The 113,191-nt window shown below is 68.1% G+C and carries 99 protein-coding genes, 1 pseudogene and 1 riboswitch (1 of these 101 only partly in view); of the genes and pseudogenes, 59 read left to right on the forward strand and 41 right to left on the reverse strand.

The window, feature by feature from the left end:
• Positions 1-145 precede the first annotated feature (145 nt).
• The 13 genes from BLT64_RS00275 to BLT64_RS00335 all read left to right on the forward strand — a co-directional run bounded on the left by BLT64_RS00275 (position 146) and on the right by BLT64_RS00335 (position 13,815).
• Positions 146-1,033: a substrate-binding domain-containing protein gene (locus BLT64_RS00275; protein WP_011751070.1), complete on the forward strand. Its 888-nt coding sequence runs from the start codon at positions 146-148 to the stop codon at positions 1,031-1,033.
• A gap of 60 nt (positions 1,034-1,093) precedes the next feature.
• Complete coding sequence (locus BLT64_RS00280; RefSeq protein ID WP_011751069.1) at positions 1,094-2,605, forward strand: sugar ABC transporter ATP-binding protein; 1,512 nt, start codon at positions 1,094-1,096, stop codon at positions 2,603-2,605.
• Positions 2,602-3,579 carry an ABC transporter permease gene (locus tag BLT64_RS00285; protein ID WP_011751068.1) on the forward strand — a complete coding sequence of 326 codons (978 nt, stop codon included), beginning with the start codon at positions 2,602-2,604 and terminating at the stop codon, positions 3,577-3,579. Before BLT64_RS00280 ends, BLT64_RS00285 begins: the two co-directional genes overlap by 4 nt.
• A 4-nt stretch (positions 3,580-3,583) precedes the next feature.
• On the forward strand, positions 3,584-4,525 hold the full coding sequence (locus BLT64_RS00290) for a tagatose kinase (RefSeq protein WP_011751067.1): 942 nt from the start codon (positions 3,584-3,586) through the stop codon (positions 4,523-4,525).
• Positions 4,526-4,530: 5 nt separating this feature from the next.
• Positions 4,531-5,808 (forward strand): D-tagatose-bisphosphate aldolase, class II, non-catalytic subunit, encoded by a 1,278-nt coding sequence (locus tag BLT64_RS00295; RefSeq protein ID WP_011751066.1) that lies wholly within the window; start codon positions 4,531-4,533, stop codon positions 5,806-5,808.
• Positions 5,809-5,989: 181 nt separating this feature from the next.
• Positions 5,990-7,012 (forward strand): LacI family DNA-binding transcriptional regulator, encoded by a 1,023-nt coding sequence (locus BLT64_RS00300; protein WP_011751065.1) that lies wholly within the window; start codon positions 5,990-5,992, stop codon positions 7,010-7,012.
• Positions 7,013-7,121: 109 nt separating this feature from the next.
• Positions 7,122-8,426 (forward strand): ABC transporter substrate-binding protein, encoded by a 1,305-nt coding sequence (locus BLT64_RS00305; RefSeq protein ID WP_011751064.1) that lies wholly within the window; start codon positions 7,122-7,124, stop codon positions 8,424-8,426.
• A gap of 104 nt (positions 8,427-8,530) precedes the next feature.
• Positions 8,531-9,403: a carbohydrate ABC transporter permease gene (locus BLT64_RS00310; protein WP_011751063.1), complete on the forward strand. Its 873-nt coding sequence runs from the start codon at positions 8,531-8,533 to the stop codon at positions 9,401-9,403.
• 7 nt (positions 9,404-9,410) lie between these two features.
• Positions 9,411-10,241 carry a carbohydrate ABC transporter permease gene (locus BLT64_RS00315; protein ID WP_011751062.1) on the forward strand — a complete coding sequence of 277 codons (831 nt, stop codon included), beginning with the start codon at positions 9,411-9,413 and terminating at the stop codon, positions 10,239-10,241.
• A gap of 7 nt (positions 10,242-10,248) precedes the next feature.
• Positions 10,249-11,247: an ABC transporter ATP-binding protein gene (locus BLT64_RS00320; RefSeq protein WP_011751061.1), complete on the forward strand. Its 999-nt coding sequence runs from the start codon at positions 10,249-10,251 to the stop codon at positions 11,245-11,247.
• Positions 11,244-12,014, forward strand: coding sequence for an L-iditol 2-dehydrogenase (locus BLT64_RS00325; protein WP_011751060.1), 771 nt, complete (start codon positions 11,244-11,246; stop codon positions 12,012-12,014). The genes BLT64_RS00320 and BLT64_RS00325 overlap by 4 nt, the downstream gene beginning before the upstream one ends.
• A gap of 57 nt (positions 12,015-12,071) precedes the next feature.
• The gene (locus tag BLT64_RS00330; RefSeq protein WP_011751059.1) at positions 12,072-13,064 is read left to right on the forward strand and encodes a zinc-dependent alcohol dehydrogenase family protein; all 993 of its coding nucleotides are present in this window, start codon (positions 12,072-12,074) and stop codon (positions 13,062-13,064) included.
• Between the two features lie 67 nt (positions 13,065-13,131).
• Complete coding sequence (locus BLT64_RS00335) at positions 13,132-13,815, forward strand: HAD-IA family hydrolase (protein ID WP_041530722.1); 684 nt, start codon at positions 13,132-13,134, stop codon at positions 13,813-13,815.
• Between the two features lie 45 nt (positions 13,816-13,860).
• On the opposite strand, the gene BLT64_RS00340 is transcribed toward BLT64_RS00335, so the two are convergent.
• Together BLT64_RS00340 and BLT64_RS00345 are read right to left on the reverse strand one after the other, a co-directional pair.
• Positions 13,861-14,043, reverse strand: coding sequence for an alpha/beta hydrolase (locus tag BLT64_RS00340; RefSeq protein WP_011751057.1), 183 nt, complete (start codon positions 14,041-14,043; stop codon positions 13,861-13,863).
• A gap of 96 nt (positions 14,044-14,139) precedes the next feature.
• Positions 14,140-14,994, reverse strand: coding sequence for a DMT family transporter (locus BLT64_RS00345; RefSeq protein ID WP_217633903.1), 855 nt, complete (start codon positions 14,992-14,994; stop codon positions 14,140-14,142).
• A gap of 127 nt (positions 14,995-15,121) precedes the next feature.
• Between BLT64_RS00345 and BLT64_RS00350 the strand changes: the two genes are divergently transcribed.
• Complete coding sequence (locus BLT64_RS00350) at positions 15,122-16,537, forward strand: aminotransferase-like domain-containing protein (protein WP_254777233.1); 1,416 nt, start codon at positions 15,122-15,124, stop codon at positions 16,535-16,537.
• Between the two features lie 4 nt (positions 16,538-16,541).
• Here BLT64_RS00350 and BLT64_RS00355 read toward each other — a convergent pair whose 3' ends face one another.
• Positions 16,542-17,753 carry an MFS transporter gene (locus BLT64_RS00355; RefSeq protein ID WP_011751054.1) on the reverse strand — a complete coding sequence of 404 codons (1,212 nt, stop codon included), beginning with the start codon at positions 17,751-17,753 and terminating at the stop codon, positions 16,542-16,544.
• A gap of 130 nt (positions 17,754-17,883) precedes the next feature.
• On the opposite strand from BLT64_RS00355, the gene BLT64_RS00360 reads away from it, so the two are divergent.
• Entirely contained in the window at positions 17,884-18,672 is a 789-nt protein-coding gene (locus BLT64_RS00360; protein ID WP_011751053.1) for an AraC family transcriptional regulator, read from the forward strand.
• Positions 18,673-18,742: 70 nt separating this feature from the next.
• Here the strand turns inward: BLT64_RS00360 and pdxR are convergent, their stop codons facing one another.
• Positions 18,743-20,200 (reverse strand): MocR-like pyridoxine biosynthesis transcription factor PdxR, encoded by a 1,458-nt coding sequence (gene pdxR, locus BLT64_RS00365; RefSeq protein WP_011751052.1) that lies wholly within the window; start codon positions 20,198-20,200, stop codon positions 18,743-18,745.
• A gap of 103 nt (positions 20,201-20,303) precedes the next feature.
• On the opposite strand from pdxR, the gene BLT64_RS27225 reads away from it, so the two are divergent.
• Positions 20,304-20,942 (forward strand): FMN-binding negative transcriptional regulator, encoded by a 639-nt coding sequence (locus BLT64_RS27225; protein ID WP_011751051.1) that lies wholly within the window; start codon positions 20,304-20,306, stop codon positions 20,940-20,942.
• Positions 20,943-21,024: 82 nt separating this feature from the next.
• On the opposite strand, the pseudogene BLT64_RS27230 reads toward BLT64_RS27225, so the two are convergent.
• The 5 genes and pseudogenes from BLT64_RS27230 to BLT64_RS00395 all read right to left on the reverse strand — a co-directional run.
• Positions 21,025-21,398: pseudogene (locus BLT64_RS27230) on the reverse strand (5-deoxy-glucuronate isomerase); the annotation flags it as partial.
• Between the two features lie 16 nt (positions 21,399-21,414).
• Complete coding sequence (locus BLT64_RS00380; protein WP_011751050.1) at positions 21,415-22,440, reverse strand: FecCD family ABC transporter permease; 1,026 nt, start codon at positions 22,438-22,440, stop codon at positions 21,415-21,417.
• 9 nt (positions 22,441-22,449) lie between these two features.
• Complete coding sequence (locus BLT64_RS00385; RefSeq protein ID WP_011751049.1) at positions 22,450-23,403, reverse strand: ABC transporter substrate-binding protein; 954 nt, start codon at positions 23,401-23,403, stop codon at positions 22,450-22,452.
• Positions 23,404-23,413: 10 nt separating this feature from the next.
• The gene (locus BLT64_RS00390; protein WP_011751048.1) at positions 23,414-24,190 is read right to left on the reverse strand and encodes an ABC transporter ATP-binding protein; all 777 of its coding nucleotides are present in this window, start codon (positions 24,188-24,190) and stop codon (positions 23,414-23,416) included.
• A gap of 1 nt (position 24,191) precedes the next feature.
• Positions 24,192-26,255: a TonB-dependent receptor gene (locus tag BLT64_RS00395; RefSeq protein ID WP_217647936.1), complete on the reverse strand. Its 2,064-nt coding sequence runs from the start codon at positions 26,253-26,255 to the stop codon at positions 24,192-24,194.
• A 222-nt stretch (positions 26,256-26,477) separates the two neighbouring features.
• Positions 26,478-26,673, reverse strand: a riboswitch (cobalamin riboswitch).
• A 149-nt stretch (positions 26,674-26,822) separates the two neighbouring features.
• Here BLT64_RS00395 and BLT64_RS00400 point away from each other — a divergent pair.
• Together BLT64_RS00400 and ftsH are read left to right on the forward strand one after the other, a co-directional pair.
• Positions 26,823-27,338 (forward strand): hypothetical protein, encoded by a 516-nt coding sequence (locus BLT64_RS00400; protein WP_011751046.1) that lies wholly within the window; start codon positions 26,823-26,825, stop codon positions 27,336-27,338.
• A gap of 142 nt (positions 27,339-27,480) precedes the next feature.
• Entirely contained in the window at positions 27,481-29,313 is a 1,833-nt protein-coding gene (ftsH, locus tag BLT64_RS00405) for an ATP-dependent zinc metalloprotease FtsH (protein WP_011751045.1), read from the forward strand.
• 15 nt (positions 29,314-29,328) lie between these two features.
• On the opposite strand, the gene BLT64_RS00410 is transcribed toward ftsH, so the two are convergent.
• Positions 29,329-30,828 (reverse strand): phosphomannomutase, encoded by a 1,500-nt coding sequence (locus BLT64_RS00410; RefSeq protein ID WP_011751044.1) that lies wholly within the window; start codon positions 30,826-30,828, stop codon positions 29,329-29,331.
• A 169-nt stretch (positions 30,829-30,997) separates the two neighbouring features.
• Here BLT64_RS00410 and BLT64_RS00415 point away from each other — a divergent pair, with 169 nt between their 5' ends.
• A complete protein-coding gene (locus tag BLT64_RS00415; RefSeq protein ID WP_011751043.1) occupies positions 30,998-32,269 on the forward strand; it encodes an MgtC/SapB family protein in 1,272 nt (423 codons plus the stop codon).
• Positions 32,270-32,303: 34 nt separating this feature from the next.
• Here the strand turns inward: BLT64_RS00415 and BLT64_RS00420 are convergent, their stop codons facing one another.
• From BLT64_RS00420 to BLT64_RS00460, 9 genes are all read right to left on the reverse strand, one after another.
• Positions 32,304-33,065, reverse strand: coding sequence for an SDR family NAD(P)-dependent oxidoreductase (locus BLT64_RS00420; RefSeq protein WP_011751042.1), 762 nt, complete (start codon positions 33,063-33,065; stop codon positions 32,304-32,306).
• Positions 33,062-33,889 carry a PCC domain-containing protein gene (locus BLT64_RS00425; protein WP_011751041.1) on the reverse strand — a complete coding sequence of 276 codons (828 nt, stop codon included), beginning with the start codon at positions 33,887-33,889 and terminating at the stop codon, positions 33,062-33,064. The genes BLT64_RS00420 and BLT64_RS00425 overlap by 4 nt, the downstream gene beginning before the upstream one ends.
• On the reverse strand, positions 33,886-35,487 hold the full coding sequence (locus tag BLT64_RS00430; RefSeq protein ID WP_011751040.1) for an acyl-CoA synthetase: 1,602 nt from the start codon (positions 35,485-35,487) through the stop codon (positions 33,886-33,888). The genes BLT64_RS00425 and BLT64_RS00430 overlap by 4 nt, the downstream gene beginning before the upstream one ends.
• Positions 35,484-36,653, reverse strand: a complete 1,170-nt coding sequence (locus BLT64_RS00435) for an acetyl-CoA acetyltransferase (RefSeq protein WP_011751039.1) — start codon at positions 36,651-36,653, stop codon at positions 35,484-35,486. Before BLT64_RS00435 ends, BLT64_RS00430 begins: the two co-directional genes overlap by 4 nt.
• Entirely contained in the window at positions 36,650-37,489 is an 840-nt protein-coding gene (locus tag BLT64_RS00440; protein WP_011751038.1) for an IclR family transcriptional regulator, read from the reverse strand. The genes BLT64_RS00435 and BLT64_RS00440 overlap by 4 nt, the downstream gene beginning before the upstream one ends.
• On the reverse strand, positions 37,489-38,505 hold the full coding sequence (locus BLT64_RS00445) for a TRAP transporter substrate-binding protein (RefSeq protein ID WP_011751037.1): 1,017 nt from the start codon (positions 38,503-38,505) through the stop codon (positions 37,489-37,491). The genes BLT64_RS00440 and BLT64_RS00445 overlap by 1 nt, the downstream gene beginning before the upstream one ends.
• A gap of 29 nt (positions 38,506-38,534) precedes the next feature.
• Positions 38,535-40,412, reverse strand: a complete 1,878-nt coding sequence (locus tag BLT64_RS00450) for a TRAP transporter large permease (RefSeq protein ID WP_011751036.1) — start codon at positions 40,410-40,412, stop codon at positions 38,535-38,537.
• Positions 40,413-40,696: 284 nt separating this feature from the next.
• Positions 40,697-41,170, reverse strand: a complete 474-nt coding sequence (locus BLT64_RS00455) for a DUF6644 family protein (protein ID WP_011751035.1) — start codon at positions 41,168-41,170, stop codon at positions 40,697-40,699.
• Positions 41,171-41,173: 3 nt separating this feature from the next.
• Positions 41,174-41,557 (reverse strand): DUF6152 family protein, encoded by a 384-nt coding sequence (locus BLT64_RS00460; protein WP_011751034.1) that lies wholly within the window; start codon positions 41,555-41,557, stop codon positions 41,174-41,176.
• 220 nt (positions 41,558-41,777) lie between these two features.
• Between BLT64_RS00460 and BLT64_RS00465 the strand changes: the two genes are divergently transcribed.
• The 10 genes from BLT64_RS00465 to paaZ all read left to right on the forward strand — a co-directional run bounded on the left by BLT64_RS00465 (position 41,778) and on the right by paaZ (position 53,185).
• The gene (locus BLT64_RS00465) at positions 41,778-44,150 is read left to right on the forward strand and encodes a penicillin G acylase (RefSeq protein ID WP_011751033.1); all 2,373 of its coding nucleotides are present in this window, start codon (positions 41,778-41,780) and stop codon (positions 44,148-44,150) included.
• Positions 44,151-44,154: 4 nt separating this feature from the next.
• On the forward strand, positions 44,155-45,111 hold the full coding sequence (locus tag BLT64_RS00470) for a PaaX family transcriptional regulator C-terminal domain-containing protein (protein ID WP_232290656.1): 957 nt from the start codon (positions 44,155-44,157) through the stop codon (positions 45,109-45,111).
• 145 nt (positions 45,112-45,256) lie between these two features.
• Positions 45,257-46,462 (forward strand): 3-oxoadipyl-CoA thiolase, encoded by a 1,206-nt coding sequence (gene pcaF / locus BLT64_RS00475; protein ID WP_011751031.1) that lies wholly within the window; start codon positions 45,257-45,259, stop codon positions 46,460-46,462.
• A gap of 18 nt (positions 46,463-46,480) precedes the next feature.
• Entirely contained in the window at positions 46,481-47,470 is a 990-nt protein-coding gene (gene paaA / locus BLT64_RS00480; protein ID WP_011751030.1) for a 1,2-phenylacetyl-CoA epoxidase subunit PaaA, read from the forward strand.
• A gap of 71 nt (positions 47,471-47,541) precedes the next feature.
• On the forward strand, positions 47,542-47,826 hold the full coding sequence (gene paaB, locus BLT64_RS00485; protein WP_011751029.1) for a 1,2-phenylacetyl-CoA epoxidase subunit PaaB: 285 nt from the start codon (positions 47,542-47,544) through the stop codon (positions 47,824-47,826).
• Positions 47,826-48,638 (forward strand): 1,2-phenylacetyl-CoA epoxidase subunit PaaC, encoded by an 813-nt coding sequence (gene paaC, locus BLT64_RS00490; RefSeq protein ID WP_011751028.1) that lies wholly within the window; start codon positions 47,826-47,828, stop codon positions 48,636-48,638. The genes paaB and paaC overlap by 1 nt, the downstream gene beginning before the upstream one ends.
• Before the next feature lie 6 nt (positions 48,639-48,644).
• On the forward strand, positions 48,645-49,166 hold the full coding sequence (gene paaD, locus BLT64_RS00495; RefSeq protein WP_011751027.1) for a 1,2-phenylacetyl-CoA epoxidase subunit PaaD: 522 nt from the start codon (positions 48,645-48,647) through the stop codon (positions 49,164-49,166).
• Between the two features lie 31 nt (positions 49,167-49,197).
• Positions 49,198-50,274, forward strand: coding sequence for a 1,2-phenylacetyl-CoA epoxidase subunit PaaE (paaE, locus tag BLT64_RS00500; RefSeq protein ID WP_011751026.1), 1,077 nt, complete (start codon positions 49,198-49,200; stop codon positions 50,272-50,274).
• A gap of 22 nt (positions 50,275-50,296) precedes the next feature.
• The gene (locus BLT64_RS00505; protein ID WP_011751025.1) at positions 50,297-51,049 is read left to right on the forward strand and encodes a Phenylacetic acid catabolic protein; all 753 of its coding nucleotides are present in this window, start codon (positions 50,297-50,299) and stop codon (positions 51,047-51,049) included.
• A 75-nt stretch (positions 51,050-51,124) separates the two neighbouring features.
• On the forward strand, positions 51,125-53,185 hold the full coding sequence (gene paaZ / locus BLT64_RS00510; protein WP_011751024.1) for a phenylacetic acid degradation bifunctional protein PaaZ: 2,061 nt from the start codon (positions 51,125-51,127) through the stop codon (positions 53,183-53,185).
• 99 nt (positions 53,186-53,284) lie between these two features.
• Here paaZ and BLT64_RS00515 read toward each other — a convergent pair whose 3' ends face one another.
• From BLT64_RS00515 to paaG, 5 genes are all read right to left on the reverse strand, one after another.
• Positions 53,285-54,070: an aminoglycoside adenylyltransferase domain-containing protein gene (locus BLT64_RS00515; protein ID WP_041530720.1), complete on the reverse strand. Its 786-nt coding sequence runs from the start codon at positions 54,068-54,070 to the stop codon at positions 53,285-53,287.
• Between the two features lie 95 nt (positions 54,071-54,165).
• Complete coding sequence (locus BLT64_RS00520; RefSeq protein ID WP_011751022.1) at positions 54,166-54,765, reverse strand: TetR/AcrR family transcriptional regulator; 600 nt, start codon at positions 54,763-54,765, stop codon at positions 54,166-54,168.
• A gap of 124 nt (positions 54,766-54,889) precedes the next feature.
• The gene (paaK, locus tag BLT64_RS00525; protein ID WP_011751021.1) at positions 54,890-56,200 is read right to left on the reverse strand and encodes a phenylacetate--CoA ligase PaaK; all 1,311 of its coding nucleotides are present in this window, start codon (positions 56,198-56,200) and stop codon (positions 54,890-54,892) included.
• 28 nt (positions 56,201-56,228) lie between these two features.
• On the reverse strand, positions 56,229-56,660 hold the full coding sequence (paaI, locus tag BLT64_RS00530) for a hydroxyphenylacetyl-CoA thioesterase PaaI (RefSeq protein WP_199766664.1): 432 nt from the start codon (positions 56,658-56,660) through the stop codon (positions 56,229-56,231).
• 29 nt (positions 56,661-56,689) lie between these two features.
• Positions 56,690-57,478, reverse strand: coding sequence for a 2-(1,2-epoxy-1,2-dihydrophenyl)acetyl-CoA isomerase PaaG (gene paaG, locus BLT64_RS00535; RefSeq protein ID WP_011751019.1), 789 nt, complete (start codon positions 57,476-57,478; stop codon positions 56,690-56,692).
• A gap of 102 nt (positions 57,479-57,580) precedes the next feature.
• Between paaG and paaN the strand changes: the two genes are divergently transcribed.
• From paaN to BLT64_RS00570, 7 genes are all read left to right on the forward strand, one after another.
• Positions 57,581-59,230, forward strand: coding sequence for a phenylacetic acid degradation protein PaaN (paaN, locus tag BLT64_RS00540; protein WP_086000179.1), 1,650 nt, complete (start codon positions 57,581-57,583; stop codon positions 59,228-59,230).
• Between the two features lie 40 nt (positions 59,231-59,270).
• On the forward strand, positions 59,271-60,416 hold the full coding sequence (locus BLT64_RS00545; RefSeq protein WP_011751017.1) for an ABC transporter substrate-binding protein: 1,146 nt from the start codon (positions 59,271-59,273) through the stop codon (positions 60,414-60,416).
• 67 nt (positions 60,417-60,483) lie between these two features.
• Positions 60,484-61,356, forward strand: a complete 873-nt coding sequence (locus BLT64_RS00550) for a branched-chain amino acid ABC transporter permease (protein ID WP_011751016.1) — start codon at positions 60,484-60,486, stop codon at positions 61,354-61,356.
• On the forward strand, positions 61,356-62,315 hold the full coding sequence (locus BLT64_RS00555) for a branched-chain amino acid ABC transporter permease (RefSeq protein WP_011751015.1): 960 nt from the start codon (positions 61,356-61,358) through the stop codon (positions 62,313-62,315). Before BLT64_RS00550 ends, BLT64_RS00555 begins: the two co-directional genes overlap by 1 nt.
• Positions 62,312-63,091, forward strand: a complete 780-nt coding sequence (locus tag BLT64_RS00560) for an ABC transporter ATP-binding protein (RefSeq protein ID WP_011751014.1) — start codon at positions 62,312-62,314, stop codon at positions 63,089-63,091. Before BLT64_RS00555 ends, BLT64_RS00560 begins: the two co-directional genes overlap by 4 nt.
• Entirely contained in the window at positions 63,078-63,779 is a 702-nt protein-coding gene (locus tag BLT64_RS00565) for an ABC transporter ATP-binding protein (RefSeq protein WP_011751013.1), read from the forward strand. The genes BLT64_RS00560 and BLT64_RS00565 overlap by 14 nt, the downstream gene beginning before the upstream one ends.
• 4 nt (positions 63,780-63,783) lie before the next feature.
• Positions 63,784-65,724, forward strand: coding sequence for a 3-hydroxyacyl-CoA dehydrogenase NAD-binding domain-containing protein (locus BLT64_RS00570; RefSeq protein ID WP_011751012.1), 1,941 nt, complete (start codon positions 63,784-63,786; stop codon positions 65,722-65,724).
• 43 nt (positions 65,725-65,767) lie between these two features.
• Here the strand turns inward: BLT64_RS00570 and BLT64_RS00575 are convergent, their stop codons facing one another.
• Positions 65,768-66,832, reverse strand: coding sequence for a 3-deoxy-7-phosphoheptulonate synthase (locus BLT64_RS00575; protein WP_041530719.1), 1,065 nt, complete (start codon positions 66,830-66,832; stop codon positions 65,768-65,770).
• Positions 66,833-67,093: 261 nt separating this feature from the next.
• On the opposite strand from BLT64_RS00575, the gene BLT64_RS00580 reads away from it, so the two are divergent.
• A complete protein-coding gene (locus BLT64_RS00580) occupies positions 67,094-67,813 on the forward strand; it encodes a 5-formyltetrahydrofolate cyclo-ligase (RefSeq protein WP_011751010.1) in 720 nt (239 codons plus the stop codon).
• A 107-nt stretch (positions 67,814-67,920) separates the two neighbouring features.
• Complete coding sequence (locus BLT64_RS00585) at positions 67,921-68,463, forward strand: NADPH-dependent FMN reductase (RefSeq protein ID WP_011751009.1); 543 nt, start codon at positions 67,921-67,923, stop codon at positions 68,461-68,463.
• Positions 68,464-68,529: 66 nt separating this feature from the next.
• Here BLT64_RS00585 and BLT64_RS00590 read toward each other — a convergent pair whose 3' ends face one another.
• On the reverse strand, positions 68,530-68,727 hold the full coding sequence (locus BLT64_RS00590; protein WP_011751008.1) for a hypothetical protein: 198 nt from the start codon (positions 68,725-68,727) through the stop codon (positions 68,530-68,532).
• Positions 68,728-69,039: 312 nt separating this feature from the next.
• Between BLT64_RS00590 and phnC the strand changes: the two genes are divergently transcribed.
• The 4 genes from phnC to phnE (BLT64_RS00610) all read left to right on the forward strand — a co-directional run bounded on the left by phnC (position 69,040) and on the right by phnE (BLT64_RS00610) (position 73,040).
• Positions 69,040-69,858 (forward strand): phosphonate ABC transporter ATP-binding protein, encoded by an 819-nt coding sequence (gene phnC / locus BLT64_RS00595; protein WP_011751007.1) that lies wholly within the window; start codon positions 69,040-69,042, stop codon positions 69,856-69,858.
• 35 nt (positions 69,859-69,893) lie between these two features.
• Positions 69,894-70,805 (forward strand): phosphonate ABC transporter substrate-binding protein, encoded by a 912-nt coding sequence (gene phnD, locus BLT64_RS00600; RefSeq protein ID WP_011751006.1) that lies wholly within the window; start codon positions 69,894-69,896, stop codon positions 70,803-70,805.
• A 63-nt stretch (positions 70,806-70,868) separates the two neighbouring features.
• On the forward strand, positions 70,869-71,711 hold the full coding sequence (gene phnE / locus BLT64_RS00605; RefSeq protein ID WP_011751005.1) for a phosphonate ABC transporter, permease protein PhnE: 843 nt from the start codon (positions 70,869-70,871) through the stop codon (positions 71,709-71,711).
• Positions 71,712-71,714: 3 nt separating this feature from the next.
• Positions 71,715-73,040, forward strand: a complete 1,326-nt coding sequence (phnE, locus tag BLT64_RS00610; protein ID WP_011751004.1) for a phosphonate ABC transporter, permease protein PhnE — start codon at positions 71,715-71,717, stop codon at positions 73,038-73,040.
• On the opposite strand, the gene phnF is transcribed toward phnE (BLT64_RS00610), so the two are convergent.
• Entirely contained in the window at positions 73,037-73,768 is a 732-nt protein-coding gene (gene phnF / locus BLT64_RS00615) for a phosphonate metabolism transcriptional regulator PhnF (RefSeq protein ID WP_011751003.1), read from the reverse strand. The two genes, phnE (BLT64_RS00610) and phnF, sit on opposite strands and share 4 nt — an antisense overlap.
• Before the next feature lie 118 nt (positions 73,769-73,886).
• On the opposite strand from phnF, the gene phnG reads away from it, so the two are divergent.
• From phnG to phnN, 7 genes are read left to right on the forward strand one after another with little or no spacing between them, the layout of a single operon-like run.
• Positions 73,887-74,339 carry a phosphonate C-P lyase system protein PhnG gene (gene phnG, locus BLT64_RS00620; RefSeq protein WP_011751002.1) on the forward strand — a complete coding sequence of 151 codons (453 nt, stop codon included), beginning with the start codon at positions 73,887-73,889 and terminating at the stop codon, positions 74,337-74,339.
• Entirely contained in the window at positions 74,336-74,902 is a 567-nt protein-coding gene (phnH, locus tag BLT64_RS00625) for a phosphonate C-P lyase system protein PhnH (RefSeq protein ID WP_011751001.1), read from the forward strand. Before phnG ends, phnH begins: the two co-directional genes overlap by 4 nt.
• Positions 74,902-75,984 (forward strand): carbon-phosphorus lyase complex subunit, encoded by a 1,083-nt coding sequence (locus BLT64_RS00630; protein ID WP_011751000.1) that lies wholly within the window; start codon positions 74,902-74,904, stop codon positions 75,982-75,984. Before phnH ends, BLT64_RS00630 begins: the two co-directional genes overlap by 1 nt.
• On the forward strand, positions 75,981-76,853 hold the full coding sequence (locus BLT64_RS00635) for an alpha-D-ribose 1-methylphosphonate 5-phosphate C-P-lyase PhnJ (protein WP_011750999.1): 873 nt from the start codon (positions 75,981-75,983) through the stop codon (positions 76,851-76,853). Before BLT64_RS00630 ends, BLT64_RS00635 begins: the two co-directional genes overlap by 4 nt.
• Positions 76,850-77,632: a phosphonate C-P lyase system protein PhnK gene (phnK, locus tag BLT64_RS00640; protein WP_011750998.1), complete on the forward strand. Its 783-nt coding sequence runs from the start codon at positions 76,850-76,852 to the stop codon at positions 77,630-77,632. Before BLT64_RS00635 ends, phnK begins: the two co-directional genes overlap by 4 nt.
• Positions 77,633-77,636: 4 nt before the next feature.
• Positions 77,637-78,320 (forward strand): phosphonate C-P lyase system protein PhnL, encoded by a 684-nt coding sequence (phnL, locus tag BLT64_RS00645; RefSeq protein ID WP_011750997.1) that lies wholly within the window; start codon positions 77,637-77,639, stop codon positions 78,318-78,320.
• Entirely contained in the window at positions 78,317-78,850 is a 534-nt protein-coding gene (gene phnN / locus BLT64_RS00650; protein WP_011750996.1) for a phosphonate metabolism protein/1,5-bisphosphokinase (PRPP-forming) PhnN, read from the forward strand. The genes phnL and phnN overlap by 4 nt, the downstream gene beginning before the upstream one ends.
• On the opposite strand, the gene BLT64_RS00655 is transcribed toward phnN, so the two are convergent.
• Positions 78,832-79,512: a DUF1045 domain-containing protein gene (locus tag BLT64_RS00655; protein ID WP_011750995.1), complete on the reverse strand. Its 681-nt coding sequence runs from the start codon at positions 79,510-79,512 to the stop codon at positions 78,832-78,834. The genes phnN and BLT64_RS00655 overlap by 19 nt on opposite strands.
• 95 nt (positions 79,513-79,607) lie before the next feature.
• Between BLT64_RS00655 and BLT64_RS00660 the strand changes: the two genes are divergently transcribed.
• The 3 genes from BLT64_RS00660 to BLT64_RS00670 all read left to right on the forward strand — a co-directional run bounded on the left by BLT64_RS00660 (position 79,608) and on the right by BLT64_RS00670 (position 82,201).
• Positions 79,608-80,750 (forward strand): alpha-D-ribose 1-methylphosphonate 5-triphosphate diphosphatase, encoded by a 1,143-nt coding sequence (locus BLT64_RS00660; protein ID WP_011750994.1) that lies wholly within the window; start codon positions 79,608-79,610, stop codon positions 80,748-80,750.
• 103 nt (positions 80,751-80,853) lie between these two features.
• A complete protein-coding gene (locus tag BLT64_RS00665; protein ID WP_011750993.1) occupies positions 80,854-81,327 on the forward strand; it encodes a carboxymuconolactone decarboxylase family protein in 474 nt (157 codons plus the stop codon).
• The gene (locus BLT64_RS00670; protein WP_011750992.1) at positions 81,317-82,201 is read left to right on the forward strand and encodes a sigma-70 family RNA polymerase sigma factor; all 885 of its coding nucleotides are present in this window, start codon (positions 81,317-81,319) and stop codon (positions 82,199-82,201) included. Before BLT64_RS00665 ends, BLT64_RS00670 begins: the two co-directional genes overlap by 11 nt.
• On the opposite strand, the gene BLT64_RS00675 is transcribed toward BLT64_RS00670, so the two are convergent.
• From BLT64_RS00675 to BLT64_RS00695, 5 genes are read right to left on the reverse strand one after another with little or no spacing between them, the layout of a single operon-like run.
• Complete coding sequence (locus BLT64_RS00675; RefSeq protein WP_011750991.1) at positions 82,180-83,139, reverse strand: ABC transporter substrate-binding protein; 960 nt, start codon at positions 83,137-83,139, stop codon at positions 82,180-82,182. The two genes, BLT64_RS00670 and BLT64_RS00675, sit on opposite strands and share 22 nt — an antisense overlap.
• 18 nt (positions 83,140-83,157) lie before the next feature.
• Positions 83,158-84,126 (reverse strand): ABC transporter permease, encoded by a 969-nt coding sequence (locus BLT64_RS00680; protein WP_011750990.1) that lies wholly within the window; start codon positions 84,124-84,126, stop codon positions 83,158-83,160.
• Entirely contained in the window at positions 84,123-85,607 is a 1,485-nt protein-coding gene (locus tag BLT64_RS00685) for a sugar ABC transporter ATP-binding protein (RefSeq protein ID WP_011750989.1), read from the reverse strand. Before BLT64_RS00685 ends, BLT64_RS00680 begins: the two co-directional genes overlap by 4 nt.
• A complete protein-coding gene (locus BLT64_RS00690; protein ID WP_011750988.1) occupies positions 85,604-86,698 on the reverse strand; it encodes a Gfo/Idh/MocA family protein in 1,095 nt (364 codons plus the stop codon). The genes BLT64_RS00685 and BLT64_RS00690 overlap by 4 nt, the downstream gene beginning before the upstream one ends.
• Positions 86,695-87,747 carry a sugar phosphate isomerase/epimerase family protein gene (locus BLT64_RS00695; RefSeq protein ID WP_011750987.1) on the reverse strand — a complete coding sequence of 351 codons (1,053 nt, stop codon included), beginning with the start codon at positions 87,745-87,747 and terminating at the stop codon, positions 86,695-86,697. The genes BLT64_RS00690 and BLT64_RS00695 overlap by 4 nt, the downstream gene beginning before the upstream one ends.
• A 96-nt stretch (positions 87,748-87,843) precedes the next feature.
• Here BLT64_RS00695 and BLT64_RS00700 point away from each other — a divergent pair, with 96 nt between their 5' ends.
• Complete coding sequence (locus BLT64_RS00700; protein WP_011750986.1) at positions 87,844-88,854, forward strand: LacI family DNA-binding transcriptional regulator; 1,011 nt, start codon at positions 87,844-87,846, stop codon at positions 88,852-88,854.
• A 66-nt stretch (positions 88,855-88,920) separates the two neighbouring features.
• Here the strand turns inward: BLT64_RS00700 and BLT64_RS00705 are convergent, their stop codons facing one another.
• Positions 88,921-90,288 (reverse strand): dicarboxylate/amino acid:cation symporter, encoded by a 1,368-nt coding sequence (locus BLT64_RS00705; protein ID WP_011750985.1) that lies wholly within the window; start codon positions 90,286-90,288, stop codon positions 88,921-88,923.
• A 204-nt stretch (positions 90,289-90,492) separates the two neighbouring features.
• Here BLT64_RS00705 and BLT64_RS00710 point away from each other — a divergent pair, with 204 nt between their 5' ends.
• Positions 90,493-92,175, forward strand: coding sequence for a sensor histidine kinase (locus BLT64_RS00710; RefSeq protein WP_011750984.1), 1,683 nt, complete (start codon positions 90,493-90,495; stop codon positions 92,173-92,175).
• The gene (locus BLT64_RS00715; RefSeq protein ID WP_011750983.1) at positions 92,172-93,512 is read left to right on the forward strand and encodes a sigma-54-dependent transcriptional regulator; all 1,341 of its coding nucleotides are present in this window, start codon (positions 92,172-92,174) and stop codon (positions 93,510-93,512) included. The genes BLT64_RS00710 and BLT64_RS00715 overlap by 4 nt, the downstream gene beginning before the upstream one ends.
• Here BLT64_RS00715 and BLT64_RS00720 read toward each other — a convergent pair.
• The 6 genes from BLT64_RS00720 to BLT64_RS00745 all read right to left on the reverse strand — a co-directional run bounded on the left by BLT64_RS00720 (position 93,509) and on the right by BLT64_RS00745 (position 100,367).
• Positions 93,509-94,525: a nucleotidyltransferase family protein gene (locus tag BLT64_RS00720; RefSeq protein ID WP_011750982.1), complete on the reverse strand. Its 1,017-nt coding sequence runs from the start codon at positions 94,523-94,525 to the stop codon at positions 93,509-93,511. The two genes, BLT64_RS00715 and BLT64_RS00720, sit on opposite strands and share 4 nt — an antisense overlap.
• Before the next feature lie 127 nt (positions 94,526-94,652).
• Positions 94,653-95,339 (reverse strand): adenosylcobinamide amidohydrolase, encoded by a 687-nt coding sequence (locus tag BLT64_RS00725; protein WP_041530800.1) that lies wholly within the window; start codon positions 95,337-95,339, stop codon positions 94,653-94,655.
• A 72-nt stretch (positions 95,340-95,411) separates the two neighbouring features.
• The gene (gene lpdA / locus BLT64_RS00730; RefSeq protein WP_011750980.1) at positions 95,412-96,800 is read right to left on the reverse strand and encodes a dihydrolipoyl dehydrogenase; all 1,389 of its coding nucleotides are present in this window, start codon (positions 96,798-96,800) and stop codon (positions 95,412-95,414) included.
• 4 nt (positions 96,801-96,804) lie between these two features.
• A complete protein-coding gene (locus tag BLT64_RS00735; protein ID WP_011750979.1) occupies positions 96,805-98,094 on the reverse strand; it encodes a dihydrolipoamide acetyltransferase family protein in 1,290 nt (429 codons plus the stop codon).
• A gap of 1 nt (position 98,095) precedes the next feature.
• On the reverse strand, positions 98,096-99,112 hold the full coding sequence (locus tag BLT64_RS00740) for an alpha-ketoacid dehydrogenase subunit beta (RefSeq protein ID WP_011750978.1): 1,017 nt from the start codon (positions 99,110-99,112) through the stop codon (positions 98,096-98,098).
• 1 nt (position 99,113) lies between these two features.
• Positions 99,114-100,367, reverse strand: a complete 1,254-nt coding sequence (locus BLT64_RS00745; RefSeq protein WP_011750977.1) for a 3-methyl-2-oxobutanoate dehydrogenase (2-methylpropanoyl-transferring) subunit alpha — start codon at positions 100,365-100,367, stop codon at positions 99,114-99,116.
• A 181-nt stretch (positions 100,368-100,548) separates the two neighbouring features.
• On the opposite strand from BLT64_RS00745, the gene BLT64_RS00750 reads away from it, so the two are divergent.
• Positions 100,549-101,046, forward strand: coding sequence for an Lrp/AsnC family transcriptional regulator (locus BLT64_RS00750; protein WP_011750976.1), 498 nt, complete (start codon positions 100,549-100,551; stop codon positions 101,044-101,046).
• Between the two features lie 51 nt (positions 101,047-101,097).
• Here the strand turns inward: BLT64_RS00750 and BLT64_RS00755 are convergent, their stop codons facing one another.
• Positions 101,098-109,437 (reverse strand): GH36-type glycosyl hydrolase domain-containing protein, encoded by an 8,340-nt coding sequence (locus tag BLT64_RS00755; protein WP_011750975.1) that lies wholly within the window; start codon positions 109,435-109,437, stop codon positions 101,098-101,100.
• A 182-nt stretch (positions 109,438-109,619) separates the two neighbouring features.
• On the opposite strand from BLT64_RS00755, the gene BLT64_RS00760 reads away from it, so the two are divergent.
• From BLT64_RS00760 to BLT64_RS00770, 3 genes are all read left to right on the forward strand, one after another.
• The gene (locus tag BLT64_RS00760) at positions 109,620-110,975 is read left to right on the forward strand and encodes an esterase-like activity of phytase family protein (RefSeq protein WP_011750974.1); all 1,356 of its coding nucleotides are present in this window, start codon (positions 109,620-109,622) and stop codon (positions 110,973-110,975) included.
• A 130-nt stretch (positions 110,976-111,105) separates the two neighbouring features.
• Positions 111,106-112,023: a dihydrodipicolinate synthase family protein gene (locus BLT64_RS00765; protein ID WP_011750973.1), complete on the forward strand. Its 918-nt coding sequence runs from the start codon at positions 111,106-111,108 to the stop codon at positions 112,021-112,023.
• A gap of 1 nt (position 112,024) precedes the next feature.
• Positions 112,025-113,191, forward strand: the 5' portion of a protein-coding gene (locus tag BLT64_RS00770; RefSeq protein ID WP_011750972.1) for an aldehyde dehydrogenase. Its footprint extends 339 nt past the window's final position; only the first 1,167 of its 1,506 coding nucleotides appear in the window; it begins with the start codon at positions 112,025-112,027; the stop codon falls past the right edge of the window.

Consider the following 113,191-nt stretch of genomic DNA (forward strand, 5'->3'; position numbering starts at 1 on the left):
TGGTACTTCGCGAACAAACTTTAAATTTGACACGCGTAAAATATATAAGTAGCGTCACTTGGACCGCCATAGGGGAGGGCTTTGGCGGCGAGTCGGGTTTTTCCCCGGCACCATCTCCTCGAAATCGAGATCCTGGGAGGACTCCATGAGTTTCAAGAAAGCGCTTTCGGCGCTGCTGACGACTGTTGCCCTGAGCGCGGGCGGCACGGCACATGCCGATGGCATCGGCGCCTCGCTGCTGACCCAGCAGCACCCGTTCTACATCGAGCTTGCCGATGCGATGAAAGCCGAGGCCGAGGCCAAGGGCGTGCCGCTGGAGATCAGTATCGCCAACCAGGACCTGAACAAGCAACTGGCCGATGTCGAGGATTTCATCGTCAAGGGCGTCGACGTGATCGTCATCTCGCCGGTGGACAGCCAGGGGGTGATGGCCGCCATCGCCAAGGCGGATGCGGCGGGGATCAAGGTCATCACGGTGGACGTGCCCGCCGCGAATGCCAAGGTGACCTCGCATATCGGCACCGACAACTATACCGGCGGCGTCAAGGCCGGCGAGTTGATGGCCGAGGTTCTGGGCGGCAAGGGCAAGGTCGCGATCATCGATTACCCGACCGTGCAATCGGTGGTCGCGCGGGTCGAGGGCTTCAGGAAGGCCCTGGAGGCGCACCCGGAAATCGAGATCGTCGCCCAGCAGACCGGCATCACCCGGGCCGAGGCGCTGGCTGTCGCGCAGAACATGCTGCAGGCCAACCCTGACATCGCCGGCATCTTCGGCTTCGGCGACGATGCCGCGCTGGCCGCTGCCGTGGCGGTGAAGTCTGCGGGACTTGAAGGCCAGGTCAAGGTGATCGGCTTCGACGGCATGGAAGAGGCCCGCAACGCGGTCGACGCCAATCCGGTCATGGTCGGCGTGATCCAGCAATTCCCCGACCAGATGGGCAAGACCGCCGTGGATACCGCCGCGGCGGTCATCGAAGGCCAGGACGTGCCTGCCGAGCAGCCCATCGTTCCGGGCGTCTACGTCAAGGAATGAACCGCGGCGCCGCAGGGCGTCGGGGATGCCTTGCGGTGTGGTCACGGGGGAGTGGAGCGGATGAACCAAGCGGCGGAATTCGTGCTGTCCTTGCGCGATATAAGAAAGAGCTTCGGCCCGGTCGAGGCCCTGAAATCCATGCGGCTGGATGTCCGGCCGGGCCGCGTGCACACGATCCTGGGCGAGAACGGTGCCGGCAAGTCGACCTTGATGAAGATCCTGGTCGGCGTGCATCAGCCGTCGGGCGGGGAAATGGTGCTGGATGGGCGGCCTTACGCGCCGCACAGTCCGAAAGACGCCGCCGCCCAGGGGCTGGCGATCGTCTTTCAGGAACTCAGCCTGTGCAACAACCTGTCCGTCGCCGAGAACATCATGGCGACGCATGAACCCGCACGCCTCGGCTTCATCAACGACCGGAAGCTGCGGGCGGAAGCGAGGGCGCTGGTCCGGGACCTGGGCCTGCCCGTGGATGTGGGCGCGAAGGTCGGGCACCTGTCGATTGCGCAGCGCCAGCTTGTCGAGATCGCCAAAGGTCTCAGCAAGCCCGCCAAGGTGCTGATCCTGGACGAGCCCACCTCGTCCCTGTCGGATTCTGAGGCCGAGATCCTGTTCGGCATCATCGACCGCCTCAAGGCGCGGGGCACCGCCATCATCTATATCTCGCACCGCATGGAAGAGATCATGCGGCTATCCGACGATATCACCGTCATCCGGGACGGCGCCTATGTCGCGATGCGCAAGCGCGACGAGACCTCCATCGAGGAGCTTATCGCGCTGATGGTCGGCCGCAGGATGGATGAGATCTATCCGCCGCGTCTTGCGCCCGCGCCCGGCGCGGATGTTCGACCTGTGCTGGACGTGCGGGGCCTGTCCTGTGCGGGACGGTTCAGGGATGTCGGCTTCGAGGTTCGCCCCGGCGAGATTCTGGGCTTTTTCGGCCTGATCGGGTCCGGCCGCTCGGATGTGATGAACGCCCTGTTCGGAATGCGATCCACGAGCGGGGATATCCGCGTCGACGGCAAACCCGTCCGGCTGCGCAATCCGGCCGACGCCATCGCGGTCGGGATCGGCTTCGTGACCGAGAACCGCAAGGAAGAGGGGCTGGCCCTGGACGCGCCTGTGCGGTCGAATATCTCCATGGCCGCGCTGGACGGCTTTGCCGGGAAAGCCGGCTTCCTCCGCTTCGGCAAGGAACGCCGGGCGGCCAGGGCGGAGGTGCAGCGCCTCGGGGTCCGCACCAGTTCGCTAGAAACGCTCGCGGGGAAACTGTCCGGCGGCAACCAGCAAAAGGTCGTGCTGGCGAAATGGCTGTTGACCAGGCCGCGCGTCCTGATCCTGGACGAGCCGACGCGCGGCGTCGATGTCGGCGCGAAATTCGAGATCTATCGCATCATCCGCGAACTTGCCGCCGAGGGGACCGCGATCCTGCTGGTCTCATCGGAACTGCCCGAGGTGCTCGGGCTGGCGGATCGCATCGCCATCATGGCCGAGGGTGAACTGAAGGCCACGGTCGCGCGCGGCGACCTGACGCCCGAGCTTGTCATGGCCCATGCAACGGGAACGCATCAATGACCCAGACAACCGACACGACCATCAGCGCCGGGCGAGAGCAGCTGCGCGCCGCCTTGCATCAATATGGCGGCATCCTCGTCTCGCTCATCGTGCTTTGCGTGATCTTCACGGTTCTGAACGAACGCTTCATGACGGTCGCCAACCTGACCAACATCCTGCAACAGGTGGCGGTGGTCGCCATTGCCGCCTTCGGCATGACCTGGGTCATCCTGCTTGGGGAAATCGACCTCTCCATCGGCTCGATCATCGCGGTGGCGGGGATGGCGGGCGCGCAGGCACTGGCCTTCGGCTGGGGCTTCGCGCCGGCGCTGCTGTTCACGCTGGCGGCGGGCGCGGCGATGGGCCTGGTGAACGGCGTGCTGACCGCCAAGCTGATGCTGCCCTCCTTCATCGTGACGGTGGCGACGATGGGCATCTATCGCGGCTTGGTCAGCCTGCCGACCAACGGTGCGCCGGCGATGATCTCGGACCCGGCATGGACGGCGATCGGCGGCAGCAGCTGGCTCGGCCTGCCGATCATCATCTGGATCGTCGTGGCCCTGTTCCTGTTCAACCATATCCTGCTGTCGCGCACGACCTTCGGCCGGCGCGCCTATCTGACCGGCGGCAATCGCGAGGCCGCACTTTATTCCGGCATCAAGGTGGACCGGCTGAAGATCGCCATCTTCACCCTGTCCGGCGTCATGGCGGCGGTGTCGGGGATCCTGCTTTCCTCGCGCCTCTATTCGGCGCAGACCAATGCCGGGATGAGCTATGAGCTCGACGCCATCGCGGCGGCGGTGCTGGGCGGCACCAGCCTGGCGGGCGGCGTCGGCACCATGGTCGGCACGCTGATCGGTGCGCTGATCATCGGGGTGATGAACAACGGCATGAACATGCTGTCGGTGCCCTATTTCTACCAGCTGATCGTCAAGGGCCTGGTGATCCTGATCGCCGTCTGGCTGGACGTGCGTGCCAAGCAGCGGCGGAGCTGAGAAGATGCGCAAGGTTCTGACCATCGGCGAGGTTCTCGTCGAGATCGTGGCGACCACCCGCGGCAACGGCTTTCTCGAGGCGCAGCCGCTGGTCGGCCCTTTTCCCTCGGGCGCGCCGGCGATCTTCATCGACCAGGTCGGCAAGATGGGCACGCCCTGCGCCATCATCTCGCGCGTGGGCGACGACGATTTCGGCCGCGTGAACATCGAGCGGCTGCGGGCCGACGGCGTGGATGTCTCAGGCATCGAGGTGGCGCCGGGCGAAAGCACCGGCAGCGCCTTCGTGCGCTATCGCGACGATGGCAGCCGCGCCTTCGTCTACAACATCCGCCATGCCGCCTGCGGCAAGCTGCGACCGACCGCGGCGTCCGAGGCGCTGGTCGAAAGCTGCACCCATCTGCATGTCATGGGCTCGGCCTTTTCGGCGCCGGAACTGGGCGCGATGGTGATGGACGCGGCGCGGCGGATCAAGGCGCGGGGCGGCACGATCTCGTTCGATCCGAACCTGCGGCCCGAACTCTTGGACGTGCCCGGCATGCGCGCGGCGCTGGATGCGGTGCTGGCGATGACGGACCTGTTCATGCCTTCGGGCGAGGAATTGTTCCTGTTCGATACGGCCCGGGATGAGGCCGCCGTGATCGCCGCCCTGCTGGATCGCGGCATCCGCACCGTGGTCGTCAAGCGCGGCGCGGCCGGCGCCAGCCTGTTCGAGCGGGGCTTGCGCCTCGATGCCATGCCGCTGGCGGTCGATGAGGTCGACCCGACCGGCGCCGGCGACACCTTCGGCGGCGCCTTCCTCAGCCTGTGGCTGGCCGGTTCCGACCCGGCCGAGGCGCTGCGCCTTGCCAATGCCGCAGGCGCCCGCGCCGTGACCCGGCTGGGACCGATGGAGGGAACCTCGACCCGCGCGGAACTGGACGCGCTGCTTTCGGAACGGAAAGGCTGAGACCCATGACCGACAATCCTCTGAAATCCATCGCCGAATGGCGCGACCGACCCGGCCCCTCGGGCATCCCCTCGATCTGCACCGCGCATCCCATGGCGATCGAGGCGGCGATGCGCTGCACCGCGCCGACCCCCCTGCCGCTGCTGATCGAGGCGACCTGCAACCAGGTCAACCAGGATGGCGGCTATACCGGCATGACCCCCGCCGATTTCCGCCGCTTCGTCGAGGAAATCGCGGCCCGCACGGGCTTTCCGTTGGAGCGCCTGATCCTGGGCGGCGATCACCTTGGTCCGAACCCTTGGAAAAGCCTGCCTGCCGATCAGGCGATGGCAAAGGCCGAGGTGATGATCCGCGCCTTTGCCGCGGCAGGCTTCACCAAGCTGCATCTGGACTGCTCCATGGGCTGCGCCGGCGAGCCGGTGGCGCTGGACGATGCGCAGACGGCGGCGCGCGCGGCGCGGCTGGCGGCGGCGGCCGAGGAGGCGCGGCCCCAAGGCGGCATCGCCCCGGTCTATGTCATCGGCACCGAGGTTCCGATCCCCGGCGGCGCGATGGAAGAGATCGAGGGGCTGGAACTGACCAGCCCCGGCGCGGCCCTGGCCACATTCCAGGTGCATTGCCGGGCTTTCGCGGATGCCGGACAGCAGGATGCCTTCACCCGCGTCGTCGGACTGGTGGTCCAGCCCGGCGTCGAGTTCGGAAATCACAATGTCATCGACTATGACCCGGCGGCGGCGCGCGACCTCTCCGCCGTGCTGGCGCAGATGCCGGGCGTGGTGTTCGAGGCGCATTCGACCGATTACCAGACCCGCGGGGCGCTGACCGCCCTGGTTCGTGACGGCTTTGCCATCCTCAAGGTCGGGCCGGGCCTGACCTTCGTGCTGCGCGAGGCGCTGTATGGGCTGGACGCCATCGCCGAGGAACTGTTTCCCGGCCGTCGCCAGCGCAGCCTGCGCCAGGCGACGGAGGCGGTGATGCTGGAGGCGCCCGGCAACTGGGACCGCTACTATCACGGGCCAGAGGCCGAGCGCGCCTTGCAACGGCATTTCTCCTATAGCGACCGCATCCGCTATTACTGGCCGCAGCCGGGGGCCGAACGTGCGGTGGACGAGCTTTTTGCGCTGCTGGACGGGGTGGAACTGCCCGAGACGCTGATCGCGCAATATCTGGGCGGGCTTTATCCCGAAGTCCGGGCCGGTCGCCTGCCGCCGCGCGCCAGGGATCTGGCGCTGGCGGCGGTCGAGCGGCTGGCGCAGGATTATGTCGCGGCCTGCTGTTCCTGAACGGCCCTGCCGGCTTTTGGAAGGGCCGGGATCCTCCCGGCCCTTGCGTCGTTCCCGCCATGTCGCATCGGGTCGGGGATCGCCGCTATTGACCCTCGCCGCCTCGCGGCCGATATTGTCAAGATAAGTCTTTACGCGAGACAATATATTGCTTTCGGACGCGTTCCGAAGGGGAGGCGGCATGGAAGAGCAGAAGATCAAGAACATGGAAGAGTTCTCGGCGGTCAGCGGCATCTCGCGGCCGACGATCTCGAAATACTTCAACGACCCGTCCAGCGTCCGCCGCTCGACCCGCGAGCGGATCGAAGAGGCCATCGCCCGCTACGGCTACCGGCCGAACCTGTTCGCCATCAACCAGAACCGCAAGTTCACCAAGAACATCGGCATCATCGTCCCGCATATCGTCGATCCGTTCTATGCCGAGATCGTCCGCCAGATCGAGACGCGCTGCATCGAGGCGGGGTATTGGGCCATCGTCCTGGGCTCGCACGGCGATGCCGAGCGCGAGCTGAGTGCTATCGAGATGCTGTATTCCCTGCGCATCGCCGGCGCCATCATCGCGCCCTTGGGGGACACGTCGGTCTCGGATCGCATCCGGCGACTTGCCGCGGACATCCCCACAGTGATTTTCGACAACCATATGAACGGGGACGAGATTTTCGTCGGCACCGACAATTTCCAAAGCGTCGGGCTGATGGTCGACTACCTGTGCCGCAGTGGTGAGCCGCCCTGCTTCCTGGACATGCCGGCCGTCAATACCAACGCCCGTGAACGCCGCGAAGCCTATGTCCGCGCCATGGAGGAGCAGGGCTTCCAGCCGCATGTGATCCCGGCCGAATCGGCCGGCTGGGATTTCGAGGAACTGGGCTACAATGCCGGGCTGCGGCTGCTGCCTGCGCATCAACTGCCGACGAACACTGTGCTTTGCGCCAATGACCGCATGGCGATCGGCCTGATCGCGGCGGCGTTTGAAAAGGGGCTGCGGGTGGGGCGCGGCGCCGCCACGGCGCTGCGCGTGGCCGGCCATGACGACCATCCGATGGCCCGCTTTACCGCGCCGGCCCTGACCACTGTTGCGCAAGACTATGTTTCCATTGCGGAAAACAGCGTCTCCACGCTTTTCGGCATGATCGAAAACGGGGTTCGTCCCGCCAGCCCGCTGCGGCGGCTTGAAGGCAAGTTGATCCTGCGGGCATCGGCATAATTATTGGTTCGCGGCCTCTATAAATTTTTCGCGCGTAAAAATATTGATTGACCCGTTACATGTGAATCCGTAACTTCCTTGGCAACAGCTTCACCGAGGGAGGACAAGGATGAAACTGAGAACGGCGTTTCTGGCCGCGACGGCGATTGCCCTGACGGGTGCCGCACAGGCCGAGGAACTGACCATCGCCACCGTGAACAACGGCGACATGATCATCATGCAGAAACTGGCCCCCGAATGGGAAAAGGCCACGGGGTACAGGATCAACTGGGTGATCCTGGAAGAAAACGTCCTGCGCCAAAGGGTGACGACCGACATCGCCACCAGGGGCGGGCAGTTCGACATCATGACCGTCGGCTCCTACGAGGCGCCGATCTGGGGCAAGCAGGGCTGGCTGATGCCGCTGGACGACCTGGGCGAGGATTACGACTACGGCGACCTGATCCCCTCGGTCGCGGCCGGGCTTTCGGCGGACGGCAAGCTGGTCGCGGCGCCGTTCTACGCGGAAAGCTCGTTCACCATGTATCGCAAGGATCTGTTCGAGGCGGCGGGGCTGACCATGCCCGAACAGCCGACCTACGGCCAGATCGCGGAATTCGTCGAAAAGCTGACCGACAAGTCCAGGGAGCAATATGGCATCTGCCTGCGCGGCAAGCCGGGCTGGGGCGAGAACATGGCCTTTCTCGGCACCTTGGTGAACACCTATGGCGGCCAGTGGTTCGACATGGACTGGCAACCGCAGATCGACAGCCAGCCCTGGCAGGAGGCCATCTCCTATTACGTCGAGTTGATGACCAAATACGGGCCCCCCGGCGCGGTCAGCAATGGCTTCAACGAGAACCAGGCGCTGTTCCAGACCGGAAAATGCGCGATCTGGATCGACGCCACCTCGGCCGCGGGCCGGGTCTATGACCCCAAGCAAAGCGAGGTTGCGGACAAGATCGCCTTCGCCCCCGCGCCGCAGGCGGTCACCCCGGCGGGTTCGGCCTGGTTCTGGGCCTGGTCGCTGGCCATCCCCTCCAGCTCGACCAAGGCCGATGTGGCCAAGTCCTTCATCGCCTGGGCGACCTCGAAGGATTACGTCAAGCTGGTCGGCGAGAAGGAGGGTTGGGTCGCCGTGCCGCCGGGCACGCGCCTTTCGACCTATGAATTGCCCGAATATCAGGAGGCTGCGCCCTTTGCCGCGACCGTCCTGGCCTCGATCGAGGCCACGGACCCGGCCAGGCCCACGAAGGATCCGGTGCCCTATACCGGCATCCAATATGTGACGATCCCCGAGTTCCAGGGCATCGGTACCGTCGTCGGCCAGCAGATCTCGGCCGCGCTTGCCGGGCAGACGAGCGTCGAAGCGGCCCTGAAGGCCGCGCAGGACTACGCGGCCCGGGAAATGTCCCGCGCGGGCTATCCCAAGTAACGGCTCCTCCCCGGAGGGGGGCGGGGAAGCAATCTCCGCCCCTTTTCGACAGCGGTCGATTTCTCCGGCCTATACGCGCCGATCTTTTTCCATAGGAGACACGCATGGCCACCGCGCATTCGCGCGCGCTTGCGCGCCTGATGGTCTCGCCCTCGGTCATCCTGCTGCTGATGTGGATGATCGTTCCCTTGGGCATGACCCTGTATTTCAGCTTCCTGCGCTACAATCTGCTCATGCCGGGCATGGAGACCTGGGCGGGTTTCGACAATTATTACTACTTCATCCAGCAGCCTTCGTTCTGGATCGCCCTGACGAATACGCTGGTCCTGGTGCTGGGTGTGCTTTGCATCACCGTGATCGGCGGCATTGCCCTGGCCTTGCTGCTGAACCAGCCCTTCCGGGGGCAGGGCATCGTCCGGGTCATGGTGATCGCACCCTTTTTCGTCATGCCCACCGTTTCGGCGCTGGTGTGGAAGAACTTCTTCATGAACCCGGTCAACGGCATGTTCGCCCATCTGGCCAAGGCGCTGGGGTTCGCGCCGCTGGACTTCCTGTCGCAGGCGCCGCTGGCCTCGATCATCCTGATCGTTTCCTGGAGCTGGCTGCCCTTTGCCACGCTGATCCTGCTGACCGCGCTGCAGTCGCTGGACAGTGAGCAGATGGAGGCGGCCGAGATGGACGGCGCAGGCTGGCTTTCGCGCTTTCGCTACCTGACGCTGCCGCATCTGACGCGCTCGATCACCGTGGTGGTGCTGATCCAGACCATCTTCCTGCTGTCGATCTTTGCCGAGATTCTGGTGACCACCAATGGCGGCCCCGGCGTCGCCTCCACCAACCTGCCGTTCCTGGTCTATTCGCAGTCGCTGCTGTCCTTCGACGTGGGCGGCGGCTCGGCCGGGGGCATCATCGCGGTCATCCTGGCCAATATCGTGGCGATCTTCCTGATGCGGATGATCGGCAAGAACCTGGACGCATGAGGAAGCCATGGCACGCAAGACTTCCCCGACCCGACAGGCCGTCGTCACCGTGGCGGCATGGAGTATCGGTTTCCTGATCTTCCTGCCGATCCTGTGGACCGTCATCCTCAGCTTCAAGTCGGAAACAGACGCGATCCGCACGCCCTTGCAGGTGCTGTCGGCGCCCTGGACGACGGCGAGCTATGCCGAGGTGCAAGGCCGTTCGAACTACGGTGCGCATTTCATGAACTCGGTGATCATCTCGCTGGGCTCGACGGTGCTGGCGTTGCTGGTCGCCATCCCGGCGGCCTGGGCCATGGCGTTCCAGCCCGGCCGGCGGACCAAGGATCTGCTGATGTGGATGCTCTCCACCAAGATGATGCCGGCCGTGGGCGTGCTGATCCCCATCTATCTGATGTTCCGCGATTTCGGGCTGCTGGATACGCGCATCGGGCTGACGGTGGTGATGACGCTGATCAACCTGCCGATCGTGGTCTGGATGCTCTACACCTATTTTCGCGAGATCCCGTCCGAGATCCTGGAGGCGGCGCGGATGGACGGCGCCAGCCTGACGAAAGAGATCGTCCATGTGCTGACGCCGATGGCGGTTCCGGGCATCGCCTCGACGCTGCTGCTGAACGTCATCCTGGCTTGGAACGAGGCGTTCTGGACGCTGCAGCTGACCACCTCCAAGGCGGCGCCGCTGACGGCCTTCATCGCCAGCTATTCCTCGCCCGAGGGGCTTTTCTACGCGAAACTGTCGGCGGCCTCGACCATGGCCATCGCACCCATCCTGATCCTTGGCTGGTTCAGCCAGAAGCAACTGGTCCGCGGCCTGACCTTCGGCGCGGTGAAATGAGGTAGACATGGGACAGATTACGCTCAACAAGGTGCGCAAGGCCTTCGGCGAGGCCGAGGTCATTCCCGGCATCGACCTGCAGATCGACCACGGCGAGTTCGTGGTCTTCGTCGGCCCCTCGGGCTGCGGCAAGTCCACGCTGCTGCGGCTGATCGCCGGGCTGGAGGACATCAGTTCGGGCAATATCGTCATCGACGGGCGCGAGGCCAGCAACGCCCCGCCGGGCGAGCGCGGGCTGGCGATGGTGTTCCAAAGCTATGCGCTTTACCCGCATATGTCGGTGCGCAGGAACATCGCCTTTCCGCTGAAGATGGCGGGCATGGCGCAGGCCGAACAGGACCGCAAGGTCGAGGACGCGGCGCGCATCCTGAACCTGACGGGCTACCTGGGCCGCCGCCCCGGCCAGCTTTCGGGCGGCCAGCGCCAGCGCGTCGCCATCGGCCGCGCCATCGTGCGCGAGCCGGCGGCGTTCCTGTTCGACGAGCCGCTGTCGAACCTTGATGCGGCGCTGCGCGTGACCATGCGCCACGAGATCAGCGAATTGCACCAGAAGCTGAAGACGACGATGATCTATGTCACCCACGACCAGGTCGAGGCGATGACCATGGCCGACAAGATCGTCGTCTTGCATGCCGGTCGGATCGAGCAGGTCGGCAGCCCGCTGGAGCTTTACAACGCGCCCGCGAACCTGTTCGTCGCGGGCTTCATCGGCAGCCCGAAGATGAACTTCGTCACCGGCCCCGAGGCGGCAAGGCACGGTGCCCATACCATCGGCATCCGCCCCGAGCATCTGGAGATCGTCGCCGAGGGCGGCTGGCAGGGCAGGGTGCATCTGGCCGAGCATCTGGGATCGGACACCTTCCTCAAGGTGGACAGTCCCGAGTTGGGCGAGCTGACCGTCCGCGTCAGCGGCGAACGCGGGCTGAACCCCGGCGACGAGCTGCGGCTGATGCCGCGCCTCGAACGGATTTATCGTTTCTCTGAAGATGGAAGGTCCATGACATGAGACTGCAAGGCAAAACCGCCCTGATCACCGGCGCGGCCCGCGGCATCGGGCTGGAATTCGCCCGTGCCTATATCGCCGAGGGCGCCCGCGTCGCGCTGGCCGACATCAATGCCGACGCCGTGCGCGCCGCCGTCGAAAGCCTTGGCCCGCAGGCCGTCGCCGTGCAGATGGACGTGACCCGGCAGGACAGCATCGACGCCGGATTCGCCGAGGTGATCGGCACGTTCGGCCATCTGGATATCCTGGTCAACAACGCCGCGCTGTTCACCGCCGCGCCGGTCGAGGAGGTCACCCGCGCCGATTACGACCGTGTCATGGCGGTGAACATGACCGGTGCCTTCTTCTGCATGCAGGCGGCGGCGAAGCACATGATCGCCCGCGGCAAGGGCGGCAAGATCATCAACATGGCATCTCAGGCCGGCCGCCGGGGCGAGCCCTTGGTCGCGGTCTATTGCGCCAGCAAGGCCGCCGTCATCAGCATGACCCAAAGCGCCGGCCTCGGCCTGATCCGCCACGGCATCAACGTCAACGCCATCGCCCCGGGCGTGGTGGATGGCGAGCACTGGGACATGGTGGACGAGCATTTCGCCCGCTTCGAGGGCCTGAAGCCGGGCGAGAAGAAAAAGCTGGTCGGCGCGGCCGTGCCCTTCGGCCGCATGGGCGTGGCCTCGGACCTGACCGGCATGGCGATCTTTCTTGCCACGGCCGAGGCCGAATACATCGTCGGCCAGACCTTCGGCGTCGATGGCGGCAACTGGCTGGCCTGAGATTTCACCTTCGCGGTTCCGGCGATCGTCGGGGCCGCCGCATCATCCGGGGTCTACATGCAAGCCATCGTCCTTCGCCAGGGCGGCCAGGTAGCCGTCGAAACCCTGTCCGATCCCGAACCCGGTCCGGGCGAGGTGCTGATCGCGGTCCGCGCCAGCGGCATCTGCCACACCGATATCGAGATCCTGCGGGGCAATTACGGCGCCTCGGCCTTTCCGTTGGTGCCGGGCCACGAATATGCCGGCGAGGTGCTGGCCCTGGGCGCGGGTGTCACCGGCTTCGCTGCCGGCGATCTGGTCGTGGTCGATCCGAACATCGGCTGCGGCACCTGTCCCGGTTGCCGCGCCGGCCGGGTCAACCTGTGCGAAAGCCTTGGCGCCTATGGCGTCACCCGCAACGGCGGCTTTGCCGAGCGTTGCGTGGTGCGGGCCGATGCCCTGGTGCCTGCGCCCGGCATGGACCCGGCGCTGGCGGCGTTGGCCGAGCCGATGGGTTGTGTGCTGAACGGCCTGTCGCCCCTGGCCGGACGCCGGATCGACCGGGCGCTGGTCTTTGGCGCCGGACCCATCGGCATGCTGATGGGCATCGCCCTGCGTCAGCGCGGGGCCGAGGCGATCATGGTCGATCTGGACGAGGATCGGCTGGCGATGGCCGCCGAGTTCGGCCTTGGCGCTTTGGCCCAGGGCACGGCCGAGCTGGAGCGGTTGCGCCATGGCTGCGATCTGGCGGTGGACGCGACCGGCGTGCCCGCGGTGGCGGCGCGCCTGCCGGAATACGCCGCGAATGGCGGCAATATGCTTTATTTCGGCGTATGCCCGCCCGCGGCGCGGATCGAGATTTCCCCCTTCGAGATCTTCCGCCGCCAGCTTTCGCTGTTCGGCACGCATTCCCTGAACCACAACATCGCCGAGGCGCTGGAGGTCATCCAGGCTTGCGGCCCGGGCCTGGGCAGGCTGATCACCCACCGGCTGCCGCTGCCCGAGGTCGCCAGGCTCTTCGGCGCCGGCACGCCGCGGGGCGCCATGAAGGTGTTGATGGATACGGAATGACCGGGAGGGGGGGGGATTTGCGATCGGGTCCAAACTGGTCCAGACAAGGAATGAGAAACCTGGCGGGATGACGGAATTGAAGCACGCCCCTGCAAGCTACGCGGCATTCCTGTTCGACATGGATGGAACGCTGCTGACGTCGATCCCGGTCGTCGAGCGGGTCTGGACCGAATGGGCGCGCCGTGTCGGTGTGCCGGTCGCCGATGTCCTTGCCTATCTGCACGGCCGCCGCGCCGTCGACACCGTTCGCCGTTTCGCCCCGCCGCATGTGCTTATCGATGAAGAGGTCGCCTGGGTCGAGGCACGCGAGATCGAGGATGTCGATGGGGTCGTCGCAATCGCAGGCGCTGTCGAACTGCTTGCGTCGCTTGCGCCCGAACGATGGGCTGTCGTGACCTCGGCAAGCCGCAAGCTTGCGCTGCGCCGCATGGAGGCCGCGGGACTTCCGCTGCCCCGGTTCATGGTCACCTCGGACGACGTCTCGCGAGGCAAGCCGGACCCGGAAGGCTATCGCCGGGGGGCCGGGCTTCTGGGCGTGGATATCGCCCGCTGCCTGGTTTTCGAGGATACGGAAGCCGGTCTGCTGGCCGGGCGGGCTGCGGGGGCGCAGGTGATCCGTATCGCAGGGCCGCATACTGCGCCTCAGGGCGTGGGTGTGCCGACGATCAGCGACTACGATGGGCTTCGTGTCCTGTCCCGCCCCGATGGCATGACGCTGAGCTGCGCCAGCATGGGCCCCGCCGTCCCCTGAAAATGCGGCGACGGGCCGCGTGGGCAGGCACGGACCCCTTTCCGCCTATGCGAGATGCTCTTCGAAAAAGGATTGCAGGCTGTCGAAGGGGATCGCGTCCATGTGGTCGTAGAGATCGACGTGATCGGCGCCCTCGATGATCATCAGCTCCTTCGGCTCGGCCGCGGCCTTGCAGGCGTCCTCGCTCAAATAGCGCGAATGGGCGTTCTCGCCCGCGATCGGCAGCATCGTCGATGCGCTGAGGCATCGGGGCAGGGCGGGTTACCGGAGCATTTGACGAAGGAGGCAACGCCGGCACGATTGCAGGCGACCTGCTTTGCAAAGTCAGGCGAAGCGCCTTGCCCCCGCGACGCAGGCGACCACGATCACGGTCGATGCGATCATGGTCCATGCGATGGGCTCCCTGAGGAAGATCGCGGCAAGCACGAACCCGAAGAAGGGCTGGAGAAGCTGCAATTGCCCTACGCCGGCTATGCCGCCAAGGGCAAGACCGCGATACCAGAAGATGAATCCCACCATCATGCTGAAGACCGACACATAGGCGAGGCCGGTCCAGCCCGGGATCGTGACGTCGCCGAAGCCGTCGGGCCAGGTGACGAGGGTCAGGACGCCCATGACCGGCAGCGACAGGATCAGGGACCAGGAGATGACCTGCCAGCCGCCCAGGCGGCGCGACAAGGTGGCGCCTTCGGCATAGCCGAGACCGCAGACGACGACCGCCGCGACCATGAGCAGGTCGCCGGCCACCGTGCCGCCGCCGCCGCCGCGCAGGGCGAAGCCCGCGACCGCCGCCGCGCCGATGATCGAGAAGGCCCAGAACGGCGCATGCGGACGCTCGCCGCCGCGCAACACGCCGAAGATGGCGGTCGCCAGCGGCAGCAGGCCGATGAAGACGATGGAATGGGCGGCGGTGATGTGCCGAAGCGCCAGCGCGGTCAGCAAGGGAAAGCCGACGACCACGCCGATGGCGACGAGCGCCAGGGGCAGGATGTCCCCGCGCCCGGGCCGGGGCTGGCGCAGTGCAACGAGAAAGATTGCGCCCAACAGCGCGGCCAGCAGCGCCCGCGCCGAGGTCAGGAAGATCGGGGTGAAGTCCGCCACCGCCACCCGCGTGGCCGGCAGCGAGCCGCTGAAGATGATGACCCCGATCAGGCCGCTGCCCCATCCTGCTGATTTCATGCCCATGCACCCTTGCTTGCAGGGATGTTCCATAGCGCCTTGATGCTCGCGCGGACAGAAACAGTGCGATACGATTATCCAGATCCGTATGGCATGAATTACCCATACAGTTTGTAGGGAGTTGATCGTGGCAGATGACGACATGACCCGGACAGGGGCGCTGATGCGCGCGGTCCGCACGAGGATTGCCAGCCGGGCACTGGTGCCGGGCGACCGCCTGCCATCGGTTCGGGGGTTTGCCAGGACCATGGGCGTGTCGCCCTCGACGGTGGTCGAGGCCTATGCCCGCCTGGAAGCCGAAGGCGTCATCCGCGCCCGGCGCGGCTCGGGCTTCTATGTCACCGGCGCCGATCTGCCGCCGATGGCGCTGGCAGAGATGGGGCCGCGCCGCGAACGCGATATCGATCCTTTCTGGGTGTCGCGGCAGTCGCTCGATGCCGATCCCTCGGTCCTGAAGCCCGGCTGCGGCTGGCTTCCGGCCGACTGGATGCCGAATGCCGCGCTGCGGAAGGGGTTGCGGGCGCTCGGCCGCGCCAATGACGCGCTGCTGTCGGATTACGGCGGCACCCGGGGCGCGATCGAGCTGCGCCGCCTGCTGATCGCCCGCTTTGCCGATCAGGGCATCAACGCGACGGCGGACCAGATCCTGCTGACGGGCTCGGGGACGCAGGCCATCGACTTGATCTGCCGGTTGCTTCTGCGTCCGGGGGACGCGGTTCTGGTCGACGATCCCTGCTATTTCAACTTCCACGCCTTGCTGCGCGCCCATCAGGTGCGCATCGTCGGCACCCCCTTCACGCCTGCGGGACCGGACATTGCCGCCTTCGAGCAGGCGCTGATCGACGAGAACCCGCGCCTCTACATCACCAATTCCGCGCTGCACAACCCGACCGGCGCCAGCATCTCGCCCCAGATCGCGCATCGGGTGCTGAGCGCCGCCGCCGCCCACGGGCTGACCATCGTCGAGGACGACATCTTCGCGGATTTTGAGCCGACGCCGTCGCCGCGCCTCGCCATCCTCGACGGCCTCCAGCGGGTGATCAGGATCGGAAGCTTTTCCAAGACGCTCTCGGCCTCGGTGCGCTGCGGCTATATCGCGGCCCGGGCGGACTGGATCGAAAGCCTGGTCGACCTGCAGGTCGCGACCAGTTTCGGCGGTCCCAGCCCGGTCTCGACCGAGCTGATCGCCGGCGTCCTGGCCGGGGGAAGCTATCGCAGGCATATGGACGATGTGCGCCAGCGGCTGACGCATGCGAGGATCGAGGTGGCGGAACGGTTGGCGCAGCTGGGCATCGTTCCGTGGATCATGCCGCGGGGCGGCTTCTACCTTTGGTGCCGGCTGCCGGATGGATTGGACTCGGCGGTCGTCGCCCGGCGCTGCATGGAGCGCAATGTCGTGCTTGCGCCCGGAAACGCCTTCAGCGCCTCGCAATCGGCGGCGCCGTTCGTTCGCTTCAACGTGGCGCAGATGAGGGACCCACGGATCATCCCGATCCTGGAGCGCGCGATGAGCGAAGGCGGGACCGCTGCGGCAAGGGGTTGACGCATCACCTTCCTCCGGGTTCGCGCAGGTCGGGCAGCCATGCGGTGAGGATGCCGAAGACCGGCAGGCAGGAGCAAACCAGGAAGACGAAGGAGATGCCCTTCAGGTCCGCCAGGACCCCCAGCAGGGCGGCGCCGATGCCGCCGATCCCGAAGATGAAGCCGAAGAACAGGCCCGAGACCATGCCCACACGGCCCGGCATCAGCTCCTGGCCGTAGACCACGATGGCGGGAAAGGCCGAGGACATCAGAAGCCCGATCACCACGCTGAGGATCACCGTCGCCGCCAGCCCGGCATGGGGCAGGAGCAGCGTGAACGGCAGGACGCCGAGGATCGAGACCCAGATGACCGGCTTGCGTCCCAGCCTGTCGCCGATGGGTCCGCCCGCGATGGTGCCGGCAGCGACCGAGGCGAAGAACACGAATTGCAGGATCTGCGCCGTTGCGATGGAAACGCCGAAGCGATCCATCAGGTAGAAGGTGTAATAGCTCGTGAAGCTCGCCAGATAGATATACTTGGAAAAGAGCAGCGCGATCAGAATGGCCATCGCCCGGGAAACCTGCGGTCGCGAGAGCCAGGCATGTCGTTCCGGCACCTTCCTGCCGCTGGGCCGGGCGTGGCCGTTCCGGCGATACCAGTTGCCCAGCCCGGTCAGGACGGTGATGCCCAGCAGGGCGACAAGCGCGAACCAGGCCAAGCCGGCCTGGCCAAGCGGCAGGACGATCAGCGCCGCTGCAAGCGGTCCGAGCGCCGAGCCGAAATTGCCGCCTACCTGGAACAGCGACTGCGCGAGGCCATGCGATCCGCCGGATGCAAGGCGCGCGATCCGCGAGGATTCCGGGTGAAAGATGGACGAGCCGATGCCCAGCATCATGCCGCCGGCAAGCAGCATTCCGTAATTCGGCGCAAAGGCCAGGGTCAGTAGGCCTGCCATGGAGGCCGCCATGCCGAACGGCAGCGAATAGGGCATCGGCCTGCGGTCGGTATAGTGGCCGATGAAGGGCTGAAGGATGGACGCGGTCAATTGGTAGACAAAGGTCAGCAACCCGACCTGCATGAAGCTGAGTTCGAAATCGCCCTGGAGGATCGGATAGACCGCCGGCAGCAGCGCCTGCATCATGTCGTTCAGCAGATGGCAGAAGCTGGCCGCCCACAGGACCGGGAAAACGGTCGGGTTCTTCAGCTTGCCGGCGAATGCGTGCGGAGACGTAGACAAGGATGCGTCCTCTGGCTTGGGAAATACCGGCCCGGCAGGAAAGCTTGCCGGGCCTGAAGCTCGGCTTTAGAGAGGGTATGTCCGGCCCGCCACCGCAACCGGGCCTTTTTGCTACTGGACTGGGCCAGCGATGCGAAACACCCATATCGACAGGATCGACCATGCGCCCCGGCCCATCGTCGCCATCGGCAACGACTATCCCGACGGCTTCGTCATCCAGCCGCACCAGCATCGCAGGGCGCAACTGATCTCGGCGGCCACCGGCGTCATCGTGCTCGCGACCCCCGAGGCCACCTGGGTCGTGCCGCCGAACCGGGGGGTCTGGATCCCGCCCGCCACCAGGCATCACGTCAGGATCGTCGGCGATGTCGGCATGCAGAGCCTCTATATCGAGCCGGGCGCGGTGCCGGGCATGCCATCGCATTGCCAGGTGCTTGGTATTTCGGCCCTGATGCGGAGCCTGATCGCCGAGGCGCTGAACCTGCCGCTGGAATACGATCAGCACGGCCGGGACGGCGTCCTGATGGAACTGATCCGGCTGGAGATGGGCGGCCTTCCGGCGCTGCCGCTCTCCTTGCCGTTTCCGTCGGATCCCCAGCTCTCGCGCCGATGCAGGGCCTTTGCGGAGAAGCCGGCCATCCATGAGACGACGGACGACTGGAGCAGGGCGCTCGGCATGAGCCGGCGCAGCTTCACCCGCTTCTTCCGGCGCGAGACCGGGGCGAGCTTCATGGCCTGGCGCCAGCAGGCGTGCCTGCTGTACGCGATGCCGCGCCTTGCCGCGGGCGAGGCGGTGACGACCGTGGCGATGGATCTGGGATACGAGAACCCGGCCGCCTTCACCATCATGTTCAAGCGCACCTTCGGAAGCCCGCCCCTGGCCTATCTTGGCCTACGGGATGGCGGCGCAAAGGCATAGCCGCTAGCCGAGGATGAAATCGCGCCCTTGAGGCAGCGCGCCGGGTGCCGGGGTCATGTCGCCGCCGGCTTCACAGCGTTTCCACGACCCCTGCCAGAAGCCTGACCGCGCGCTCGATCAGCTTCGGTTCCACCGCATAGCCCATGACCAGCCCGACATGATCGGGCCGGTCGGCGGGCGTGCCGTCATAGAGCCAGGAGATGGAATGGAGCCCGACGCCCTTGGCCTTGGCGCCCTCCAGCAGTGCGGTCTCGCGGTTGCGGGGCAGGTCGCGAAACCAGATGACCAGGTGCAGCCCGGCATCGGCGCCCTCGATCACGATCCGATCCGCGAAATGGCGCCGCAAGGCGGTGATGAGTGTCGCGCGCCGCTCGCCATTCAGCCGGCGTATGCGGCGCACATGGCGCTCATAGGCGCCGGTTTCGATCAGCGCGGCCAGTGCCTCCTGTTCCACGACCGGGGAATGCCGGTCGGCCAGGCGCTTGGCTGCCGCCATCGCCTCGTTCAGCGCAGCCGGCACCACCAGATAGCCGATGCGCAAGAGCGGCGAGAGGGTCTTGGAAAGCGTGCCCAGGTAGATCACCCGATCACCGCCGTCCAGCCCGTGCAGCGCCGGCACCGGATTGATGTCAAAGCGATATTCGCTGTCGTAGTCGTCCTCGATCACCCAGGCATGATTCTGCCGCGCCCAGTCCAGCAATTGCTGCCGGCGGCGGACCGGCATCACCCCGCCCATGGGAAACTGGTGCGAGGGGGTGACATAGGCAAGGCGCGCCCGGACCCTGTCCAGCGCCTCGGTCCTCAGCCCCGCCGCGTCGACCGGGATGGACACCGGCATCGCCCCCGTGCCGGCCAGCACCTGGCGCGCCATCGCATAGCAGGGGTTCTCGATCGCGAAGGCATCGCCCGGATCGAGGATCAGCCGCGCGCAAAGGTCGAGCCCCTGCTGCGAGCCGTTGACGATGACGATCTGGTCCGGCTCGCAGACCAGTTGCCGCGCCCGCCAGAGATAGCCTTGCAGCGCGGCGCGCAGCCGCGGCGTGCCGCGGGGGTCGGCATAGCTAAGGCGCTCGGGCTGCCGGGACAGGGCGGCGGACATGGCGCGCTTCCAGAGGGTCGCGGGAAAATCGCCGGCGGCCATGTCGCCATAGCGGAAATCGGCCAGCAGCCTGCTTCCGGCATGGCTGGGCGCGGGGTGGAACCGGCGGATGCGCTCGCCCCAGGCCGACAGCCGGACCGGCGGGGGATGGCCGGGACTGTCCTTTCGCCGCGCCGGTTCGGCGAGATCGGGGGCGACGCGGGCGCGGCTGCCCTGCCGGACCTCGATGAAACCCTCGGCCAGGAGCTGTTCATAGGCCGCGGTGACCGTGGTCCTGGACACCCCCAGCTCATGGGCAAGCGCGCGGGACGAGGGCAAGCGCCCCGCGGCGCCGAAGACGCCGCCGGCGATCTGCTCGCGCAGTGCCTCGTAGATCTGCCTTGCGCCCATGGCGGGCGGGTGGCCGGGGTCTTTGCGCAACTGGACCATTTCTTTTCTTGGAAACTGGACATTCCCGACCAGCCAGACTGACGGTATCCCATCGGGAAATCAACGCCCGGGGCATGTCGGCCCCTTTCGCACAGGACCAGCCATGTATGTCCCGCCGCATTTCGAGGAATCCCGCATCCCGGTCCTGCACGACCTGATCGAGCGCAACCCGTTGGGTGTCCTGGTCACGCAGGGCAAGGCCGGACTCGATGCCAATCACATCCCCTTCCATCTGGAGCGCGGCCCGGGGCCTGGCATCCTGACCTGTCATGTCGCGCGCGCCAATCCGGTCTGGCAGGATGTCTCCACGGGCGACGAGGTCCTGGTCGTGTTCCGCGAGGCGGATGCCTATGTCTCGCCGCAATGGTATCCGAGCAAGCAGGACCATCACCGCCAGGTGCCGACATGGAACTATCTCGTGGCCCATGCCCATGGCCGGGTCACGGTGCATGACGACGAGCGCTTCGTGCGCCGCAATGTCGCCCTGCTGACCCGGACGCACGAGGCCGCGCAGCCGGTGCCCTGGAAGATGGGGGATGCGCCGCGCGACTTCACCGACATGATGCTGAAGGCCATCGTCGGGCTGAGGATCGAGATCACCCGCCTGATGGGCAAGGCCAAGCTGAGCCAGAACAAGGAGATCCGCGACATCCGCAGCGCCGGCGAGATCCTGGGCGCGCAGGGTGATGGGGTGATCGGTGTGGCGATGTGCGCGGCGGTGGAGGCCAGGGGGCGGGAATGAGGGCCGCCCAACCGTGCGTTGCAAGAAGGCTGCACCGGCATGATCCCGACAGGTTCGCAGGGGATGTTTCCGGGCCGCGCTGTTTCTTCATCATATGCTCGACCTCTGGCGCGGGGACGAAGCGCCAGTTCCTGCGCGGCCCTGCCATGACGTTGAGGTAGCAGCGCTCGAAGCCAGGGGGTGCCGCAGGGGTGGTGGCCGCGGGGGACCAGGGCGACGTTGCCGCCAGAGCCTCGTCGGACCCACAGCACCGTCCAGCCCGTGGCCGGGTTCAGGCGGTGGTAACAGGTCTCCTGCAGATGGTTGATGCGGGGAAAACCGTCCTCGTCGTGGCGGAGACTGGGAAAGCTCGACCGATGGCCGCGGGGGTAAAGACCGGCTGTCGCAATAATCCTCGCTCTCCATGGCGATGTTGTTGATGAAGCGGCTGTTGGTGCGCTCGCCTCGCGTGGTCAGGGGCAGAACCCCTTCCTCATCCCCGCTGGCGGGCCAGCAGGACGATGAAGAACAACCCGCCGATCAGCCCGGTCACGACGCCGATGGGCATGTCGTTGGGCGCGGTCAGCCGTCGTGCCAGGACATCGGCCAGAACCAGGAAGATCGCCCCCAGCAAGGCGCTGGCCGGCAAGACCCGCCGGTTGTCGCCGCCGATCAGAAGCCGCGCGACATGCGGCATCATCAGCCCAACGAAGCCGATCATCCCGGAAAAGGCGACCAGAACGCCGGTCAGGAAGGCGCTGACCGTCAGCATCGCGATCCGCAGCCGCCGCACGTCGACGCCAAGCGTGGCGGCGCTTTCGTCCCCCATGGTCAGCGCGTTCAGCTGTTCGGCGCAGCGCAGGAACACCGCCCCGCTGAGCAGCAGGGCCAAGGCCGGAAAGGCCAGGTTGTTCCATTGCGCGAAGCCGAAGCCGCCAAGCATCCAGAACACGACCGAACTGATCGCGCGCGGATCGGCCAGCATGATCAGCACGTTGCTGCCCGCGGCGATGACGAAGGACACGGCAAGTCCCGCCAGCACCAGCCGCGTGGGGCCGGTGCTGTGGGTAAGGCCCGCCACGGACACGACGATGGCCGTCGCCGCCAGCGCGCCGGCAAAGGCGAAAAGCGGCACGGTCAGGACGCCCAGCAGGTTGCCGACTGCCAGCATCGCCAGATTGGCCCCGAAACCCGCCCCGGCCGAAACCCCCAGCAGATGCGGGTCTGCCAAGGGGTTGCGGGTCACGCCTTGCATCACCGCCCCCGCGATCCCCAGCCCGGCGCCGACCGTGGCCGCCAGCAGGGCGCGGGGCAACCGCAGATCCCAGACGATGTTCTCGCGCCCCGCGCTCCAGTCCGGCGTGACCGGAAGCAGCGACAGCTTGTGCAGCACGATCGACCAGACCGTGCCGGCGGGGATCCGGGTCGAGCCGATGCTGACCGACAGCGTGATCGAAAGCAGGCAGAGCACCAGCCCGGTGATGCAGGTCGCAAGGAAATGCCTTCGCAGGAAGCCCATCCCGTCCCCCTATTCGCCGTGCAGGAAATCGGCCAGCCGCTCGACCGCGTGGATATTGCGGGGGCCGGGGGTCAGGTCGTCATAGCCCAGCACCAGAAAGCGGTCGCCGCGCACCGCATCGATATGGGCGAAGGCGGGATGTTCCTTCATGAAGGCGATCTTTTCCGCGGCCGCGACCTCGCCGTAATCGACGATCACCACGGCCTGGGGATTGCGCTCGGCCACGGTTTCCCAGTCGATGCGCACCCAGTTGCTTTCGATATCCTCGGCGATGTTGCGGCCGCCGGCTGCGTCGATGATGGCCTGGGGCATGGCATAGCCGCCGGCCGTGAGGGGCACCTTGTCGCCGGAATCGTAGACGAAGACGCGCGGGCGGTCCGTCTTGCCGGCAAGCCTTGCCCGCACGCGGTCCAGCCGCACGCGATAATCCGCGATCAGTGCCTCGGCCCGTTCGGGAACGCCGAATATCGCCGCCAGGTTTTCCAGGTCACGGAACAGATAGTCGAAGCCGGGCCGATTCTTCTGTCCCAGGCGGATGCAGGATTCCGACAGCTCGTAGACCGGGATGCCATAGCGGCCGAGCGTGTCGGGCGTGACCTCTCCGCCGACGCGCATCCCGTAGCTCCAACCCGCGAAATAGAAATCGGCGCCCTCCTCCAGCAGCATCTCCAGCGTCGGATAGTCGCGCTGAAGGGGACGCAGCTTGGCGGCGGCGGGGAACAGGTCGGTCGCCGCCCGAACCCGCTCGATCCGGCCGCTATAGCCCAGCATCCGATCCTCGAGCCCCAGCGCCAGCATGATCTCGACAAGGTTCGAGCCATGGGCGACGGCGCGGGCGGGCGCTGCGTCAAAGGCGATCTCGCGGCCGCAGCTGGTCACGGCGACCGGAAACTCGCCCCCCGTCGCAGGTTGCACGGCCAGAAGCGGGACGGTGAAGGCAAGGGAAAGCGTCAGGCGGTGCATGTCGGGCCTTTCAGGACGGCAGATCGAAGGAAAAGCGGGGCCGGCCGGTGCGGGGATGGCGGTCCATGTCGGCCTCGACATCGAAGGCCGCGCGAATGGTATCGGGCGTCAGCACCGCCAGCGGCGGACCAAGCGCGCAGATGCGGCCGGCGCGCATCACCAGCACCTGGTCGGCCAGTGCCGCCGCAAGGTTCAGGTCGTGCAGCGTGACCAGAACGGTCATGTCCAGGCGGCGCAGCATGTCGATGATTTCAAGCTGGTGGCGGATATCCAAGTGGTTGGTCGGCTCGTCCAGGACGATCAGCCGCGGCTGCTGGACGATGGCGCGGGCCAGCAGGGCGCGCTGCTTTTCACCGCCCGACAGGCCGCTGAACGGCCGGTCGGCGAGATCCGCCAGCTCGAAATCGGCCAGAGCCTGATCGATGATCGCATCGTCGCCCATGCTGTGCGAAAACGGGCCGCTGCGATGCGGGATGCGTCCCATGGCCACCACCTCGCGCACCGTAAAGGCGAAATCCGGTGCGATCTCTTGCAGCACCGCCGCGATCAGGCGCGAGACATCGCGGGCAGGCATCTGCCAGATGTCGCGCCCGCCCGCGCATACCTGGCCGGCGGTCGGGCGGTTGCGGCGATAGATGCTGCGCAGCAGCGTGGACTTTCCCGCCCCGTTCGCGCCGACGATCACCGTGGTCGAGCCGGCGGACACGTCGAAGCTGATCGCCTCGATGATCCGCCGGCCCGGATCGGGACCCCAGCAGAGGTCCCGCACCTTCAGGTCCACCGCCATCCTAGAAGGCGATGCGCAGATCGAGCGCCGCGCTGCGCGGCGGAGCCAGCAGCCACTGGTTCGACCCGCCCGAGGTCGCATAGAGCCGGTCGGTCAGGTTGTAGATGTTGAGATCGAGGCTCATGTTGTCGCGTGGCACCCATTGCAGCCCGGCATTGACGACCGTGTAGGACGGGCGCGAGGTCGTGTTGGCGTCGTTGGTGAACACCTCGCCCACGTAATGGGCACCGGCCCGCACCGTCCAGTCCTCGGCAAAGGCCCAGGAGCCCCAGATATTGGCGACGCGGCGCGGTGCATTGGGCGGGCGATTGCCGGAATAGTCGCCGCCGGACTGGACATAATCGTCATAGCGCGGAGACAGCAGCGCGCCGTTCACGTCGATGCGCAGGTTCGGGGCGACGTCGAACCCGACCGCCGCCTCGATCCCCTTCGAGCTTTGCTGGCCGATCTGCCGGGTGATCGCCGGATCGTCGGGATCGCGGGCCAGCAGGTCGTTCTTGACGATCCGATAGGCCGACAGCGTGGCATCGCCGCGTCCGTCCAGAAAGGCGAATTTCACCCCGATTTCCTGCTGGCGCGCCTTGGCCAGCTTCAGATCCGCCTGCGACTGGGATAGCGACAGGACATTGCCGATCGGCTCGGCCGCGCGGGAATACTGGGCATAGATCGCCACATCCGGCAGCGGGCTGTAGACCGCGCCCAGGCGCCAGCTGACGGAATCGAAGCTGCGGGTGAAGGCGGGCTCGACGCGGGTGACGCGCAGATTGTCATGGCGCAGCCCGCCGACGACCGACCATTGCTCGTTGATCTTCAGCCGGTTGTCGAGAAACAGCGCATATTGATCGGTGGTCGTATCGGCCGTCGTCGCCATCTGATGCGGGCCGAAGAGGCCGGGTCGCGGGTTCGGGAAATCCACCACCGACTCGCCCGGATAAGGCGAGTTGTTGGTATTCCTGAACGTGATCCGGTTCACGTCGAAGCCGATCGTCGTGGTGTTTTCCATTCCGCCGGGCGTGGTACTGATGGTGGCGTCGGTGCGGTTGCCGACCTGCTCCAGATCGTGGTTGATCGCGATGTAGAACTGGCGCAGCACATCGCCCGTATCCGGTCGATAGAGGTAATCCTCGACATTGCGCCAATTGCGGTCGCTGGCCAGGTAATAGCTGTTGCTGCGGATCGTCACGTTGTCGGCCGGCGTCCATTCGGCCCGCAACTGCGTATAGCTGTCCTTGTAGCGGACCAGGGCGTCCTCGACGTTGAAGTTCCGGCGGCGCACGCGCTCGTCGATCCGGCCATCGACAAGCGGCGTTCCGAAATAGGTGCCGGGCCGGTTGTCGCCATGGTCATGCGACAGGGTCAGCGCCAGGTCCTCGGTCGCCTGCCAGCGCAGCGCTGCCGACAGCGAGCGGCTGGACGTGTCGTTGCGATCCAGCCAGCCGTCCGACGCGGTGCCGCTGACATCGATGCTGTAGGCCAGGACCTCGTTGATCGGCCCGGCGCTGCCCAAGGCCAGCCCGCGCTGGCCGTCCGTGCCAAGCGTCGCACGGATCTCGTTCCGGCTGCGGTCGGTCAGGGGCCGTTTCGGGACGATATTGATTGCGCCGCCGACGGCGCCTTCGCCATACAGCACCGAGGCGGGACCGTTCAGGACCTCGATGCGCTCCACGTTCCAGCTGTCGAAGGGAAAGGAGATGGTGCCCGACGCGGGATAAAGCCGCGTGCCGTCGTAAAGCCGCGTCACCGACCCGTGCCCGTTGAAGCCGCGCATGCTGAACGAGGTGCCGCCATTGCCGGGGGATCCGTGAAAGCTGATGCCGGTCCCGTTCTGGACGATGGCCTGGTTGACGTCGCGCTGCCCGCGCTGGCGGATCGTTTCCGCCTCGATCACCTGCACGCTGGCCGGCGTCTGCAGCACGCTCAGCCCCAGGCGGCTGCCGGCGTTCGAGTGCGCCCGAAGGTCCAGGCCGGAGCCAAGGGACAGGCCCTTGACGGTGATCGGGTCCAGCATCACCTCGCCGGCGTTCCGGGTTGCGGCCTGCTGCGCAGAGGCGGGCAGGGCCGCCACGGCCAGCAAGACCGATAGAAGCGCCGTGCCGCGGCTGCGGCGGATGGCATGGCGGGACAGGCTGTCCTGCGCGTCGCGACGCGCGGACGGGGAGAATGGATATGATCGCGCACGAATGTGGCTCCAGCGACAATTTCACCGTCACCGCAAACGCGACATCCTGTTATCCGCTGACAGCGGACGGATGGCTACCCACCGGGGCACCCCGCCCGATGTGTTCACGCGTGACAACGGCTGACGGCAGGTCTCCTGGCTCGCGGGTCGTCGCCTGTCGCCGCCTTCCCGGGGTCGCACCCAGTGGCCGTTGGCAAAGGCTATCCGCCTACAGTTGCGGGGGCAGCCGCAGCATGGGACCGGCTGGTCCGCACTGCGTTCCCTTTTCATTCCGAAATCGGAAACCGTCACCCGACCGTGTAGTGACGCGATTCCGGCGCGTCAACTCCGTTGGCGGGCCGGTCTCGACGACGGAGGGCCGGCGTTGCCCGATCACCTCTCCGGCCGGGCCGATTCAGGCTTGCCGGCGACAGCGTCCAGGGCAAGATGGGCCGGCGATGAGCGGAGACCACCATGCGCCCATTTCCCTGCCTGCTTGTCCTGGTGCTGATCCTTGCGGCAAGCGTCGCGCTGGCCGATTGCAGGACCGAGACGCTGATTTCCTGCGACATCGGCGATGGCAGGCATCTCGAGGTCTGCATCGAGCCCGGGGATTTTCAGGGCGAGGGGGCCTTCACCTATGCTTTCGGCCCCAAGGGCCGGCCCGAGCTGACCCTGCGCGAGCCGTTCGCTGCCGGAACCGCCAGCCCCTGGAGCGGCGTCGGCAGGGCGATCTGGGAAAGCGTGGCCTTTCGCAACGACGGCCATGTCTACGAGGCATGGCACAGCGTCGACCGGCTTGACGAGGACATGCCGCTGGAAGCCGGCGTCACCATCCTGCGCGGCGAGGCGTTCCTGGCCGCACTGTCCTGCAAAAGCGGACCTGCGACCGTGATCGCGCCCCTGTTCACCATCCAGGACGCGATGGCGGCCGCGGGCTTTTGCCGCGATCTGAACCGCCATGAATGGCGGCGCGGCAGCTGCGGCTGAACGGCTCCGATCCCCGGTCGCCGCTTGCCGGACGCGGCGTCCGCTCCGGGCGGAGATGATCGGCGCCGCGCGGTCGGGCAACATCGACGGCGCGCGCGCCCATCGGCCAGGCGCCCTTGCGGGTCGCCGCCACGGAGATGTCATGGAGAAAAGGACCGAGTTCCACATCTGGTATTGGATCCTGGCCTTCCTGGCCGTGATCCTGATCCAGGACCTGGTGTCCGGCGCGCGCGACATCGCGCCGATCAGCTACAGCCAGTTCGAAACCTATCTGCAACAGGGCCGCATCTCGTCCGTGGCGGTGGGCGGCGACCGGATCACCGGCAGCTTCAGCACCCCGGTCGATGGCCGCAACCAGTTCGTCACCACGCTGGTCGATCCGGCGATCCTGGAGCGCATCGACCAGGCCGGGGTCGAGATCAGCGGCGTGCCGCAGAACACCTGGCTCGGCACGCTGCTGTCCTGGGTGGTGCCGGTGGTGCTGTTCCTGGCGCTGTGGATGTTCGTGTTCCGCAAGTTCGCCGAGCGTCAGGGCCTGGGCGGCTTCATGCAGGTCGGCAAGAGCCGGGCCAAGGTCTATATGGAAAAGGAAACCGGCGTGACCTTTGCCGACGTGGCCGGCGTGGACGAGGCCAAGGCCGAGCTCCAGGAGATCATTGCCTTCCTGCGCGACCCCGAGGGCTATGGCCGCCTTGGCGCGCGCATCCCCAAGGGGGTGCTGCTGGTCGGCCCGCCCGGCACCGGCAAGACTCTGCTGGCGCGGGCCGTGGCGGGCGAGGCGGGGGTGACCTTCCTGTCGATCTCGGGCTCGGAATTCGTCGAGCTGTTCGTCGGCGTCGGCGCCGCCCGGGTGCGCGACCTGTTCGAGCAGGCCCGCAAGAGCGCGCCGGCCATCATCTTCATCGACGAACTCGATGCGCTTGGCCGCGCCCGCAACTCGGGCCAGTTCACCGGCGGCAACGACGAGCGCGAGCAGACGCTGAACCAGTTGCTGTCCGAGCTGGACGGCTTCGACCCCTCGTCGGGCGTCGTGCTGTTGGCCGCGACCAACCGGCCCGAGATCCTGGACCCCGCGCTGCTGCGTGCCGGCCGCTTCGACCGGCAGGTGCTGGTGGACAAGCCCGACAAAAAGGGCCGCATCGACATCCTGCGCGTGCATATGAAAAAGGTGCGGCTGGCCCCGGATGTCGAGGTCGAGCAGGTCGCGGCGCTGACCCCGGGCTTTTCCGGCGCCGACCTGGCCAATCTGGTGAACGAGGCGGCGCTGCTGGCCACCCGGCGCAGTGCCGATTCCGTCGCCATGGCCGATTTCAACCATGCGGTCGAGCGCATCCTTGCCGGGCTGGAAAAGCGCAACCGCCTGCTGAATCCGCGCGAACGCGAGATCGTCGCCTGCCACGAGATGGGCCATGCGCTGGTCGCCATGGCGCTGCCCGGCGTCGATGTGGTCCACAAGGTCTCGATCATCCCGCGCGGCATCGGCGCGCTCGGCTATACCATCCAGCGCCCGACCGAGGATCGCTTCCTGATGACCCGCGACGAGCTGGAGAACAAGATCGCCGTGCTGCTGGGCGGGCGCGCGGCCGAGAGCATCGTCTTTGGCCATCTCTCGACCGGCGCGGCGGACGATCTGGTCAAGGCGACCGACATCGCCCGCGCCATGGTCACGCGCTATGGCATGGACCACGACCTGGGCCATGTCAGCTACGACAGCGAGCGCCCCGGCTTCCTGGGCGAGAACGAGCAGGGCTCTTGGCTGAGCCGGCGCTATTCCGAGGCGACGGCGCAAAGGATCGACGCGGCGGTCAAGCAGATCGCCGGCGACATCTTCGCCCGCACCGTGGCGCTGCTGGAGGCCAATCGCGAACTGCTGGAGCAATCCTCGCGCGAATTGCTGGAGCGCGAGACGCTGGAGGATGCCGAGCTGCGCGCCTTTGCGGCAAGGGTGCGGCCGCCGTCCCCGGCCGCCGCCTGACGCGAAGGCGGCGGTTCAGGCGAGTTGGTTCGCCATCTCCCGCACCCTTGCCAGCGCCCGGGCGTTCAGGGTCCGGGCGGTCTCCTCGGTTTCGGCCTCGGTGTAAAGCCGCAGTTCGGGCGCGTTGCCCGAGGGGCGCAGGTGGATGATCGCGCCATCCTCGAAGCTCATGCGCAGCCCGTCGGTCTGGTCGATCCGCCCCAGCCTGCCGGCCAGCGCGCCGAATTGCGCCTCGATCCGCGCCCGGCTCTCTGCCTCGCTGCCCGAGGTCAGCCATGCCAGGATTGCCTGCGCGTCCCGGGTCGGGAAATCCTTGAGCCGGTCGCTGAAGGTCGCCCGTTGCGGCAGGTCGGCGCAAAGCTCGGCCAGCGGCCGCGCCTTGGCCGCCGCCAGCACCGCGACCACCGGCAGGACCGCATCGCGCGTCGGCAGGGCCGAGAGGCGCCGGCCGTCCCGCACGATCTCGCTGCCCAGCAGAAAGCCGCCATTTGCCTCATAGCCGCAGACGGGGCCGAGGGTCTCGCACGCCGCCTCGTCCATGGCGGCGATGACATGGGGCGAGCCGATGCGGGTGCGGATGGTGCGGGCGAATGCGCCGCTCAGCTCCAGCGCGGTATTGCTGCTGACCGGGGTGACGACGCATTTCGCGCCCAGTTCGCGGGCGCAGATCAGCCCCAGGATGTCGCCGCGCAGCCACTCGCCCCGGTGATCGGCCAGAAGCGGACGGTCGGAATCGCCGTCGGTCGAGACGATGGCGTCCAACCGGTGCTCGGCCGCCCAGCCGCGCGCCAGTTCGATGTCCTCGGGCCGCAGCGCCTCGGTATCGACGGGGATGAAGCGGTCCGAGCGGCCAAGCGGCAGCACCTCGGCGCCAAGCGCGCGCAGGATGCGGGCGATGAGGTCGCGGCCGACGGCGGAATGCTGGTAAAGGCCTAGCACCAGCCCCGAAAGCGCGTCCTTGCCGAAGAAGTCCAGATAGCGGCGCAGGTAACCGTCCTGAATGTCTTGCGGCTCGGGCAGGGGGGCGGCATCGACCAGCCCGCCGTCGGGGCCGAAGCGGGCGGGGTCCAGCGCCAGCGCCTGCCGGGCCATGCCGGCTTCGTCGGATTTCAGGATCTCGCCCCCGGGGCGGTGGAACTTGATGCCGTTGCGGTCATTGGGAATATGGCTGCCCGTGACCATCAGCGAGGGGATGGCCCGGCCAAAGGCGTAATGCGCCAGCGCGGGCGTGGGCACATGGCCGCAGAATACCGGCTGCCCGCCCGTGTCGCGGATCGCCTGGGCGCAGGCCCGCAGGATGCGCGGGGTCGAAGGGCGCAGGTCGCCCGCCAGCGCCACCGCGGTCCCCGGGGCGAATTCGCCGATCTCGCGCAGGTAGTGCAGGAAGCCCTGGGTATAGCCATGGGCCACCCGGTCGGTCAGCGCGCTGACCAGCCCGCGCGCGCCGCTGGTGCCGAAGGCGACGCCGCTTTCCGCGATCAGGTCGCGGATGGTGAGGGTTCCTGTCTGGGTCATGCTGGACGCTCGCTGTTTGGAAAGACGATCATGCAGGCGAGGCGGGCGGTTCGTCCAGTGCCGCCGGCCGGGTTCCGCGCCTTCACCGTTCTCCAAATACTCGAAAGCTTGCGCCGGGCCGATGCTCGCGGCGCTGGCAAGCCGCTGAAAGCGGTGGCAGAATGCGCCGATGCACCAGGACCAGGTTCTCAGTCGTCTTGCCGTGTCGCTGGCCATCGGCCTGCTGGTCGGGCTCGAGCGCGGCTGGCGCACCCGGGACGAACGCGAGCACCAGCGCGCCGCGGGGCTGCGGACCTTTGCGCTGGCAGGGTTGACCGGCGGGGCGACCGGCGTCCTGGCGCTGGATTACGGCGGCGTGGTGATCGGCATCGTGTTCTGCGGCTTTGCGCTGGTCTTTGCCGCCTTCCAATGGCTGGAATCGCGGCTGGACCGGGATGTCAGCGCCACCTCGGCGGTGGCGGGGATGCTGGTCTTTCTGCTGGGGGCGCTGGCCGTCACCGGGCCGCTGGTTCCCGCCGTTGCCGCCGCCGTGGCGATGACGCTGCTCTTGGCAGGGCGCGAGCATCTGCACCGCTGGGTCGCCGCGCTGAGCTGGGCCGAGATCCGGGCGATCCTGACGCTGGCGGCGATGTCCTTCCTGCTGCTGCCGGTCATCCCCGATCGCAGCATCGATCCCTGGGACGCGGTCAACCTGCGCGAGATCTGGCTGCTGGCGATCCTGATCGCGGGGATTTCCTTTGTCGGCTATGTCGCGGTCCGGGTGTTCGGCGATCGACTGGGGATCGTGGTGATGGCGGCCGCCGGGGGGCTGGCATCCTCGACCGCGACCACGCTGGCCTTCGCCCGGCTGGGCAAGGCCGAGCCCGGCGCGGCCCGGCTGCTGGCCGCAGGCATCCTGATTTCCGGCGTCGTCATGCTGGTCCGCGTGGGCGTCGTCACCGTGGGGCTGAACCGTGCGCTGCTGGGGCATCTGGCCCTGCCGCTGGCGGCGGCGGCGGTGGTGATGGCCGGTGGTGCGGCGGCCATCCTGCTGCGTCGGCGTCAGGCGCAGGCCGGCCCGGTCCTGCCGATCAACAATCCGCTGGCGGTGGGTACGGCGCTGAAGATCGCCGGCTTCATCGCCGCCGTGCTGCTGGCGGCCGAGATCCTGCGCCGGCAATATGGCGATGTCGGTGTGCTGATCATCGCCGCGATCTCGGGCATTGCCGATGTGGATGCGGTGTCGATCTCGATGGCGCGGCTGGGCGGCGGCGACCTGGCCGTTCCCGTGGCGGCGCAGGCGATCCTGATCGCGGTGGCGGTGAACACCGTCTCCAAGGCGGTGCTGGCCGGCCTGGTCGGCGGACGGCGGATCGGGATCACCGTCGCCGGGCTCAGCGCGCTGGCACTCGCCGCCGGGCTGGCGGCGGTCTGGGCGCAGGTGGCCTGGACGGGGGCGTGAGGCCGTGGCGGGAGCGCCTGCCGCGCGGAAACGCCTAGGCCGGCTCGTTCTCGCGCCGCAGCGCCGGCAGGCCGACGCCGGTGGCGTCGAAGCCTCCATCCACCGCCAGCGTCTGGCCCGAGACGAAGCTGGCCTTGTCCGAGCACAGGAACACGATGGCCTCGGCGATCTCGCGCGCCTCGCCATAGCGGTTCAGCGGGATGGCGTCGTAATAGGCCGAGATGATCTCGGGCGCATGCACCGCCATGGCCAGCTTGGTCCTGACCGGGCCGGGGGCGACGCAATTGACGCGGATGCCCTGTTCGCCCAGTTCGGCGGCGAATTGCTTGGTCAGGTGGATCACCGCCGCCTTCGAGGTGCCATAGGCCACTCGCAGGGTCGAGGCGCGCAGCCCCGAGATCGAGGCGATGTTGACGATGGCGCCGCCGGTTTTCGCCAGTTCCGGCGCCGTGGCCTGGGTGCACAGGAACACGCCGTCCAGGTTCGTCGCCATCACCTCGCGCCATTCCTCGAAACTGGTGCGCCCGGCATGCGAGAACAGCGCCACGCCGGCATTGTTCACCAGCGCATCGATGCGGCCGAGGCCGGCGACGGTCTCGGCCACCATGCGCTCGACCTGGTCGGGGTCCGAAACGTCGGCCTCGACCGCCAGCACGTTTTCCATGCCGTCCGCGACCCGGTGCAGTTCCCGGGTGTCGCGGTCGACCATGGCGACGCGCCAGCCCTGTTCCAGGAATATCTCGGTGGCGGCCAGGCCGATGCCGCGGCAGCCCCCGGTGACGATGGCGGTTTTCATGGCGTTTCCCCTGTCGGTTCGATGATGAGCTCCAGCGTCACGCCGACGGGGTTTGCGCCCCGCGCCAGCGTGCCGCGCGCGATATGGCCGTGGATGTCCACGACCTCGATGGGGACATGCGCCGTGCCCCGGGCTAGCCGGGCGTCGGCAAAGCGCAGCTCGGTGGCCAGGCAATCCATGCGATGCCCCTCGGCAAAGCGGATATGGTCGATGCTGCCCACCGCATGCAGCCGCGCGTCCCGGATGCCGTGGCGGGCGGCAAGCGTTTCGATGGCCGCGACCACGTCCTCGCCCGGCAGGATGCGGGCGAAAAGGCCGGGACCGTCGCCGCCGCCCTGCGGGGTGAACAGCGTGAAGGCGGTTTCCTGATCGGGCAGCGCCTCGAACCATGTCTCCGCCGCGCCCAGCCCCTCGACCGCCACGTCCTCGGCGACGGTCGAGTCGAAGGGCAGCAGGTGGCCCATCGCCCTGTCGCGCCCATCCGACCAGATGCCGTGGCAATGCAGGAAGGGCGCGCCGTCTTTCCAGCCGACCGTCGCGGTGGCGCTGTCGACGGTCCAGCGGCCCTCGGGCGCGTGGGTGTCGGAATACCATGCCGCGTGCAGCCCGTCGGTCGAAAGCGCCGGCAGGACATAGCGCATCGGCTCGCAGCGCAGGCCGGCCAGCGAGACCACGCCGCCCTTGCAACCGTGATCCGCGAACAGCGCGCCCACCGCCTGCATGACCGTCTGCCCCGCGCGCAACCTGCCAGCGACGGGGCGCAGCAGCGCGGGCCGCGCCTGCATGCGGTCGGGTGCGCGCGGGCCCGGATGGATCATGTTCATGCCGGGGCCTGCTCCAGCAGGCCGCGCGCCTCCAGCTCTTCGCGGATCATCTTCTTGGTGATCTTGCCATAGGCCGATTTCGGCAGGCCGTCCCAGAACAGGAAGCGCTTGGGCAGCTTGTAGCGCGAAAGCTTGGGCGCGACGAACGCCGCCAGCTCCTCCTCGGTCACCGGCGCGCTTGCCACGCAGATCGCCCAGCCGACCTCGCCCCAAAGCGGATCGGGGACGCCCAGCACCGCGACCTCGGAAATGGCGGGATGGGTCAGGATCTTTTCCTCGATCTCGCGCGGATAGACGTTCGAGCCGCCCGAGATGAACATGTCCGACTCGCGCCCGGTGATATACAGGAACCCCGCCTCGTCCATGTGGCCCAGGTCGCCGGTGCGGAACCAGCCGTCGCGAAAGGCTTTCGCATTGGCCTGCGGGTTCCGGTAGTAGCCGGCAAAGACGGCGGGGCCGATCACGCAGATCTCTCCGGTCTGGCCGGGCGGCAGTTCGCGGCCCTGATCGTCCTGGATCTGGATCTCGATCCCGGTGCGGGCATGGCCGCAGGTGCCGATGCGGGTGGTCGGGCCGTCCTCGGCATCGTGCAGATGCGCAGGCAGCACGGTGATGTTGCCGGTGCATTCGCCCAGGCCGAAATATTGCACAAGCACCTTGCCCAAGGTGCGCAGCGCCCTTTGCTGGTCCACCCGATACATCGGCGCGCCGGCATAGATCACATAGCGCAAGGACGAGGTGTCGGCGCCTGCCGTCGCGGGATGCTCGACCAGCAGCTTCAGGATCGTCGGCACGGTGAACATGGTGGACACCCGCCATTCCCGCACCAGATCCCAGACCTGCGCCACGTCGAAACGCTCGGTCGGCAGCAGCACCGTTTTCACCCCGCGCGCCACCTGCGTGAGCTGATGCACCCCCGCGCCATGCGACAAGGGCGCCACCACCAGCGAGGCATCCTCGCCCGTCAGGCCCGGCATCAGGTCCGCCAGGTGGTTCGTCACCACGAAGGCCATCTGGCCATGGGTCAGCACCGATGCCTTGGGCCGGCCCGTGGTGCCTGAGGTGAAGAAGAACCAGCAGGGATCGTCGCGATCCACCACCGCGACCTGCGGGCGGCTTCCCAGGTGTTCGGCGGTGATCGCCTGCACCGAGGGGCCGAAATCGGCCGCGCCGAAAGCCAGCGTCGTTACTCCGCAGGCTGCCGCATGGTCGGGAAAGGCGGCGTTGCACAGCATCAGCCGCGCGCCCGAGGCTTCGGTCAGCCAGGCCACTTCCTCGGGGGTCTGGCGAAAGTTCGCGGGCACCCAGATGCCGCCCGCGCGCCAGGTGGCGAACATGGCCTGCATCATCTCCATGCAGTTCTGCGACTGGCACATCACCCGGTCGCCCTTTTGCAGCCCGAAGCGGGTTTGCAGCGCATGGGCCAGCGCGTCGGTGCGGGCCTCGAACTCGGCCCATGTCCAGCACGCCTCGCCCATGACCAGCGCGATGCCGTCCGGGTCGCGCCGCGCGGCCTGGGTCAGGAAGGTGGCAAGGTTCATCACCCGGGTCGAGACCGGGATCACGCCGCCGGCCGGTTCGGTGGCGGGCTCGGTCATTTCACGCGCTCCAGGATCGAGCAATAGCTGGCCACCGCCGCGCCGCCCATGTTGAAGACGCCGCCCAATGTCGCGTCCTGCACCTGCATGGCCCCGGCATCGCCGGCCAGCTGCATGGCCACCATGACATGCTGCGACACGCCCGTGGCGCCGATGGGATGGCCGCGCGACTTGAGCCCGCCCGAGGGGTTCACCGGCAGCGCGCCGTCGAACCGGGTCACGCCGTCGCGGATGGCGCGCCAGCCCTGGCCGCGCGGGGCAAGGCCCATGGCCTCGTATTCGATCATCTCGGCGGTGGTGAAGCAGTCATGCGTTTCGACCAGCGACAGGTCCATGATGCCGAGCCCGGCCTGATCCAGCGCCGCAGCCCAGGCACGATGCGGCCCGTCGAAGGCGATGGGATCGCGCCGCGACAGCGCCAGAAGGTCGCCCGCCTGCGCACGGGCGCGGAAACGGATGGCGCGTTGCAGTTCCGCCGCCAGTTCGGGCGCGGCCAGAACCAGCGCCGCCGCCCCGTCCGAGACCAGCGAGCAATCCGTCCGCCGCAGCGGCCCGGCGACGCGCGGGTTCTTGTCCGAGATGGTGTTGCAGAACGCCAGGTCGAAGGGCTTCTGCATATGCGCATAGGGGTTGCGCATGCCGTTTTCGTGGTTCTTGGCGGCGATCATCGCCAGCTCCTCGGAGCGGTCGCCGTGGCGCTGGAAATAATTCTCGGTGATGCGGCCGAAAACGCCGGCGAACCCGCCGGGGATCTCGCCCTCCTCGGGGACGTAGCTGGCGGACAGCAGGATGTCGCCGACCTGGTCGCCGGGCGTCGCGCTCATCTTTTCGGCGCCGATCACCAGCGCCACCTTACCGCGCCCCGAGGCGATGAAATCCGCTGCCGAATACAGCGCGGCCGAGCCGGTGGCGCAGGCGTTTTCGGTGCGCATGAAGGGCACGCCCGCCAGTTCCGGCGTGCCCATGGCGACCAGCGCGCCCTGGAAATCCTGCCGTGAGAAACCGTTGTTGTAGACGCCGACGAAGATGCCGTCGACGGCATCGGCAGGCAGGCCCGCATGGTCCAGCGCGGGCCGTGCGACCTCGGCCATCAGGGCCAGCGTGTCGGGGGCCTCGGACTTGCCGAATTTCGTGTGTGCCCAGCCGACGATCAGCGGATCGGTCATGCGATGTTCCTTTTCGGTTGCGTCTCAAGTGCGGCAAGGCGGGTCGCGACCAGCTGCGCCTCGCGGTGCAGCAGGACGGCCAGTTCGGCGCGCCTCGCCTCGCCCATGCGGTTCTCGATGGCGGCGATGGACAGCGCGCCTGCCGGCCGGCCGTCGGGCCACAGGATCGCGACGCCCAGGCCCCAGGAACCCGGCACCACCCGGCCGGGGTTCAGCGCATGACCGGCCGCGCGTGCGTGCGCCAGATCCTCGGCCAGTGCCGGGGCAAGGCCGGGGGCCAGCGCCTCGGCCTGCGGCGCCGTCTGCCGCAGCAGGGCATCGGCCTCGGGCGCGGGCAGGGCGGCAAGGATCGCCAGGGCACCGGCGCCGACGCCCGCAGGCTTGCGGTCGCCGCGCATCAGCGCATGGGTGCGGATCGGAAAATCGCCCTCGATCCGCTCCAGGCACAGCGTATGGTCGCCCTGCGGCACGGTCAGCAGCAGGGCGTCGCCGGTCTCGCGCGCCAGCCGCAGCATGGATTCGCGTGCGTGGTGCAGGATGCCGTGGCGCTCGGCGGCGAATGTGCCCAGCAGATAAGCCTCGGGGCCCAGGTGATAGCGCCGGGTGCGGCGGTCCTGCTCGACCATGCGCGCCGCGGCCAGGGCCAGCAGCAGCCGCCGCACCGTGGGCCTTGTCAGCCCCGATGCGGCGGCCAGTTGTCCCAGTGCCAGCCCCTCGCCGCCGCCCCTGCCGACCAGCGACAGCAGTGACAGCGCCCGCGCAACCGCCTGCGCGCCGCCGCTGGCCGGTTCGGCAAGGGCGGGTTCGGCGGGTGCGGGGGCCGGCGTTTCCGTCATCAGGCGAGCTTTCGTCCGATGGCGGCTTCCAGGATCTCCCATGCCTCGTCGCCATAGGTCTTTTTCCACTCGGCATAGAAGCCGGCCTCGCGCAGCTTGTCCTCGAAGGGCTGCGGGTCCACGTCGTTGAAGACGAAGCCATGCTCTTCGAGGTCGCCGCGCAGGGTGGCGTTCAGCGCCATCACGTCCTCGCGCTGCCTGTCCGCGCCTTCGTTGAAGTGCTTGGCGACGACCTGCTGCGCATCCTCGGGCAGCGCGCCCCAGGCGCGGCGGTTGCCCAGCAGCCAGAACCCGTCCCACATGTGGTTGGTCATGGACAGGTATTTCTGCACCTCCCACAGCTTGGCCACCTTCATGATCGCCAGCGGGTTTTCCTGCCCGTCGACGATGCCGGTCTGCAGCGCGGTATAGACCTCGGCGAAGTTGATCGAGGCGGGCGCAGCGCCGAAGGCCGAGAAGAGCGAGGTCCAGAGCGGGCTGACCGGCACGCGGATCTTGAAGCCTTGCAGATCCTCGGGCGCCTGGATCGGCTTGGTCGAGGTTGTGGTCTGCCGAAAGCCGTTGTCCCAGATCTTGTCCATCACCACCAGGCCGGCATTCTCGATCTGGCCGCGGGCATAGGCGCCCAGCTCGCCGTCCATCGCCTTCCAGACCGTGTCGTAGTCGGGAAAGGCGAAGCCCACGCCGTTGATCGAGGCGTTCGGCACCAGCGTTGACAGGATCACCGGCGAAAGCTGGAAGAACTCGACCCCGCCCGAACGCAGCTGGCCCAGCACGTCGGTATCGGCGCCAAGCTGGTTCGAGGGGAATATCTGGATGTCCACCGCGCCCGAGGTTTCTTCCAGGATTGCCTTGACCGCCTCGGCCAGCCGGACGTTGCTGGGATGTTCGAGCGGCTGGTTGTTCGCGATCTTGTAGCTGAATTCGGCGGCGCGGGCGGCGCCCGGCCGGATGAAGGGCGCGGCCAGCGCCCCTGCGGCGGCACCCATCAGGACGCTGCGGCGGGTGATTGTCATGTTTTCCTCCTCCCCGAAGGCTGTTGAAATCAAAGCAAGGCGGTCGAGAACCAGGGCACGGCGGCGATGACCAGCAGGCCGATCACCAGCGCCGCCAGATAGGGCCAGATCCGGCGCATCACCTGGTCGGCGGGCACATTGGCGATCTTGCAGGCGATGTAGAAGCCGATGCCGATGGGCGGCGCCATCACCCCGATGTTCATCGCCGTGACGATGACCATGGCATAATGGATGTCGTGGATGCCCAGGCCGCGCGCGATGGGGAACATGATCGGCGCCAGCAGGACGATGGCCGGCAGCCCCTCGAGCACGCAGCCCAGGATCAGGAAGATCAGGATGGAGGCCAGCATGAACACCACCCAGCCGCCCGGCAGACCGGTGACGACGGCCATCAGGTCGCGGGCGAAGCCCGATTGCGTCAGCGCCCAGGCCATCGCGGATGCGGCGCCCAGGATCAGCAGGATCGCGCCCGACATGGCGGCGGTTTCGACCAGCATGGTGCCCAGTCTGCGGATCGGGATGCCGCCGTAAAGCACGACGCCGATCGCGAAGGCATAGACCACGGCGATGGTCGAGACCTCGGTCGCGGTCGCCACGCCGCCGCCGACCAGGCTGCGGATCATGAAGGGCAGCACCAGCGCCGGCGCGGCGATCACCGCCATCCTGCCGATCAGCGGCAAGGTGGCGCGGCTGACGCCCGACATGTCCTCGCCCCGCGCCTTCCAGCGCGCCAGCACCGCCAGCACGACCAGCAGCACCATGGCGATGACGAAGCCCGAGGTGAACAGCCCGGCAATGGATACGCCCGCGACCGAGCCCAGCACGATCAGCACGATCGAGGGCGGCACCGTATCAGCCATCGCCGCGCCGGTGGCCAGCAGCGCCGTCATCTCGGGCGCGGAATGGCCGCGCCTGCGCATCTCGGGGAACAGCGCCGGGGCCACCGTCGCCATGTCCGAGACCTTGGAGCCGGAAATCCCCGAAACCAGGAACATCGAGCCCAGGAGCACATAGCTCATCCCCGCCTTTACATGGCCCAGAAGCGAGGCGAGGAAATTGACGATGGCCTTGCCCATGCCGGTGGCGTCGAGGATGCAGCCCAGAAGCACGAAGACCGGCACCGACAGCAGGATCAGCGAGGACATGCCCTCGTCGATGCGGCCCATCATCACGAAGATCGGCGCATGGCTGGCGAAGGTCAGATAGGCCAGCGTCCCCAGCGCAAAGCAGAAGGCGATGGGGACGCCGATGCACAGAAGCACCGCCACCAGCAGGCCCAGCCAGATCGGCAGGTTCCAGTTGCCGATGGACAAGAGCGCCGGCCGCGCGAACCACAACAGCGCCACCGCCGCGGCCGTCACCGCCAGCGTCGCGGCGATGATGCGCCATTCGCGCGAGCGCAGGACCGAAAGCACCGCCAGCACCGACATCAGCCCGATCCCGGCGGGCAGAGCCGAGGCGCGGTACGACATCGGCAGCCCCAGCGCGGGCGACCTGACGAAGCTTTCCTCATAGGCGTATTCCACCGCGACCGGCAAAAGCCGCAGCAGCAGGACGCAGACCAGCACCTGGCCCGCCACCTCGGCCACCCGCGCCAGCCGCTCGGGCAGCAGCGGCAGGAACACGGTCAGGCGCATATGCTCGTGCCGGTCCACCGCCAGCGCCGCGCCCAGCATCGCCATCCAGATGAAGCTGATCGAGGCCACTTCGTCGCCCCAGATCAGCGGCTTGGCCAACACATAGCGGAAGAACACATTGGCCAGCACGGTGACGATCATCACCACCAGAAGGCCGGCGGCCAGGATTTCGACCGGACGCATCCATCGCTCGGCGCGCTTGGGCTCGGCCAGCGCCTCGATACCGCCAAGGGCCAGCTCGCCCTCGGGCTGGGTGTCGGTCAATTGCATCTCATCCCTCCCATGGCGGCGGGCTCTCCCCTTCCCTCGCCATCGATCCACAATGTGGATGTGGTGGCTGCCGCATTTCGGGAAATTTCTGGACGATTCGCGAAATAGTGCAAGAAGAAATTGCCACATGCCGTCGTTTCGGCCATATCCCGCAATCATCTGCAGGGTATTTTTTCCATAAAGTGGAACATGAATGGCCGTGTTCGGGCGGCAATCGTTCCCCGAAGCTCGCGGATCAACTTGTTTTGCGGGCAAGGTCGCCTGTCAGCCTGCGGCCCAAGGCGTCACAGAAAGCCGATCCAGCGCCCCGCCAGCAGCACGGACAGCCAGATCGCCAGCGAAAGCGCCGCAAGAATGCGCGCGCCGGGGCCGGGGGTTCCGGTCTCGACCGCCCGGTGCCAGCCCTTGCCGGCATGTTGCAGGGCGACGATCACGAGGCCAAGGATGATCAGGGCCAACTTCCAGCGAAAGGCGGCATTCGCGAGATAGTCGCGGGCCCCGACCGACCACAGGACCGGGCCGGTCGCAAGGGCGATGCCAAGCCCGACGCCCGCCGCACGCGACAGGAACGGCGCCAGGACATGCAGCGCGCCGCCGCGGACGATCCCGACAAGGCGCAGGTCCAGCGGAATGATCGCCCCCAGCAGCAGCGCGATTCCCAGGATATGCGTGGCGTTCAGCACCATGTAGAGGTGCCACGACCGCCGCAGCGCCGCCGCCAGGGCGGTGCCCTCGGCCCAGGCCGCGAAGTCCTGCATCGCTCAGTCCTGGATGCGCTCGGGATACATGTCGTAATTCTGCCCGTCGATCACGATGCGGACGGCCTTCATATGCGCGCTTTGGTCCAGGTTGCGATTGCCGATTACCGTGATCGCATCGCCCGGCTGCGCCGTGTCGGCGGCAAAGCCCGAGCGCGCCGTCTGGTTGGGATTGCCCAGATCGACCTGCCAGACCGTGCCCTGGGCGTCGCGGACCTGGATCGTGGGATGGGGCGGGTTCATCGAGACGCTTTCGATGGTTCCCTCCAGCGTCGTCTGCTCGCCCTCGGCCCATGACCAGCCGTGATGCGCAAGCATGGGCGTGCCGCCAAGCGCCAGGGCAACGGCGAGGACGAGGGATGGAAAGGTGCGGGCGTGGATATGCATGTCGGACCTCTTTTCGGATGTTGGTCGGGACTGCCGCGCGGTGGATGGCCGCCCCACCATGATCCGCCAGCCGGCGCCGGTCTGCGCTGACAATCGCGTGAGCGCCGGGATCGGGATGCGTGATTTTGAGCGATCGGCTTTCATTAATTGACCGACCGAACGGTTAACTATAACCATGGCAACGCGCCGGAGGAGGCGCCTACACCCGGAGGAGAATCACATGTCCAGGTCCTTGCTTGGCCGCCTGTTGCTGTCGGCCGGCCTTTCCGTCCTTGTTGCCTGTCCGGCGTTGGCCGATACCCAGGTCGAGATCGTGCGCGACAACTGGGGCGTGCCGCATGTCTATGCCGACGACGTGCACGGCCTTTACGCGGGCTTTGGCTACAGCGTGGCGCAGGACCGGCTGTTCCAGATGGAGATGGCGCGGCGCTCGGTCCTGGGCGAGGTGGCCGAGGTGCTGGGCATCGAGCGGCTGCCCTTCGACATCCAGACCCGGGCCATGTTCGACCATGCCGATATCCGCAGCCAGATCGAGGCGCTGGCCCCGGAAGAGCGCGACATCCTGCGCGGCTATGCGGCGGGCTTCAACCTGTGGGTGGACCGGGTTCTGGCCGATCCGGCCAAGCTGATGCCCAGGCAGTTCAACGATTTCGGCTTCAAGCCCCGGCGCTGGACCGAGTTCGACGTGGCGATGATCTATGTCGGGACCATGGCCGGCCGCTTTTCGGGCTATAGCGCCGAACTGGGCAATGCCAAGACGCTGGCCGAGCTCGAGGCGCAATTCGGCCCTGAAAAGGCGCGCGTGCTTTTCGACCAGATGTTCTGGAACGAGGATCCGCTGGCCCCGACCACTGTGCCCGAGGGCGGGCAATACCAGCGCAAGGCCGGGCTGGCCCCGTCCGAGCCCGGCCGCTTTGCCGAATTGCTGCACGCGGGCGGGCTGCCCGGCGACGACGACCGCCCGCGCGCCAGTAATCTGTGGATCGCCGGGCCGCAAAAGACCACCGATGGCAGCACCATCCTGATCAACGGCCCGCAATTCGGCAATTTCAACCCGTCCTATGTCTTCAGCATCGGCCTGCATGGCGCCGGGTTCGACCTGACCGGCAACACGCCCTTTGCCGTGCCCAACGTCCTTTTCGGCACCAACGGCACCATCGCCTGGGGCGCCACGGCCGGGCCGCGCGACGTGAACGACTATTACCGGCTGGAGTTGAACCCCGAGAATCCGCGGCAATACCGCGCCCACGACGGCTGGAAGGAGATGACGGCCCGCCGCGAGACCTTCCGCGTCAAGGGCCAGCCCGAGGTCGAGACCACGGTCTGGGAAAGCGAATACGGCGTGGTCGGCCAGATCGATCCAGGGACGGCGACCGCCTATGCCTTCAACCGCGCCTGGAAGGGACAGGAGATCTCGACGCTCATGGCCTGGGTGGACTCGACCAAGGCGCAGAATTACGAAGAATGGCTGGACCAGGCGGAAAAGGTCGCGACCACGATCAACTGGTATTACGCCGACCGGGACGGCAATATCGGCTATGTCTCGCCCGGCCATGTCCCCGTCCGCGCCGAAGGCCACGACCAGCGGCTTCCGGCCCGGCCGGGCAAGGACGACTGGCAGGGCGTGCGGCCCTTTGCCGATGCGCCCAAGGGCTATAACCCCAGCCAGGGCTGGATCGCGAACTGGAACAACCGCTCGGCCAGGGGCGATGCCGCGAATTTCGAGGCCACGCCCTGGGGCAGCGCCGACCGGGTGGTCGAGATCATGGCGCGGCTCGACGCCAGGGAAAAGCTGACGCCCGACGAGATCTGGGACATCAATCGCGAGATCAGCTTTCTCGACATCAACGCGCGCTATTTCCTGCCCTTCATCCTTGATGCGGCCGAGGGCATCGACCCGCAAAGCCAGCGCGCCGAACTGGTCGAGATCCTGCGCCATTGGGACGGGCAGCAGATCCGGGCCGAGGACGGCCGCGCGACCACCTCGGCCGTGGGGCTGTTCCAGGCCTGGCTGGACGTGATGGTCGAGGACGTGCTGCGCGACGATAATCCGGCGATCCCGCCGGCGATCCTTTACAACCGCATCTCACGCACCGCGCAGATGCTGCACAACGCGCTGCTGGGCGAGCGGGCCGGCGTGCCGCAGACCCATGATTTCTTCAACGGCGCCGACGAGGCGGGCCGCAAGGAGATCATCCTTGCCTCGCTGGACAAGGCGGCCGCGCGGCTGGCCGACAGGTTCTGCAGCCAGGAGCCCGCCGACTGGCGCATCGAGATCAAGCAGCATGTGTTCGAGACCAGCAACTACCTGGGCATCCCTCAGGCCGGCGAGGACGAGGTTCGCGCCATCGGCACCTCGATGAACCGCGGCACCGAGAACAACCGGATCACCTTTCGCGAAGGCAAGGCCGAGTTCTGCGCGGTGACGCCGCCGGGCCAGAGCGGCTTCATCAGCCCCTCGGGCGAGGCTTCGCCGCATTACGAGGACCAGTTGGCGCTTTACGAGGGTTTCGATTGCCGCCCGCAGGCGCTGACCCGCGACGAGGTCGAAGCGGTGGCGGTGTCGCGCGAAACCCTTGCCGTTCCGCGGTAGGGGGATGGCCGGCATCCGCAGCCGGATGGTTGCGGCCGGGGCAAGCCGCATTGCGCATGACCGCTTTCCCGGCTTCAATGGCGGCGGTTGCGAATGGCGAGGACGGATGCGGCAGGGCGAGATGGCCAAGCGCGGGCTGATCGACGGGATATTGGAGGGGATGGCGCTGCGTTCGGCCGCGTTCATCGTCACCGTCTATGGCGATGTGGTCGTGCCGCGCGGCGGCGTGTTGTGGACCGGCACGCTGATCGAGGTCTGCGAGCGGGTCGGCATCAGCGAATCGCTGGTGCGCACCGCCGTCTCGCGCCTTGTCGCCGCCCACCGGCTGCGGGGCGAGCGGCTGGGGCGGCGCAGCTATTACCGGCTGGACGCCTCGGCCCAGCGGGAGTTCGACCAGGCGGCGCGGTTGCTTTACAAACCCGAGGTTCCGGCGCGCGGCTGGCAGATCCTGCACGCCCCCGACCTCACCGAGGACGAGGCCCGCCACCAGCGCATGGGCCATATGGGCGGGGCGGTCTTCATCCGTCCCGACCGCGGCCAGCCGGTGCCCGAGGGCGCGCTGCCTTTCCTTGCCTCGGACCCGCCCGAACTGGGCCGGATCGGGCAGTTCTGGGATCTCTCGGCGCTGCATCAGCGTTATCTCGACATGCTGGTGCGCTTTGCGCCGCTGGCCGAGGCAGGGGCGGCGCTGTCGGACGAGATGGCGCTGATCGCCCGGCTGCTCTTGGTGCATGATTATCGCGGCGTCCTGCTGCGCGATCCGCGCCTGCCGCAGCCCGCCCTGCCGCCGGACTGGCAGGGGCATGAAGCGCGGGCGCTGTTCCGCCGCCTCTATCGCCAGCTTTCGCCGGCGGCGGAGCGCTGGATCGGGACGCATTTCGAGGGCAGCGGCGGCTTCCTGCCCGAGAAAACCGCCGAAAGCGAGGCGAGGCTGGCCGATCTGTGCCAGGCAACAGATTGAATTAAATGGTTTATTTTGCGCATCCTCAAACATTACACAGAGGCCCAAGATTTTTCTTTCTTTGTGATGTTTGGGGCGGTATAAATTGACCAATCGGTCGGTGAATTGGAGAATCACCTGCCGTTGCCAAACAAGGGGAGAGAGCATGCAGGACGCCTTCATCTGTGATGCGGTGCGCACGCCGATCGGTCGCTATGGCGGGGCGCTGGCCTCGGTCCGGGCGGACGACCTGGCCGCGGTGCCGCTGAAAGCGCTGATGGAGCGCAATCCGGGCGTGGATTGGTCGGCGGTGGACGACCTGATCTATGGCTGCGCCAACCAGGCGGGCGAGGACAATCGCAATGTCGGGCGCATGGCGGTGCTGCTGGCCGGGATGCCGGTGGGCGTGCCGGGGACGACGGTGAACCGGCTTTGCGGCTCGGGCATGGATGCGGTCGGCATGGCGGCCCGCGCCATCAAGGCGGGCGATTGCGATTTCGTCATCGCCGGCGGCGTCGAAAGCATGACCCGCGCCCCCTTCGTGATGCCCAAGGCGGAAACCGCCTTTTCCCGCGCCAATGCGGTCTATGACACCACCATCGGCTGGCGCTTCGTCAATCCGGCGATGAAGGCGCGGTTCGGCATCGATTCGATGCCCCAGACCGCCGACAACGTGGCCGCCGATTTCAGCATCAGCCGCGCCGACCAGGACGCTTTCGCTGCCCGCAGCCAGGCCCGCTGGGAAGCGGCGCAGAAGGCGGGCGTCTTTGCCGACGAGATCGTGCCGGTCATCGTGCCGCAGAAGAAGGGCGAGCCCGTCGTGGTCGATACCGACGAGCATCCCCGCCCCGGCACCACGGCCGAGACGCTGGCCAAGCTCAGGGGCGTGAACGGTCCCGACCTGACGGTGACGGCCGGCAATGCCTCGGGCGTGAACGACGGCGCTGCCGCCTTGGCGATCCTGTCGGGTGCGGCGGCGGAGCGGCACGGCCTGGTGCCGAAGGCGCGCATCGTCGCCATGGCGGCGGCGGGGGTCGAGCCGCGCATCATGGGCATCGGCCCGGCGCCGGCGGCGAAAAAGGTCTTGGCGCGCGCGGGGCTGACCATCGGGCAGATGGATGTGATAGAATTGAACGAGGCCTTCGCCAGCCAGGCGCTGGCGACCCTGCGCGATCTTGGCCTGCCCGACGATGCCGCCCATGTGAACCCGAACGGCGGCGCCATCGCGATCGGCCATCCGCTTGGCATGTCGGGGGCCCGGCTTGTGACGACGGCGATGTATCAGTTGCATCGCACCGGAGGGCGCTATGCGCTTTGCACCATGTGCATCGGCGTGGGACAGGGCATCGCCCTCATCATCGAACGCGTTTGACCCAGGGAGAAGTTTGCCATGTATGCCCAGCTTGTGAAGTCCGAAGGGATGAAGGCCCGCGAGGAGATGACCCCCCAGGAGATTGCCTTCCAGGAGCGCATCGACCGCGGCGAGAAGATCGAGCCCAAGGAGTGGATGCCCGAAGGTTATCGCAAGACGCTGGTCCGCCAGATCGGCCAGCACGCGCATAGCGAGATCGTCGGCCAGCTGCCCGAGGGCAACTGGATCACCCGCGCGCCCACGCTGGAGCGCAAGGCGATCCTGCTGGCCAAGGTGCAGGACGAGGCCGGGCATGGGCTGTATCTCTATTCGGCGGCCGAGACGCTGGGCGTGTCGCGCGACGAGCTGATGGAGCTGCTGCATGCCGGCAAGATGAAATATTCCTCGATCTTCAACTATCCGACGCTGACTTGGGCCGACATGGGCGCGGTGGGCTGGCTGGTCGACGGCGCGGCGATCATGAACCAGGTGCCGCTGCAACGCACCTCCTACGGTCCCTATTCCCGCGCCATGATCCGCATCTGCAAGGAAGAAAGCTTCCACCAGCGCCAGGGCTATGCGGTGATGATGAAGCTTGCGGAGGGCACGCCCGCGCAGAAGCGGATGGCGCAGGACGCGCTGAACCGCTTCTGGTATCCGGCGCTGATGATGTTTGGTCCTTCGGACAAGGACTCGGTGCATTCGGCGCAGTCCATGGCCTGGAAGATCAAGATCAACACCAATGACGAGTTGCGGCAGAAATTCGTCGACCAGACCGTGCCGCAGGCGGAGTATCTGGGCCTGACCGTCCCCGACCCGGACCTGAAGTGGAACGAGGAAAAGGGCGGCTACGATTTCAGCGAGCCGGACTGGTCGGAATTCTTCGACGTGATCGCCGGCAACGGGCCTTGCAACAAGGACCGGCTGGGCGCTCGCGTCAAGGCCTGGGAGGACGGCGCCTGGTTCCGCGAGGGGCTGATGGCGCATGCCGAGAAAGCCGCCGCCCGCCGCGCGCAAGCCGCCGAATAAGCCCGCAATCGCCAGGAACAGCGCTGCCGGTCAATGGGGTTCGGGGCGCAACCAAGTTTAGGGAGAGAACCATGTCCAAGGAATGGCCGCTCTGGGAAGTCTTCATCCGGGGCCAGCACGGGCTGAACCACCGCCATGTCGGCAGCCTGCACGCGCCCGACGCCGAAATGGCGATCATGAACGCCCGCGACGTCTATACCCGCCGCAACGAAGGCGTGTCGATCTGGGTCGTGCCTTCGGCGCAGATCACCGCCTCCAGCCCCTCGGAAAAGGGGCCGCTTTTCGAGCCTTCGAACGCCAAGGTCTATCGCCACCCGACCTTTTTCGACATTCCCGAAGAAGTGGGGCATATGTGATGCCGTCGCTGCCTGACATGACCACGCCCCAGGTGGCGGAACTGGCCCAGCCCGATGCCGGGCAGGAGGCGTTCTTCGAGATGCTGCTGCGCATCGGCGACTCGGCGCTGGTCCTTGGCCATCGCGTGTCCGAATGGTGCGGTCATTCGCCGGCGCTGGAAGAGGACATCGCGCTGGCCAACGTGGCGCTGGACCTGATCGGCCAGACGCAGCTTTGGCTGGGCCTGGCCGGCGAGGTCGAGGGGCAGGGCCGCTCGGCCGACGACCTGGCCTATCTGCGCGACGCCTGGGATTTCCGCAACCTGCTGATCTGCGAGCGTCCGAACGGCGATTTCGGCCATACGCTGATGCGGCAGTTCCTGTTCGACGCCTGGCACTACGAGTTGTTGAAGGGGCTGGCGGCTTCGTCGGACCCGCGCGTGGCCGAGATTGCGGCCAAGGCGGGCAAGGAGGTGGCCTATCACCTGGAGCGCTCGTCCGACCTGGTGGTGCGGCTGGGCGACGGGACCGAGGAAAGCCATCGCCGGATGCAGGAGGCGCTGGACGCGCTTTGGCCCTATGCCGGCGAGATGTTCATCGGCGACGACAAGGACGCCGAGCTTGCCGCGCGCGGTATCGCCCCCGATCCGGCCAGCCTGCGCGCCGGCTGGGACGCCACGCTGCGCCATGTGCTGGGCGAGGCGACCTTGCAGATTCCCGACAGCGACTTTGCGCACAAGGGCGGTAAGCAGGGCATCCATACCGAACACCTGGGCTATATCCTGGCCGAGATGCAGTTCCTGCAACGCGCCTATCCCGGCGCAAGCTGGTAAAGCGCCATGGCCGCTGCGACCCATCCCAGCGTCGAGGAGGTCTGGGGCTGGCTTTCGGAGGTGCCCGACCCGGAGATCCCGGTGATCAGCCTGACCGACCTGGGCATCATCCGCGGCGTCGAATGGCAGGGCGACACGCTGGTCGTCAGGGTCACGCCGACCTATTCCGGCTGCCCCGCGACCAGCATCATCAACCTGGATATCGAGACCGCGCTGCGCGGCCGCGGCATCGAAAAGCTGCGGCTGGAACGCCAGCTGACCCCGCCCTGGACCACCGACTGGATCACCGAGGCGGGGCGGGAAAAGCTGCGTGCCTATGGCATCGCGCCGCCCATCGACGGCACGGCGGCGGACGGTGTGCTGGCCGGACGCATCGCCCGGATGACCGGCGCGAACCTGACCATCGCCTGCCCGCGCTGCGGCTCGACCAATACCGAAAAGATCAGCCAGTTCGGCTCGACCCCCTGCAAGGCGAATTATCGCTGCAAGGACTGTCTGGAACCCTTCGACTATTTCAAATGCCTCTGAGAAGGCACTCCGCTTCAGGAAGGATACCCACATGGCACGCTTCCATCCGCTGAAGGTCACCGACGTGCGCCGCGAGACGCGCGACGCGGTGGTCGTCACCCTTGCCCCTCGCGACGAGGACCGCGCGCTGTTCGACTTTACCCAGGGCCAATACCTGACCTTTCGCCGCGATTTCGACGGCGAGGAACTGCGCCGCTCCTATTCGATCTGCGCCGGCAAGGACGAGGGCGCGCTGCGCGTCGGCATCAAGCGCGTCGATGGCGGTGCCTTCAGCACCTGGGTGAACGAGAACTTGGCGCCCGGCGACGAGATCGAGGCGATGCCGCCGATGGGCAAGTTCTTTACCCCGATCGATCCCGGGGCGGAAAAGCAGTATCTGGGCTTTGCCGCCGGCTCGGGCATCACGCCGGTCCTGTCGATCATCAAGACCGTGCTGGCGCGCGAGCCGCGCTCGCGGTTCACGCTGGTCTATGCCAACCGCCAGATCAACACCATCATGTTCCGCGAGGAGTTGGAGGATCTGAAGAACCTGCATCTCGGCCGGTTCTCGGTGATCCATGTGCTGGAGCAGGAAGGGCAGGAGATCGACCTGTTCACCGGCCGCATCGACGAGGGCAAGATGGCGGCGATGTTCCAGCATTGGCTGGATGCCGAGGCCGTGGATACCGCCTTCATCTGCGGGCCCGAGCCGATGATGCTGACCGTGGCGGCAAGCCTGCGCGAACACGGGCTGCGCGACGAACAGATCAAGTTCGAGCTTTTCGCCTCCAGCCAGCCGGGCCGGGCCAAGGCCCGCGCCGTCTCGCGCGAGGCGGTCAAGGCCGGCGAGGGCGTTGCCGCCACGGTGACGCTGGACGGCGCCACCCGCAGCTTCCAGATGCCGCGCGAGGGCGAGACGATCCTGGAGGCGGCCTTGGCCAACAGCATGGACGCGCCCTATTCCTGCAAGGCGGGCGTCTGTTCGACCTGCCGCTGCAAGGTGGTGGAGGGCGAGGTCGAGATGGCCGTGAACCACGCGCTGGAGGATTACGAGGTCCGCGCCGGCTATGTGCTGAGCTGCCAGGCCTATCCGATCAGCGACCGCGTGGTCGTCACCTATGACGAATGATCAGGGCGCAGGGGAGGAACCGATGTCCGACACCATGAATATCGAGGACTATCTGGCGCAGGGCGGCGTTCTGACCGCGCCCGGCAACGTGCCTGCCCGCTATCGCGGCGAGCTTTTGCGGCTGATGTCGTCCTTTGTCGACAGCGAGCTTGCCGCCTCAGCCGGCTTTGCCAATGCGATCAACTTCGCCCCCGGCATCAAGGAGCGCATCGCCGCCAGCCGCATCACGCTGGAAAAGGCCGATCATGCCGAGCGCGTGCTGCGGGTGATGGGCGAGTTCGGCACCGATGTCGCGCGCTACCAGACCAGCCACGACTGGGCCGCGCGGGTCGAGCGGGATGCCGATCTGGGCACCGCGCGCCGGCCCGGCGACATGCGGCTGTCGGTGTTCCACTATCCCGTCGCCGGCTGGACCGATGCGGTGGTGATGAACGTGCTGCAAGGGCTGGCGACCGGGGTGCAGATGACCGAGCTGACCCGCGTCTCCTACGGCCCGCTGGCCGAGGTGTTCCGCGAGATCGCCCCGCGCGAGGCGCGTCATGCCGAGCTGGGTCTTGAGGGGCTGGAGCAGATCGCTGCGACCGAAGAGGGGCGCGAGGAAGCCCGCGCCGCCGTCGCCTATTGGCGGCCCCGCGTCGCGGCGGGCTTCGGCCTGACCCATTCGGACCGCTACGACACGCTGGCGCGCTTTGGCCTGCGCCACAGTCCGAACGAGGCGATGCTGGCCCGCTGGGAGGCGCTGGCCTCGGAACATCTGGCCGCGCTCGGCCTCTAATCGGCGCCGTCGGCCGCGTCCCTTGGGGCGCGGCCTGCCGCCTGACCAAAACGAAGACTGACCAAGGAAACGCCAATGACCACTCCGCGCCGTCTTGAAAGCTATGTCTGCGGCCGCTGGACCCCCGGCAGCCAGCAAGGCCAGACCCTGCTGGATGCCGCCACCGGCGAGCCGGTCGCCCTGATCGATTCAAGCGGCATCGACTTTGCCGCCGCGCTGGCCCATGGCCGCGACGTGGCCGGGCCGAAGCTGCGCGCCATGTCGTTTCACGAACGCGCCGGCATGCTCAAGGCCCTGGGCCTGGCGTTGATGGCGCAGAAAGAGGAATTCTACGCCGAAAGCCTGCATACCGGCGCCACCCGCACCGACGGTTGGGTCGATATCGAGGGCGGGATCGGCACCATGCTGACCTATGCCTCCAAGGGGCGGCGCGAACTGCCCAACACCCGCGTGCTGACCGATGGCGAGGTCGAGCCGCTGTCCAAAGACGGCAGCTTCAGCGCCCAGCATATCCTGACGCCGCTGCACGGTGTCGCGGTGCATATCAACGCTTTCAACTTTCCGATTTGGGGGATGCTGGAAAAGATCGCGCCGACGCTGCTGGCCGGCGTGCCCTGCCTGGTGAAACCCGCCAGCCAGACCGCCTATCTGACCGAATTGATGGTGCGCCGCATCGTCCAGACCGGCATCCTGCCGGAAGGCGCGCTGCAACTGATCTGCGGTTCGGTCGGCGATCTTCTGGATCATGTGACCGAACAGGACGCCGTGACCTTCACCGGCTCGGCCTGGACCGGGCGCAAGCTCAAGACCCATCCGGCGATCGTCGCCAATTCCGTGCGCTTCACCATGGAGGCGGACAGCCTGAACGCCTCGATCCTGGGGCCGGATGCGGTGGCGGGCACGCCCGAGTTCGACCTGTTCGTGCGCGAGGTCGCGCGCGAGATGACGGTCAAGGCCGGGCAGAAATGCACCGCCATCCGCCGCGTCATCGCGCCCCGCGCGCAGGTCGATGCGCTGGTCGCCGCACTGGACGAGCGGCTGGGCAAGACCGCGCTCGGCCTGCCGGGCGACGAGGGGGTGCGCATGGGTCCGCTCGCGAGCCTCGACCAGCGCGAGGAAGTGCGCGAGCGCATCCGCGACCTGCAGGCCGCGGCCGAGATCGTCGCCGGCGACCCGGACGCGGTGCGCGTGACCTCGGGCGATGCCGCCAAGGGCGCCTTCCTGAACCCGGTGCTGATGTATGCCGCCAAGCCCTTCGAGGCCGCGGCTGTGCATGAGGTCGAGGCGTTCGGTCCCGTCTCCACGGTCATGCCCTATGACGAGTTGGACGAGGCGGTGGCGCTGGCGCGGCTGGGCAGGGGTTCGCTGGTCACATCGGTCTTTACCGACGATCCCGAGGTCGCCGAGGAACTGGTGCTGGGCGTGGCGCCGTGGCATGGCCGGGTGATGATCGGCAACCGGGCCTCGGCCAAGTCCTCGACCGGGCACGGCTCGCCCTTGGCGCCGCTGGTCCATGGCGGTCCGGGTCGCGCCGGCGGCGGTGAAGAGATGGGCGGCATCCGCGGCGTCAAGCATTACATGCAGCGCACGGCGGTGCAGGGTGCGCCGCGGCTCTTGTCGGCGGTCACGGGGCGCTGGATCGAGGGCGCGGATGCGCAGCAGGGCATCCACCCCTTCCGCAAGTCGCTGGCCGAGTTGCGCATCGGCGACCAGTTGGTCACGGCCAAGCGCACCGTCACCCGCGAGGATGTCGAGCATTTCGCGCATTTCACCGGCGACACCTTCTATGCCCATATGGACGAGGCGGCGGCCAAGGCGAACCCGTTCTTTGACGACCGCGTGGCGCATGGCTACCTGATCGCCAGCTTTGCGGCGGGGCTGTTCGTCGAGCCGAACCCCGGCCCGGTTCTGGCCAATTACGGCGTGGACAACCTGCGCTTCCTGACCCCGGTCTATTTCGGCGACAGCTTGCAAGTGCGGCTGACCTGCAAGGAGATCAACCCGCGCGAGAATGCCGGCCATGGCGAGGTGCGCTGGGATTGCCAGGTCACCAACCAGAAGGGCGAGGTCGTGGCGCAATACGACGTGCTGACCATGGTGGCCAAGGAATGGCCGCTGGCGCAGGTGGCGGAATGAGATGAAAGGGCGGTGCTTCGGCACCGCCCCAGCGCCAGGCGGGTGGAAGCGTCCGAACCTTGTCTTTTGGTATCCGATCCTGTCAGGCGGATTTGAGCCCTAAGCGGTCATTGCCTCGGTGAGTTTCAGCGCCAGTTGGTCGGCCAACCGCCGCGCTGCATCCTGATCGTCGCCGTGCCAGCTGTCAGCGATCTCGCCAAGATAGGCCTGCCGCGCCTTTGCGAGCGTCAGAGCCTCTTCTCCGGTAAGCTTCGGGATCGCCCAGAGTGCCGCCTCATCCTTGCTCGCGAACGTCCCGCGGCAGGCGGTGTGCCACATCCTTGCAAGTGTCAGCAGGACATTCCTTGTGTCGTCCTGCAGTCCCTCCTGCAAGGATGGAAGCAGATCACGCATGGCGCGCCGGACGGCCGCCGCTGGGGTTTCTGGCAGAAGCACTTCTCTGTCCGGCCCGAACAGCGGTTTGGCCTCCTGTCGGGCTAGGGCGAGGACCAGAGTCAGTTCAGGGTTTTGAGCCGGCATAGGCTTCTCACCTGCCTCAAAAGCGTCCCGCAGCCACTCGCCGTAGATGAACTCCGCCCGTGCGGGAAACAGGTTGTCGGCAAGATCGCGCCGGCTAAACACCATGACCTCCATGCAGCGCCGTTCGCCCGGCACGGCCGGGTGGCGCGCGGAAAGCCGGAGTAGCGATGAGAGAAGTGCGGCGCGCTCATCTTTGGTGAGGCTTCTTTCTGCGACGGCCAGCAGGTCAATATCGCTTTGGGGCCGCAGCCCTCCCGAAACTGCAGAGCCGTGCAGATAGACCGCGAGCAAACCATCCCCAAGAATGTCGCACAGGGTTGCCATCGCAGCTGACGCTTGTTCGCTTTCTTCCGGCGCAGCCTGCATGTCACCTCGCTTTCGGCATGCAGACTAACAGGTGAACGACTGCTTTGTCCCGCAAACCTGCCGCCCTCGTCAACCGCCGGCGCGCCGGGGCCGCTTCACCGCACGGCCTTGATGCCCTCGAGGATCAGCGTCGTCGCCACGTCGGCGTAATCCTCGCGGGTGATGCGGCCGCCGTCGCGGAACCACATGTAGACCCAGTTCATCATCCCGAACAGCGACATGGTCACCGGGGTCAGCAGCGGGCGCTGCGGATCGTCCAGGTCGGGGTTGATCTCGCGCAGGACGGCGGCGAAGCGCTTGACGATGCGCCGCTCGACGCCAAGGATCTCGGCCTTCTGCTCGTCGCCCAGGGCAGGGGTGGCGTTCAGCTGCACCTTGTGCTGGTTGTCCGCGCCGCGATAACGCTCCAGCACCGTGCCCACCAGCTGGCGCAGGCGCTGCTGCGGCGGCAGGCCGGGATCGTCGGTTTCCTCGATGGCCGCGTCGAGCTCTTCCAGATGGGTGATGATGATGGCAAAGATCAGCGCGTCCTTGCTGGGATAGTAATGGTAAAGCAGCGCCTTGGACACCTGGCTGTGTGCGGCGATCTGCGCCATGGATGCCTTTTCCATGCCCAGTTCGGCAAAGACCTCGGCCGCCTTGTCCAGAAGGCCGCGTTGCTTTTCCTCGAAATCCACTGCCCGTGTCCGAGCCATGCCATCCTCATCAGATCATTTGTTCGCCCGCAGTCGAGAGGCGAGAAAAACAAGGGGGCACACGGCCCCCTAACGACTTAGCGGGTTTGCGACCGCATGTCATGCTGGTTGCCGCGATGCGGCATCATGTCTTGGGCCGGTTGTCAAGCACCCGCTTGGCCTTGCCTTCCGAACGGGCAATGGCGTTGGGGTCCTTGACCTCGATCCGGGTCGAGACGCCGACCACGCTTTTGATGTGATGCGCCAGCTCCTTGGCGGATTTGGCGCGGGCGGCCTCGTCGGTCATGTCGGGGGCGCATTCGACATGCACGGTCATGCTGTCCATGCGGCCCGAGCGGCTCAGTTCGATCTGGAAATGCGGCGCGAGGCCCTGGCATTTCAGGATCTGCTCCTCGATCTGGGTCGGGAAGACGTTGACGCCGCGCAGGATGATCATGTCGTCGCTGCGGCCGGTGATCTTTTCGATCCGGCGCATGGAACGCGCGGTGCCGGGCAGCAGGCGGGTCAGGTCGCGGGTGCGATAGCGCACCATCGGCAGCCCTTCCTTGGTCAGCGTGGTAAAGACCAACTCGCCGATCTCGCCGTCCGGCAGCACCTCGCCCGTGACCGGGTCGATGATCTCGGGATAGAAATGATCCTCCCAGATATGCAGCCCGTCCTTGGTCTCGACGCATTCCATGGCGACGCCGGGACCCATCACCTCGGAAAGGCCGTAGATGTCGACGGCGTGCATGTCGAACGCCTCTTCGATCTCCTGCCGCATGGCGTTGGTCCAGGGTTCGGCGCCGAAGATGCCGATCTTCAGCGAGGATTGCCGCGGGTCCAGGCCCTGGCGGCGGAACTCGTCCAGGATCGACAGCATGTAGCTGGGCGTCACCATGATGATGCGCGGCTTGAAATCGTCGATCAGCGTCACCTGCCGCTCGGTCATGCCGCCCGAGATCGGCACCACGGTGCAGCCCAGCCGTTCGGCCCCGTAATGCGCGCCAAGGCCCCCGGTGAACAGCCCGTAGCCATAGGCGTTGTGCAGGATGTCGCCCGGCCGGCCGCCGGCGGCGCGGATCGAGCGGGCGATCAGGTTCGCCCAATGGTCGATGTCGGCCTGGGTATAGCCCACCACGGTCGGCTTGCCGGTGGTGCCGGACGAGCCGTGGATGCGCACCAGCTTGGACTGCGGCACGGCGAACATCCCGAAGGGATAGGTGTCGCGCAGGTCCTGCTTGCCGGTAAAGGGGAATTTCGCGATGTCGGCCAGCGACTTCAGGTCCTCGGGATGGACGTCGTGCTCGATGAAGCGGTTGCGGTAGAAGGGCGAATTCTCGAAGGCGTGCTTCAGCGACCGCTTCATGCGGTGGAATTGCAAGGCCTCGATCTCGTCGCGCGAGGCGATCTCGATCGGGTCCAGCTCTTTCCTTTCGGGTGCCAGTGGGTGCATGGATTCCTCCCCTTGCGATGGGTTGCGGTCAGGATTCGACCGGCAGATGGGTGCCTTTGACGGTGCGGGAATGGCCGCGGAACTCGGCCACGTGCTGGCCGTCCTGGTTGGTGATGCGGATGTCGTAGATGCCCGAGCGGCCGCGGCGCGAGACCTCGCGGGCCTCTGCCGTCAGCCGGTCGCCGATGCGGCCCGGCAGCAGATAGGTGACCGAGCAATGCTGCGCGACCACCAACTGGTTGTAGCTGTTGCAGGCAAAGGCAAAGGCGCTGTCGGCGAGCGTGAAGATATAGCCGCCATGGCAATTGCCGTGCCCGTTCGACATGGCATCGGTGATGGTCATGGAAAGCGTCGCCTCGCCAGGGGCGATATGGTCCAGGCTCATGCCCAGCCGCTGGCTGGCGGAATCGTCGTTCCACATCGCCTTGGCCGAAGCTTCGGCCAGTTCCTGCGGGGTCATCTGGGAAACGGGTTTCATGGATGCGTCTTTCATTGTCCCCTGAACTCCGGCTTGCGCTTTTCCAGGAAGGCGGTGACGCCCTCGGCATAATCGGCGCTGCGGCCGGCCTGCCGCTGGCAGTCGCGCTCCATGTCCAGCTGTTCGTCCAGGCTGTTGGTGGCGGCGGCCTGGATCAGCCGCTTGGTCAGGCCCAGCCCCAGCGTCGGACCCGTGGCAAGGGACGCGGCCAGCGCCCCCGCCTCGCCCATCAACGCCTCGTCCGGGACGGCTTTCCAGATCAGACCCCAATCGGCGGCCTTTTCCGCCATCAGCGGCTCGGCCGTCAGGGCCAGCGCCTTGGCGCGCGGCTCGCCCAGGATGCGGGTCAAGCTGAAGGTACCGCCCGCATCGGGGATCAGCCCGATCTTCGAGAAGGCCTGGATGAACTTCGCCGATTTCGCCGCCAGCACGATGTCGCAGGCGAAGGCGATGTTGGCCCCGGCCCCGGCAGCGACGCCATTGACCGCGCAGACCACCGGCTTTTCCAGCGCCCGGATCAGCCGCAGCGTCGGGTTGTAGAAGGTCTCCAGCGTCTGGCCCAGGTCGGGGGCGGGACCGCCCTTGCGCGGGTCGCGGTCGCCCAGGTCCTGCCCGGCGCAAAAGCCGCGCCCGGCGCCGGTCAGCAGCACCGCCCGCACCGCCGCATCGTCATGGGCGCGCTGGATGCCGGCGCGCAGCGCCAGGTGCATCTCTTCGTTGAAGGAATTCAGCTTGTCGGGGCGATTGAGCGTCAGCGTCAGCACGCCGTCGGCCAAGGCCGCCAGGACGGTTTCCGTCATCGGTAAAACTCCCTTGCCCCGTTTTCCGAGGCTCCCTGAAAATTTTTGTTGCATAAACCGACCGGCCGGTCAATGATAATCTGGCAAGGTGAGGGGAACGCCGTGACAGAATTTTTCGACCGCCATCGGCCGATGCTGGACGCCGCGCTGGATGCGCTGCGCCAACGCGCATTCTGGAGCCCGTTTCCCGAGATTCCAAGCGGCAAGATCTATGGCGAAACCGCGCGCGAGGACGGCCAGGCGGGGTTCGAGGCGCTGCGCAATGCCGCCTTCGATCTGCCCGGGCATCCGAATCAGCGGCAACTGGGCGCCGAGGTGTCGCCCTTTGGCGGCGCCTTGGGAATCACCTATCCGGCTGCCGATGCCCAGACGTTGGTCGCGGCGGCGCAGGCGGTGCAGCCGGCGCTGGCATCGGCCAGCCCCGAGGCGCGGGTGGGCGTCTGCCTTGAGGCGTTGGCGCGGCTCAACCGCGTCAGCTTCCTGATGGGCCATGCCACGATGCACACCACCGGGCAGGCTTTTGCCATGGCCTTCCAGGCGGGCGGGCCGCATGCGCAGGACCGCGGGCTTGAGGCGGTGGCGATGGCCTGGGACGAGATGACCCGCTTTGCCCCGCAGGCGCGCTGGGAAAAGCCGCAGGGCAAGGCGGCGCCGATCCTGCTGGAAAAGCACTGGTCGATCGTGCCGGCGGGCCTGTCGCTGGCGATCGGCTGCAACACCTTCCCGACCTGGAACAGCTATTCCGGCATCTTCGCCAGCCTCGCCACCGGCAATCCGGTGATCGTCAAGCCGCATCCCGCCGCCATCCTGCCGCTGGCGCTGACCGTGCGCGTGCTGCGCGAGGTGCTGGCCGAGGCCGGGCTGCCCTCCGATTCGGTGCTGCTGGCCGTGGACGAGCGCGGGGCCGAGATCACGCAGCAGCTTGCGACCCAACCGGCGGTGCGGCTGATCGACTATACCGGCTCGGCCGCTTTCGGGGACTGGCTGCGCGGCCACGCGACGCAGGCGCAGCTGTTCACCGAAGAGGCCGGCGTGAACACCGTCACCATCGCCGCCACCGACGATTTCGCCGGCATGTGTGCCAACCTGGCCTTTTCGCTGGCGCTTTATTCCGGGCAGATGTGCACCGCGCCGCAAAATATCTATGTCCCGGAAGGCGGCATCGATACCGACCAGGGCCGCGAGAGCTTCGATGAGGTCGGGCTGGCGCTGGCCGCGGCCATCGACGCATTGCTGGCCGATCCGGCCCGGGCGGCCGGTATCTGCGGTGCCATCGCCAACCAGGCGACGCTGGAGCGCGTGCAGCAGGCGCGCGGGCTTGGGCGGGTGCTGCGCGATTCGGCGCCGCTGGGGCAGGGGCGCACCGCGACCCCGCTGCTGTTGGCGATGCGGGACGGCGATCCGGCCTGCGAGCGGGAATGCTTCGGCCCCGTCGCCTTCGTCGTCGCGGTGAAGGATGCCGATGCCGCCATCGCCCGCGCCACCGATCTGGCGCGGCGCAAGGGCGCGATCACAGCCGCGCTCTACGACCGGGACGAAGCGCGCATTGCCTGCGCCGCGCAAGCCTTTGCCGCGGCCGGCGTCAACCTGTCGGTGAACCTGACCGGCAATATCTATGTCAACCAATCGGCGGCCTTCAGCGATTTCCACGTCACCGGCGCCAACCCGGCCGGCAATGCCTGCCTGACCGACACCGCCTTCGTCGCCAGCCGGTTCCGGCGTGCCATGTGGCGCCGGCCGGTGGCGGCCTGACCCAACCCAAGTCAACTAGTTCTCTGGGAGGAGACGCACCATGAAAAAGACCCTGACGACGACCGTTCCGGCCGCGCTGATCGCGCTTGGGCTGGCCGGGGCCGCCAGTGCCGAGATCAAGATCGGCGCCTCGGTTTCCGCGACGGGCCCTGCCGCCTTCCTCGGCGACCCCGAGGCCAAGACGCTGGAAATGCTGGTCGAGGAAACCAATGCCAAGGGCGGCATCAACGGCGAACAGATCGCGCTGGTGCTCTATGACGACGGCGGCGACGCCAACAAGGCGCGCACCTTCGCCACCCGCCTGATCGAGGACGACGAGGTGCAGGCCATCATCGGCGGCACCACCACCGGCACCTCGATGTCGATCCTGTCGGTGGCCGAGGATGCCGAGATCCCCTTCATCTCGCTGGCCGGTGCCATCGACATCATCCAGCCGGTCAAGCCCTTTACCTTCAAGACGCCGCATACCGACCGCATGGCCTGCCAGAAGATCTTCGAGGACATGCAGAAAAGCGGCATCCAGAAAATCGGCATGATCTCGGGCACCGACGGCTTCGGCGCCTCGATGCAGGCGCAGTGCAAGGACGTGGTCGGCGAATACGGCATCGAGATCGCCGCGGACGAGACCTATGATCCCAAGGACGCCGACATGACGGCGCAGCTGACCAAGATCCGCAACACCGCGGGCGTGCAGGCAGTGCTGAACCCGGGCTTCGGACAGGGCCCGTCCATCGTGACGCGCAACTATCGCCAACTGGGCATCGAGCTGCCGCTTTACCAGTCGCATGGCGTCGCTTCGGACGGGTTCATCGAGCTGGCCGGCAAGGCGGCCGCCGAGGGCGTGCGCCTGCCTGGCACCGCGCTGCTGGTCGCGGACCTGCTGGCCGAGGACGATCCGCAAAAGCCGGTGGTGACCGCCTACAAGGCCGCCTTCGAGGGCAAGTTCAAAGAGCCGGTCGGCACCTTCGGCGGCTATGCCCATGACGGCTTCGCGCTGCTGGTCGATGCGGTGACGCGCGCCGGCTCGGCCGAGCCGGCGGCGATCCGCGATGCGCTGGAGCAGACCTCGGGGCTGGCGGGCACGACCGGCATCTACACCATGTCGCCCGAGGACCATCTGGGCCTGGACCTGTCGGCCTTCCGCATGCTGGAGGTCAAGGACGGCAGCTGGTCCATCGTCGAATGAACCCGCGCGGTCCCCGCAAGGGGACCGCTTCCGCCCGCTCGGGAGAGCCCAGCCAGAGAGCCTCGGCATGTCTGAACTTTTGCAATTCCTGTTTTCAGGGCTGACGGTGGGCGCGGTCTATGCGCTGGTCGCCCTTGGTTTCACGATCATCTACAACGCCTCGGATGTGGTGAACTTCGCCCAGGGCGAGTTCGTCATGCTGGGCGGCATGATCACATGGTTTGCCCATGCCGCCGGGCTGCCGCTGCCGCTGGCGGCGCTGATCGCCATCGTCGCCACCGCCGCGCTGGGGGTCGCGATCAACAAGCTGGCCATCGAGCCGGCGCGCGGCGCGCCCGTCGTCTCGCTGATCATCATCACCATCGGCGCCTCGGTCTTTCTGCAAGGCGCGGCGCAGCTGGTGTTCGACAAGCAGATCCACAGCTTCCCGGCCTTTTCGGGCGACACGCCGCTGCGCATCGGCGGCGCGACGATCCAACCGCAAAGCCTGTGGGTGATCGGCGGCGCGCTGGTGGTCTTTGCCGGCCTGTGGCTGTTCTTCACCCGCACGCTCCTGGGCCGGGCGGTGCTGGCGACCTCGAACAACCGGCTCGCGGCCCAGCTTGTCGGCATCAACACGAATTTCGTCATGACGCTGTCCTTTGCGCTTTCGGCCGGGATCGGTGCTCTGGCGGGGGTGCTGGCGACGCCGATCACGCTGACCGCCTACAATGTCGGCATCGGCTTTGCGCTGAAGGGCTTTGCCGGTGCCATGCTGGGCGGCATGGGCAATCCCAAGGGCGCGCTGGCCGGCGGCTTCCTGATCGGGCTGATCGAGGCGCTGACGGCGGGCTACCTGTCCTCGACCTACAAGGAGGCGGCGGCATTCGTCGTGATCCTGCTGGTCCTGTTCTTCATGCCGCAGGGCCTGTTCGGCCGCAAATCGACGGAGCGGGTGTGATGCCGAGACTGACCGCCAAATCCGCCACGTTGCTGGTGCTGGCCGCGCTGATCGCGGTGACGCCCTTTTTCTTTCCCTCGGGCTATTACTACCGGGTCGGCGCGCTGATCTTCGTCAACGGGCTGGCCGTGACCGGCATCGTGATCCTGACCGGCTATGCCGGGCAGATCAGCCTGGGCCATGCCGGTTTCGCCGGTATCGGCGGCTATGCCTGCGCCTTGGCGCCGACGCATCTGGGCCTGCATCCTTCGCTGGCCGTGGTGCTGGGCGCGGCGATCTCGGGCGTGCTGGCCTATCTGGTCGGCCGGCCGATCCTGCGGCTCAAGGGCTATTACCTGGCCGTGGCCACGCTGGGCTTCGGCATCCTCGTCTCGATGGTGCTGAACAACGAGCGCCAGCTGACCGGCGGTCCCGACGGCATCGCGGTGCCCGAGCTGGGCCTGCGCGGGCTGCTCAAGGACTGGGGGCTGGACCTGACCAACGGCCAGTTCTGGTATTTCTTCTGCGGCATCGCGCTGCTGATCGGCGCCTGGATCGCGCTGAACCTGCATCAAAGCCCCAGCGGCCGGGCGCTGCGCGCGCTGCACGGCTCGGAAATCGCCGCCGGCACGGTGGGGATCGACGTGGCGCGGGTCAAGCTGCAGGCCTTTGTCATCTCGGCCGTCTATGCCTCGGTCGCGGGCTCTCTGGTGGCGCTTCAGAACAAGTTCATCACCCCCGACGTCGCCGGCTTCATGCATTCGATCGAGATGGTGACCATGGCCGTGCTGGGCGGGGCCGGTTCGGTCCTGGGCGCGATCTTCGGCGCCGGCATCCTGACGCTGCTGCCGCAGGCGCTGACCGTCTTTGCCGAATACGAGCAACTTGTCCTCGGCCTCGTGATGATGCTGGTGATGATCTTCCTGCGGGAAGGGCTCTTGCCCTCGGTCCTGCGCAAGCTGAGGGGGAGGGGCGAATGACGCTGCTTTCGGTCGAGGGTCTGGGCATCAGCTTCGGCGGCATCAAGGCCGTGCATGATGTCAGCTTCAAGGTCGAGCCGGGCGAGATCGTCTCGGTCATCGGCCCGAACGGCGCCGGCAAGACCACGCTGTTCAACATGATCTCGGGCGTCTATCGGCCCGGCTTGGGCCGCGTGGTGCTGGAGGGCGAGGACGTGACCGGCATGGCGCCGTTCCGGCTGGCGCAGCGGGGCATGTCGCGCACCTTCCAGAACCTGCAGATATTCCAGAACATGACGGTGCTGGAAAACGCCATCTCGGGCTTTCACTTGCAGGAAAAGGGGCCGGTCCTGGCGGATCTCCTGCATCTGCCGTCCTCGCGCCGCCGGGCGCGGGCGGCCGATGCGGGCGCGCGCGCGCTTCTGGCCCGCGTCGGGCTGGAGCGCGCGGCGGATCGCGAGGCGGGGAACCTGTCCTATGGCTCGCTCAAGCGGCTGGAGATCGCCCGCGCGCTGGCGATGAAGCCCAAGGTGCTGTTGCTGGACGAGCCGGCGGCGGGCTGCAACGCCGTCGAGACCGAGGAGATCGACCACCTGATCGCCGAGGTCGCGGCATCCGGCACCGCCATCCTGCTGGTTGAGCACGACATGAAGATGGTCATGCGCATCTCCAGCCATATCGTGGTGCTGGACCATGGCGAAAAGATCGCTGAGGGCTCGCCGGCCGAGGTCAGCCGCAACCCGGCGGTGATCGCCGCCTATCTGGGAACCGAGGAGGGTGCCGATGCTGACGGTTGAGGGCTTGCGCTCGCGCTATGGGCGCATCGAGGTCTTGCACGGCATCGACCTGCATGTCGATTCCGGCGAGATCGTCACCGTGGTCGGCGCCAACGGCGCGGGCAAGACCACGTTGCTGCGCTGCCTGTCGGGTGTGCAGCCGGTCTCGGCCGGCACCATCACCTTCCGCGGCGAGCCGCTGACCCCGGTGCCGGCCTTCAAACGGCTGGCGCGGGGGCTGGCGCAATCGCCCGAGGGGCGGCAGATCTTCACCAACCTGACGGTCGAGGAGAACCTGCGCCTCGGCGCCTTTCTCTACAGCGACGACCGGGTGGAAAAGGACATGGAAGACGCCTTCCAGATGTTCCCGATCCTGAAGCAAAAGCGCAACCTTGCCGCCGGCGGCCTGTCGGGCGGCCAGCAGCAGATGCTGGCCATGGCGCGGGCGCTGATGGGGCGGCCGTCCTGCCTGCTTCTGGACGAGCCGTCGATGGGTCTGGCGCCGATCATCGTCCAGCAGATCTTCGACGTGGTCAGCGGGCTCAAGGCGCTTGGCGTCACCGTGCTGCTGGTCGAGCAGAACGCATTCGGTGCCTTGAAGATCGCCGACCGCGGCTATGTGATGGAAACCGGCCAGATCACCATGCAGGGTCCGGCCGGGGAACTGATCGCCGATCCGCGCATCCGCGAAGCCTATCTGGGGATATGAGGAAATGACCGTAACCATTGCCCGCCAAGGGGAAATCGCTGTCGTCACCGTAGACAACCCGCCCGTCAACGCACTGTCCGCGGCTCTGCGGCAGGGACTGTGGGATGCCGCGGACACGCTGGACGCCGACGCCTCGGTCGCGGCGGTGGTGCTGGTCTGCGCCGGCCGCACCTTCATCGCCGGGGCCGACGTGACCGAATTCGGCAAGCCGCCGGTCCCGCCGCACCTGCCCGATCTGGTCGCGCGGATCGAGGGCGCGCAGAAGCCCTGGACCGCCGCGATCCACGGCTCGGCGCTTGGCGGCGGGCTGGAGGTCGCGCTGGGGTGCCGGTTTCGCGTGGCGGTCCCGGATGCCTCGCTGGGCCTGCCCGAGGTGAGCCTCGGCATCGTTCCCGGCGCCGGCGGCACGGTGCGCACGCCCCGCGTGGTGGGTGTTCCGGCGGCGGTCGATCTGGTGACCTCGGGCCGGCCCATGCGCGCGGCGAAAGCCGCCGAGGCCGGGCTGGTCGATGCGGTGATCCAGGGCGATCTGCTGGAAGGCGCCGTGACCTTCGCGCGGCAGGCGTTGACCCGGCCGCTGCCCGAACCTGCCTCGTCCCGGCCTGTCGCCGCGCCGGAAGCCGAGTTCTGGGCCGAGCAGGAGAAAGCCGTGGCCAAGGTCGCCAAGGGTGCCGCCGCGCCGCTGCGGGCGCTCGCCTGTCTGCGCAAGGCGGCCGAGGCGGGCTTTGCCGAGGCCATGGCCTTTGAGCGCGAAACCTTCCTGGAACTGCGCGGCTCGGATCAGGCGGCGGCGCTGCGCCACGTCTTCTTTGCCGAGCGTGCCGCGCCGCGCCCGGCTGCATTGCGCGACGTGGAGCCCTTGCCCCTGCGCCGCGCGGCGGTGATCGGCGGCGGCACCATGGGCGCCGGCATCGCCGCGGCCCTGCGCGACGCCGGCCTGCCGGTGGTGCTGGTCGAGCGCGACGACGAGGCGGTGGCGCGCGGCATGGCCAACCTGCGCGGCATCTTCGACGGCGCGGTGCGGCGCGGCAAGCTGACCGAGGCGCAGGCCGCAGCCCGGCTGGCGGGCGTCGCCGGGACGACCGATTACGCCGCGCTGGCCGATGCCGACCTGGTCATCGAGGCGGTGTTCGAGGAAATCGGCGTCAAGCGCGCCGTGTTCGAGCAACTTGCCCGGGCCTGCGGCCCAGATGCGGTGCTGGCGACCAATACCTCTTATCTCGACCCGCGCGCCATCGCCGAGGGGCTGCCCAATCCCGGCCGCTTCATCGGCCTGCATTTCTTCAGCCCGGCCAATGTGATGAAGCTCCTGGAGATCGTGCCGGTGCCGGAAACCTCGGACCGCACGCTGGCTACCGGCTTCGCGCTTGCGCGGGCGCTGAAAAAGATCCCGGTCCGCGCCGGCATCTGCGAGGGCTTCATAGGCAACCGCATCCTGAAACGCTATCGCGCGGCGGCCGAGGCGCTGGTCCGCAAGGGCGTGCCGATTGCCGAAATCGACGCCGCCATGCGCGGCCACGGCTTTGCCATGGGTCCGTTCGAGGCGCAGGATCTGGGCGGGCTCGACATCGCCTTCCTGCAACGCGAGGGCGCGCGGGCGGCAGGGCAGGACGTGGCCGAGACGCTGGGCGACATCCTGGTGCGCGTGGGCCGCAAGGGGCAAAAGACCGGCGGCGGCTGGTATGACTATGCCCCGGGTGAGCGCAAGCCGCAGCCCTCGGCCTCGGTGGCAGAGTTGCTGGCCCGCGAAATCGCGCCCGGCGCAGCGATGAGCCGTGACCAGATCGCGCAGGCCCTTGTGGCCGAGATGGCTGCCGAGGGACAGGCGATCCTGGACGAAGGCATCGCCCAGGCGCCCGCCGACATCGATCTGGTGGAAATCCACGGCTATGGCTTCCCGCGCTGGCGCGGCGGGCCGATGTTCGCCACCGGCATCCGGGGCTGAAGGAAGGAGACGGGTAGGCTGGTCGCCCGCCCGCCTATCAGCTTCAGGCGGCGCAGCGCAGCCGCGTCGCCGCGGCCCCGGCAAGGTCCAGGAGCAGCGCGCGGCTGTCCTCCCAGCCCAGGCAGCCGTCGGTGATGCTCTGGCCATAGACCGGCACCTGGCCGTCCCGCAGATCCTGCCGTCCCGCCACCAGATGGCTTTCCAGCATGACCCCGCGAATGCGGCTGTCGCCCGTGCGGATCCGAGCCGCGACATCGGCGATCACCTCCGGCTGTCGGGCGGGATCCTTGTCGCTGTTGGCGTGGCTGGCGTCGATGACGATACCGGGCTCGATCCCCGCCTTGGCCGCAGCCGCCGCCACTGCCGCGACATGGTCGGCGCCGTAATTCGGCCCGCCATGGCCGCCGCGCAGCACGACGTGGCAGGCATCGTTGCCGGTGGTCGTGGCGATGGCCGCGCGCCCTTCGGCGGTGATCGCGGGAAAGCTGTGCGGCCGCGAAGCCGAGCGGATCGCGTCCAGCGCCACCTGCACCCCGCCGTCGGTGCCGTTCTTGAACCCCACCGGGCAGGACAGGCCCGAGGCCAGCTGGCGATGGATCTGGCTTTCCGTGGTGCGCGCGCCGATTGCGCCCCAGGCGATCAGGTCGGCGAAGTATTGCGGCAGAATCGGGTCCAGGAACTCGGTCGCCGCCGGCAGGCCCATGCGGTTGATCTCCAGCAGCAGGCGGCGGGCCAGGGGCAGCCCGTCCTCGATCCGGTCCGAGCCGTCCAGATGCGGATCGTTGATCAGCCCCTTCCAGCCGACGGTCGTGCGCGGCTTTTCGAAATAGACCCGCATGACGATCTCCAGCCGGTCGGACAGCGCGTGGCGCATCTCGGCCAGGCGCGCGGCGTAATCCAGCGCCGCAGCCGGATCATGGACCGAGCAGGGGCCGGCGACGACCAGCAGCCGGTCGTCGCGCCCGGCCAGGATGGCGCGGATGGCGGCGCGGCTGTCGGCGACGGTGCGGGAGACCGCTTCGTCCCGCGGCAGGGATGCGGCCAGGGCGGCCGGGGCGGGCAGGGGGCGCAATGCGGCGATATGCAGGTTCTCGGTCTGGATGGGCATGGCTCTTTCTTTCTGCAAAGGGCCGGACCGGAAGCGCATGGAAATGAAAAAGCCGCCGGTCTTGGGCCAGCGGCTTGGGGGTCTGTATCGCGTGTTCGCGCTACACCCGGCTCCGCTGGGGACAGCGGAACCAATAAAACGAGATGGTGCAGGGCATTCGATGCGACATGCGCCATCCATAGCCGCTGTGTCGCGTCCTGTCACGCCGATTCTTTGGGCACGGGCTTTGGCGCCGCGCCGCGCCATGCTATCGTGCCGCGCATGACCAGGATGCAGCCTCCGACGACCGGACCTGGCGGCGCCGGCCGGGACGACGAGGGCGGCTTCGCCTCGCCCCCCTGTCTCGCCGCGCGGATCGCGCCGGACTACTTCGACCCCTTGGCCGTCGATGCGCAGCAGGCCCGCGACGTGGCACGCTGGCGCAAGGCGCAGCGCGAGGAGCTGCTGGCCCGCCGTGCCGCGCTGAGCATCGCCCAGCGGCAGGCCGCCGCCGCCGCCATCGCCACGGCGCTGGACGAATTGCTGGCCGAGCATTTGCCCGATATCCGGGGCCGGGTGGTCGCCGGCTATTGGCCGATCCGGTCCGAGCCCGACCTGCGCCCCTGGCTGGCCCGCCTGCATGAGCGGGGCGCCATCCCGGCCCTGCCGGAGGTCGAGCGTCCCGCCAGCCCGCTGGTCTTTCGCCCCTGGCATCCCGGCGCGGCGATGCGGCGCGGCCATTGGAACATCCCGGTTCCCGCGAACACCGAAACGGTCAAGCCGGATGTGGTGCTGGCCCCGCTGGTCGGCTGGGACGGCTCCGGCTATCGGCTGGGCTATGGCGGCGGCTATTTCGACCGCACGCTGGCCGCACGGCGCCCGCTGGCGTTCGGCACCGGCTTGCAGGCGGCCCGGCTGGCGACGATCTATCCGCAGCCCCACGACATCCGGCTGGCCGCCATCGTCACCGAATGCGGCGTGCAATATCGGGGCAGGGCGTGAAAAAATCCCGCCGGGCATGGCGTCGATTTCCTTGCCCGCGACGTTGAGCGTCAGCCGGGGTCGTTCCGCGCGATCTTCGACAGGCAGGAGCAGGAAAGGAAGCACCGATGACCAAGACGATCCTGGGCCTCAGCGGCAGTCTGCGGCGTGCCTCGTTCAACGCCGGGCTTCTGCGTGCGGCGGTCGATCTGGCGCCCGAAGGGACGCGCATCCAGACCGGCTCGATTCGCGAGGTGCCGCTTTACGACGGCGACCTGGAGGCCGCGACGGGCCTGCCCGAGCCGGTGCGCATCCTGCAATCGCAGCTTGCGGCGGCGGACGGGTTGCTGCTGGTGACGCCGGAATACAACAACGGCGTGCCCGGCGTGTTCAAGAACGCCATCGACTGGATGTCGCGCGGCGAGGGGCTGGCGATGTTCGTGGGCAAGCCGGTGGCGGTGATCGGCGCCTCGCCCGGGGGGTTCGGCACGATCCTGGCGCAGAACCACTGGCTGCCGGTGCTGCGCACGCTCAAGGCCGCGCTGTGGACCGAGGGGCGGCTGATGGTGTCGCGCGCGGGGTCGGTCTTCGACGATCAGGGCAACCTGACCGACGACAAGACGCGCGAGCAGTTGCGCGGCTTCCTCGAAGGCTTTGCCGCGCGCCTCTGACGCATCCCGTCCCGCAAACGCAAAAGGCAGCCCGAAGGCTGCCTTAAGGCGTCGGACGCGGCTGAATCACTCGGCCGCGAAGACGGTGGCGAACTGCCCGCACCAATCGTTCGACTTGACGACCGGCCAATAACCCCGGGTGTCCGCATCCTTCTGGTTGACGGGCGGGTTGGCGCGGCACAGGCCGGAATCCGAAAGCGTGCTGGCGGAGTTGGCGACGTGGTCCTCATAGAACGCGCAGGCGCTGCAAGCGGTTTTCGTCATGGCTGTTCTCCTGTCTGGCTGGCTGTTGCTTGGTGGCTGGCTGGCATTGCGGCTGGCTGGCGACCTTGGCCCCGATATAGGGGACGATTCGCGGGAGGTCAATAAATAATCTTGTAAAAACATATAGTTGACAGAATTGCTCGGCGTTTTGTTCCTGATCCGAACACTCGGGTTTCGTTTTTGCGTCCTGTGGAAAACGCTCGGGAAAGGGCGCCGTCCGGCGGGGCAGGCGTCAAGAAAGCTTCACCGGACTGAGCCGATTCCGTCACCGAGGCCGGCTATCAGCGCCCCAACCGCTGATGGAGGGTCGCCTTGCTTGCAGTTCAGAACGTCACCCGCGTCTTTTCCGGGCGCGCCGCGGTGGACGACATCAGCTTTGCCGTGGACGGGCCGGCCTTCGTCGGCATCATCGGCCGCTCGGGGGCGGGCAAGTCGACATTCCTGCGCATGATGAACCGGCTGACCGACGCCTCGGCCGGGCGGATCTGCGTGGACGGGCGCGACATCCTGGCGCTGCGCGGCCACGACCGCCGGGCCTGGCAAAGCCAATGCGCGATGATCTTCCAGCAGTTCAACCTGGTGCCGCGCATGGACGTGGTCTCGAACGTGCTGCACGGGCTGCTGAACCGCCGTCCGGTGCTGGCCACGCTGTTCAACCTCTGGCCGCGCGCCGACATCCTGCGTGCGCTGGAGATCCTCGACCGGCTCGGTATCGCCGAACAGGCCCCCAAGCGGGCCGAGGCGCTGTCGGGCGGCCAGCAGCAGCGCGTCGCCATCGCCCGCGCGCTGATGCAGGACCCCCGGATCATCCTGGCCGACGAGCCCATCGCCAGCCTCGACCCGATGAACGCGCAGATCGTCATGGACACGCTCAAGCGCATCAATGTCGAGGACGGGCGCATGGTCATCGCCAACCTGCACACGCTGGACACGGCGCGGCGCTATTGCGACCGGGTGATCGGCATGCGCGACGGCCGCATCGTCTTCGACGGCACGCCCGCGCAGCTTTCGACCGGCGTCGCCCGCGACATCTATGGTGCGGACCACAGCTTCAACGAGGCCGCAACCTCGACCGCGATCCCCGCCGACGCCTCGGCCGACGCCGCCTATGCCGCGCGGCTGATGGCCTGACGATCCCTGCAATACTCGCAACCCATGGAGAAACCATGAAACCGCTTGCTCTGGCGCTCGTCGCCGCCACCGCCCTGTCCTCGGGCCTGACCTCGGCCGCCTCGGCCCAGCCGATCACCGGCTTCAACATCGGCATCCTCGGCGGCGAGAACGCGCAGGACCGCATGACCTCGAACGAATGCTACCGCGCCGCCATCGAGGCCGAGCTGGGCGTGCCGGTCAAGGTCTTTACCCCGGCCGATTACGACGGCGTCATCCAGGGCCTGCTGGGCGGCACGCTGGACATGGCGTGGCTGGGCGCCTCGGGCTATGCCAAGATCCACCTGACCGATCCCGAGGCGGTCGAGCCGGTGCTGACCAAGCAGAACATGGACGGCTCGACCGGCTATTACGCCATCGGCTTTGCCCGCACGGACAGCGGCATCGCCTCGATCGAGGATGCCAAGGGCAAGACCTTCGCCTTTGCCGAGCCGAACTCGACCTCGGGCTATCTGGTGCCGGGCGCGGAACTGGCCGAGGCCCATGGCAAGCTGGAGGATTTCTTCGGCCAGGTCCGTTTCTCGGGCGGGCATGAGCAGACCATCGTCGGCGTTGCCAATGGCGATTTCGACGCGGGCGTGTCCTATGCCGACGGCCTGGGCGACTGGGAGGACGGCTACAACTCGGGCGCCTTCCGCAAGGCCGCCGATGCCGGGCTGGTCGAGATGAACGACCTGGTCGAGATCTGGAAATCCAAGCTGATCCCGGAAGGGCCGATGGTGGTGCGCAAGGCCCTGCCGCAGGATGTCAGGGACAAGGTCACGAAGCTGACCGCCGATCTGCACGAGGCCGACCGCGCCTGCGCTTATGGCGTCGCCCATGGCGAGGCCAAGGATTTCGTGCCGGTGACGCATGACGCCTATCTGGGCGTGGTCGCCGCCCGCAAGATGCAGGAAGGCGCGCAATAAGCGCCGTCCCCGGCCGCGTCCCCCGGCGGGGCGCGGCATCCGCATGTCACCCGCAGGATTGTCATGGTCGATCTCGCCCCGGCGCATCGCGACGCCTATCTGGAACTTGCCCGCCGGCGCCGCCTCTATGGCGGGCTGCTGCTGGTGATCTTCGTCGCCATGATGGCGGCCGGGTTCCGGCTGGCCGAAAGCCGCAATGCCGGCGGCTTCGTCGACGGGCTGCCGATGGTCCTGGCCTTTCCCTCCGAGGTGCTGGCCGAGGCATGGCAGAAGCGTGCGAACCTGCCGGGCCTGCTGATGGCGCACCTGCCCTCGCTGGTCGAGACGCTGAACATCGCCGCCGTCTCGACCCTGCTGGGCGGGCTGGTCGCCATGGGGCTGGCGCTCTTGTCCACGCGCGGGCTGGCGCGCTGGCCGCGGCTGACGGGGGTGTTCCGCCGGCTGATGGACGCGCTGCGCGCCGTGCCCGAGATCGTGATCGCGCTGGTGCTGATCTATATCCTGGGCGGCGGGCCGGTGCCGGCGGTCATCGCCATCTCGCTGCATACCGCCGGCGCGCTTGGCAAGCTGTTTTCCGAAGTGGCCGAGAATGCCGACCTGAAGCCGGTCGAGGGGCTTGCCTCGGTCGGTGCCGGCTGGGGCCAGCAGATGGGGCTGGGCGTCCTGCCGCAGGTCGCGCCGAACTGGCTGTCCTATGCGCTGATGCGGTTCGAGATCAACCTGCGCGCCAGCGCCATCCTGGGCTTCGTCGGCTCGGGCGGCATCGGCTACGACCTGAAGCTGGCGATGCAATGGGGCGGGGGCCGCTATGACGAGGTGGTGGCGATCTTTCTGCTGCTTTTCGTGGCCATCGTCGTGATCGACCGCATCTCGGACCACGCGCGCGGCCGGCTGGTAAGGGGCTGAACCATGACGAAGACCGCCACGCTTTCCCCCGCCCTGACCGGCACCGTGCTGACCCGCTTTGCCCGTCGCCGGCTGGCAGCCTTTGCGGTGCCGCTGGCGATCCTGGCCTATCTGGCCTATGCCGCCGTGGCCTTCGACGTCGCCGGGCTGGCCGGCCGGGCGCGGATGGACAATGCCGCCGTGCTGCTGTCGGATTTCTGGCAGCACAAGACCCATGTGACGCGCGACAACCGCACGGGCGCGCTGCGCGTCGCCATCGACGGCGAGGCCAAGGGGGTCTATCCCGCCGACCGCCTGCCGGCATGGATCGCCACCCAAGGCGATGCCACCCGCATCGACCTGGGCCATGGCCATGTCGTCACCTATGACGCGGATGGCGCGCGCTATGACGTGCCGGGCTACGGCCTGATCGACATCCGGCCCCAGGACGGCCAGTTGCACCTGACCGCGCCGCAGCCGCTGCCCGACTGGATCAGCGCGTCGGAGGGTCGGGTCAGCGTCACGACCGAGGCCGGGCGCTTTGCCTATACCCGCTCCAAGGTCGAGACCTTCCGCTATGAGCCGGGCTGGGCGCTGTTCTTCTTTACCCTCGACAGCCCGTTCCACTACATGAGCTGGCCCGAGATCGCCGCCAGTGCGCTTTGGGGGCCGCGCGTCGATCCCGACCTGCCCAACGTCGCCGCCATGGCGCGGGATTTCTGGACCAACGCGATGTGGCGGCATGGCGACGTGATCTGGGCCATGTTCGAGACGGTGCTGATGGCCTTTCTGGGCACGTTCGGCGCGGCGATCCTGGCGCTGCCGCTGGGCTTCATGGCAGCGCGCAACATGATGCCTCTGGGGGCGCTGCGCTTCGGGCTGCGGCGGATCTTCGACTTCATCCGCGGCGTGGACGGGCTGATCTGGACCATCGTGCTGGCCCGCGCCTTCGGCCCCGGACCCATGACCGGCGCGCTGGCGATCCTGCTGACCGATACCGGCAGCTTCGGCAAGATGTTCTCGGAAGCCCTGGAAAACATCGACGAAAAGCAGGTCGAGGGCATCCGCTCGACCGGCGCGGGGGCCGTGCAGCGCGCGCGCTTCGGAGTGATCCCGCAGGTGACGCCTGTGCTGCTGAGCCAGGTGCTGTATTTCCTGGAATCCAACACCCGCGGCGCGACGGTGATCGGCGCCATCGTCGGCGGCGGCATCGGCCTGTTGCTGACCCAGGCGATCCAGACCCAGAAGGACTGGGAGGACGTGGCCTATTACATGGTGCTGATCGTGCTGATGGTGATGGCGATGGACAGCTTTTCGGGCTGGCTGCGCCGCAAGCTGATCAAGGGCTAGCGGCCGTCCTCGGGGCGCAGGGTTAGCGTGACGCGGTCGCCGGCGAACCAGGTGGTGCCGTATTCTACCGGCACGCCGCCCGCGTCGCCCCCCGCGTCCACGTTCACCGCGACCGAGCGCAGCACCGGCGCGCCCTCGGGCACCTCCAGCGCCAACGCCATCACCGCCGGCGCCAGCTCCGCCGTCAGCCGGGTCGAGGCGCGCGTATAGTCCCTCAGCCCGCATTCCGCCAGCGCCGCGGTGACCGAGGGGATGGCCACCACATGCTGCAAGAGGTCAGGAAAGCGCCCCGCATCGAAGACCGAGCGGAACACCGCCACCGGCTGGCCATCGACCAGCGACACGCCCTCGACCACATGCACCGGGCTGCCGGGGTCAAGGTGCAGCGCCTCGGCCTCTTCGGCATTGGCGGCGCGCGTCTCGGTCAGCGTCAGCCGGCGCGAGGGCGCGCGGCCCGAGGCGGTGATGTTCTGGTGAAACCGCACCCGCAGGCCCAGCGGATAATCCGTGGGCCGCGCCGCGACAAAGACCCCGGCGCCGCGGCGCGAGCGCACCGTCCCCGCCTCGGCCAGCGCGGCCAGCGCATGGCGCACGGTGTGGCGATTGACGCCGAAACGCGCGGCCAGCACCGCCTCGGACGGCAGCTTGTCGCCGGGGTGATAGTGGCCGTCGCCGATTTCACTTTCCAAAGTGTCGGCGATGGATTTCCAGATCGGACTGCGGGCCATGCTGCCTCCGTCACCAAAAATTCACGAAGCCGGCCCTTGAGCCGAATCGATGGGCGGGCTATCACTTGTCTAGTTGTATAGAAAACTAGACAAACCCGCAAGCTTGTCGAGGCCCGGAATGTCCCAATCATCCCAACCCGAAACCACTGCGCGCCGCGAATGGATCTCGGCGCTGGCCAAGGCACCGCCGGGCCGGCTGGCGGCGCTGCTGCCCGACTTGCCCGCGCATGAGATGCTGCGCGCACCCGAGATCGGCACCGTGATGGTGCAGGGCCGCATCGGCGGCACCGGCGTGCCCTTCAACCTGGGCGAGATGACCGTCACCCGCTGCTCGGTCCGGCTGTCCGAGGGCGCGGTGGGCCATGCCTGCGTGCAGGGCCGCGACAAGGCGCATGCCGCCCGCGCCGCCGTCGCCGATGCGCTGATGCAGACCGGGGCCGCGCCGCAGATCGCGACGCAGGTGCTGGCCCCCCTGCGGGCCGCGGCCGCCAGGGCGCGCGCCACCCGCGCCGCCAAGGCCGCCGCCACCCGGGTCGAATTCTTCACCATGCTACGCGGAGAGGACGCATGAACGCCATCCTGACCGGCGGTTTCGCCGATCCTTCCACCCAATCCGCCCATGCCTTTCGCGCGCTGCTGGAGGCCATGGCCCGGCCCGGCCGCATCTTTACCGTGGCTGGTGCGCAGCCGCCCGCGCCGATCTCGGTCGCCGCCGGGGTGGCGCTGCTGACGCTGACCGACAGCACCACGCCCCTGCATCTGGCCGGTGACGCGGATTGCGAGGCGCTGCGCGGCTGGATCGGCTTTCACACCGGCGCGCCGCTGGTTCCCGCCGAACAGGCGCAATTCGCGCTTGGCGGCTGGGAGGCGCTGCAACCCGTCACCCGTTTCCGCACCGGCGAGCCGTCCTATCCCGACCGCTCGGCCACGCTGATCGTGGAGCTGGACCGGCTGGAACCCGAGGGCGCCCGCCTGACCGGCCCCGGCATCCAGACCGAGGCGCGGCTTTCGCTGCCCGAGACCGCGGCCTTCCGCGCCAACCGGGCGCTGTTCCCGCTGGGCTTCGATTGCATCCTGACCTGCGGCGCGCGCCTTGCCGCCCTGCCGCGCAGCACCACCGTGGAGGACGCCTGATGTATGTCGCCGTCAAAGGGGGCGAGCGCGCCATCGACGCCGCCCATGCCTGGCTGGCCGAGGAGCGCCGGGGCGATCCGTCGGTCCCCGAACTGACCGTCGCCCAGATCCGCGAGCAGATGGCGCTGGCGGTGAACCGGGTGATGGCCGAGGGCTCGCTCTACGATCCCGACCTGGCCGCGCTCGCGATCAAGCAAGCGCGCGGCGACTTGATCGAGGCGGTGTTCCTGATCCGCGCCTATCGCACGACATTGCCGCGTTTCGGTGCCTCGCGCCCGGTCGATACGGCGGCGATGGCGGTCGATCGCCGCGTCTCGGCCACCTTCAAGGACCTGCCGGGCGGGCAGGTGCTGGGGCCGACCTTCGACTATACCCACCGCCTGCTGGATTTCGCGCTGGCAGCCGAAGGCACGCCGCAACCTGCCCCCATGGCGCCTGCGCCGGACGAGCCGGTGCCGCATGTCACCGGCCTGCTGGACCGCGACGGGCTGATCGAGCAGCAGCCGGCGGATGACACGCCCGCCCCCGACCTGACGCGCCAGCCGCTGGAACTGCCGGCCTCGCGCGCGCTGCGCTTGCAGGCGCTGGCGCGGGCGGACGAGGGGTTCACCCTGTCGCTGGCCTATTCCACGCAGCGCGGCTATGGCCGCACCCATGCCTTTGTCGGCGAGCTGCGCATCGGCCGCGTCGCGGTCGAGGTGGAACTGCCCGAGCTGGGCTTTGCCGTCGAGATCGGCGAGGTCGAGCTGACCGAATGCGACACGGTGAACCAGTTCAAGGGCTCGAAGTCCGAGCCGCCGCAATTCACCCGCGGCTATGGCCTGGTCATGGGCCAGTCCGAGCGCAAGGCGATCTCGATGAGCCTGGTGGACCGCGCCCTGCGCTGGCAGGAGCTGGGCGAGGATTTCACCGGCGCTCCCGCACAGGATGAGGAATTCGTGCTAAGCCATTGCGACAACATCCAGGCGACAGGTTTCCTCGAACATATCAAGCTGCCGCATTACGTCGATTTCCAGGCGGAACTGGAACTGGTCCGGCGTATGCGGCGCGAGGCCGTGCAGATGCAGGAGGCGGCGGAATGACCGACCAAGCCTATAACTTCGCCTATCTGGACGAGCAGACCAAGCGGATGATCCGCCGCGCGCTTCTGAAGGCGCTGGCGATCCCGGGCTATCAGGTGCCCTTTGCCAGCCGCGAGATGCCCATGCCCTATGGCTGGGGCACAGGCGGCGTGCAGGTGACGGCGGCCTGCCTGACGCCCGAGGACCGGCTGAAGGTCATCGACCAAGGCGCCGACGACACCACCAACGCCGTGTCCATCCGCCGCTTCTTCCAGCGCACGGCGGGGGTCGAGACGACCGAGCGCACCACCGACGCCACGGTGATCCAGACCCGCCACCGCATCCCCGAGCAGCCGCTGGCCGAGGGGCAGATCCTGGTCTATCAGGTGCCGATCCCCGAACCCCTGCGCTTTCTGGAACCGCGCGAGACCGAGACGCGCAAGATGCACGAGCTTGAGGAATACGGGCTGATGCACGTCAAGCTTTACGAGGACATCGCCCGCCACGGCGAGATCGCGACCGCCTATGCCTATCCGGTGCGTGTCGAGGGGCGCTATGTCATGGACCCCTCGCCGATCCCGAAATTCGACAATCCGAAACTGGCCGGCAATCCGGCGATCCAGCTTTTCGGTGCCGGGCGCGAGGCGCGCATCCATGCCGTGCCGCCATATTCCGACGTGGTCAGCCTGGATTTCGAGGACCATCCCTTTGCCGCCTCGAAGGCCGATCACGAATGCGACCTCTGCGGCTCGGCCGGCAGCTATCTGGACGAGGTCATCACCGACGACCGGGGCACGCGCATGTTCGTCTGTTCCGATACCGATTTCTGCGCCTCGCGCCAGGCGCAGGGGCATCGCGGCCGCCTGTCGCCGCAAGGAGCCACGCCATGACCCTGATGCAGAACGCCATCACCGCCGCACCGCTGCTGTCGGTGCAGGGCTTGACGAAACGCTACGGCGCGCGGATCGGCTGCGCCGGCGTCGGCTTCGACCTCTATCCCGGCGAGGTGCTGGGCATCGTCGGCGAAAGCGGCTCGGGGAAGTCGACGCTGCTGTCCTGCCTGGCCGGGCACCAGCGCCCGGACGAGGGGCGGATCCTGTTCGACGGCGCCGACGTGCTGGCTTTCTCGGAAGCCGAGCGGCGCCGGCTGTTGCGGGGCGACTGGGCCTATGTCCACCAGAACCCGCGCGACGGGCTGCGCATGGGCGTCTCGGCCGGCGGGAATGTCGGCGAGCGGCTGATGGCCGTGGGCGCGCGCAACTATGCCGCCATCCGCGAAAGCGCGACCGACTGGCTGGGCCGGGTCGAGATCGCGGCGGACCGGATCGACGACCGGCCCTCGGCCTTTTCGGGCGGCATGCAGCAGCGTTTGCAGATCGCGCGCAACCTGGTGACCGGGCCGCGGCTGGTGTTCATGGACGAGCCGACCGGCGGCCTTGACGTCAGCGTCCAGGCGCGGCTTCTGGACCTGTTGCGCGGCCTGGTGCGCGACCTTGGCCTGTCGGTGGTGATCGTGACCCACGACCTGGCCGTAGTGCGGTTGCTGGCCGACCGGCTGATGGTGATGAAATCGGGCAGGGTGGTGGAATGCGGGCTGACCGACCAGGTGCTGGACGATCCGCAGCACGCCTATACCCAGCTTCTCGTGTCCTCTGTCCTTCAGGTGTAGCCCCATGATCGAGATCCGGAACCTTTCGAAAAGCTTTACCCTGCACAATCAGGGTGGCGTGGCGATCCCGGTGATGGCGGGCGCGCATCTGCGCGTGGACCACGGCGAATGCGTCGGGCTGGTCGGCCGCTCGGGCGCCGGCAAGTCGACGCTGATGCGCATGGTCTATGGCAACTACCTGGCCGGGGGCGGGTCGATCCGCATCGGCGGGCTGGATGTGGTCACGGCCGAGCCGCGCGAGATCCTGGCGCTGCGCCGCGCGGTGCTGGGCCATGTCAGCCAGTTCCTGCGCGTCGTGCCGCGCGTGCCGACGCTGGAAGTGGTGGCCGAGCCGCTGTTGCGCCTTGGCACCCCGGCCCCGCAGGCGCGGGCGCGCGCCGCGGATCTGCTGGCGCGGCTGAACATCCCCGAGCGGCTTTGGGCCTTGTCGCCCACCACCTTCTCGGGTGGCGAGCAGCAGCGGGTCAACATCGCGCGCGGCTTTGCCCATGACTATCCGGCGCTGCTGCTGGACGAGCCGACGGCGAGCCTGGACGCGCAGAACCGCGAGGTGGTCCTGTGCCTGATCGAGGAGGCCAAGGCGCGCGGCGCGGCGATCCTGGGCATCTTTCACGACGAGGGCGCGCGAGAACGGGTCTGCGACCGGCTGGTCGACGTGACCGGCTTCACGCGGGGGCTGGCGGCATGAGCCCTCGGCTGGTCGCGGTGGTCGGTCCCTCGGGCGCGGGCAAGGACACGCTGATGGCGCTGGCCTGCGCCGCGCGGCCCGACATCCGCGCCGCCCGCCGCGTCATTACCCGCCCGGCCGAGGCAGGCGGCGAGGATTTCGAGGGCGTCAGCGAGGCCGAATTCCAGAAACGCCAGCAGGCCGGCGCATTCGCCCTGCATTGGCGCGCGCATGGGCTGGGCTACGGCATTCCGGCCGATGCGCTGGCGGGCGAGGGCACGCTGCTGATCAACGCCAGCCGCACCGTGCTGGCCGAGGCGCAGGCGCGCTTTCCCGGCCTGATGGTGCTGCTGGTGACGGCGCCGTCCGAGGTGCTGGCCCGCCGGCTGGCGGGGCGCGGCCGCGAAAGCGGCGCGGATCAGGCGGCGCGGCTGGCGCGGGCGGGCTTTCCCCTGCCGCCCGGCATCGCGCCGCGCGTGGTGATGAACGACGGCACGCCCGAACAGGGGTTGGCGCGTTTCCTCGCCGCGCTTCAGCCGGAAAGGGTATAGCGATGCAGCAGGTGGAAGCGCCCGTCCTCTGCCTCGCCGAAGAGGCACAGCTCCGAGACCTTGAAGGGCTGCGGCAGGACCGGCGCGAAATGCGCATCCAGGATCCGCGCCGCCTCGCCGGCCAGTGGTTCCTCCAGCCGGTCGGTCAGGGTCAGGTGGAAGCGGAATTCCTCCATGACATAGGGATAGCCCCAAAGCCGCAGCAATTCGCGCTGGCGCGGCGTCAGATGCTCGGGGCGGCGGCGGGCGATCTCGGCCTCGGTCAGCGGCGCGCGAAAGCCGTCGAGCGCCGCCACCACCGTCGCTGCCAACGCTTGCAGCGGCGCGGTGTCGCCCTTGGGCACCAGCGCCAGGAAACCGCCCAGGCTCGCCAGCCGCAGGCCGGGCAGGGTGACGGGCGCCAGCCGTCCCGCGAGGTCCGTCATGGCGCGGTGCAGCCCTTCGGCATCCCGGTCCTCGGCCAGCCGGAAGGGCGGCTTCAGCGTGCCGTGAAAGCCGTATTTGCACGGATCGCGGGTGATCTCCGCGGCCGGCAGGCCCAGCTCGGGCGGGGTCAGGGGCTGGCCGGTGGCCGCATCCCAGCCCAGCCAGGCGCTGGCGCGGCTGGCGAATGTGCCCTGGGGCGGGGCGTAATAGACGGCGTAACGCTTCATCATGTCCATGCGCAGGCTCTTATCGGTTCCGTGTCACAGGCTTGTGACACGGCGCTGGCATTGAGCCCCTCCATGGACCCGGACGCAAGACAGGACGAAGAAAGATGACCGAGACGATCCTAGCCAATGCCACGCTTATCCTGCCGGGTGAGGTGATCCGCGGCGCGCTGCGCATGGCGGATGGCCGCATCACCGCCATCGACCAGGGCGGCGCAGTGCCCCCCGGCGCGGTGGATTGCGGGGGCGACCTGGTGATGCCGGGCCTGATCGAGCTGCATACCGACAACCTGGAGCGCCATATCCAGCCCCGCCCCAGGGTGCATTGGCCGCATCAGGCGGCGATCCTGGCCCATGACGGCGAATTGGCCGGCACCGGCATCACCACGGTCTTCGACGCGCTGCGCGTCGGTTCGGTCGTGTCGGACGGCAAGGCGAATTACGGCGAATATGCCCGGGCGCTGGCGAACGAGATCCTGGAACTGCGGGCCATGGGCGCGCTGAAGATCAGCCATTACCTGCACTTGCGGGCCGAGGTCTGTTCCGAGACGCTGGTGGCCGAGATGGCGAAATTCGGCCCCCGGGACCGTATCGGCATCGTCAGCCTGATGGACCACACGCCCGGAGAGCGGCAGTTCCGCGACCTCTCGAAGCTCAAGGAGTATGTCTGCGGCAAGCATGGCCTGTCGGACGAGGGCTTTGCCGACCATGTCGCCAGCCAGCGCGCCCTGCGTGATCGGCTGGGCGCGCTGCACGAGGCGACGGCGGTGGCCGAGGCGCGGCGCTATGGCGCGGTGCTGGCCAGCCATGACGACACCACGGCGGGCCAGGTCGCGGTCTCGGCCGGGCATGGCGCGCATTTCGCCGAGTTCCCGACCACGGCCGAGGCGGCAAGCGCCTGCCGCGACCACGGCATCCTCGTGATGATGGGCGCGCCGAACCTGATCCGCGGCGGCAGCCATTCCGGCAATGTCGCGGCGGCGGAACTGGCCGAGGCGGGGCTGCTCGACATCCTGTCCTCGGATTACGTGCCCTCGTCGCTGCTGTCGGCGGCGTTGCTTCTGGGCGATCTCTGGGACGACATGGCGCGCGGCATCGCCACCGTGACCCAGGCCCCGGCCGAGGCGACGGGGCTTGGGGATCGCGGCCGGCTGCAGCACGGGATGCGGGCCGACGTGATCCGCGTGGCCCGCATCGGCGGCGGTGCCGCGTTGCGCGGCGCCTGGGTGCAGGGCCGCCGGGTGGCCTGACCGGCGCGCAATCGGGGGAGGGCGTGGATTTTCTTGCAGGGGGATGTCACATTTCCGGCCGTTGTCTCGTCAAGCCCGTGCAACAGTAGAACGGAGCAACCCGATGACACCCCGCATGACCGATCATTTCGACCGCACCAGGACCGGCTATCGCGCGCTGACAGGCTTCGAGGCAGCGTTGCAGGCCGGCCCGCTGGAGCCGAAGCTGCTGCACCTGGTCAAGCTGCGCGCCTCGCAGATCAATGGCTGCGCCTTCTGCATCCAGATGCACACGGCCGAGGCGTTGCAGGATGGCGAGACACATCTGCGCCTGCACATGGTCGCCGGCTGGCGCGACAGCCCGCTGTTTTCCGACCGCGAGCGCGCCGCGCTGGCCTGGACCGAGGCGCTGACGCTGATCGCCCAGACCGGGGCGCCGGACGCGGATTGGCAGGCGGTCGAGGCAGCCTTTTCCCCGGACGAGCGCGCCTGGCTGACGCTGGCCATCGGCGCGATCAACCTGTGGAACCGGGTGCAGGTCGGCTTGCGCGCCCCGCATGCGATGGGGCTGCCGGCGGAACGGGCCGATGCGGCCTGACCGCGCCACGGAAACCTTTGAGGCGCAGCGGCCCCGTCTGCTGCGCCTGGCCTATCGCATGCTCGGCAGCCATGCCGAGGCCGAGGACATCCTGCAGGAAGCCTGGCTGCGCTGGGACCGCAGCGACCGGGCGGCCATCGCCGAGCCGGCGGCATGGCTGACGCGCGTGGTCTCGCGCCTGTGCCTCGACCAGATGAAATCGGCCCGTGCCCGGCGCGAGTCCTATCCCGGCACCTGGCTGCCCGAGCCGCTGATCGAACCCCAAGACGACAGCCTGCGCGCCGACAACCTGACGCTGACCCTGATGATGGCGCTGGAGCGGTTGACGCCGCTGGAACGCGCCGCCTTCCTGCTGCACGACGTCTTTGGCGAAGGGCTGGACGAGGTCGCGGAAACCATCGGCCGCAGCCCGGCCGCCACGCGCCAGCTTGCGGCGCGGGCGCGGGCGCATGTGCGCATCGACCGGCCCCGCCACGCCGTTCCGAAAGAGGCCGGCGAAGTGCTGGCCCGGGCCTTTTTCGAGGCTTGCCGGCAGGGCGATCCGGCCGTGCTGGGCCGGATCCTCGCGCGCGACGTGCAGGTCCATTCCGATGGCGGCGGCAAGGTGCTGGCCTTCCTCAACGTCATCGCCGGGGCCGAGCGCGTCGCCCGGCTTTATGCCGGGCTGGCGCGCAAGCCCGGCCCGCGGCCCGAATTCCTGGGCGCCGTCACCATCGACGGCCTGCCGGGTTTCCTCAGCCGCGTCGGCGGCCACCTGCAGACCACCGCCTTGCAGATCAGGGATGACGGCCGCATCGCCGCCATCTTCATCACCCGCAACCCCGACAAGCTGGCGGGGCTGCGGCCGGGCCGTCAGAACGGGCTGTCGGGATAATAGAACTGCTCGGCGTTCTCGGGCGTGATGAGCTGGCTGCTGATGATGAAGCGCCCGGTCATCGGCGCGTTCGACACGAAGTTCAGCGCCGTCATCTCGATGGCCGAAGAGATCAGCGCCGGCGGATAGGTCACGTTCACCGGCAGCTGCTTGTCGCCGTCCATGATGCGCTTGACGATCTCTTTCATGCCGGCGCCGCCGATCACCCACATCTCGTCCTGGCGGTTCGCGGCCGAGATCGCCTCGAGCACGCCGATGGCCATGTCGTCGTCGGCGGCCCAGACCGCGTCGATCTGCGGATATTTCGCCAGATAGTCCTGCATCACCGCAAAGGCGTCGTCGCGGTTCCAGTTGCCGTGCTGCATGTCCAGAATCTGGACCTCGGAGCCCTCCAGCGCCGCCCGGAACGCATCGACGCGCTCGTTGTCCAGCGTGGTCGGGATGCCGCGCAGCACCACGACCTTGGCGCCGGCCGGCAGGGTGTCGCGGAAATATTCCCCGGCCACGCGGCCGAAGGCGGTGTTGTCGCCGGCGACGTAAAGGTCCTCGATCCCCTCCTGGCTCAGCCCGCGGTCCACCACGGTCACGAACTTGCCCGCATCCTTGACCGCCTTGACGGGCGCGGTCAGCGGCTCGGATTCGAAGGGCAGCACCACCAGCGCGTCGATGTTGCGCGTGGCCATCATGTCCTCGATGTCGTTGACCTGCTTGGCCGGGTCGCCGGCGGTGGAGAGCACGAATTCAAGGTTGGGATAGGCCGCGCCCAGCCGCTTGATCGTGTCCTGCGCGTGCCAGTTCAGCCCGCCCATGAAACCATGCGTGGCGGACGGGATCGACACGCCGATGATCTTTTTCTCGGCGTCCTGCGCGACGGCGGGGGCGGCGATCCCCATCGCGGCCATCAGCGCGGCGGCTTTCATCAGGCTTCTGCGTTTCATCTTTTGCTTCCTCCCCAGTCACCGCTCCTCGGCGGTGCGTTTCTCCCGCTGCAAGACGACAGCAAGAACGATGATGACCCCCTGGATCGCCCCGTTCAGATAGGGGCTGACCAGGTCGGCCAGATTCAGGATGTTGTCGATCAGCGACAGGATCAGCACGCCGACCACCGTGCCCCAGACCCGGCCGCGCCCGCCCTTGAGCGCGGTGCCGCCGATGATGACGGCGGCGATGGCCTCAAGCTCCCACAGGACCCCGGTCGAGCCCGAGGCCGAGCCGAGGCGCGGGACGTAAAGCACCACCGCCAGCCCGACCAGCACGCCCAGCAGCACATAGGTCAGAAGCCGCATCCGGTTCACGTCGATGGCCGAATAGCGCGCGACGCGGTCGTTCGAGCCGATGGCCTCGACATGGCGGCCAAAGCGGGAATGGCGCATGGTCCATTCGCCAAGGATCGCGACGATGGCAAAGGTGATGATCGGCCATGTGATCCAGCCGATGCCGCCGTAATAGACCGGCCGGTAAAGCGTGCGCAGCCCGTAGTCGAGGCTCAGCGTGCCGCCGTCGGCCAGCCATGTGACCAGCGAGCGGAAAATGCTCATGGTGCCCAGCGTGACGATGAAGGGCTCGATCCGTGCCTTGGTGACCAGCGCGCCGTTCAGGTATCCGGCAAGGACGCCGCCAAGGATCGCCACGCCCATGCCGATCAGGATCGTGCCCCAGTTCAGGCCGGTCGTCGGCAGGGCGGCGTTCATGGCGATGATGGCGATGCCGGCCAGGAAGGCGGCCATCGAGCCCACCGACAGATCCAGCCCGCCCGCCGTGATGACGAAGGTCATGCCCACCGCAATCAGCCCGATGAAGGCCGAGCGCGCCAGCACGTTGGTGATGTTCGCCGGCGCGAGAAAGGCGCTGTTCAGCGCCGCGCCCAGGATCACCAGGGCGACCAAAGCGACAAGCGGGCCAAGGGTATGCAGGTCGATCTTCATGCGGCTTCTCCGGTCACGCCCATGGCAAGGCGGACGATGCTGTCCTCGGTCATGTCTGCGCCGGCCAGTTCGCCGGCCAGCCGCCCCTCGCGCATCACCAGCACGCGGTCGGCAAGGCCGATCACCTCGGTCATCTCGCTGCTGATGACGATCAGGCTGCGGCCCTCGGCGGCAAGCTTGCGGATGAAGGCATAGATCTGCCGCTTGGTGCCCACGTCGATGCCGCGCGTCGGCTCGTCGATGAGAATGATTCCAGGATCAGGAAGCATCACCTTGGCCAACAACAATTTCTGCTGGTTTCCGCCCGACAGCTTTCCTGCCGGCATGTCGCGGCGCGGGGCGCGGATGTCGAATTCCCGCGTGGCGCGTTCCAGCGCCGCATCCTCGGCGCGGGTGTCCAGCCGCCAGCCGCCAAAGCGTTCCAGCGTCGCCAATGTCAGGTTCTCGCGCAGGCCCTTGTCGAGCAGCAGCCCGGCCTCCTTGCGGTCCTCGGTCAGATAGGCGAGGCCGGCGGCAAAGGCGTCGCGCAGGCTGCGGATGGCGACCTCGCGCCCCTCGACCCGGATATTGCCGGTCGAGGGGCGCAACCCGACCAGCCCCTCGGCCAGTTCGGTGCGACCCGAGCCGACAAGGCCGGCGATGCCCAGCACCTCGCCCCGGCGCAGGGTAAAGCTGACGTCGCGGACCCGGCTGGGCACGGTCAGGCCCCGGACCTCCAGCGCCGGCTGGTCGCCCGGCTGGCCCTTGGGCGGATAGAAATCCTGCAACTCGCGGCCGACCATGGCGGTCGCCATGCCGTCCTCGGTCAACTCGCCGCGCAGCGCCTGGCGCACGACGCGGCCGTCGCGCAGGACGGTGATGCGGTCGGCCAGATACGCCACCTCATCCAGCCGGTGCGAGCAGTAGAGGATCGCCACCCCCTCGGCCCGCAGCCGGTCGATCTGGGCGTAAAGCGCGCCGACCTCGCGATGGGTCAGCACGGCGCTGGGTTCGTCCATGATCAGAACCCGCGCCTTGCGCGACAGGGCCTTGGCGATCTCGACCATCTGGCGGTCGGGCACGGACAGGTCGCGGATGCGCGCGTCCGGGTCGATGCGCGTGTCCAGCCGCTTGAGCAGCGCGGCGGTCGCGTCCCGCATGGCGGCATGGTCCAGCCGCCAGCCGCCGATCTCGCGACCCAGGAACACATTCGCCGCCACCGTCAGGTCTGAGGCGAGGTTGAATTCCTGGTGGATGACGACGATGCCCTGCGCCTCGGCCTCGGGCCCGCTGGCGAAATGGACGGGCTCGCCGTCCAGCAGGATCTGGCCCGATGTCGGGTCCAGGAACCCGCCCAGGATCTTCATGATCGTGGATTTTCCGGCGCCGTTCTCGCCGATCAGGGCATGGACCTCTCCCGGCTCCAGCGCCAGATCGACGCCATGCAGCACCTCGATCGGGCCGAAGCTTTTCGAGACGTTGTCGAGTGCCAGCACGGTCATGGCGCCACCTCGATCCATGCGCCGTCGCGGGCCGAGGATGTCTGCGCGGCGGTGATGAACGCCATGCCCGACAGTCCGGCATCCAGCCCCGGCACGCGATCCAGCAAGCTGGAATCTCCATGAATAATATCCGCTATATCACGGTAGAGGTTGGAGAAACCCTCCAGATAACCCTCGGGGTGTCCCGGTGGGGTGCGCGACGAGGCGCTGCGGTCCTGCGCCCGGGTCAGGATGCGGGCGGGTCCGTCCTTGGGCGACAGGATCAGCCGTTCGGAATCCGAAAGACGCCATTCCAGCGCGGCCTGCGTGCCAAAGACGCGCAAGGACAGCCCGTTTTCCTGCCCGACGGCGACCTGGCTGACCCAGATCCCGCCCTTGGCGCCCGAGGCGTAACGCAGCGCGATCCGCGCATCGTCATCGACCGCGCGGTCCGGCACCATGCTGGAGAGATCGGCCGACAGGGACGCGGGCGTCTGGCCGGTGACGAATTGCGCCAGCTGCCAGGCATGCGTGCCGATGTCGCCGATGGCGCCGGCACCGGCGCGGGCGGGATCGGTGCGCCATTCGGCCTGCTTGCTGTCGGTTCGGTCGGCCAGCCAGCCTTGCAGATATTCGGCCTGCACCAGCCGGATCTCTCCCAGCGCGCCCTCGGCCACCAGCGCACGGGCCTCGCGCACCATGGGCATGGCGCAGTAGTTATGCGTCAGGAAGAACCGCGCGCCGCTGGACCGTGCGGCCTCGGCGATCTCGCGCGCCTGTTCCGGCGTCGCCGCCAGCGGCTTGTCGCAGATCACATGGATGCCGGCGCGCAGGAAGGCCGCGGCGGGTGCGGCGTGCAGGTGGTTCGGAGTGACGATGCTGACCGCCTCGATCCCGTCCTCGCGGGCGGCCTCGGCTCGCGCCATCTCGGCGAAGTCGGCATAGCTGCGGATGCCCAACTCGGCAGCGCTGGCGGCCGCGCGCGCGGGGTCCGAGGACAGCGCCCCCGCGACCAGCACGAACCGGCCGTCCATGCGCGCCGCGATGCGGTGGATGGCGCCGATGAAGGCGCCGCTGCCGCCGCCGACCATGCCCAGGCGAACCGGCCTCATAGCCCCAGCGCCCTGTCGATGGCCGTGCGGTCCACACGGCTGGCGGCGAAATCGTCGAAGGCGTGCGGCGTGACCCGGATGATGTGGTCGCGCACGAAACGCGCGCCCTCGCGCGCACCGTCCTCGGGATGCTTCAGCGCGCATTCCCATTCGACCACCGCCCAGCCGTCGAAACCGTATTGCGTCAGCTTCGAGAACACCGTGCCGAAATCCACCTGCCCGTCGCCGGGACTGCGGAAGCGGCCGGCGCGCTCGGCCCAACCCTGATAGCCGCCATAGACCCCCTGCCGGCCAGTCGGACGGAACTCGGCATCCTTGACGTGGAACATGCGGATGCGGTCGCGATAGATGTCGATGTTCTGCAGGTAATCGAGCTGTTGCAGGACGTAGTGCGAAGGATCGTAAAGCATGTTTGCCCGCGCATGGCCGCCCACCCGGTCCAGGAACATCTCGAATGTCACGCCGTCATGCAGATCCTCGCCCGGATGGATCTCATAGCAGATGTCGATGCCGTGCTCTTCGGCCAGGTCCAGCAGCGGGCGCCAGCGCGCGGCCAGCGTGTCGAAGGCGGCCTCGACCAGCCCCGGCGCGCGTTGCGGCCAGGGGTAGAGGTAAGGCCAGGCCAAGGCCCCCGAGAAGGTCGCCATCCGGTCCAGCCCCAGCAGCCGGCTGACCCGGATCGCGCGGGCGACCTGGTCCGTGGCCCATTCCTGCCGCGCGCGGGGATTGCCGCGCAGGGCCGGCGGCGCAAAGGCGTCGAAACCGGCGTCATAGGCCGGATGCACGGCGATCAACTGGCCTTGCAGATGGGTGGAAAGCTCGGTCACCTCGACGCCGTTCTGCCGGGCGATGCCCAGGAATTCGTCGCGATAGTCCTGCGATTGCTCGGCACGCTTCAGGTCCAGGATGCGCGGGTCGCTGGTCGGCACCTGCGCGCCCAGATAGCCGCAATCGGCCGCCCAGCGGGTGATGCCGTCCCAACTGTCGAAAGGCGCCGTCTCGCCGATGAACTGCGCCAGAAACAGCGCCGGTCCCTTGATGGTCCGCATGATCCCCTCTCTCCCCAAGGGTCAGGCTGCACTGGTCTGCAATCGATTGCAAACATTTTCTTGCACCGCGCCGCGCGGCGCGCGTAACCTTTGGCGATGGAAAGCCGGACCCCGCCCGGACGGGCCAGATTGTCGGATGTCGCGCAGCGCGCGGGCGTGTCGGCCTCGACCGTCAGCCGGGTGCTGTCCAATCCGGGCGTGGTGGCCGAGGCCACGCGCGAGGCGGTGATGCAGGCGGTGGCCGAGACCGGCTATCGTATGAACCACGCTGCGCGAAACCTGCGCAAGCAGCGGACCGGCTGCGTCGTGGCGCTGGTGCCCAACCTGGGCAACCCGTTCTTTGCCAAGATCCTGGACGGCATGGGCCGCGAACTGGCCGGCGCGGGCTACGACCTGCTGGTCGCCGATACGCTGGAGGACAGCGGCCGGCACACGAGGCTTGATCGCTTCCTCGATCCCTCGCGGGCGGACGGGATCATCCTTCTGGACGGGCTCGCACCCTTCGGCGACCTGGCCGGGCGGGCGGACCTGCCGCCGGTGATCACCGCCTGCGAATGGATCGAGGGTGCGGACATGCCCCGCGTCATGCTGGACAATCGCGAGGGCGGGCGGCTGGCCGTGGCGCATTTGCGCGACCTTGGCCACGCGCATATCGGCCTGATCGGCGGCCCGCCCGGAAACGTGCTGCACAAGGCGCGGCGCAAGGGCGCGATGCAGGCGGCGGGGCAGGCGCGGATCACCGAATTTCCCGGCGACTTCACCCTGCAATCCGGTCAGCAGGCGGCTCTGGCCTGGCGGGCGCTGCCGCCGTCCGACCGCCCGACCGGCATCTTCGCCTTTTCCGACGAGATGGCCTGCGCCTTCATGTCGGGGCTTCAGCGCGCCGGGCATCATGTGCCGCGCGACGTCTCGATCGTCGGCTTCGACGATATCGAGCTGGTGTCGCACCTGGCCCCGGCGCTGACCACGATCCGCCAGCCCAAGCGCGAGATCGGCCGCAAGGCGGCGCGGATCGTGCTGGACCGCATCTCGGGGCGCGAGATCCCGGCCGTGACCCTGCTGGAGCCGCGGCTGATGGAACGCGAAACGACGGCGCCGCCGCCCTGAACGAAAAAGGGCGCCCGCGGCGGGGCGCCCTTGTCGCAATCATGAGGGGTCGCAATCGTGCGGGGGTCAGTCGGCGCTGGCCTCGTTCAGGCGCAGCCCGGCGGGGGCGCCGTGCAGGTCGTGGATCGGGGCGACCTCGCCCCCGGCCTCGCCGCCCAGCACGCGGTCGAACTGCTCGCGGTCCAGCGCGCCCTCCCAGCGGCTGACGACGACGGTCGCCACCGCATTGCCGATGAAGTTGGTGATCGAGCGGCATTCCGACATGAAGCGGTCCACGCCCAGGATCAGCGCCATGCCGGCGACCGGCACGGTCGGCACCACCGAAAGCGTTGCGGCCAGGGTGATGAAGCCCGCGCCGGTCACGCCTGCCGCACCCTTCGACGACAGCATGGCGACGAGCAGCAGCAGGATCTGCTGTTGCAGCGTCAGGTCGGTATTCGTCGCCTGGGCGATGAACAGCGCGGCCAGCGTCATGTAGATGTTGGTGCCGTCCAGGTTGAAGCTGTAGCCGGTGGGCACGACCAGCCCGACGACCGAGCGCTTGCAGCCGGCCTTCTCCATCTTTTCCATCAGCGAGGGCAGCGCCGATTCCGAGGAAGAGGTGCCCAGCACCAGCAGGATCTCGGCCTTGAGATAGGAAATCAGCCGGAAGATCGAAAAGCCGTTGAGCATGCAGACCGTGCCCAGGACCACGATGACGAACAGGGCCGAGGTCAGGTAGAAGGTGCCGACCAGCGTCGCCAGGTTCACCACCGAGGCGATGCCGTATTTGCCGATGGTGAAGGCGAAGGCGCCGAAGGCGCCGATGGGCGCGGCCTTCATCAGGATGTCCACCATGCGGAAGACGGCATGGCTGATCGCCTCGAACAGCGCGACGACCGGCTTGCCCTTGTCGCCGATCAGGATCAGGCCGATGCCGAACAGGATGGCGACGAACAGCACTTGCAGGATGTTGCCGTCGACGAAGGCCGAGGTGATCGTGGACGGGATGATGTCCATGACAAAGCCGGTCAGCGACGATTCATGCGCCTTGCTGGCATAGTCGGCGACCTTGCTGGCATCCAGCGATGCCGGGTCGATGTTCATGCCGGCGCCGGGGCGGATGACGTTGGCGGTGATCAGCCCGACCACCAGCGCCAGCGTCGAGAAGGTCAGGAAATAGCCGAAGGCCTTGCCGACGACCGAGCCCACGCCCTTGAGCGTGCCCATCCCGGCCAGCCCGGTGACGATGGTCAGGAAGATGACCGGGGCGATGATCATCTTGACCAGTTTGATGAAGGCATCGCCCAGGGGTTTCAGCGCCTCGCCGGTCTCGGGATAAAAGTGCCCGATCAGCGCGCCGGCGACGATGGCGCAAAGAACCTGGAAATAAAGATGCCTGTAAAAGGGTCGCGGTGCGTGAGCGACCGGCGCGGCCGTGGTGTCGATGTGCATGGGGCCTCCTCCAACCTGCGTATGACGGTGATGTGACCGCCATGATAAATTCGCGGGCCGTGGCGCCCAAAAACCGGCGCATGACGGCATTGCGTTGTAATCATGGCTTTTTTCTCAAAACCATCGGGTTGATCTGTGTGGTTTCCCGCACAGGTCCGATCTGCTAGTGTGGAAATCCGCACGAACCCGTCCGCAAGGAAAGCCATGGCCGCCACAATCGATTCGCAAGGCGAGGGCTCGCGTCCCATGCTGCGGCGGCTGATGGTCGCGGCGGCCGTGGCGCTGGCCATGCTGGCGGCGCTGGCGCTGACCTTTCGGCTGGCCCATGACAATGCCGCCCGCGCCCTGACCGAGCGGCTGGCGGTCAGCGCGCAAAGCCGGGTGCAGACGCTGGAAAGCGTGCTGGCCAAGCAGCGCGCCGTGGCGACGGTGCTGGCCGACGATGCCGCCGTGCTTCAGGCGCTGGCCCAGCCGTCGCAGGCCAACGTCTCGCGCGTGTCGCAAAAGCTGGAGCGGCTGCAGGAACAGACCAGCAGCGCGGTGATCTATCTGCTGAACCGCGACGGCGTGGCCGTCGCCGCCTCGAACTGGCACGATCCCGACAGTTTCGTCGGCTCGGACTACAGCTTCCGCAGCTATTTCAGCGATGCGCTGCTCAGGGGCGAGGCGACGCAATTCGCGCTTGGCACCGTCAGCAAGCGGCCGGGACTTTACCTGTCCCACGACGTGCCGTCCGGGGACGGACCCCTGGGCGTCATCGTGGTGAAGGTAGAGTTCGACGCGATGGAGCAGGGCTGGGCCCGGGCGGCCGAGACCACGCTGGTCACCGACGCCACCGGGCAGGTGATCCTGGCAAGCCGGCCCGGGCTGCGCTTTGCGCCGCTGCCGCCGGTCGGGGCCGGGCAGGTCTCGGCCCGGCGCGAGGTGCCGGGGGCGGGTTGGGAGCTGTGGATCCACGCGCCGGGGGCCGAGGCGGTGCGGGCGGGGCTGCTGGCCGCCGGGACGGTCGGCTTCCTGTTCACGCTGCTGCTGGCCGGTGGGGTTTCGGCGGCGCGCGCCCGCACCCGCGCCACCCGCCGCATCGAGGCCGAGCGCCGCTATCGCGCCGATCTGGAGCGTGCCGTGGCCGAGCGCACCCGCGACCTGTCCGACGAGATGCGCGAGCGCCGCGCGGCCGAGCAGCGGCTGGCACAGTTGCAGGGCGAGATGGTGCAGGCCAACAAGCTGGCGACGCTGGGCCAGATCACCGCCGGCGTCGCGCATGAGGTGAACACGCCGCTGGCTACCATCCGCCTGCTGGCCGAGAACAGCCGGCACATGCTGCCCGAGGACGCCCCCGATCTGGATCGCAACCTGGCCCAGATCCTGCGCATGACCGACCGCATCGCGCAGATCACCACCGAGCTGCGCGGCTTTGCCCGCAAGGCCACGGGCGAGCTGGGTCCGGTGCCGCTCAAGGATGCGCTGGACGCGGCGCTGCTGCTGACCGCCAGCCGGCGGCGGGCGCAGGACATCCGCCTGACCCTGCCCCAGATCCCGCCCGGCCTGCGGGTCATGGCCGAGACGGTGCGGCTGGAACAGATCCTGGTGAACCTGATCCAGAACGCGCAAGAGGCGCTGGAGGGCCGGCCCGACCCGGAAATCCGCATTACCTTGCGGGACGGGCCGGTGCTGCGGCTCAGCATCTCGGATAACGGGCCGGGGCTTTCGCCGCGGATCGCGGCCAATCTTTTCACCCCCTTTGCCACCAGCAAGCCCGAGGGGCTGGGCCTGGGCCTGGTGATCTCGCAAGAGATCGCGCGGGATTTCGGCGGCAGCCTCACGGCCGAGCCGTCGCGTGCCGGCGAGGGTGCGACCTTCCACCTTGACCTGCCGAAAGCCGCATGACCGCCGCCCCCGCCGCCCCGCTCGTCCGCCTTGTCGACGACGATCCCGACCTGCTCGATGCGCAGATGCAGGCGCTGCATCTGGCGGGCTTTCGCGGCGAAGCCTTCACCGACCCGGCCGAGGCATTGGCCGGCCTTGGCCCCGACTGGCCCGGCGTTGTGCTGTCGGACGTGCGCATGCCGGGCATGGACGGGTTCCAGCTGTTCGAGCGCATCCATGCGCTGGACCCCGACCTGCCGGTGATCCTGCTGACCGGGCATGGGGACGTGCCGATGGCGGTCGCGGCGCTGAAACAGGGCGTCTACGACTTCCTGGCCAAGCCGGTCGGCGGCGGGACGCTGGCGGCGGCGCTGGCGCGCGCGGCCTCCAGCCGGGCGCTGGTGCTGGAAAACCGCGCCCTGCGCCGCCAGCAACAGGACAGCGCCGTGCGCGAGACCCGGCTGATCGGGCAAAGCCCCTTCATGCAGCACCTGCGCGAAACCGTCGCGCGGGTGGCCGAGGCGGGGGGCGACGTGCTGATCCTCGGCCCCGGCGGCTCGGGCAAGGAAACCGTCGCCCGCGCCATTCACCGCCAGAGCCCGCGCCGCGCCCGCGCCTTCGTCCATGTCGCCTGCGCCGCGCTGGACGAGGCGCGCTTCGAGGCCGAGATGCTGGGCACCGAGCCGCAGGGCCGCAACCCGCGCACGCCCGGCCGGCTGGAGGCCGCCCATCGCGGCACGCTGTATCTCGACGAGATCGACGCCCTCGCCCCCGCGCTGCAAGCCCGCCTGCTGGCGCTGATCGAGGCGCGCGAGATCCAGCCGTCCGGCACCGCCGCGCCCCGGCCGCTGGACCTGCGCATCATCGCCTCAAGCTGCGCCGATCTGGAACGGTTGATGCGCGAGGGGGCATTTCGCAGCGACCTTTATTACCGGCTGTCGGGGGCCGTCCTGTCCCTGCCGCCGCTGGCCGAGCGGCGCGAGGACATTCCCGAACTGTTCCGGCATTTCCTGCTGGCGGCGGCGTCGCGGCTGGACCTGCCGGTGGCGCCGGTCACCGGGGCGGTCAAGGCGCGGCTGGCCGGTCATGGCTGGCCCGGCAACCTGCGCGAATTGCGGCAGTTCGCCGAAAGCCACGCGCTGGGGCTGACGCCCTTCGATCCGCCGGCCGGGGGCGGCGATGCGCCGGGCCTTTCGGATCTGGTCGCGGAATACGAGGCCGAACTGATCCGCGAGGCGCTTCGGCTGGCGCAGGGCAATGCCACCCAGGCGATGGCCCGGCTGCGCCTGCCGCGCAAGACCTTCTACGACAAGCTGGCGCGGCACGGCATCAAGCCCGCCGATTTCCGCCCCGGCTAAAGCGCCTGCAGCCGGTCGCGCAGATGCGGCATCCGCTCCAGCGTCGCGGCCAGCCGCGTGCGCCAGGACGGGCCTTGCTCCATCGCCGTCTCATAGGCGTCGCGCAGCTCGTCGGGCCGCTCCTCGGCCAGCGCCTCGATCAGGAATTCGGCCTGCGCCCGGTCCTTGCGCGCCTTCAGCGCCTCCGGCCCCTCGCGCCGGCGGTCGGCGACGATCAGCTTGTGGATGGCATAGCGCTCGGGGCGCGGCACCTGGATCAGGAAACCGGCGCGGTAAAGCAGCGGCACCCGGATCGGATCGGCGATCAGGAAGTTCAGGTAATGCAGGCTCTGCGCCGAGACGCCAAGCGCCGGCAGGTCGCGCAGCCCCTCGGTTCCGTCGAAGCAGGGGGTCAGGAACTCGACCAGCGTCTGCTGCTCGCCCTGGCGCCACCGCCAGACCCGCTGCCCCTCGACCGAGGGCAGGGGGGCAAAGCGCAGGTCGCGGAACACCTCGGCCAGCGGCTCGGTCACCCGGTCGCCCAGCACCAGCGACAGCCGCTCGAAACTGGCGATGTCGATATCGTCGGTCATCGCGGTATGGTCGAAGCCGATGCGGAGGCCCAATTCGCCTTCGTAGCAGCGGAACGCCTGGGTGCCGACCAGCGTGCCGCCCAAGCGGAACACCCCCGCCCGCGCCATGGCCGAGATCACCTGTCCCGAGCCGCGATCCGTCATCAGGCAACCCTCGGCCCGCAGGATGCGCATCAGGCGCGAGCGTTCGCGCTGGCTTTGCTTCTCGGCCTCGCGCAGGCTTTCCAGCCGGTCCAGGCGTGCGCGCAATTCTTCGCCATCCTCGCCGATATAGCGGTCGACGGTGCGGTCGCCGATGCGGAAATGGTCATACCAATAGGCCCTTTGCCCGACCTTCTTCAGCCGCGGCACGCCGCGCAGCTCGCTGACCGCCGCATCCTTGAGATGCCGCAGAAGATCGGTCCAGGCCGCCACCGCCACCGGCGAAAGATGCTGTGCCATAAGGAATACCCCACGGATTTTTTCCCGTGGGGCAGAATAATGCCCCAAAGCCTACCCCACAAGGAAATATTTGTGGGGTAAAAATCGCCGGAGAACTGCCGCCCCATCTTCTTCGTTCTTCAAATACTCATGAGTCGGCGCAGCCTGGCACCGCCAAACCCGGCTCGGCGCCATGCTCGGCGACCCAGGCCAAGGCCCCGGCCAATACCGCATCATGGACTGCGGCACCGATGGCCTCGCCCAGGGCGGTATGCAACCCGGCGAATGCCACGCCGCCCGCATCGCAGGCCACCGCGATGCAATCGGTGCCGGTGCCGGTCGCGCGGCCCGTCGGCAGGTCGATCCCGGCGGCGATCACGGCGGCGGTGCGGGCCTCGGCCACGATGCTCAGCGCCTCGATCATCGCGGCATCGGTCAGCCCGTCCTCGACCAGCAGGGCGATGTTGATCGTGCCATGGCCGCGCGGCTGCACCATGCGGCGCCGGCCCACCCGCTCGGCATTGCCCAGGCCAACGGTGGCGAGGCAGGCCACGGGCCCGGCATGGGCCAGCCGATGATGGCGCAAGGCGCGCGAGGTCATCATGCCCACGTCCCCGCCATGGCCGATCCGCGCCATCTCGGCCCCCAGCCAGCCTACTGCATCCAGGTCGGGGGTCAGGTCGGCATCGCGGACCTGGCGGATCAGGATATGCCGCGCGCTGCGAAAGCCGGGGCGATGCGGGGCAAAGGACAGCACCCGCCGCACCCGCCCCAGATCGGCCACCAGCCAGGGCGGGGCCAGCGTGACCCGCAAATCCGTCCGTTCCACCGCCATCGCCCGCCCCTTGCCCTGCGCCGGCACGGTTTGCGCCATCGCAGGGCGGCGATCAATGCCCGGCGGCCTTCTTCAGATATGCAAGGCGTGGCCAAGCGCGCGCAGGCAGGCCTCGTGCAGCGCCTCGCCGCGGGTCGGGTGGGCGTGGATGGTGCCGGCGATGTCCTCCAGGCGCGCGCCCATCTCCAGCGCCAGCGCAAAGCCGCCGGCCATTTCGGCCACGCCGGCGCCGACCGCCTGGATGCCCAGCACCTCATGCGTGTCGGGACGGGCGGTAACGCGGATGAAGCCCGCCTCGTCACCCGCCGTCATCGCCCGGCCGTTCGCGGCAAAGGGGAAGAGGCCGGTCACGACCTCGCGCCCCGCCGCCGCCGCTTCCTCGGGGGAAATGCCGACGCTGACGATCTCGGGGTCGGTAAAGCAGACCGCCGGGATGGCGCGCTTGTCCCAGGCGCGGGGCTGGCCCGCGACCAGTTCGGCCACCATCTCGCCCTGGACCATGGCGCGATGGGCCAGCATCGGCTCGCCGGTCACGTCGCCGATGGCCAGCACGCCGGTCATCGAGGTCCGGCAGCGCTCGTCGATGCGGATGAAGGGGCCGGCCATGTCCAGCCGCAGCCCGTCCACCCCCGCCGCGGTCGCGCGCGGGCGGCGGCCGACGGTCACCAGCACCTTGTCGGCCTGGATGTCCTCGGCGCCGTCCACGCCGGCGACGCGCAGCGCGCCGCTGTCCGACAGCCCGCCGGCCCGTGCCCCGGTCAGCACCCGGATGCCCAACTGGGTCAGGCGCTGCGCCACCGGGCGCGTCAGCTCGGCATCGTATTGCGGCAGGATGCGCGGCGCGGCCTCGACCACCGTCACCTCGGCGCCCAGCTTGGCATAGGCGATGCCCAGTTCCAGCCCGATATAGCCGCCGCCGACCACGGCGAGGCGGCCCGGCACCTCGGTCAACGCCAGCGCATCGGTCGAGGAGATCACCTTGCCGCCAAAGGGCAGGGCGGGCAGTTCGATCGGCTCCGAGCCGGTGGCCAGCACCAGCACCTCGGTGCGGATCTGCACCGGGCCTTCCGGGGTCTCGACCAGCACGGTCTTGCCGTCGCGGATGCTGGCCCGGCCGGTGACCAGCCGCACCTTGGCCTTGCGCAGCAGCGTGGCGACGCCGCCGGTCAGCCGTTCGACGATGCCGTCCTTCCAGGCCATGGTAGCGCCCAGGTCCAGCCGGGCGGGACCGGCCGATATCCCCATCGATGGCGTCGAGGAAAGCTGTGCAAGCCGATGAAATTCATCGGCCGCATGGATCAGCGCCTTGGAGGGGATGCAGCCCACGTTGAGGCAGGTTCCCCCGGGCGGCGCGGCATCGACCACCACCGTGTCGACGCCAAGCTGGCCGGCGCGGATGGCGCAGACATAGCCGCCGGGACCGGCGCCGATGACCAGCAGCCTGCATTGGATCTCGCGCATTCGCTCAGCCCTCCACGAAGATCAGCGCCGGGGTTTCCAGCAGCTCTTTCAGCCGCGCCACGAAGACGGCGGCGTCCCAGCCGTCGATCACCCGGTGGTCGAAGCTGCACGACAGGTTCATCATCTTGCGCGGCTCGAAGGCCGCGCCGTTCCAGAACGGCCTGACCGCCAGCCGGTTGACGCCGACGATGGCGACCTCGGGCACGTTCAGGATCGGGGTCGAGGCGATGGCGCCCAGCGGTCCCAGCGAGGTGATGGTGATGGTCGAGCCGGAAAGCTCGTCACGCTTGGCCGTGCCTTCCTTGGCGGCATTGCCGATGCGCGAGATCTCGGCCGCGGTCGAGCGCAGGTCCAGCGCCTCGGCATGGCGGACCACCGGCACCATCAGCCCGTTCGGGGTCTGTGCCGCGATGCCCAGATGCACCCCGCCGAAGCGGCGGATCAGTTGCGCCTCGGCGTCGTAATGCGCGTTCATCAGCGGCTGTTCATGCACGGCGCGCACGATGGCGCGGGCGATGAAGGGCAGCAGCGTCAGCCGCACCCCCTTGCCTTGCGCATTCATCCGGCCGCGCAGGTCCTCGACCGCCGTGGCGTCGATCTCCTCGACGATGGTGATCTGCGGGATGCTGTTCGCGGCCTGCATCCGCTCGGCGATCTTGCGGCGCAGGCCGATGACGCGGATCTCCTCGACCGAGCCGTCGGGTTGCGGACCCGAGGGGGCCGGGATGCCGCCCGAGGCGATGAAGGCGTCCAGATCCTCATGCCCGATGCGGCCGGCCGGACCCGAACCGCGCACCAGCCGCAGGTCCACCCCGGCCTCGCGCGCCCGCGCCCGGACGGCGGGCGAGGCGATGGGCCTTTCGCCCTCGGGGCGCAGGGGTGCGGAGGCCGCGGCGGCGGGCCGCGCAGGCGGCGCCGGTTCGGGCTGCGGTTCCGGTTTCGGCGCGGGGGGTGCCTCGGGGGCGGGTTCGGCTGCCGGGGTTTCGGCCTTCGGTGCCGGTTCCGGCGCCTTGGCTTCGCCCGGGGCTGCGTCGCCCGCGACATTGCCCGGCCCGTCCACCTCCAGCCGGATCAGTTCGGCGCCGACCGCGATCACGTCGCCGGGCGCCCCGGCCTGCCAGACCACCGTGCCGGTGACAGGCGAGGGGATTTCCACCGTGGCCTTGTCGGTCATGACCGCGACCATCGGGTCGTCCTCGCGCAGGACATCGCCGGGCTTGACCAGCCATTCCGAGATCTCGGCCTCGGCAATGCCTTCGCCGATATCGGGCATGCGGATTGCGTGAATACCCATCTCAGGCCACCTCGACCAGTTGACGCAATGCCTCGGCCACCCGTGCGGGGCCGGGGAAATAGCTCCATTCATGCGTGTGCGGATAGGGCGTATCCCAGCCCGCCACGCGCCGGACCGGCGCTTCCAGATGCCAGAAGCACTCGGCCTGCACCAGTGCTGCCAGCTCTGCGCCATAGCCCGAGGTCAGCGTCGCCTCGTGCAGCACCAGGCAGCGGCCGGTCTTGTTGACCGAGGCCACGATGGCCTCCATGTCCAGGGGCAGCAGGGTGCGCAGGTCGATCACCTCGGCATCGACGCCGGATTCCTCGGCTGCGGCCAGCGCGACATGGACCATGGTGCCATAGGTCAGCACCGTGGCCGCCCGGCCCTGGCGGCGCAGCACCGCCTTGCCCAGCGGCACCGTGTAATGCCCCTCGGGCACCTCGCCCATCTCATGGCTTTTCCAGGCCGTCACCGGCCGGTCGTGATGGCCGTCGAAGGGACCGTTGTAGAGCCGCTTCGGCTCCATGAAGATCACCGGATCGGGGTCCTCGATGGCGGCGAGCAGCAGGCCCTTGGCGTCCCTCGGGTTCGAGGGCACCACGGTCTTCAGGCCCGTCACATGGGTGAGCAGCGCCTCGGGCGACTGGCTGTGGGTCTGGCCGCCGAAGATGCCGCCGCCCGTGGGCATCCTGATCACCATCGGGCAGGTGAACTGCCCGGCCGAGCGATAGCGCAGCCGCGCCGCCTCGGACACGATCTGGTCATAGGCGGGATACATGTAGTCGGCGAACTGGATCTCGACCACCGGCTTCAGCCCGTATGCGGCCATGCCGATCCCGGCGCCGACGATGCCGGATTCGTTGATCGGCGTATCGAAGCAGCGGGTCTTGCCGTATTTCGCCTGCAAGCCGGCGGTGCAGCGGAAGACGCCGCCGAAATAGCCCACGTCCTCGCCGAAGACCACGACGGAGGGGTCGGCGCCCATGGCCACGTCCAGCGCGTCGCGGATGGCCTCGATCATCGTCATGCGTGCCATGTCAGAACCCCGCCTCGTGACGTTGCTTCAGAAGATGCGGCGGCATCTCGGCATAGACATCCTCGAACATGTCGGCCGGGCTGGGGTGCTGGCCGTGGTGCAGCGTGCCGATGGCCTCGGCGCGCTTCTGCTGCTCGGTGATCTCGGCCAGGATCTCGGCCTCGGCCTGGGCGTGGCGGTCGTCGCTCCAGATGCCAAGCGCGATCAGGTGGTTCTTGAGCCGCAGGATCGGGTCGCCGAGCGGCCAAGCCGTGCTTTCCTCGGCCGGGCGATAGGCCGAGGGGTCGTCCGAGGTCGAATGCCCGCCGGCGCGATAGGTGACGTATTCGATCAGCGTCGGGCCGAGGTTGCGCCGGGCGCGCTCTGCCGCCCATTTCGCCACTGCCAGCACCGCCAGATAGTCGTTGCCGTCCACCCGCAGCGAGGGGATGCCGAAGCCGTGCCCGCGTGCTGCGAAAGTGCCTGAACCTCCGCGTGCAATGCCTTGAAAAGTCGAGATAGCCCACTGGTTGTTGACGATGTTCAAGACCACCGGCGCCTTGTAGGTCGAGGCGAAGACCAGCGCGGCGTGGAAATCGCTTTCCGCCGTCGAGCCGTCGCCGATCCAGGCCGCCGAGATCTTGCGGTCGCCCGAGATCGCCGAGGCCATCCCCCAGCCCACCGCCTGGATGAACTGGGTGGCGAGGTTGCCCGAGATGGTGAAGAAACCGTGCTCGCGCGAGGAATAGCAGACCGGCAGCTGCCGGCCGCGCATCGGGTCCTCGGAATTGGAGAAGATCTGGTTCATCATCGCGCTGAGCGGATAGCCGGCGGCGATCAGCAGCCCGGCCTGGCGATAGGTCGGGAAGTTCATGTCCCCCGGCGCCAGAGCGCGCTGGAAGGCGCAGGAGATCGCCTCTTCGCCCAGGTGCTGCATGTAGAAGCTGGTCTTCTGCTGGCGCTGCGCGTTCAGCATCCGCGCATCATAGATGCGCAGCGTCATCATGTGGCGCAGCCCTTCCAGCAGGTCCTCGGGGGTGATGTCCAGCGCCTCGGCCCAGGGGCCCACCGCCTGTCCCTCGCGGTTCAGCACCCGGATGATGGTGAATGCCAGGTCGCGGATCTCTTCGGGATCGACGTCGACCGGCGGCCGGCGCACCGTGCCCGCCCGCGGGATCGCCACATGCGAGAAATCCGGCTGCCCGCCAGGCCGGACCTCGGGCTCCGGCACGGCAAGGCTGAGCGGCGGATATTCGTTCGGGTCTGGTGTCTCCATCGGCATCTCCTCTTGCCTTGGTAACCGATCAGGGGCGTGCGCAGCCCGACCGGGCGGATATCGGGCGTTCCATCTCGCTCCTCCAAGGCGGATGATGCCACAGATCGCCGCAAAATCTCCTTTCTTTATTTCCCGCTATCAGCCAAAATGCAAAAGATTCTTCTGGCAATATCGGAACAGCATGAGCGGATCTTCTGCCACACGCCAACTTGACGCGATCGACCTCAGGATCTTGCGGGCGCTGAGTCGCGACGGCCGGCTGTCGAACAGCCAGCTTGCCGAAAAGGTCGGCCTGTCGCCCAGCCCCTGCTGGCAGCGCACCCGTAGGCTGGAGGCCGAGGGCGTCATCAAGGGCTACAGCGCCATCCTGGACCAGACGCGTCTCGGCGCCGCCGAAACCGTCATCATCGAGATCACGCTGGAGCGGCACGACGACAAGGTGCTGGAGGAATTCGGCCGCGCCATGTCCGCCATCCCCGAGGTGCAGGAGGTCTGGCTGACCACCGGCGAATACGACTATCTGCTGAAGGTCGCGGTCAGCGGCACCCGCGGATACGAGGAGTTCCTGCGCCACAAGCTCTATCGCGTGCCGGGCATCCGCAACGCCCGCTCGATCTTTACCCTGCGCTGCCTGAAGGAACGGGGCAGCATCCTGCCGCTGCTGGCCGAAACGGAGTGAGCCGGGGGCCGGGGGATCTGCATATCGCCGCATTGCCGCCATGCCGCCCCCTCAGCCGATGCGGATCTGCGGCGTGCCGGTCTGGTCGCGCGTGACCTCGACCTCGTGCCGGTGCGTGCCGATCATCACGCTGGCGCGGAAGCCCGGCCAATGCGAGGGCAGGGCGGGCGCGACCTCCAGCCTTTCGCCGTCCCTGATGCGCAGGCCCAGGATATGCTCGACCGCCACGCGGTGCAGCCAGCCGGCCGAGCCGGTATACCAGGTCCAGCCGGCACGGCCGGTCTTTTCCTCGGCGCCATAGACGTCGGCGGCGACGACATAGGGTTCGCCGCGATAGACCTGCAGGGTGGCGGCGTCGCTGGCGTGGGTGATCGGATTGAGCAGCCGGAACACCCGCCAGGCGTCGTCGGCGCGGCCCGCCATGCACAGCGCCTGCACCATCCAGATCGCGGCATGGGTATATTGCCCGCCATTCTCGCGCACGCCGGGCGGATAGCCCTTGATATAGCCGGGATCCTGCGGCGCATCGGCAAAGGGCGGGGTGAACAGGCGCAGAAGCATGCCGTCTTCGTCCAGCAGATGCTCCAGCGCCGCGTCCAGCGCCGGGTTGCGGCGATCCTTGCGGCCGGCGCCCGAGATGACCGACCAGCTTTGCGCGATGGAGTCGATGCGGCATTCCTCGGACTGGGCCGAGCCCAGCGGCGTGCCGTCGTCATAGATCCCGCGCAGATACCAGCCGCCGTCCCAGCCGTGCCGGTCCAGCGCGCGCGACAGCTTGGCGGCATGGGCGCGCCAGCGCTTCGCGCGCTCCTCCTCGCCGCGCGCCTCGGCCAGCGGCGCCATCATGGCGATGGTCTGGGCCAGGAACCAGCCCATCCAGATGGACTGGCCGCGCCCGGCCGCGCCCACGCGGTTCATGCCGTCGTTCCAGTCGCCGCCCAGAAACAGCGGCAGGCCCCGTTCGCCGGTGCGCGTGATGGCCAGCTCCAGCGCCAGCGCGGCGTGTTCGTAAAGCGTCGCGTCGCGGTCGCTGGTCTCGGGCGTGAAGAAGGCGTCATGCTCGCCAGGCTCCAGCGCGCGGCCCAGGATGAAGGGCAGGGGCTCGTCCAGGACGCTGCGGTCGCCGGTCACTTCGACATAGCGCGCCAGGGCATGGCCCAGCCAGACCACGTCGTCGGCGATCATCGTGCGCACGCCGGCGCCGGTGCCGGGCAGCCACCAATGCTGCACGTCGCCTTCGGGGAACTGGCGCGAGCCGGCCTCGAGCAGCTGCGCACGGGCCAGCGCCGGGTCATAGACCAGCATGGCCGAAGTATCCTGCAACTGGTCGCGGAACCCATAGGCGCCAGACGCCTGGTAAAAGGCCGAGCGCGCCCGGATCCGGCAGGCGATGGCCTGATAGGGCAGCCAGCGATTCACCATCAGGTCGAAGGCGGGATCGGGGGTCTGGACCTGCAAGCGGCCGAAGATGTGCTGCCAATGGTCGGTCTGGCCGGTGGCGGCCTGCCGGGCGGTCTCGGTGCGGGCCAGCAGCGGGGCTGCGGCGTCGCCGGGTGCGGCGGCCAGCCGGAAGGTGACGCCCTGGCTTTCGCCCGGCTCGATCTCGATGCGGGTTTCCAGCATCATCACCGGATCGCCGTCGTGGCGATGCACGAAGCGGCGGCTGAGCGTGGCGTCGAACCATGCCGGCAGGCCGGCGTCGCGGTTGCGGCCCTGCCAGATCAGCCGCGACAGGCAAAGCCCCGTCACCTCGCGATCCACCGACAGGATCATGCGCTGGCCGGCATAGTCGATGGAATAGGGGTTCTCGCATTCCACCGCGCGGGCCTCGGGCAGATAGCGCAGTTGCAGATAGGGCGCGGTCTTGGCGCGGGCGCCGCCCATCACCGGCTCCAGGAACTGCGCCACGTCCAGCGTCAGCCGCCGCGTGCCGTGGTTCGTCAGCCGCAGCCCGATCACCCGCAGGGGCGCGTCGGGCGTCAGGCTGTGCAGCGCGGCGATCTCCAGTTCGCCCGACCAGGCGGCGAACTCGGAGAAGCCGGCGCCGTGGCGGCATTGGTAAAGCGCCTCGCGCTGGCTCGACAGCGCCGCATAGGGCGTATGGATCGCGCCCGTGCCCAGGTCGCGGATCAGGATGCCCTCGCCCGGCGGGTTGCCGACCGCATCGTTCGACCAGGGCGTCAGCTGGTGGTCGCGCGAATTGGCCGACCAGGTAAAGCCCGCGCCCTCGGCCGAGATGTGAAAGCCGAAATCGCTGCGCGCCACCACGTTGATCCAGGGGTTCGGCGTGGTCTGGCCGTGGCGCAGGCGGACGAGGTAGTTCCCCTGCGCGTCGAAGCCGCCGGTGCCGTTCCAGAAATGCAGGTCTTCGGCGGGGAAATCGCTGCGCAGGGCGGGGCGCTGCAAGGGCCGCGCCGGCGGACGGGCGATGCCGCGCCGCAGCTCGGCCGCCTCCAGCCGCTGGATCTGCCCGGCAAGGCTGCCGTTCTGGGCATGGATCACCACGCGCGCCACGGCCAGCAGCGTGTCGCGCGTCTCGGCCGAAAGCCCGTTCGCATCGACCGCAAAGACCGAGGGACGCGAATGCAGCAGCTGCATGCTGTGGCACAGGTTGTTCAGCGCCTCGTGCAGATGGGCGGCATAGCTGACGCGCTGTTCGTTCAGGATCACCAGGTCGCATTCCAGGCCGCGCATGCGCAGGTATTCCTGCATGCGGATCGCCTGGCGGGCCACCGGCATCAGGTCGGGATCGTTGATGCGCAGCACCATGATCGGATTGTCGCCCGAGACCGACATCGGCCACAGCGCCGATTGCGGCCCCATGACATGGCGCACCTGCGAGGCCAGCATCTGGTTGGGATAGACCAGCAGCGCGGCATAGCGCCGGAACAGCGCCGCCTCGTCGGGGGTGATGCTGGCATGGTGCAACTGCACCTGGCTGCGGGTCCAGGCCATCTGGTGTTCGTTGTCATAGGCGCCTTCGTCGGTCAGGTGCAGATGCGCCTCTTCCAGCGCCTCGCGGCTGGCGGCGGCGACGGTCCAGAAGGTCACCACCGCCTCTTTCCCCGGATCGACGGTCAGCCGCCGCGTCAGCGAAAAGATCGGGTCCAGCGTATAGCTTTCGCCCGCCGCGACCTCGGCCGGCGGGCCGGGATCGTCCAGCGCCTGCGGCGCGCGGATGCTGCGGCCGCGGCCGACGAACGACCGCCGGTCGGTGGCCGCGGCGTCGGGAACGCCGGCACCGGCGCTAAGGTGCATCAGGTGGCGGTCGGGGTCGTGCGGGTTGCGCTTGTTGCGCCGCGCGAAGATGCGGCCGCGCTCCGGCTGCGCCTCGGTCGCGACGAACATGCGCGAGAATGCGGTATGGGCGCGGTCGGCATCGTTCTGGTCCAGCACGATCTCGCCATAGCTGGTCAGGGCAAGCTGGCGCGGCCGATCCGACAGGTTGCGCAGCTTGACCCGCGCGCCGCGCGCGTCCAGGTCGTCGGACAGGATCACCTCGGTCTCGCAATGGATGCCGTCGCCCAGGGCGACGAAGTTCGCCTTGTAGTCGAACAGCCGGGCGGCATAGCCGATCTCGGGGTCGAAGCCCGGCGCCGCCGTCGCCGACCACCAGCGCCCCGAGGCAAGGTCGCGGATGAACAGGAACTCGCCCCAGGCATCCGCCGCCGGGTCGGGCCGCCAGCGGGTGATGGCGGTGCCGTCCATGCGCAGCCGACCCGCGCCGCTGGCATCCAGCAGCATCGACAGCCGCCCATTCGACATGACCGCGACGGTATGGGGCGCAGAGGCGGCATCCGCCACCTCGACGATTTCGGTCTGGCCCAGTTCCGACGGGAGGGGCAGGCGCCGCCGCAGCGTCTCGCGCAGCAGCGGCGAAACCTCGCGCGGGGTCTTTTGCTGCAAAAGCGTCGAGACGCTTTCGATCACCGGATCGGCGTTGAAGCGGATGCGATGCAGCCCGTCCATCAGGCAATTGGCGATGGCGATCAGGCTCATGCCCTGATGATGCGCCATGATGCTGCGCACCACGGCGCATTTGCGGCCCTGCGGCAGGCGCGAAGGGGTAAAGTCCACCGCATCGAAAAAGCCGTATTCGCCGCGCGCGCCAAGGCCCGCCAGCCGGCGCAGGTTCCTGAGCGCGCTGCGCGGGCGGAAGGCGGCGGCGATGAAGCTGGCATAGGGCGCGACCACCTGGTCGTCGCGCAGCCAGCGCCGCAGCGCCAGTTCCGGCACGCCGAAGGCGTAATACTGATAGTTCATCTGCGCGTCGCGGGCGTTATAGGCGCTTTCCGACACGCCCCAGGGCCGGCCCGCGCGCCAGCCGTCGCGGATCTGCGCCTCGACCGCGACATCGCAGGAACTGTAGAGGATCGAGCCAGGCGGCTCGTCCATCACCAGCGGCGCCATCAGGTATTCGAACATCGAGCCCGACCAGCTGACCAGCGTCGAGCCATAGGGCATCACCGTCATCGGCCGGCCGAGGCGGTTCCAGTGCTCGGTCGGCAGGTCGCCCTTGGCGATGGCGAAAAGCGAGGCGAGCCGCGCCTCGGACGCCAGCAGGTCGTAGAAGGACAGGTCCGGCGTGCCCTCGTTGCAGTTGTAGCCGATGGCGAGCAGCTGGCGCTCGGGGTCGTAGAGGAAACCGAAATCCATCTGGAAGGCAAAGGCGCGGGCACGCTCGGCCAGGGCCGCCATGCGCCGGGCCGAGACGGCGACCTCTTCGGGGTCGATGCGGCCCAGGCTTTCCATCCTGTCGCAGGTGGCGACCAGCCGGCTTGCCCACCAGTCCAGCTCGCGCGCGGCGTCGGTGGGGATCTCGGCGAAAAGGCCCTGGATCAGAACCTGCAGGTTGGCGGCGGCGCGGGCATGGCCTTGCACGTGCAGGGATGCCAGATGCGGCGCCTCGGTCCGGGCCATGCCCAGCCACAGCCCGGCGATGCGTTCCTCGATGCGGTCGCGCAGCGGGTTCAGGCTGCGGCGTTCGCGCGGGATCGCCGCATGCAGCCGGCGCATCAGCGACAGGATGTCGACGGCGCCCGACAGGTCCGGCAACAGGTAAAGCGCCGGGTTGCGCGCCCATTCCTTGAGCGTCGAGGACAGCGTGATCAGATGCCCGGCCAGATTGCCGCTGTCCACCGCCGAGACATAGCGCGTGCCCAGCGGCTGCAAACTGTCGGTCGCATACCAGTTGTAGAGATGGCCGTAATGCCGCTCCAGCCCCTCGATGGTGGAAAGCGTGGCCTCGATCCGGTCCAGCGCCTCGCCCAGCGTGATCCAGCGGAATTCGTGCGCGGTCGCGGTCGAAAGCAGGTAAAGCCCGATATTGGTGGGCGAGGTGCGCTCGGCCAGCTTGGGCTGCGGATCGTCCTGATAGTTGTCGGGCGGCAGGTGATGGGTGCGTTCGTCCACGAAGGTTTCGAAAAAGCGCCAGATCAGCCGCGCCTCGGCCCGCCATTCCAGCCGCTCCTCGGCGGTTAGGGGACGGGCGCCCTCATGCTCGATCGGGCGGGCACTGACCCAGGCGATCAGCGGCGCGCCCAGCCAGAGCACGCCCAGCACCAGCGCCGGCGCCAGGTTCTCGGGGCGCAGCATCGCCACCAGCGCGACGAAGCCCACCGCCAGCGCCAGCCCGCCGCGCATCAGCCCCAGATAGGCCGGCAGCGTCTCGTGCGCGCGGCTGGCGACGGCCTCGGTGGTGGTCCATTCCAGCAGCCGGCGGCGCGAGACATAGACGCGGCACAGGCTGCGCACCGTGGCGTCGACCATGCTCCAGGCCATTTGCGGCAAAAGCGTCAGCCGCATCATGAAGGCGGTGATCTGGTCGACCAGCTCGTTGCCGATGACCAGCATGTGACGCAGTCGTGCCACGCCCGACTGGCGCGGCATCAGCCCCATCAGCCAGCCCAGAAGCTGCGACAGCCCGACCGAGACGCCCAGCAATCCCAGCCAGAACAGCGCATCGGCATGGGGCAGGCCGATCAGCGCCACGAGGCCGGCCAGCATCAACAGCACCGGCAGCAGGCTGCGGCGCAGGTTGTCGACGATGCGGAACCGCGCCAGCGCGTCCAGCCCGTTGCGCGGGTCCAGCAGATAGGGCAGCAACTGCCAGTCGCCGCGCGCCCAGCGATGCTGGCGCGACAGGTCCACGTCGAAGCGCTTGGGATATTCCTCGATGAAGTTCACGTCGGTCGCCAGCGCCGCGTGCAGCCAGGCGCCCTCGATCAGGTCGTGGCTGAGGACCGAGTTCTCGCGGATGCCTTCCTGCGCGGCGGCGGCGAAGGCATCGACGTCGTAGATGCCCTTGCCGGTATAGGTGCCCTGGCCGAACAGATCCTGGTAAAGATCCGAGACGGTGAAGACATAGGGATCGAGCCCCTTGTCCTGCGACAGGATGCGCTGGAAGGGCGAGGTCTGGCGGCCGTGCTTCAAGAGCGAGGTGACGCGCGGCTGGATCAGCCCGTGGCCGCGGGTGATGCGCCGCAGCGCCGGGTCATGGACGGGGCGGTTGACCGGATGCGCCATCATGCCGACCAGCATGCGCACGGTGTCGCGCGGCATGCGGGTATCGGCGTCCAGCGTCACGACATAGCGGATGCCCTCGGGCGGGCGCGGCCCGGTGTCGACGAAGCTGGTGTCCGCGCTGCCGCGCAGCAGCGCGTTCAGCTCGACCAGCTTGCCGCGCTTGCGCTCCCACCCCATCCAGACGCCTTCGGCCTCGTTCCACTGCCGCCGGCGGTGCAGCAGGTAGAAGCGCCGGCCGGTATGGGCATATTTCGCGGCCAGCGCGGCGATGCCCTGCCGGGCATAGGCCAGCAGTTCCGCGTCGCGCGGCGTCGTCTCCTCGGCCGCGTCGGTGAAATCGGTGAGCAGCGCGAAACTCAGCGCGGGGTCGGGATTGGCGAGGTAATGCACCTCGAGATTGCTCAGCAGGTCGTCGATGGTGTCGAGGCCGGTCAGCAGGCAGGGAATGGCGACCAGCGTGGCATGGTCCGGCGGGATGCCGTCCTTGAATCCATAGGCAGGCAGTTGCGCCGGCGCGATCAGCCGGCTGGCGACGAAACGCAAGAGCGCCAGCCCGGCATCCAGGAATGCGGCCAGCGACAGCACGATCAGCGTGGCGGCCAGGAAGCCGCCTGTCTGCGCCGGCACATAGGCCAGGCACAGGGCGACGGTCAGCACCATCAGCGCGGCCAGAGGCACGACCAGGCACAGGATGCCGCGGCGGCGCGTCAGCCGCGCCAGACGCTCGCGCCAGACCGGACGATAGCCGCAATCGCCCTCGAACCGCGCCGCGTCCTCGCCCAGCAGCACGACCGAGACCGGGATGCCGCGCCGCCCGGCTGCCGCAAGCGCCCGCTCGGCCACCTCGGGCTCGGTCAGGGCGGAATGGCGCGCGATCATCTCGATGCGGTTGCGGATCTCGTTGCGGGTCTGGGGGGCCAGGCGCTGGTGGTCGGGGTCTTCGCGCAGGATGGCCTCGGTGCGGCTGGTGGCCTCGAACCATTCGCGCCAGTTGATGTCGTCCAGCCGCTTCAGGGCGCGGATGATATGGGCGGCGGTGACGTTGTTCGCGGTCTGGCGCGTCTGTTCGCCGGCCAGCACCTGCTCGGCGGTCCGGCCCTGTTCGGCAAGCCGGCGGGCAAGCTGCTCGGTTATGGCATGGGCGCGGTCCAGCCCCGCATGCACGCGATAGATCACCTGCGCGACAAAGGCCGGGTTCTGCAAGGCCGGGCCGGGCACCGCCTGGTCGAAATCCGCGGGCCCCGGCTCGTCCCGGGCCATCAGCCGGTCCATGGCGGCATTTGCCTCGCGCCGGCCGCGGCGGGCATGCTCGGTCTCTTCGCTCAGCCGCAGCATGCGCAGCAGCAACGCATAGCGCAGCATCGAGGGCAGCGACCACAGCTCGCCGATGGTCAGCCAGTCGACTTGCTGCGCCCCGGCGATGAAATCGGCAAAGCTGCGCTCGCGCAGGTCGCCGTCGGTCATCGCGGCATAGTCCCAGGCCAGCGCCAGCACCCGCGGGATCGGCTCGGCGACCGGCTGGAAACGGCCGCGCGGCAACGAGCGCAGGAAGGCCGGGCTGAGGTCGCGGGTCAGGTGGCGATAGGTCTCGGCGATGGTGTGGTAGTTGTCCAGCAGCCAGCGGGTGGCGGTGGTGATATGCTCGCTCTCGGCATCGGCCCTGAGCGCGGCCTGATAAAGTGCGCGCTGGTCCCGTGCCGCCTGCGCCAGATCGAAGCGGGCGGCGCGGGGATCGAAGCCCGGGGCCTGAAGCCGCTCTAGCCGAAGGACCGTGCGCCCGGCCGCCTCGAAGACCGAGGCCGCGGTCGCCCCCGTTCCTGTCCCGCCGCCGTCCCGGGCTGCGTCCAGGGCCCCATCTGGCTGCATGGCTCGGCCTCCGTCCGGTCCTCCCGGGGTAGAAAGGGCCGGGGCGGCGGCACGGTTCCCAAAAACCTGAACGGCCGGGCCATCGGGCGGGGCGCCATCACGGATCTGACACCGTCCCGCCGCATCGCTGTCATCTGCCCGGCCTAAAGCGGCGGCATCGCGACGACAAAGGATTTAGAACCATGCGCCTTGGCCTTGCCCTGCTTGCCTGCACCATCGCCGCCCCCGTTGCCCCTGCCGCCCTTGCCGAAGAGGTCTTTCCGTCCCGGCTTGCGGGTCATGCGGTCCTGCCCGCCTTTACCATGATCCCGCCGCCGGCGGATGCGCCGCGCGACCTGTGGCTTTCGGGCCGCTTTACCGGCGCGGCGCGCAACGACGCGCCGATGTCGGTCGAGGGCGACACCGGCCCGGCCTATGGCAGCCACAAGACCGGCATCGCGCTGCCTTTCCTGGGCCAGCCGGTGCAGGGCATGTCGGGATTTGCGATGAACCGCGCCGAGGACGGCAGCTGGTTCACCCTGACCGACAACGGCTTCGGGACCAAGGCGAACAGCCCCGACGCCATGCTGTTCCTGCACCGCATGCAGCCGGATTTCGTCGCCGGCACGGTCGAGCGGCTGGAGACCGTGTTCCTGCGCGACCCCGACCGCAAGGTGCCCTTCCGCATCGCCAACGAGACAACCGAGAGCCGCTATCTGACCGGCGCCGATTTCGATCCCGAAAGCATCCAGTATCTGGATGGCGAGATCTGGATCGGCGACGAGTTCGGCCCCTATATCCTGCGCGTGGCGATGGACGGGCGGGTGCTGTCGGTGCATCCGACCATGCTGGAGGGCAGGGCGCTGGCCGGCCCCGACACGCCCGGCGTCTCGGTGCCCGCGCAGCCCGGCCGCGATTTCCGCGTCCAGCGCTCGGGCGGCTACGAGGGAATGGCGCTGCAACCTGGCACCGGCCTGCTGTGGGCGATGCTGGAAAAGCCATTGCTGGGCGATGACGGCCAGCCCGAGGGCGATTTCCTGCGGGTGATGACCTTCGACACCGGCAAGGCCGACTGGACCGGCGACAGCTATCGCTTCAAGCTGTCCGAGGGCGCCACCGCCATCGGCGATTTCAATTTCATCGACGAGACCCGCGCCCTGGTGATCGAGCGCGACAACGGCGAGGGCGACGCCGCCCGCGCCTGCCCCGAGGGCGAGGCGGACCTGTCGGCCTGCTACCCATTGCCCGCACGGGTAAAGCGGGTGGTGCTGGTCGATACCGCCAGCCCGGATGCCGAGGGCTATCTGCGCCGCATCGGCCATGTCGACCTGCTGGACATCGCCGACCCGGACGGCAAGGCGCTGCCGGACCTTTCGCCCGAGGAAGGGAGTTTCACCTTTCCCTTCTTCACCATCGAGGACGTGGCGCGGGTCGACGACAGCCACATCATGCTGGCCAATGACAACAACCTGCCCTTTTCGGGCGGGCGGCGCATCGGTGCGGCGGCGGATAACGAATTCATCCTGCTTTCGGTGCCGGAACTGCTGGCGGCGCAATAAGCCGGTCGGGGTGGGGCGGCGGATGACGTAGTTTTTCTAATGCCTCACGCCTGAACATTCTCCTTTGCGGCGGGGCGGCCGGCTGCCCTACCACTGGGTGGACAAACGCCCGCGCAGAGGAGGCCGCGACATGACACCCCGCATGGTTCTTGAAGGCATCTACACCCCGGTGATCACGCCGTTCGGGGCCGATGGCTCGATCGATTTCGACGCCTTGGCCGATCTGGTCGAGCGGCTGGTGGCGGCGGGCGTCCATGGCCTGATCTCGGGCGGCTCGACCGGCGAGAACTATGCCGAGACCGTCGAGGAACGGCTGGAGCTGGCCCGCTTCATCACCGAGCGCGCCGATGGCCGGCTGCCGGTCATCGTCGGCACCGGCGCCATGCGCACCCCCGATAGCGTCGCGCTGGCCCAGGGCGCGCGCGAGATGGGCGCCGATGCGATCCTGCTGGGCACGCCGCCCTATTCGGTGCCGACCGAGGCCGAGAATGCCGCCAATGCACTGGAGATCGACCGCGCCGCCGACCTGCCGGTCATCCTTTACAACTACCCCGGCCGCATGGGCGTCAGCATGGGGCGCGAGTTCCTGGACATCGTCAGCCAGTCCCCGAACGTCATCGGCATCAAGGAAAGCTCGGGCGACGTGAACCGCATCCACACGCTGGCCTGCGACTATCCGCAGATCCAGATGAGCTGCGGCATGGACGACCAGGCACTGGAGTTCTTTGCCTGGGGCGCGCGCAGCTGGATCTGCGCCGGCTCGAACTTCCTGCCCGAGGAGCATGTGGCGCTGTATGAAGCCTGCGCCGTGCGCGGCGATTTCGCCACCGGCCGCCGGATCATGACCGCGATGATGCCGCTGATGGGCGTGCTGGAGCAGGGCGGCAAGTTCATCCAATGCGTCAAGCACGGGGTCGAGACCACCGGGCTGCGCGCCGGCCCGATGCGCCCGCCGCTGCAAGGGCTGAACGACGGCGAAAAGGTCGAGCTGGAAGCCGTCATCGCAACGCTGAAAACCGCCGTCCAGGCCATTGTCGAGGGGAAGTGAGATGACCGATCTGCTGACCACCGAAGAATACAAGTCCATCGCCGCCGGTCTGGCTTTCCCGAAGCTGGCCTTCATCGATGGGGAGTTCCGCCCCGCGGCCTCGGGCAAGACCTTCACCACGACCAACCCGGCGACGGGCGATGCGCTGGCCGAGATCGCCGCCTGCGGCGCGCAGGATGTTGACGCCGCCGTTGCCGCCGCCCGCGCCGCTTTCGAGGACGGGCGCTGGTCGCGTCTCCATCCGGGTGAGCGGAAGGAAACGCTGCTGCGCCTCGCCGCGCTGATGCAGGAAAACGCCCGCGAACTGGCGGTGCTGGAAAGCCTCGACGCCGGCAAGACCATCTTCGACTGCGAAACCGTGGACGTGCCCGAGACGATCCATGTCATCAAGTGGCATGCCGAACTGATCGACAAGATCTACGACCAGGTCTCGCCCGCATCCGACAACCACATCGCCATGGTGGTGCGCGAGCCGGTGGGCGTGGTCGGGCTGGTGCTGCCCTGGAACTTTCCGCTGCTGATGCTGGCCTGGAAGATCGGCCCGGCGCTGGCTGCCGGCTGTTCGGTGGTGATGAAGCCCGCGGGCGAGACGACGCTGACCGCGCTGCGCGTGGCGGAACTGGCCGCCGAGGCCGGGCTGCCGGCGGGGGTGCTGAACATCGTCACCGGCTCGGGCCGCGAGGTGGGCGAGCCGCTGGGCCGGCACCCCGATGTCGACATGGTCAGCTTCACCGGCTCGACCGTGACGGGCCGGCGGTTCCTGAACTATTCCGCCGACAGCAACCTGAAAGAGGTCGTGCTGGAACTGGGCGGCAAGAACCCCTGCGTGGTGCTGGACGATGCCGAGGACTTGGAGGCGGTGGCGGCGCATGTCGTCAACGGCGCCTTCTGGAACATGGGACAGAACTGCTCGGCCGGCTCGCGGCTGATCGTGCAGCGCGGCATCAAGGACCGGCTGCTGGAGAAGGTGCGCGAAGAGGCCGCCGGCTGGCTGGTCGGCGATCCGCTGGATCCGGCGAACCGCGTCGGCCCGCTTGTCTCGAAGGCGCATTTCGACAAGGTCAGCAGCTATCTGGACGCGGCGAAATCGGAAAACGTGCTGGTCGGCGGCAATGTCGTCAGCCCCGGCTTCATCGAGCCGACCATTGTCGAGACCGCGCGCGATTCC

This window comes from Paracoccus denitrificans (assembly GCF_900100045.1).
GTDB lineage: Bacteria > Pseudomonadota > Alphaproteobacteria > Rhodobacterales > Rhodobacteraceae > Paracoccus > Paracoccus denitrificans.

Bases quoted from the DNA above. Each gene is read 5' to 3' on its own strand.
- BLT64_RS00275 (WP_011751070.1), top strand. From the start codon at position 146: ATGAGTTTCAAGAAAGCGCTTTCGGCGCTGCTGACGACTGTTGCCCTG.
- BLT64_RS00280 (WP_011751069.1), top strand. From the start codon at position 1,094: ATGAACCAAGCGGCGGAATTCGTGCTGTCCTTGCGCGATATAAGAAAG.
- BLT64_RS00285 (WP_011751068.1), top strand. From the start codon at position 2,602: ATGACCCAGACAACCGACACGACCATCAGCGCCGGGCGAGAGCAGCTG.
- BLT64_RS00290 (WP_011751067.1), top strand. From the start codon at position 3,584: ATGCGCAAGGTTCTGACCATCGGCGAGGTTCTCGTCGAGATCGTGGCG.
- BLT64_RS00295 (WP_011751066.1), top strand. From the start codon at position 4,531: ATGACCGACAATCCTCTGAAATCCATCGCCGAATGGCGCGACCGACCC.
- BLT64_RS00300 (WP_011751065.1), top strand. From the start codon at position 5,990: ATGGAAGAGCAGAAGATCAAGAACATGGAAGAGTTCTCGGCGGTCAGC.
- BLT64_RS00305 (WP_011751064.1), top strand. From the start codon at position 7,122: ATGAAACTGAGAACGGCGTTTCTGGCCGCGACGGCGATTGCCCTGACG.
- BLT64_RS00310 (WP_011751063.1), top strand. From the start codon at position 8,531: ATGGCCACCGCGCATTCGCGCGCGCTTGCGCGCCTGATGGTCTCGCCC.
- BLT64_RS00315 (WP_011751062.1), top strand. From the start codon at position 9,411: ATGGCACGCAAGACTTCCCCGACCCGACAGGCCGTCGTCACCGTGGCG.
- BLT64_RS00320 (WP_011751061.1), top strand. From the start codon at position 10,249: ATGGGACAGATTACGCTCAACAAGGTGCGCAAGGCCTTCGGCGAGGCC.
- BLT64_RS00325 (WP_011751060.1), top strand. From the start codon at position 11,244: ATGAGACTGCAAGGCAAAACCGCCCTGATCACCGGCGCGGCCCGCGGC.
- BLT64_RS00330 (WP_011751059.1), top strand. From the start codon at position 12,072: ATGCAAGCCATCGTCCTTCGCCAGGGCGGCCAGGTAGCCGTCGAAACC.
- BLT64_RS00335 (WP_041530722.1), top strand. From the start codon at position 13,132: ATGACGGAATTGAAGCACGCCCCTGCAAGCTACGCGGCATTCCTGTTC.
- BLT64_RS00340 (WP_011751057.1), bottom strand. From the start codon at position 14,043: ATGCTGCCGATCGCGGGCGAGAACGCCCATTCGCGCTATTTGAGCGAG.
- BLT64_RS00345 (WP_217633903.1), bottom strand. From the start codon at position 14,994: ATGAAATCAGCAGGATGGGGCAGCGGCCTGATCGGGGTCATCATCTTC.
- BLT64_RS00360 (WP_011751053.1), top strand. From the start codon at position 17,884: ATGCGAAACACCCATATCGACAGGATCGACCATGCGCCCCGGCCCATC.
- pdxR (WP_011751052.1), bottom strand. From the start codon at position 20,200: ATGGTCCAGTTGCGCAAAGACCCCGGCCACCCGCCCGCCATGGGCGCA.
- BLT64_RS27225 (WP_011751051.1), top strand. From the start codon at position 20,304: ATGTATGTCCCGCCGCATTTCGAGGAATCCCGCATCCCGGTCCTGCAC.
- BLT64_RS00380 (WP_011751050.1), bottom strand. From the start codon at position 22,440: ATGGGCTTCCTGCGAAGGCATTTCCTTGCGACCTGCATCACCGGGCTG.
- BLT64_RS00385 (WP_011751049.1), bottom strand. From the start codon at position 23,403: ATGCACCGCCTGACGCTTTCCCTTGCCTTCACCGTCCCGCTTCTGGCC.
- BLT64_RS00390 (WP_011751048.1), bottom strand. From the start codon at position 24,190: ATGGCGGTGGACCTGAAGGTGCGGGACCTCTGCTGGGGTCCCGATCCG.
- BLT64_RS00400 (WP_011751046.1), top strand. From the start codon at position 26,823: ATGCGCCCATTTCCCTGCCTGCTTGTCCTGGTGCTGATCCTTGCGGCA.
- ftsH (WP_011751045.1), top strand. From the start codon at position 27,481: ATGGAGAAAAGGACCGAGTTCCACATCTGGTATTGGATCCTGGCCTTC.
- BLT64_RS00410 (WP_011751044.1), bottom strand. From the start codon at position 30,828: ATGACCCAGACAGGAACCCTCACCATCCGCGACCTGATCGCGGAAAGC.
- BLT64_RS00415 (WP_011751043.1), top strand. From the start codon at position 30,998: ATGCACCAGGACCAGGTTCTCAGTCGTCTTGCCGTGTCGCTGGCCATC.
- BLT64_RS00420 (WP_011751042.1), bottom strand. From the start codon at position 33,065: ATGAAAACCGCCATCGTCACCGGGGGCTGCCGCGGCATCGGCCTGGCC.
- BLT64_RS00425 (WP_011751041.1), bottom strand. From the start codon at position 33,889: ATGAACATGATCCATCCGGGCCCGCGCGCACCCGACCGCATGCAGGCG.
- BLT64_RS00430 (WP_011751040.1), bottom strand. From the start codon at position 35,487: ATGACCGAGCCCGCCACCGAACCGGCCGGCGGCGTGATCCCGGTCTCG.
- BLT64_RS00435 (WP_011751039.1), bottom strand. From the start codon at position 36,653: ATGACCGATCCGCTGATCGTCGGCTGGGCACACACGAAATTCGGCAAG.
- BLT64_RS00440 (WP_011751038.1), bottom strand. From the start codon at position 37,489: ATGACGGAAACGCCGGCCCCCGCACCCGCCGAACCCGCCCTTGCCGAA.
- BLT64_RS00445 (WP_011751037.1), bottom strand. From the start codon at position 38,505: ATGACAATCACCCGCCGCAGCGTCCTGATGGGTGCCGCCGCAGGGGCG.
- BLT64_RS00450 (WP_011751036.1), bottom strand. From the start codon at position 40,412: ATGCAATTGACCGACACCCAGCCCGAGGGCGAGCTGGCCCTTGGCGGT.
- BLT64_RS00455 (WP_011751035.1), bottom strand. From the start codon at position 41,170: ATGCAGGACTTCGCGGCCTGGGCCGAGGGCACCGCCCTGGCGGCGGCG.
- BLT64_RS00460 (WP_011751034.1), bottom strand. From the start codon at position 41,557: ATGCATATCCACGCCCGCACCTTTCCATCCCTCGTCCTCGCCGTTGCC.
- BLT64_RS00465 (WP_011751033.1), top strand. From the start codon at position 41,778: ATGTCCAGGTCCTTGCTTGGCCGCCTGTTGCTGTCGGCCGGCCTTTCC.
- BLT64_RS00470 (WP_232290656.1), top strand. From the start codon at position 44,155: ATGGCCGGCATCCGCAGCCGGATGGTTGCGGCCGGGGCAAGCCGCATT.
- pcaF (WP_011751031.1), top strand. From the start codon at position 45,257: ATGCAGGACGCCTTCATCTGTGATGCGGTGCGCACGCCGATCGGTCGC.
- paaA (WP_011751030.1), top strand. From the start codon at position 46,481: ATGTATGCCCAGCTTGTGAAGTCCGAAGGGATGAAGGCCCGCGAGGAG.
- paaB (WP_011751029.1), top strand. From the start codon at position 47,542: ATGTCCAAGGAATGGCCGCTCTGGGAAGTCTTCATCCGGGGCCAGCAC.
- paaC (WP_011751028.1), top strand. From the start codon at position 47,826: ATGCCGTCGCTGCCTGACATGACCACGCCCCAGGTGGCGGAACTGGCC.
- paaD (WP_011751027.1), top strand. From the start codon at position 48,645: ATGGCCGCTGCGACCCATCCCAGCGTCGAGGAGGTCTGGGGCTGGCTT.
- paaE (WP_011751026.1), top strand. From the start codon at position 49,198: ATGGCACGCTTCCATCCGCTGAAGGTCACCGACGTGCGCCGCGAGACG.
- BLT64_RS00505 (WP_011751025.1), top strand. From the start codon at position 50,297: ATGTCCGACACCATGAATATCGAGGACTATCTGGCGCAGGGCGGCGTT.
- paaZ (WP_011751024.1), top strand. From the start codon at position 51,125: ATGACCACTCCGCGCCGTCTTGAAAGCTATGTCTGCGGCCGCTGGACC.
- BLT64_RS00515 (WP_041530720.1), bottom strand. From the start codon at position 54,070: ATGCAGGCTGCGCCGGAAGAAAGCGAACAAGCGTCAGCTGCGATGGCA.
- BLT64_RS00520 (WP_011751022.1), bottom strand. From the start codon at position 54,765: ATGGCTCGGACACGGGCAGTGGATTTCGAGGAAAAGCAACGCGGCCTT.
- paaK (WP_011751021.1), bottom strand. From the start codon at position 56,200: ATGCACCCACTGGCACCCGAAAGGAAAGAGCTGGACCCGATCGAGATC.
- paaI (WP_199766664.1), bottom strand. From the start codon at position 56,660: ATGACCCCGCAGGAACTGGCCGAAGCTTCGGCCAAGGCGATGTGGAAC.
- paaG (WP_011751019.1), bottom strand. From the start codon at position 57,478: ATGACGGAAACCGTCCTGGCGGCCTTGGCCGACGGCGTGCTGACGCTG.
- BLT64_RS00545 (WP_011751017.1), top strand. From the start codon at position 59,271: ATGAAAAAGACCCTGACGACGACCGTTCCGGCCGCGCTGATCGCGCTT.
- BLT64_RS00550 (WP_011751016.1), top strand. From the start codon at position 60,484: ATGTCTGAACTTTTGCAATTCCTGTTTTCAGGGCTGACGGTGGGCGCG.
- BLT64_RS00555 (WP_011751015.1), top strand. From the start codon at position 61,356: ATGCCGAGACTGACCGCCAAATCCGCCACGTTGCTGGTGCTGGCCGCG.
- BLT64_RS00560 (WP_011751014.1), top strand. From the start codon at position 62,312: ATGACGCTGCTTTCGGTCGAGGGTCTGGGCATCAGCTTCGGCGGCATC.
- BLT64_RS00565 (WP_011751013.1), top strand. From the start codon at position 63,078: ATGCTGACGGTTGAGGGCTTGCGCTCGCGCTATGGGCGCATCGAGGTC.
- BLT64_RS00570 (WP_011751012.1), top strand. From the start codon at position 63,784: ATGACCGTAACCATTGCCCGCCAAGGGGAAATCGCTGTCGTCACCGTA.
- BLT64_RS00575 (WP_041530719.1), bottom strand. From the start codon at position 66,832: ATGCCCATCCAGACCGAGAACCTGCATATCGCCGCATTGCGCCCCCTG.
- BLT64_RS00580 (WP_011751010.1), top strand. From the start codon at position 67,094: ATGACCAGGATGCAGCCTCCGACGACCGGACCTGGCGGCGCCGGCCGG.
- BLT64_RS00585 (WP_011751009.1), top strand. From the start codon at position 67,921: ATGACCAAGACGATCCTGGGCCTCAGCGGCAGTCTGCGGCGTGCCTCG.
- BLT64_RS00590 (WP_011751008.1), bottom strand. From the start codon at position 68,727: ATGACGAAAACCGCTTGCAGCGCCTGCGCGTTCTATGAGGACCACGTC.
- phnD (WP_011751006.1), top strand. From the start codon at position 69,894: ATGAAACCGCTTGCTCTGGCGCTCGTCGCCGCCACCGCCCTGTCCTCG.
- phnE (WP_011751005.1), top strand. From the start codon at position 70,869: ATGGTCGATCTCGCCCCGGCGCATCGCGACGCCTATCTGGAACTTGCC.
- phnE (WP_011751004.1), top strand. From the start codon at position 71,715: ATGACGAAGACCGCCACGCTTTCCCCCGCCCTGACCGGCACCGTGCTG.
- phnF (WP_011751003.1), bottom strand. From the start codon at position 73,768: ATGGCCCGCAGTCCGATCTGGAAATCCATCGCCGACACTTTGGAAAGT.
- phnG (WP_011751002.1), top strand. From the start codon at position 73,887: ATGTCCCAATCATCCCAACCCGAAACCACTGCGCGCCGCGAATGGATC.
- phnH (WP_011751001.1), top strand. From the start codon at position 74,336: ATGAACGCCATCCTGACCGGCGGTTTCGCCGATCCTTCCACCCAATCC.
- BLT64_RS00630 (WP_011751000.1), top strand. From the start codon at position 74,902: ATGTATGTCGCCGTCAAAGGGGGCGAGCGCGCCATCGACGCCGCCCAT.
- BLT64_RS00635 (WP_011750999.1), top strand. From the start codon at position 75,981: ATGACCGACCAAGCCTATAACTTCGCCTATCTGGACGAGCAGACCAAG.
- phnK (WP_011750998.1), top strand. From the start codon at position 76,850: ATGACCCTGATGCAGAACGCCATCACCGCCGCACCGCTGCTGTCGGTG.
- phnL (WP_011750997.1), top strand. From the start codon at position 77,637: ATGATCGAGATCCGGAACCTTTCGAAAAGCTTTACCCTGCACAATCAG.
- phnN (WP_011750996.1), top strand. From the start codon at position 78,317: ATGAGCCCTCGGCTGGTCGCGGTGGTCGGTCCCTCGGGCGCGGGCAAG.
- BLT64_RS00655 (WP_011750995.1), bottom strand. From the start codon at position 79,512: ATGGACATGATGAAGCGTTACGCCGTCTATTACGCCCCGCCCCAGGGC.
- BLT64_RS00660 (WP_011750994.1), top strand. From the start codon at position 79,608: ATGACCGAGACGATCCTAGCCAATGCCACGCTTATCCTGCCGGGTGAG.
- BLT64_RS00665 (WP_011750993.1), top strand. From the start codon at position 80,854: ATGACACCCCGCATGACCGATCATTTCGACCGCACCAGGACCGGCTAT.
- BLT64_RS00670 (WP_011750992.1), top strand. From the start codon at position 81,317: ATGCGGCCTGACCGCGCCACGGAAACCTTTGAGGCGCAGCGGCCCCGT.
- BLT64_RS00675 (WP_011750991.1), bottom strand. From the start codon at position 83,139: ATGAAACGCAGAAGCCTGATGAAAGCCGCCGCGCTGATGGCCGCGATG.
- BLT64_RS00680 (WP_011750990.1), bottom strand. From the start codon at position 84,126: ATGAAGATCGACCTGCATACCCTTGGCCCGCTTGTCGCTTTGGTCGCC.
- BLT64_RS00685 (WP_011750989.1), bottom strand. From the start codon at position 85,607: ATGACCGTGCTGGCACTCGACAACGTCTCGAAAAGCTTCGGCCCGATC.
- BLT64_RS00690 (WP_011750988.1), bottom strand. From the start codon at position 86,698: ATGAGGCCGGTTCGCCTGGGCATGGTCGGCGGCGGCAGCGGCGCCTTC.
- BLT64_RS00695 (WP_011750987.1), bottom strand. From the start codon at position 87,747: ATGCGGACCATCAAGGGACCGGCGCTGTTTCTGGCGCAGTTCATCGGC.
- BLT64_RS00700 (WP_011750986.1), top strand. From the start codon at position 87,844: ATGGAAAGCCGGACCCCGCCCGGACGGGCCAGATTGTCGGATGTCGCG.
- BLT64_RS00705 (WP_011750985.1), bottom strand. From the start codon at position 90,288: ATGCACATCGACACCACGGCCGCGCCGGTCGCTCACGCACCGCGACCC.
- BLT64_RS00710 (WP_011750984.1), top strand. From the start codon at position 90,493: ATGGCCGCCACAATCGATTCGCAAGGCGAGGGCTCGCGTCCCATGCTG.
- BLT64_RS00715 (WP_011750983.1), top strand. From the start codon at position 92,172: ATGACCGCCGCCCCCGCCGCCCCGCTCGTCCGCCTTGTCGACGACGAT.
- BLT64_RS00720 (WP_011750982.1), bottom strand. From the start codon at position 94,525: ATGGCACAGCATCTTTCGCCGGTGGCGGTGGCGGCCTGGACCGATCTT.
- BLT64_RS00725 (WP_041530800.1), bottom strand. From the start codon at position 95,339: ATGGCGGTGGAACGGACGGATTTGCGGGTCACGCTGGCCCCGCCCTGG.
- lpdA (WP_011750980.1), bottom strand. From the start codon at position 96,800: ATGCGCGAGATCCAATGCAGGCTGCTGGTCATCGGCGCCGGTCCCGGC.
- BLT64_RS00735 (WP_011750979.1), bottom strand. From the start codon at position 98,094: ATGGGTATTCACGCAATCCGCATGCCCGATATCGGCGAAGGCATTGCC.
- BLT64_RS00740 (WP_011750978.1), bottom strand. From the start codon at position 99,112: ATGGCACGCATGACGATGATCGAGGCCATCCGCGACGCGCTGGACGTG.
- BLT64_RS00745 (WP_011750977.1), bottom strand. From the start codon at position 100,367: ATGGAGACACCAGACCCGAACGAATATCCGCCGCTCAGCCTTGCCGTG.
- BLT64_RS00750 (WP_011750976.1), top strand. From the start codon at position 100,549: ATGAGCGGATCTTCTGCCACACGCCAACTTGACGCGATCGACCTCAGG.
- BLT64_RS00755 (WP_011750975.1), bottom strand. From the start codon at position 109,437: ATGCAGCCAGATGGGGCCCTGGACGCAGCCCGGGACGGCGGCGGGACA.
- BLT64_RS00760 (WP_011750974.1), top strand. From the start codon at position 109,620: ATGCGCCTTGGCCTTGCCCTGCTTGCCTGCACCATCGCCGCCCCCGTT.
- BLT64_RS00765 (WP_011750973.1), top strand. From the start codon at position 111,106: ATGACACCCCGCATGGTTCTTGAAGGCATCTACACCCCGGTGATCACG.